Consider the following 115,343-nt stretch of genomic DNA (forward strand, 5'->3'; position numbering starts at 1 on the left):
TCGCGCATCCGCTTGCCCGTGGCCCGCTGGACCAGCAACCGCTGGATCAATCCGCTGGTCAGCGCGTGGTACACGCGGAACCGGCCGGGCGGCCAGCTCGGCTCGAGATCGGTGAGCGCGGCCAGCGCCAGCTCCTCGTCGGGCACCACCTCGCTGGCCCGGTACCGCGGCGGCATGAACGGAACGCCCGCGGAATGCGAGAGCACGTGCCCGATGGTGATGCGGTCCTTGCGATGCGCCGCGAACTCCGGAATGTACTCGCACACAGGATCGTTGAGCGCGAACACGCCCTGTTCGACGAGCATGGACATCACCGTCGCCGCCACCCCCTTGGCGGTAGAGAAGCCACAGAACGGCGTCTCCGGGGTGACGAGAACCTTCTCCGCGTCCGGTGCGTCACGGGGACCGTTGCCCCACCCGTGTCCGATGGCCCGGTTCAGCACGACGTTGTCGTTGCGGCGCACGCACACCTGGATCGCGGGCGTGGTCCCCATCGCATACCAGTCACACACCGACCCCCACAGCCGCGCGACAGCCTCGGGGGAAGTCCCGGCCGCCGCGGGCTCGTCTTCGTGCCCGACGGTCGTCACCGACTCCAGATCCTCGGCGACCGCCACCACACTCCCGGTTCGTGCGCTCATGGCCCCACCCTAGCGACGCCGCGGATCCCCGACACTGTGACGAACACACCTCGGGCCGCTGACCAGGCCGGACGGCCCACCCAGCCACGCCGCGGCGGCCTCGGTGCATCGGTGGGTGGCCGTGCGCCGGAGCGGGGATCGTGTGGTGGTGTGGCACGATCCCCGGCCGACGGTGCTCATGCGGGGACTTCGGCTCGGGTGGGGTCGGCCGGGGTGCGTCCGGCGGCGACGACGGCGCGGCGAGCGTAGGCGCGCACATCGGCGTCCGGGTCGGTGACGGCGGATTCGAGCGCGTCCACGGCGGCGTCGTCACCCGGCCAGGTCGCCAGGGCGAGCACGGCGGCCTTGCGGACATCGAGATGCCGGTCGGCGAGGGCGTCGGTGAGCGGTGCGACGGCCGACTCCGGGATGGCGCCCGCCAGCCCGCGCGCCGCTCCGACGCGCACCTGCCACGCGGAATGCCGCAGTGCCGCGGCCAGTTCCACCACATCCTCGGCGCCGGGGGACAAGGCCGCGTAGGCGGTCAGCGCGGCGGCGCGGACCAGCGGATCGGGGTCGCCGGTGAGGACCCGGATCACCTCGATCCCGCCCGCGCCGATGGACGCGAGGCCCTGGGCGACAGCGATCCGCACCTCCCGGTTCACATCCGCGGCGATCGACGCCACCGCGCTCGCGTCGTCGAGCGACACCAGTGCACGGACCGCCTCGATCCGCACCCGATGATCGGAGTCACCCAGCGCGGCGCGGTATTCGGCGGCCGAACCGGCACGCAACGCCCGCAGCAGGTCGACGACGGTCGCCCGGACCAGCGGATCGGGGGAGCCGAGGTGACTCGCCAGCGCGCCCGCGCCCGGCAGCACCTCCACCAGCTCCCGCAGGCTCTCGGTCGCGGCCCGCCGCACCGATGCCGCCTCGTCGCCGAGCGCGCGCACCAGCTCGTCGGCGAAGCCCTCGGGCGTGTTCTCGGTGAGCATCGACAGTGCCGCCACCCGCACGACCGGATCCGGATCGGTCAGGTAGCTCGACACCTCCTCGACGCCGGGCGAATCCAGCGCCAGCAGGGTGACCAGGCGCGGCGAGGACGGGGTGGTCGCCACCGGCTGACTCCGCACCGGCGCCTCGTGCTGCGGCGCGCGGGTACCGACCAGCTCGGGCTGGGCGATCACCTCGACGATCGGCTCGGCGGAGGGCACCTCGTCCAGACCCGGCACCGGCACCAGATACGGCGCCACCGAGCGTTTGACGAACTCCATCTCCCCGTCGGCGGTCTTGCGCAGGTTCAGGTGGAAGTTCCACGCGGTGTCGTCGCGGTCGGGCAGGTCGGCCCGGTCGTGGTACAGACCCCACCGCGACTCGGTGCGGGTCAGCGAACTCCGCGCCGCCATCTCCGCGCAGTCGCGGATGAACGACACCTCCGCCGCCCGCATCAGCTCGTGCGGCGTGTGCGCACCGATGCCCTCGACCTCGCCGCGCATCCGCTCGAAGGTCTCCACCGCGATCGACAGCTTGGCCGCGGTCTTGGGCGGCGCCACATAGTCGTTGACGAACCGGCGCAGCTTGTACTCCACCTGCGGCTGCGGCGGCCCGTCCGGCTGACGCAGCGGCCGGTAGATCAGCTCGTGCGCGTCGGCGAGCTGGTCCTCGGGCAGCTCCGCCGGGGCGCTCACCTCCGCGAGGGTGGCGGCCGCGTGCGCACCGGCCAGATCGCCGTAGACGAACGCGCCGATCATGTAGTTGTGCGGTACGCACGCCAGGTCGCCCGCCGCGTAGAGCCCGGGGACGGTGGTGCGCGCGTTCTCGTCCACCCACACCCCGGACGCGGAATGCCCACTGCACAAACCGATCTCGGAGATGTGCATCTCGATATCGTGGGTGCGGTAGTCGTGGCCGCGATTGGCGTGGAAGGTACCGCGGGTGGGCCGCTCGGTGGTGTGCAGGATCGACTCGAGCGTGGACAGCGTCTCGTCCGGCAGATGCGAGACCTTCAGATAGATCGGCCCGCGCGCGGACTCGATCTCCTGCTTCACCTCGGCCATCATCTGCCCCGACCAGTAGTCGGAGTCCACGAACCGCTCGCCCTCGGCATTGACCTGATAGCCGCCGAACGGATTCGCGACATACGCGCACGCGGGCCCGTTGTAGTCCTTGATCAGCGGATTGATCTGGAAGCACTCGATCCCGGACAGCTCCGCACCGGCGTGATACGCCATGGCGTACCCGTCCCCGGCATTGGTCGGGTTCTCGTAGGTACCGTACAGATAGCCCGAGGCGGGCAGGCCGAGCCGCCCGCACGGACCGGTCGCCAGGATCACCGCCTTCGCGCCCACGGCGACGAACTCGCCGGTGCGCGTGTTCAGCGCGGCGGCCCCCACCGCGCGCCCGTGCTCGGTGAGCACCCGCACCGGCATCAACCGGTTCTCGATCCGGATCCGCTCGCGCATCTTCCGCTGGCGCAGCACGCGATACAGCGCCTTCTTCACATCCTTGCCCTCGGGCATGGGCAGCACATAGGACCCCGAGCGGTGCACCCGGCGCACCGCGTACTCGCCGTACTCGTCCTTCTCGAACTTCACGCCGTAGCGTTCGAGCCGCTGCACCATGGCGAAACCACGCGTCGCGGTCTGGTAGACGGTGCGCTGGTCGACGATGCCGTCGTTGGCCCGGGTGATCTCGGCGACGTAGTCCGCCGGTTCGGCCTTGCCCGGGATGACGGCGTTGTTGACCCCGTCCATGCCCATGGCCAGCGCCCCGGAATGGCGCACGTGCGCCTTCTCCAGCAGCAGCACGTTCGCGCCGGATTCGGCGGCGGTGAGCGCGGCCATGGTGCCCGCGGTGCCGCCACCGATGACGAGCACATCGCAGTCCAGCCGGACGCGTTCGGACAGCTCGGGAATGTTCACAGTAGCTCCAGGATCCGGTCGCGCAGCGCGCTGCGGTCCACCGCGGAACGCGGCTCGGGCACCTCGACGACCGCGCGCAGCGAACCCGCGCCGAGCACGGCGATCCGGTCGCCGAGCAGCAGGGCCTCGTCGAGGTCGTGGGTGACGAAAACGATGGTGGTGGGATGCGCGCGCCAGGTGTCGACCAGCAGACGCTGCATCTCGGTGCGGGTCTGGCTGTCGAGCGCGCCGAACGGCTCGTCCATGAGCACCGCGCGCGGCGCCCCGGCCAAGCTGCGCGCCAGCTGCACGCGCTGACGCATACCGCCGGACAGGTCGCGCGGCAGGTAGTCGGCGTAGCCGGTGAGCCCGACCTCGTCGAGCCAGCGCCGCGACCGGGTGGCCCGTTCGCCCCGGGGCACACCCCGAAGCCGCAGGGCCAGTTCGACATTGGCGCGCGCGGTGCGCCACGGCAGCAGCGCGTCGTCCTGGAAGACCAGGGCGCGATCGGCCGACGGCCCGGTCACGGTGTCGTCGTCGGCGCGGATCACGCCGCCGTTGGGCAGGCGCAGCCCGGCGATGGCGCGCAGCAGCGTCGACTTGCCACAGCCGGACTTGCCGACCAGCACCAGGATCTCCCCGGCCGCGACCGCGAGATCGATATCGTGCACGACGGTCTCGGCGCCGTAGCTGATCCGGACCGATTCCAGGTCCAGCCGCATCCCGGTGGACACGGCGGGGGCGAGGGTGGTGGTCATGACGTGACCTCTCTCGGCAGCCAGCGGGTGACCCGGCGGCCTGCCAGTTCGACGATGCCGGAGGTGAGGAAGCCGAGAACGCCGATGGTGATCATGCCGACGAACACGGCGGGGTAGTCGACGATGGTGTAGGACTGCCAGGTGCGGTAGCCGATGCCCAGGCGCCCGGAGATCATCTCCGCGGAGATGAGGCAGATCCAGGCCACACCCATGCCCACCGACAGGCCGCTGAACACGCCGGGCAGGATGCCCGGCACCACGACCCGGGTGAGCACCTCGCGCCGCGAGGCACCCAGGGTGCGGACCGCGTCCTCCCAGATGGTGGGTAGCGCGCGGGTGGCGTGCCGGGTACTCACCAGCACCGGGAACAGCGAGGCGGTGAAGGTGATGAACACGATGCCGGACTCGTCGCTGGGGAACAGCAGGATCGCCACCGGCACCAGCGCGATCGCCGGGATCGGGCGGATCAGCTCGGCCAGCGGACCGAACACATCGGCCAGCAGCCGCGAACGGCCCAGCCCGATTCCGGCCAGCACACCGACCACGGCCGCCAGCCCGAACCCGGTGACGATGCGGACCAGCGACTGCGCCACATCCAGGTAGTACTGGCCGCTGCCCAGGTGCTCGCCGAATTCGGCGACGATCTCGGTCACCGTCGGCAGCGTGTCGAACCGCAACCCGAGACGCACGTCCCCGGCGGTGAGCGCCTGCCACAGGCCGACGGCCACCACGACCGAGGTGATCCGGATGGCCCGCGAGACCCACACCGACCTGTGCGGCGCGGCCGCGGTCGCGTGCTCGTCCGCAGCAGTGCGCGGCGCGCCGCCGTCCTGGGCGGTCCGCACGTCACCGACCGGCGTCGCTTCGCTATCGGTGCCCGACGTCGAGAGGTTGTGCGCGGCAACGGTATCGGTAGCCGTCGCTGCCGCGCTGCGCTGACCGGATGCCGCGCTCATCCGCGGACCTCCGTCATGGCCTGGCGGTAGGTCACCGGGGTCGCACCGGCGTGGGCGGTGCGGTAGCGATCGGCGGCGGCCTGAGTGGTGAACGGCAGGTAGCGGTCGCCGTCGCGCAGCCAGACCGCCTTGTCGGCGAACCAGCGGGTGCCCAGCTCGGCGTCGGGCAGATACACCGCGCGAACGGTCTTGCCTTGCGCCTCGGCGGCCCGCACCGCGCGCAGCAGGCAGGCGGGATTCGCCGCGGGCTGCGGCTTGTCGGCGCCGTCCACCCACACCTCCCCGGCCAGCGCCGGATCGGTGACCGGCACCCCGCACACCGGATCGGTGCCGGTGACCTTGCTCGGGTTGGTCCCCGAGGCCAGATCGGCGTCGTAATCGCCGCGTCCGGTGTAGGCCTCGCGCAGCGGACCGTCCTGGACGAAGCCGTCGATGTCGAGTTCGGCGAAGTCGCCGATGGACTTCAGGTAGTTGACGTCGTCCTTGAAGGCCGCGATCAGGCTCGGCTTGAGCGTGGTGTCGAAGCTGGTGCCGCCGGGACCGTTGTAGAGGTATACCACCTCCTGCGGCAGCCCCGAACCCTCGGCGACGATCCCGGCCGCCTCGAACGGCTTCTCGTTGAGGAACGCTGTCGCGTCGAGCTGTGCGGCCAGGAACGCCTGGAGCACCTCGGGATGATCGGCGGCGTAGGCGCGGCGGGCCACCACGCCATGGAAGGTCGGCACATTCAGTTCGGCGCCGTCGTAGAGCAGCTTGGCCTTGTTCTGCTGCACCAGCAGCCCCGGCCAGGCCACGAACTGCGACAGCGCGCCCACCTGATGCGATTCCAGCGCCGTCGCCCCGACCTGCGGCTGCTGATTGAGCACCTCCACACCCTTGGCCGGGTCGATCCCGGCGCGGCTCAGCGCCTGCACCAGGGTGCCGTGCCCGGCGGAGCCGACGCTGGCCGAGATCTTCTGCCCGGCCAGATCGGTGAGCGAGCGGGCTGGCGAATCGTTGGGCACCACCACCATGTTCAGCGCGCCCTTGGGGTTGTAACCGGTGATCGACACCAGCTCGGTGCGGGCGCGCTCGTTGGCCTGGGTGCGCGAGCCGTTGATCAGCAGCGGATAGTCGCCCATCGAACCGATATCGATCTTCTCCGCCACCATCTGCGCGGTGATCGGGGCGCCGGTGTCGTAGTCCTGCCACTCCACCTGGTACTTCGCGCCGCCCGCGTCGGTGAGCTGCCGCAACCGCTGTTCCAGGTAGCCCTGGGCGCGCAGCAGCGTGCCCGCGGTGACGGTATTGATGGTCTTGGACTGATAGCCGACGACGACCTTCACGGTGCCCTCGGGCGCGGTGTCGCCGCTGTCGAGCGAGCAGCCCGCGGCGGCGAGCGCCACGGCCAGCGCGACGGGGACGAGACGAGTGAGCTTCATGCGTGGATTCCCGGTGTGGTTCAGCGGAGCAGATAGGGCATGTTGACGGTGACGGCACCGGTGGGGCAGCGCGCCGCGCACGGCCCGCAATACCAGCACTCGTCGACGTGCATGTAGGCCTTGCCCGAATCCTGGTGGATGGCAAGGGAATCGAGCGGACACATGTCCACGCACAGGGTGCAGCCGGTGATGCACAGCGATTCGTCGACCGTCACCGGGACGTCGGCGCGCTGGGGGACCAGAGCCATCAGAGGACCTTCCATTCGGGGGCGCTGCGGGTGAGGCTGCCGCGCATGGTGATGCGGTCACCGCGCAGGCGGATGTACTCGAGATCGACGGGTCGGCCGTCGTCGAGGTGGGTGAGGCGCTCGAGCATGAGCAGCGGCGCCCCGGCCGGGGTGTCGAGGGTGGTGGCGGTATGCGGGTCGGCGGCCACCGCTTCCAGGGCCAGCTCGGCGGCCCCGAGCGACTGCCCGGTGACCTGCTCGAGCAGCACGAACACATCGGTGGTCTCGAGATCGTGCGCGAGCACCTCGGCACCGACATCGGGGGCGAGATAGGTCAGGTCCAGGCTCAGCGGCAGATCGGCCAGGAACCGCAACCGCTCGATGTAGACCACGCGCTCACCGGGCGCCAGCTCGAGGCGGCGCGCGACGGCCGGGGGCGCGGTGACGGTGGTGGCCGCCCGCACCTCGTTGCGGACGATGCCGTGCTCCTTGAGAGTCTCCTGCAGGCCCAGCAGCGCGTCGAGACCGTGATCGAACTTGCGCGCCGCCACCCGGGTGCCGACCTTGGGCGCGCGGTCGATGAGCCCTTCGTCGCGCAGCAGCGCCAGGGCCTCGCGCACGGTATTGCGGGAGGTGCCGTGCTCGGCGGCGAGCTGCTGCTCGCCGGGCAGGGTGCCCTCGACCGCGCCCGCCAGGATCTGGTGGCGCAGGATATCGGCCACCCGGCGCGCCCGATCGGCACGCTGGCCACGGATCGGTGTGGCTGCCGTTTTCTCGCTGACCTGCATGAACAGCGACGATAGTGGCGGTTTCGGGTTCCGGATCCCGGCCCGGAACCGCCCTGAATTCAGCGGATGTTTCTACGCCGGGTGGCGCGGTGGGCGACCTGCGCGGATGCGGTCGCGCGCGGCTATTGCGCCACCCCGGCGGGTGCGGGCGACATTAGGATCAGGCCGATCGAATTGTCGCCCGCGGGCGGTGTCTCAGGGCTGGCCGGGCTGCAACATGATGAACAGGCCGTTCGCCTCGGCGCAGAGCCGCTCGCCGTCGTGCAGGGTGGCGCGCAGGTACACCTTGCGGCCCTCCACCCGCTCGGTCCAGCCGCGCACGGTCAGTTCCTTGTTCAGCGGCGTGATCGAGCGGTAGTCGACGGTCAGCGAGGCGGTGCGGGTCACGGCCTCGGTGTGCACCGCCGCGGTCATGCCGAGGACGTCGTCGAAGGCCAGCGCGATGTGCCCGCCGTGCGCGGCGTTGTTGCCGCCCAGGTGGAAGGTGCGGAAGGTCAGCGTGACGGTGACGCCCTCGGGATTCGCGCTGTTCACCGTGTACGGCGGCAGCGTGATGTTGCCGCGCGAGGGCAGATCGGTGCGGGTCCAGCTCGGCGAGGACCACTCGTCCACGACCGCCGACTCCAGGCGGGCATTGAGCTGCTCGAGGGTCGCGATGGTTTCCTTGGCCAGCTCGTCGGACGGACTGATCAGGCGGATGCGGTCCATGAGGTCGCGAGTCTGCTCGACCAGTTCGCCGTAGTGCGGTCCGCCGATGGTGAGGTCCAGCCCGCGCTCCTTGCGCTGCTGGATCAGGTCGGCCACCGGCCGGAACCCGCCCTCGTGGTGCTCGGCGTCCGGCAGCGCGTTGGCGGCCTGTGTATCGTCCATATGCAACACGTTATCGCTGCCGAGCTGGATGTTCGCGTCCGGTGTCCCGGTTCGGCGGGTTGCCGTGACACGGCTCACCACCGCCTGCCCGCCTCTATTAGGCTGGGTGCCGATCACCGAGCAGGTCTGTACGTACGGAGACGGCGAAAGGCTGAGCGCATGGGTATCGCGGCGGTTGTGTTCGACATGGACGGGGTGCTGATCGATTCCGAGCCGGTCTGGGAGCAGGTCAAGCGCGAGTACGTCGAACTCAAAGGTGGCCGGTGGCAACCGGATTCGCAGCACCGGATGATGGGCATGAGCACCACCGAGTGGGCCGCCTACCTGAGCGACGACCTGGGCGTGGCCATGCCGCTCGAGGACATCTCCACCAAGGTGATCGACCTGATGGCCGACCGCTACGCCCACCACGTGCCGCTGCTGCCCGGCGCCGTCGACGCCGTCCAGCGCTGTGCCGGGCAGTGGAAGCTCGGGCTGGCCAGCTCGTCGCCGCGCTCGCTGATCGACCTGGCGCTCGCGAAAGCCGGTCTGCTGGAGTATTTCTCGGCGATCCTGTCGACCGAGGAGGTCGGCCGCGGCAAGCCCGCGCCGGATGTGTATCTCACCATCGCCCAGCGTCTCGGTGTCGACCCGAGTGCCTGTACCGCCGTCGAGGACTCGTCCAACGGCCTGCGGTCCGCGCACGCCGCGGGCATGCGGCTGATCGCCGTACCCCGCCCGGAATACCCGCCGGAACACGACGCGCTGGTCGAGGCCGACGCCGTCCTCGACACCCTCGATCAGCTCACCCCGGAGGTCGTCACCGGCGCCTGAGCCGGTCAGAAACTGCCGGTGACCCCGTCGATCCGCTCCCGCAGCAGATCGGCGTGTCCGTTGTGCCGGGCGTACTCCTCGATCATGTGCAGGTACACCCAGCGCAGCGTGTAGCCGTCGGAGCGCCACGGTACGTGGAAGATGTGGTCGAGCGAGAGCCCGGCGACGGCCGCGTCGCAGGCGGCGACCTCGGCGTGGAAGGCGCCGAACACCGCCGCGGCGGGCAGCCCGTCGAGGTCGTCGAAGTCGGCGTCGGGTGCCTCGGGCGAGCCGTACACCGGTTCCAGGGACTCCCCGGCCGCCGACACCCGGAACCAGCCCCGCTCGACCTCGGTGAGGTGCCGGACCAGCCCCAGCAGCGACAGGCTCGACGGCGGCACCGAGCGCAGTGCGAGCCGCTCCCCGTCGAGCCCACCGCACTTGTTGAGCAGGCTCTGGCGATGAAAGTCCAGCCAGGACTGCAACATCGGGCGCTCGTCCACCCCGACGAGGGTGCGCTCCGGCTGGATCTCGGGTGCGGTCCACGTCATCACTGTGACGCTACCGATCCGCGTCGACGAATTCCGCCGTTCGCGATACGGCGACGGAAATTCCCAGTGGCGGTCCGCGCCTGCACCTGGCCCCGGACCGCCGGTATCCGGCAGACTGGCGCGATGGGTGCTGAGCAGGAGGACCGGCCCGAGGTCATCGTGCACGTCGGTGACGGTGTCGACGTGCCGCGCGCCGTCGATCCGTTCGCGCCGGGGGACGGGCCCGCCGATCCGGCGCCGGACCACCCGTTCCTGCTGCTCACCCGCTCGGCGGGCGAGCGTATCCAGGCGCGCTATCTCGACGACGGCACCTACGAGGTCGAGCACCTCGATGGGGCCGAGCGGCGGCAGCTCTTCACCACCGACGCGCTGCTCGTGCGCGATATCGTCTGGTCGTGGATCCAGCGGGACCACTGGTGGCGCGACACCGTCGCCTGGACCACCGTCGACCCGGCCCTCGCCGAGCTCGACGCGCTGCGTGCCGAACTGACCGGCATGCTCGACGGACTGTCGGTCATGGACTCGGTCACCGGGGAACTCGACCGGGCGCTGGCCCGCGCCGACGAACTGCTCGGCGCCGACTTCGACGACGAGCGGTTCGAGCTGGGCTGAAACCGGGACGCTAGCCGGGCAGCGGCGCCGCGATGTCCTCCTCGCCCTCGCACCAGTCGTCGAAGGCGTCGAACTCGTCCTCGGCCCAGACCGGGACGGAATCCTCGACGGCGTCCTCGATCGGGTCCCAGTAGCGGTCGCAGCCCGCGGGGGCGGGCGGCCAGGATTCGATGTACTGGACCAGCGGTGACGGGGGTGGTTCGGGTTCCTGGGCGGTCGCGAGACCCGCGGTGGCCAGGGTGAGCGCGGCGGCCACGCCCACGGTGGCGGCGATCCGGTGCACGAGACGCATGACATCCTCCTGTCCGAGCCGAACATTGTGATGCCCTGCGATCCTAACGCCGCGGGCATGGACGTCAGCGGGCGCGGGCGCTCCAGCGGCCCTCGTCCCAGCGCACCTCGATGGGATGGGCGAAGGCCGTGGAGACGTGCTCGGTGATGATCACGTCCCGGGCCGGACCCGCGGCGACGGCGTGCCCACCGGCGATGAGCAGGGCGTGGGTGGTGCTGCTCGGCAGCTCCTCGAGATGGTGGGTGACCAGGATCGAGGCGACCTCGGGATGGGTGCGGTCGAGGGTATCGATGGTGCTGAGCAGCTGTTCGCGCGCGGCCAGATCCAGGCCGGTGGACGGCTCGTCGAGCAGCAGCACCCGCGGCGCGCTGATCAGCGCGCGGGCGATCAACGCCCGGCCGCGCTCGCCCTGCGACAGCGTCGGCCAGCGATCCGCGGCCTTGCCGGACAGGCCCAGGGTGTCGATGATCGCGTCGGCCCGCGCGAGATCGCCCGGGGAGGGCGTCCAGCGCATCGGGGTATCGATGGTGCCGGTGATGCCCGTGAGCACCACCTCGCGCACGGTGAGCGGGTACTGGAGGGGATGGCGTGGGTTCACGTGCCCGATCGACCGGCGCAGCCGCGCGAGCTCCACCCGGCCGAACTGCTCGCCCAGTACCCGCACCGCGCCGGTGGTGGGGAAGGTGACCGCGCCGCAGAAGCCGAGCAGTGTGCTCTTGCCCGCGCCGTTGGGGCCGAGCAGTGCCCAGTGCTCACCCGCCCGCACGGTCAGCGAGATGCCGTTGATGATCTTCTTGCCGTCGCGGCGGAAGGTCACCGCGTCGAGTTCGATCACCGGGGTGCCGGTCATGCGAAGGCCTCCCTCAGGGCGGACAGGTGGGTGCGGCTGAATTCGGCTGCCGCCGTGGGGTTCCGGTCGGCGACCGCCTGCGCGAGGTCTTCGTGCGCGGCGTGGTCGGCCTGCTCGGAGGCGACCGGGCGCAGCGCGAGCATGTCGATCATGGCCAGGCGCAGGCGCGGCAGGAAACTGTCGAAGAGCTGAGTGAGCACCGGGTTGTGCGCGGCGACGATGACCGCGCGGTGGAAGGCCATATCGGCGTCGACATGCTCGGCCACGCTCTGCCCCTCGGCGCGCCTGCCCGCCAGGGCCCGGCGGATGGCCCGCACGTCGGCCGGGGTGCGCCGCTGCGCGGCCAGGGCGGCGGCCTCGGCCTCGATGGCGATGCGCGCCTCGATCACCGCGGCGATGGTGGCCCCGCGCAGCACGACATCCCAGTCCTCGCGCACGTCCAGCGCGGTGACGAACACGCCCGCGCCCTGCCTGCTGTCGAGCACCCCCTTGCCCGCGAGCTCCCGGATCGCCTCGCGCAGGGTGGACCGGCCCACCCCCAGCTGCGCCGCGAGCAGCGTCTCACCCGGTAGTCGATGGCCCAGCGGCCATTCGCCCGCGCGGATCCGCGCGAGCAGGAGTTCGGCCGCCTGAGCGGCCAGCGGCTGACGCCGTACCTGCGCTTGCACCGGAATACCTCTCTACTTGTCTGAGGAGTTGTGGTAGAAGTATAGCCATCATGACCAACACCGTGCTGCTCCTCGGCCGCCACGGCGGGGCCTGACCGACCGGCCGCCCCGCCGTGGGGCTCCGTCGTGGCCGGTCGCCGTCGTCTCGTGGCCCGTCGTGGCCAGGAAGCAGAGCACCGTCATGACCACCTTCCCCACCCTCTCGACCCCCGCCGGGAACACCGGCCCGCACGCGTGGAACCGTCAGCGTGCCTCGGCCATGCCCTCGCATCGTTACCGTGATATCCACCGGCGCGTGGAAGTACCCGCCGGACATCGGGATTGGCCGAACGCCCGGATCACCGAGGCGCCGCTGTGGGTGCCCGTCGACCTGCGCGACGGTAATCAGGCCCTGGCCGAACCGATGGACCCGGCCCGCAAGCGCCGGTTCTTCGAACTGCTGGTCGCCATGGGCTACAAGGAGATCGAGGTCGGCTACCCGTCGGCCTCGCGGACCGATTTCGATTTCGTCCGGCTGCTGGCCGACACGGAGATCGCGCCACCGGATGTCACCCTGGTGGTGTTCACCCCGGCCCGCCGGGACCTGATCGAACGCACCGTGGACTCGGTGCGCGGCATCACCAACGAGGTGGTGATCCACCTCTACACCGCCACTGCGCCGGTCTGGCGCGAGGTCGTCCTCGGCAAGGACCGCGCGCAGCTGCGCGAGCTGATCCTCGCGGGGGCGCGCGACGTACTGGAACTGGCGGGCGCCTGGCCGAATGCTGGCCGCTCCTACGACGCGGTGATCCGGGTGAACTCCCAGTCCGGCAAGGGTGGCATCGCCTACCTGCTGCACTCCGGCTACGGCCTGGAGCTGCCGCGCCGCCTCCAGATCGACCTGGCCCGGCGCGTTCAGGCGCACACCGACGACACCGGCGCCGAGATCACCGCGAAGGAACTGCACACCCTGTTCGAGGAGTCCTACACCGTCCGCGACCCCCGAATCACGCTGCGGCAGTGGCGGATCACCGGCGACAGCACCGAGATCACCCTCGCCGTGGCCGGAACCGAACACCAGTCCAGCCACGCCACGGGTCCCGTCGAAGCCCTGACCACGGCCCTGGCCGCCGTGGGGCACCCCGTCGAGATCCTGGGCCTGACCCAGCACTCCCTCGACGCGGGCGCGTCCGCCACCGCCGCGAGCTACCTCGAATACCGCACCCCCACCCGCACGGGGTGGTCCTTCGGCCGCGACACCTCGGTGATCGCCGCGTCCCTGGCGGCGGTGATGAACGCCGCCAACGCCTGAGTGTTCGCGGTGCGGCTACAGACCGCCCAGCGACATGGACGGCACCGTGTTCGTCGTGCAACCGTCGGGCGGGGCCTGCCCCGCCAGACGGTTGTCGAGCCACGTCGTGACCGCGGGTGTCGCGCTGATCGCGAGACTGACGTGTTCGCTCAGGCCGTCCCGGACCTGGGTGATCCACGCCCCGGACGCGCACCACTGGGCCACCGCCCGGTCGGTCTTGGCGATGTCGATGATCTCGTCGTGCACGGCGTTGTAGACCAGCAGTGGCGCGGTCGGCACGGTGGGGCCGAAATCCAGGTCGTCGAACAATGTCCGGGCCTGCTCGATCAGTTGCGTGAAGGGGATCGTCAGGTAGTCGTCCATGTTCACGAAGGCGTGCTGTGCCACGTTCTGCGTCACGCATTTGCTGTCACCGGCCGCGATCAGGGCGTGCCCGGCGGGTGTCAGATAGGTGTCGAAGATCGCCGCCAGGCGGGGGTCGGCGCGCATCATGCCCGGCAGCATCGACGGCAGGAAACCGGAGAACAGGCCGGAGTTCAGCGTCTCCAGGTAGCTGCCCAGGGGTGCGGTCCAGCCACCGAGGGCGACACCGGTGAGCCGGATCTCGGGAGCGTAGTCCGGATGCACCTGCGCGGCCCAGCTGGTCCCGATCGACCCGCCCGAATAGCCCACCGCGGCGACCGGCGTCTCGGTGCCGGGCAGGCCGAGCGGCGCGAAACGTTCGGCGGCGCGCACGCCGTCGAGCACGGTGTACCCCGGCTGCCTCGGGGCGACCAGCGTTCCCTTCGGTCCCTCCCAGTCGGGGACGGAGATCACGTGCCCGGTCGCGAGCAAGTGGTCGATCTGCAGGAGATCCAGTGCGGAGTCGTACTTGTCGGGTGCCCCCTGGCGGAGCACGTACGAGGGCGCGCACTGCGGCGCCGAGGCGTCGGTGGCGGGCTGATAGGAGACCAATCCCCGGACCTGCCCGGTGCGTGGGCGCAGGACCGTCGTCACCGTCGCCAGGGGACGGCCGTCGGCATCGGTCGTGCGATACAGCAACTGCCACGCCTCGGCGTTCTGCGCCCGCGGTCCCATCGAGGCCACCTCGACGGGGCGCGAATTCAGGATGGTGCCCGGTGCCCGGGTGTCCCAGCCCGTCGGCGGGACGTAGAACGGGTCGTGCTGCGGAGTCGGCAGCGGATCCGCGTGACCGACCGCGACGGACGTGCCGGTGCAGCACAACACGGCCGACGCCGCGATCAGCACCGCGCGGAGCGGGCCACGCCTGCCCACCGGATGCGTTGCACCACAGTCTGATACGACACTCACTCGGGTATCCCTCCCTAGCTGGGATCGCCGCGAGCGAATCCCCCTGGAGCCCGTCACGGTACCGGCCCGGATCGCGAGGAATGTCCGAACCGGCGAGTAGTTTCGCGCCGGTTCGAACCGGCGTCAGCACCAGCCGGTGACGTACATCAGGGCCAGGCTCGAGACGCCGAGGACCAGCCCCAGGAGTCCGCCGAGCAGCAACGGCCGGGCGCCAGCGGTGCGCAGCCGGGCGACGCTGAGCGAGGTGCCGATGGCGGCCAGGACGACGGCGATGAGCCATCCGCTGACCGCGCTCAGGGGCTGGGTCAGGCTCGGGGGGAGGATGCCGAGGCCCGCGATGAGGGAGGCGGCGAGGAACAGCACGACGAACAGGGGGAAGACCTGGCGCAGGGATCCGGTGGGGGCGCCGGTCGCGGCGGCGAGACGGCGGCGGCCCAGGTGCAGGCCCAGGCACAGCGGGACGATGGCGAGGCTGCGCACCAGCTTCACGATCACGGCGAAATGCGCTGCCCCGGCGCCGAAGACGACACCGGCCGCCAGCACCGAGGACGTGTCGTTGATCGCGGTCCCCGCCCACAGTCCGAACGCCTCCTGCGACAGGCCGAGCGCCCGCCCCAGCGGCGGATAGATCAGCACCGCCGCGACATTGAAGACGAAGATGGTGCCCAGCGCGTAGGCCACCCGCTGACGATCCGGCCGCAGCACCGCGGTGGCCGCGGCGATGGCCGACGCGCCGCAGATGGTGGTGCCGACGGCGACCAGCGTCGCCGATTCCCGGTCGACCGCCAGCATCCGCCCCACCACGAAGGCCGCCACCGCGCCGACCACCAGGGTGCCCAGCAGCACGATCGCGGTCTCGCGGCCCACGCTCAGCACCGAACCCACCGGCAGCCCGAGCCCCAGCAGCACGATCGCCACCCCGAGCAGCCGCTGCCGCGCCACCTCGAGCCCCGGGTCGACCACCCTCTCTGCGCCGCGCGCCCGCCGCAGCACGGTCCCCGCCACCGCTCCGGCGCCCAGTGTCAGCACCGGGACGCCGACCATCGGCAGCGCCCGGCCCACCGGCGTGGCCGCGGTGGCCAGCAGCGCGGCGAGGAGCAGACCGGGGGCGAGAGTCCGTGCGCGATTCACCCCTCCACCTTCGCCGCGCGACAGATCCCGAGGTAGAGCCCGCTTTCGGAGGAGCTCATAAATACGGCTTATGGCTTGGCGGCCGCGGCGGGACACCCGGATGTGCTTTCCTGGAACAGTGCGGAGAGCTACCCGGCTGACCCTCGGCGCCGGAATCGCAGTGCTGATCTGGGGCGAATGGGCCAACTGGCGCGCCTCACGCCGGTTCGTGGGCGAGGTCCCCGCCGGGACCGAAGCGGTGGTCGTGCTCGGATACCGCAATGCGGGACCCCGGGCCAATGCCATGAACCGCTGGCGGGTGCGCGCGGGCCTGCGCTCGATCGATCCCGCCGCACCGGAATCCCGCCTGGTCCTGTGCGGCGGCGCCTGCGCGGGACCGGTCAGCGAGGCGGCGCTGATGGCGCGCTACGCGACGGAATCACGCGGCTATCGCGGCGAGCTCGTGCTCGACGAGGCCAGCCGATCCACCTGGGAGAACATCGCGTTCGCGCTGCCGCTGGTGAAGGACGCCGACCGGATCAAGATCGTCTCGCTGCCCACCCACGCCGAGACCGCCCGCCGCTATCTGCTCGAGCAGAGCCCGGAACTGGCCCCGCGGCTGGTGCGCGGCCGCGACTACCGCTTCGGCGAGTGGCTGCCGCTCAAACCGGTGTTCGCCCTCTACGGCGTGGTCAAGAACATCCAGCGCCGCACCGGTGGCTGATACCGCGCCCGCGCCCGCGTCACCCATAATCGGCGCATGACCCTGCCGCCCGGAACACCCGACCTCGAGGTGCTCGACCTCCTGGTGACGGTCGCCGAGCTGGGCAGTCTCGGCGCCGCCGCCCGCCGCCACGGCATCAGCCAGCCCGCCGCGAGCATGCGGATCAGCGCGCTCGAACGGCGCCTGCGGGTCAAGCTGCTCGACCGCGGCCCGACCGGTTCGGCCCTCACCGACGCGGGGCAGGCCGTTGTCGGCCACGCGCGCACCGTGCTGGCCGCGGTGCGCGAACTGGTCGACGATGTGGGCAGGCTCCGCGCCGAGCAGGCACCCCGGCTGCGCATCGCCGCCTCGAAAACCATTGCCGACCACCGCATCCCGCACTGGCTCGCGGCTCTGCGCGGCGACCACCCCGAGGTGGTCGTCGCGCTCGAGGTGGACAACTCGACCCAGGTGGCGGCCCTGGTCCGCGACGGCGGCGCCGACCTGGGCTTCGTGGAGGGCCCGCACCCGCCCGCCGGTCTGGGCAGCCGCGTCCTCGGGACCGACGACCTGGTCGTCGTCGTGGCCCCCGACCACCCGTGGGCACGCCGCCACACCCCGGTCACCCTCGCCGAGCTCGCGGGCACCGCGCTGCTGTGGCGCGAGCCCGGCTCGGGCACCCGCGACACCGTCTGGGATCTGCTCAGCACCGCGGGCGCCCCGGCGGGCCCGGCCGCCGAACTCGGCTCGGCCGCCGCGATCGTGGCCGCCGCCCGGACCGGCATGGCCCCCGCCGTCCTCAGCAGGCTGATCGCCGCGCCCGATCTGGCCGGTGGCGCGCTGATCGAGATCCCGTCGGCCGACAGCGCCCGGCTGACACGCAAGTTCCGCGCGATCTGGCGCCGCAACAGCCCGCCCGCGGGTCCGGCCGAACTGCTCGTCGAGCGGGCCGCACGGCTCGAGCACGCCCGATCCGCGCTGCCGGAAAGGTCCGAATCGCCGGGGTGAACCGGTCGGTACAGCGAAATGGTGCAGAAGCGGAGCCGACGGCTCTAGTCTGTTAGCGCTACGCACTGTGGAGGTTGGATCAATGACGGTCGAGATCGTGACCGAACCGGCACCGGAGGACCTGTGGACCGGATCGGCCCGGGCGACCGGGACACCACCCACGTCGATGATCGAGCGGATGACGCTCATCCTCGACGCCTTCGACGCCACCACCCCCACCCTGACCCTGCTCGGCCTGGCCGAGCGCACCGGGCTGCCGCGCTCCACCGTGCACCGCATCCTCGACCAGATGATCCGCCTGCGCTGGCTCGCGCACACCCCCGGCGGCTACCGGCTGGGCCTGCGGGTTCTCGAACTGGGCGGCTTGGCCGCCGAGCAGAACGAACTGCGCGAGGTGGTCGGCCCGCTGCTCTACGAGCTGACCCAGCGCACCGGCCTGATCGGGCACCTGGCCGTGCTCGACGGGCGCGAGGTGCTGTTCCTGGACCGCGCGGGCGGGCGCAGCCGGGTGGCCATCCCCACCCGGGTCGGCGGCAGGCTGCCCGCGCACTGTACGGCGGTCGGCAAGGCGCTGCTGGCCACCCTGGAACCCGGCATCGCGGAGGCGTCGTTGCGCGGCAACACGGTGCCGCGGACCGCGCGCACCATTGTCGACCGGGCCGAACTGCACCGCGAACTCACCCGGATCCGCAACCGGCAGGGCGTGGCCGTGGACACTGAGGAATCGCTGCCCGGGGTGGGCTGTGTGGCCGTGCCGATCCGGGGCCGCGGGGTGGCGCTGGCGGCGATCTCGCTGTCGGGCACCGTCAACGGTGACCGCAGCGCCCTCGACACCGCCCGGCTGGCGCGGGCGCTGGCCGAGGTGGCCAAGGAGGCGGCCCGCACCCTGGCACCCCGGCACGGCCGCCCCCTGCCGTAACTCAGTCGCGCGGAGCCTGTTTCGCCATCGCGCGCCCGGCCGCCCGGCCGGAGAAGATGCACCCGCCGAGGAACGTGCCCTCGAGCGCGTTGTACCCGTGCACACCGCCGCCGCCGAACCCGGCGACCTCACCGGCGGCGTACAGGCCGGGGAAGGTCTCGCCGTCCGGGCGCAGCACCCGCGAATCGAGATCGGTCTGCAGTCCACCCAGGGTCTTGCGGGTGAGGACATTGAGCCGCACCGCGATCAGCGGGCCCTCGGCCGGATCAAGGATCCGGTGCGGTTTGGCCACCCGACCGGCCTTGTCACCGAAGTACTTGCGGGCGTTGTGGATCGCGGCCATCTGCGCGTCCTTGGTGTAGGGATTGCGCACCTCCCGGTCGCGCGCGACGATCTGACGCTCGATCTCGGCCGGGTCGAGCCGCGGGCCGCGCGCGATGGCGTTCATCCCGTCGACCAGCTCGCCGATCGTGTCGGCGACCACGAAGTCCACCCCGTGCTGCTTGAAGGCCTCCACCGGCCCCGGCGCGCCTTTGGCGACCCGGCTGCGCAGCAGCAGCTTGAGATCCTTGCCGGTGATGTCGGGGTTCTGCTCCGAGCCCGAGAGCGCGAACTCCTTCTGGATGATCGTCTGGTTGAGCACGAACCAGGAGTAGTCGTGCCCGGTCGACAGGATCCGGCGCATGGTCTCGTTGGTGTCGAAACCGGGGAAACACGGTGCGGGCATGCGGATTCCGTCGGCGTCGAACCACAGCGAGGACGGGCCGGGAATGATCCGGATGGCGTGATCGGGCCAGACCGGGTCCCAGTTGTTGATGCCCTCGGTGTAGTGCCACATCCTGTCCCGGTTGACCAGCGCCGCCCCGGCCGCCTCGGAGATCCCGAGCATCCGGCCGTCCACATAGGCGGGGACGCCCGAGATCATCGTCTCCGGGCACGGGCCCAGCCGCTCGGTGGGCCAGTTGCGCCGGATCAGCTCGTGCGCGTGGCCGATCCCGCCCGAACTCACCAGCACCGCCGGTGCCCGGACGTCGAACTCGCCCACCACATCCCGGTTCGAGGCGACGCCACGCTCGGTCTCGCTGTCGGCCAGCACGCTGCCACGCACCCCGGTGACGGCGCCGTCGGTGACCACCAGCTCGTCGACCCGGTGCCGGAAAGCGAAGCGCACCAGGCCCTTCGCCTCCCCGGCCAGGACCGGTTCCAGGAACACCCGCACCACCTCGGGCCCGGTGCCCCAGGTGAGGTGGAAGCGCGGCACGGAGTTGCCGTGCCCGTCGGCCAGTCCGCCGCCGCGCTCGGCCCAGCCGACCAGCGGGGTGACCCGTAAACCCAAGGCGTGCAGGTAGTCCCGCTTCTCATCGGTAGCGAAGCGGACATAGGCCTGCGCCCACTGCCGCGCCATCCGGTCCTCGTCCTCGCGGTCGAATCCGGCCGAGCCGAGCCAGTCCTGCAAGGCCAGCTCGTAGGAATCCTTGATGCCGAGCCTGCGCTGCTCGGGGCTGTCGACGAAGAACAGCCCGCCCAGCGACCAGAACGCCTGCCCGCCGAGATTGGCGCGATTCTCCTGGTCGAGCACCAGCACCTTGCGTCCGGCCAGGACGAGCTCGTGGGTGGCGACCAGGCCCGCGAGCCCGGCGCCGACGACAATCGCGTCGGGAGTGAAATCTGCTAGCGGATCAGGCGCTGTGCTCGACATGCCCTGGAACGTAGCATTGGTGGGTCGGGGGTAGGGGAGAAGTCCTGGAAAATGCCCTGACCAGCGATGTTTCATCAAGGGAAGGTCATGATTTCGATGAAGGTCCGTACCCGCACCGGCGCCGCCGTGCTCGCCCTGGCCGTACTGGCCGGGCTGGGCGCCACCTCCTGCTCGAAGACCCGCTGGTGCGAGAAGGATCAGGGCGACGTCCTGGTCGCCAACTCCTACTGCGAACGCGGCGTGGCGGGCTACGAGTGGGAGCCCGACCACGACAAGCCCAAGTACAAGAAGAAGCCGAAGAAGCACTGACTCCGGCGCCTGCGGCCTTGCGCCGCAGGCGATTCCGAGACGCGATCGTGGCACAAGGGATGCCGAGTTCGCGCCTTGTCGATGCGGGTCAGCGGGTATTCCCACGCTGAGCGCACCGAATACCGTTGCGGTGGACGGTGATCGCTCGTTTCTCTATTTCTCACAACGGCGTGAGTGGGTGGGCACGATGACCAACCGGAAGGTATTTCGTATCGGCGTAGGACGTACAGCGCGAGCGCTGTCGGTGTTGCTCCTGGCCGCGGGCATCGGGACAGTGATGTCCCAGACGACAGCGGTGGCGCAGAACTGCGCCGCCATCGATGTCGTCGTCGCCCGCGGGACCAATGAGCCCGGCTACCTCGGGGCGGTCATCGGTGACCCGCTCTACGCGGTACTCAGTACGCAACTACCGGTCGATACGACCGCCCATCGCGTCGAATATCCCGCCGACCTGCTGGTTCCCTCCTCGGTCAGCGACGGCACCCGGGCGATGACCGGGCATGTGATGGCCCAGGCCGCGGCCTGCCCCGGCCAGCGTTTCGTGCTGGTCGGCTATTCGCAGGGCGCCGCGGTGACCCATGGTGTGCTGGGTTCGCCAGCGATGATGCTGCTGCCCGGGATGTACGTGCTGCCCCCGGAACTGTCCTCGCGGGTGGTGGCGGTGCTCCTCTTCGGTGATCCGCTGCGGCTGGTGGGCGCCGGAGTGGCACCGCTCTACGCCGACCGCACCGCGAACTATTGCACCGCGGGCGATCCCGTGTGCGCGGGCGGGATCTTCCCGACCGCGCACGGCGCCTACGGCTGGTCGTTCTCCGCGGCCACCGGGCAGGTGAACGCGCGGCTGTGAACCGGTGCGCCCGTCGCTCAGGCGGCGGGCAGCACCCCGGCCAGGACGGCGCCGATCTGCGCGACCGCGCGATCGACGCTGCCCGTCGGCTGGAACAGATGACTCAGCGTCAGCCGGACCATGATCTCGACCAGGCCGGTGAGCTCGTCGTCGGACAGCTGGTCGAAGCGGTACTGCTCGCGCACGGTGGCGGTGAGCGCGGCGACCGCGCGGCCCAGAACCGGCTCCGGATCGCTGACCAGCGCGGGTAGCAGCGCCGTGTCGGCATCCTGGCGGGCCGAGAGCACGGCCTTGATCAGGGTGTTGTCGCCCGCGGTGCGCAGTGCGTACTCCGCGGCCGCGGTCATTCCGGCGACCGGCTCGGCGTGATGGGTGGCGAGCGTGTCGGCGATCCCGGCGAGGAAGATCCCGAGCTCCCGCTCGATCAGCGCGTCCGCGAGCGCCTGTTTGGTACCGATCTCCTTGTACAGCACCGGCCTGCTGATGCCGACCTCCTTGGCCACCCGGGACATGTTCACCGACCCCCAGCCCTCGGTGACGACCATCGTGCGGGCGGCGTCGAGCATGCGATCGCGCAGCAGCTGACGCATCTCGGCGTGAAAGTTCGGCGATTCGGCCACGAACTCAGCATACATGTGCCGACAGTTCGGCACGTTCGTTAACAATCTGCCAGATGGTGTATCCAATCGGAACACAACGCGCTATGTTGTAAATGAAGGCGACTCCGGGCGGGTGACTGTCCGAGTCTCGGTGATGAGGAGAATGGCAATGACGACATCTCGTATCGGTGACCACGACGCATCGGCCGCGCCACCGCACTGGCGTGATCCCAAGCGCTACCTGTGGTTGTTCGGCCTCATCGCCCCCAGTGCGACGCTGCTGGCGATCGGCTTGGTGTGGGTCTTCGGCCAGCTCGGCTGGCAGGCGGTCGCCCCCGTGTGGTGGTGGCTCGGCCCGATCCTGGTCTATGTCCTGCTGCCGATCCTGGACCGCTTCTTCGGCCCGGACGGGAAGAACCCGCCCGAGGAGGTGATGGCGCAGCTCGAGAACGACCGGTACTACCGCTACTGCACCTACGCCTACATCCCGTTGCAGCTGGTGAGCCTGGTGATCGCCTGCTATCTGTGGACCGCGACCGATCTGTCCTGGCTGGGTATCGACGGTGGCCTGGGGCTGGTCTCGAAGATCGGTCTGGCCTTCACCATCGGCGCGATGGGCGGCGTCGGGATCAACACCGCGCACGAACTCGGCCACAAGAAGGACGAGCTGGAGCGCTGGCTGTCCAAGATCACCCTGGCCCAGACCTTCTACGGGCACTTCTACATCGAGCACAACCGCGGCCACCACGTGCGCGTCGCCACGCCCGAGGACCCGGCCAGCGCCCGCTTCGGTGAGTCCTTCTGGACCTTCCTGCCGCGCAGCGTATGGGGCAGCCTGGTCTCGGCCTGGGAGCTCGAGCGCACCCGCCTGCGGCGGCTGGAGACCAGCGTGTTCTCGCTGCGCAACGACGTGCTCAACGCCTGGCTGATGTCGGTGGTGCTGTGGGGTGCGCTGGTGGCGGTATTCGGGCCTGCGATCCTGCCCTTCCTGCTGATCCAGGCGACCTACGGCTTCTCCCTGCTCGAGACCGTGAACTACCTGGAGCACTACGGGCTGCTGCGTCAGAAGACCGCCTCGGGCCGCTACGAGCGCTGCACCCCGGAGCACAGCTGGAACTCCGACCACATCGTCACCAATATCTTCCTGTACCACCTGCAGCGGCACAGCGACCATCACGCCAACCCCACCCGCCGCTACCAGACCCTGCGGCACATGGACGGCGCCCCCGAGCTGCCCAGCGGCTACGCCAGCCTGATCGGCCTGGCCTACCTGACCCCGCTGTGGCGCAAGGTGATGGATCACCGCGTGCTCGCGCACTACCAGGGCGACATCACCCGGGTGAACATCCAGCCCGCCCAGCGGGCGAAGGTCTTGGCGAAGTACGGAGCGCGCTGATGTCCTACACCTGCCCTGTCTGCGAGTACGTCTACGACGAACGGATCGGCGCGCCCCGGGAGGGTTTCGCGCCCGGCACCGCCTGGGAGTCGATTCCCGACGACTGGTGCTGTCCCGACTGCGGGGTCCGCGAGAAGGTCGATTTCGCACCGACGGAAGAGGTTTCGCGATGAACGACTACAAGCTCTACGAATGCGCCCAGTGCGGTTTCGAGTACGACGAGGCGCTGGGCTGGCCCGAGGACGGCATCGCCCCCGGCACCCGCTGGGACGACATCCCCGACGACTGGTCCTGCCCCGACTGCGGGGCGGCCAAGGCCGACTTCGACATGCGCGAGGTGAGTCGCGGATGAGCGGCCGGATCGTCATCGTGGGCACCGGTGTCGCCGGTGCCACCGCGGCCCAGACGCTGCGGCGCGAGGGCTACGCCGGGGAGATCGTGCTGCTGGGCGCCGAACCCGACCTGCCCTACCGGCGCCCGGCGGTGTCCAAGGAACTGCTCGCCGCCACCGCCTCGGTCGAGCGGGTGCTGCTGAAGCCGGTGAAGTTCTGGGCCGACAACGCGATCGAGCTGCGCCCGGCCATCCGGGTGGAGGCCGTCGACACCGACCGTGCCACCGTGCGCCTGCACACCGGTGAGGTGCTCGGTTACGACAGCCTGCTGCTGGCCACCGGCGCCCGCGCGCGCACGATCGGCGCCGATTCCCCGCGGGTGTACACCCTGCGGACGCGGGCCGATGTCGCGGGTCTGCACTCGGCCGTCGACGCGGGCGGATCGCTGCTCGTCCTCGGCGGCGGCCTGATCGGGTGCGAGGTCGCCGCCACGGCGCGCGGACTGGGCGCGCGGGTGACGCTCCTCGAGGCGGGCCCCGCCCTGCTCGACCGGGTGGTCCCGGCGCCGGTCTCGGAGATGGTGCGCGCGCTGCACCGCGAGCACGGCGTGACCGTCGAGACCGAGGTCAGGACAGCGGAACTCGCCGAAGGTGGGGAAGGTGTCATCGCCACCACCGCCGACGGCCGCGCCTTCACCGCCGCGGCGGCGCTGGTCGCCATCGGGTCGGTGCCGGATACCGCCCTGGCCGAGGCGGCGGGCATTGCGGTCGACGACGGCATTGTCGTCGACCAGCACTACCGCACCTCCGCGTCCGGCGTGTTCGCCGCCGGTGACGTGGCCAGCGCCTTCCATCCGCACCGGGACGCCTTCGAACGGGCCCAGCACTGGAACGCCGCGCAGTCGGACGGCGCCGCCGCGGCCAAGGCCATGCTCGGGCTGCCCGCGGCACCGGCCGAGATCCCGTGGGGCTGGACGGATCAGCACGGGGTGTCGATGCAGTTCGCCGGGTGGGTCCACCCGCACGACGAGCTGGTCGTCGACGGGGATCCGGCGGCGCGGGACTTCCTCGCGGTCGCCCTGCGCGCGGGCCGTCCGGTCGGGGCGGTCGCCATGGCCCGGCCGCGAGAGCTGCGGGCCGCCCGCGCGCTCATCGCGGCGGGTGACCCGTGGGCGGCCGAACTCGCCCGGGTGCGGTGAGGGAGAACGTCTTTCGGTGAAATTCGGGTTCGGTCGGAGCTGAACTATTCTCGGCACCGATGACTGAACCAGACGCTTTCCCCCTGCCCTTCTATCTCTACGACAAGTGCTCGGTCGCGCCGATCCGCACGGTACGGGAGATGCAGATGCTGCAGCTCAGCGCCCACTTGCGCACCAAGCCCCGCTGGGTCGACAAGCGGGACGATCCGCAGATCGTGGCCAGGTGGACGAGGGAAGCGGCCGAGCAGGGCCTCACCGACGCGCAGATCCGATATGTGCTGGATGAATTGGCGCATTACGCCGAGCTCCGGGACGAGCGCACCGGGATCGAGGTGTCCGGCGTCGACGGCGTGTGGCACTCGGACTCGCTGATCGACGACGAGCTGCGTATCCGCCTGGCCGCGGCGGTGCGTCCGCTGGAAGAGGTGCCCGAGGCCGAGCGCGACTGGCACCCGGGTTCCGGCGGCCAGGTGCTGGATCTGGTTCACCCCTCGCTGTACTGCTACGTGCGAGGGGTGAGCCTGCCCGCGGACGCGCCCTGGCCTGGCACCGAGCGGGGGTTGGCGCGGTCCGCGCTGTCGGAGAAATTCCAGTGGTTGCCCACCGAGGTGGAGGTCGGCGCCGACGGGGCGGTCGCGTTCGCCTCCTACATCAACAATGTCCATCCGGAGCGCCATGGCGAGCTCGCGGCGGTGCTGCCGGAGTTGTTCGCCCGGATGCGGCCGCTGTTCGAGAACGTCCTCACGGATCTGCGGCACCCCAGGCCTCCGCGCATCACGGCCGATCCCTACAACTGGTACACCGACGAGCCGGTGTACCCCGGTGCCGACGCGGACGAGGCGACCAAGACGGCCTACGACGAGGCCTGCGAGGACTGGTGGGAGAACCGCCGCCCGGAGGTGCCCGACGCCCCGGAATACCAGGCGCCCGCCCCGATCGAGGACGCGGCACGGGTGGATCTGCGCGGTCGCCGCCTGCAGGTGATCATCAAACTCGCCACCATCCAGCTCACCCCGGACAAGCCCGAATACGCCGGTGGGTCCTGGCATGTCGAGGGCATGATGAACGAACGGATCGTCTCGACCGGCATCTACTACTGGGAGGCGGACAACATCACCGACAGCGCGCTGAGTTTCCGTGCGGCCGTGGATGATCCGGAGTACGAGCAGAACGACTCCGCGGGCATGCGCGACGTCTACGGCCTCGGCGACGAAGACGAACTCAACCAGTTCCTCGGTTCGGTGCCGACCACAGCCGACCGCTGCCTGGCCTTCCCGAATATCCTCCAGCACCGCGTCGCCCCGTTCCGGCTGGCCGACCCCACCCGCCCGGGCCACCGCAAGATCCTCGCGTTCTTCCTGATCGACCCCGCGGTGACGATCACCTCCACGGCCGACATCCCGCCGCAGCAGCCGTGGGCCGAAACCACCACCATGACCCGCGCCGAGGCCGAGCAGTACCGCGAGGAGCTGATGAAGGAGCGCACGTACTTCGTCGACGAAGTCAACGAAGAGCTCTACGCCCGCGAATTCTCGCTCTGCGAACACTGATCCGCCGTGCGCGCGCCGAGGCCTACCGGCATCGGTCCGCGTCTCCGCGACCGCCGTGGCGTGCTGGATCCGGTCGAACGCGGACGGCCCGGACCCCGGGTCATCGCGCGGCGACCGGCGTGGTCGTCCGCCAGGAATCAGCGGAGCAGGTCGGTCAGGTCTCGAACGACGGGGTCCGGAAGGTAGGTCGCGCACCGGGTGATGAGTGTGCGGATGGAACGCGCGGCCTCGGGGGTGAGGGTGGCGTGGTGGAGGATGTCCAGTTCGTTGGCGACGGTCAGCAGGGCGAAGTCGTGGAGGTCGGCGCCGGTGAGGGTGGCTGTTTCGCCGGTGAAGCGGTCGGCGCAGGGGAGGGCGGCCGCGCCCAGATGAGGGTAGGTAGCGGCACGGTCGCAGGCGCCGTAGCGGTAGACGAGGGACTCGGCGGCGACACCGACGGCGGTGCGGAGGCGCAGGCGCTGGTCGGGTGGGAGCAGTGGCTGGGGGAAGCCGTCGGTGCCGTAGGTGGCGTGGGCGAGCGCGCCCAGCCGGGTCCGGAGATCGCCGCCCAGGGTGGCCACCAGGTCGTGGACGCGGTGGAGGTGGTCGAGTAGGTCGCCGCCGGGGTGGTCGAGCCGGTCGGCGCCGAGTTCGCGCAGCAGTGCCAGGATCGGCCAGGTCGCGGTGGTGGTCACGAGGATCCGGGCCAGCGCGGCGGGTTGGTCGCGCGCGACGAGATGCCCGGCCTCGGGCACGGAGACCACGGTGGCGTGCGGGGCCGCGCGCAGCAGGGCGGCGGCATCGTCGTCGGTGACCGTCGAACCGCGACCGCCCCGGATCAGCAGGATCGGCAGGTCGAGCTCGGCGACGATCCGCCGCAGGCGCGCGGCGTGGGTGAAGGTGTCCTCGACGAAGTCCCGGTACCGGTCGAGAATGCCGCCCGCGGACAGGAAGCCGCGGATGCGGTCCGCGTCGGGGGCGGGCGTGACGTCTACGAGGACCAGACCCGTCACCTTCGCCCGCGTGGCCGGATCGCCCAGTGCCGCCACGGCAGCGAGCCCACCCATGGACGCGCCGACGATTACACAGCCGGGTTCGGCGTCGACGAGTGCGGATATATCGGCCGCGCACGGGTCCAGCGCGTTCAGCACGCCGCCGCTGTCGCCGTGCTCACGCTGGTCGAAGGCCACACACCGCAACCCGGCGTCGACGAGCTGGTCGGCGACCGGTTCCCACACCTGCCGTCGTTCGCCACCGGCGTGCAACAGCAGCAGGGTCGGCCCGTCACCCCGTTCGTCGCCGCGCAGCACGGCATCGGGCCGGACGAGTTCCCGGGAAACGTTGTGCTCGCGCATGACTCACCCCTGTCGAGTAGCGCCCGGGATCGGTGCGTGACGGCACGGGCGCCTCCTCCCGACGCTACCGGCCGCGCGGCCGCCGCGGCAGTGGCGTCGGTCACGCGGGTCCGGACGCGGAAACGGCCCGGTGCCGACCGTCGACAGGTCGGGACCGGGCCGTACGTTGTGCCGGAACTACCAGTGCACGCCCGGCAGGATCCGGCTCACCCGGGCCGCGGAGCCCGGCACCACCATGAGCGGGGTGAGCACCGGCGCCAGCGCGGTGAGCGCGTTGCGCGACGGCTCGGCGGGCTCGGCCGGTGCCACCGGCTCGGCCACCACCGGAACAGCGGCCGGTTTGCCCTGCGCCGCGGTGGATTCCCCGAACAGGCGGAACCCGGTGTGCATGATCGTGCGCTTGAGCGAGGGCAGGAACATCTCGACCGCCTGGGCGAAGGTGCCCACGGGGGTGTCGATGCGGTCGGGCCGCTCGAGCAGCGCGCGCACCACGATGTCGGCCGCCCGCTCCGGCGCGGGCAGCGGCAGCGCCCGGTACAGATCGGTCGGCGCGACCATGGGCGTGCGGACCAGCGGCATCCGGATGGAGGTGAAAGTGACTCCGGCACCACGGTTCTCGACCGCGGCGATATCGCTGAAGTTGTCCAGGGCCGACTTGCTCGCGGCATAGGCGGCGAAGCGCGGGACCTTGGTCTGCACGGCGATGGAGGAGATGTTGACGATGTGGCCGAAGTGCCGCTCCCGCATCGAGGGCAGCAGCGCCAGGATCAGCCGCACCGCGCCGAAGTAGTTCACCGCCATGGTGCGCTCGAAATCGTGCATGCGATCGACCGAGTTGGCGACCGAACGCCGGATCGACCGCCCCGCGTTGTTGATCAGGTAGTCGACGTGCCCGTGCTCGGTGAGCACCTGCCGCACCAGCGTGTCCACGCCCGCGGCGTCGGTGATGTCGCACGGGTAGGCGAACGCGGTCCCGCCCTCGGCGCGCACGGCGTCCGCGGCGGCGGTGAGATCCTCGACCCCGCGCGCCACCATCAGCACGATGGCGCCCCGGCGGGCGACGGCGTGCGCGGTGGCCAGCCCGATCCCGGAGGACGCACCGGTGATCAGCACCGTGCGATCCGCCAGCGGATGCGCGTGCGGGGCGGGACGGCCGCGGTGCGGGTCGAGATTGGCGCGCCAGAAGTCCCACAGCGTGGTGGCATAGCTGCCGAAGGCGGGCACGCTGAGCCCGGGCAGCTGGGCCCGGGTCGACTCCGAGACGAACTCGGCGGTGAACCCGACATGCGGCGCGACCTCCGCCGGAATCCCGGCCTGCTCGAACAGGAAATCGCGCACCGCGTGCGCGCCGGGCACATGCCCGAGCCCGGTGAGCGCCCGGGCACTGCCCGGCACCGTGCCGATCCCGGCCGGGCCGCCCGCGGCGGTGGCCAGCGCGCGGTAGATCTCCCCGAACGGCTGCGGCTCCGGGTTCACCAGGTGGAAGGTGCGCCCGTCCAGGCCGGTGCGCCGCACCAGCCGCACCATCGCCTCGGCCACATAGTCGACCGGCACCACGTTCGTCGCGCCGAGATCGGGCAGCGGCAGCGGCAATTCGGCGGGCAGCGCCGCCAGCGCGGAGATGGCGGAGAAGAAGTAGTACGGCCCGTCGATCTTGTCCATCTCGCCGGTGCGCGAATCACCGACCACGATCGCGGGCCGGTACACCCGCCAGCGCAGGTCTTCGGCCTCGCGCACCAGCTTCTCGGCCGCGAACTTGGTGCGGTGATACGGCGAGGTGAGGTTCTGGCCGAGGTCGAAATCCTCCTCGAAGAACTTGCCCCGGTGGTCACCGGCCACCGCCACCGAGGACACGTGGTGCAGCACGGCATCGAGCTTGCGCGCCAACGCGATCACCGAGCGGGTGCCCGCCACATTGGCCGCGTGCGCGGTCGCCTCGTCGGCGGTCATGTCGTAGACCGCGCCCAGGTGCAGCACGTGATCGGCGCGCGGGGCGCCGTCGCCCAGGCCGAGGCCGGGCGCGGTGAGGTCACCGACGAGGGCGAACACCCGATCGCCGTCGGGGTGCTGTGCCGTCAGCTCGGTGAACTTGGCCAGCGATTCGGCACGCACCAGTACATGCACGATCGCGGTGGGGTCGGCCGCGAGCAGCCCCCGCACGACGCGCCGACCCAGAAATCCGGTACCGCCTGTCACGATGTAGGAAACCATCGCCCCTCCTGAAATTCGTGAAGAACGCCTGTCGCGCAACAGTGATCCGGCATGCGGCGGTGGATGCGAGAGACCAGCGGACGAGGTCCGGCTGCGCGGTGGCGGGGAAAAGAGAACCGGGCACATCGTCGTCCCGGGTACGGCTACCGTACTCGCCGGTAACCTAGCCGGGCAAGCGCGGAGCGGCCGATACCCGTGTGGGGTTTGTCACCCGTTGCCGCAGGTCAAAGGGTGTGTGTGACAGACAATTTCAGTAACTCCCGGTTTCGGGCAACATGCCGCTACCGGGTCGGCGCGACCGGTAGCGGCGTCTCGGTCAGCGCAGATCGCGGCGCCGGAAGGCGAACACGCCCACCGCGAGTCCGGCCACGGCCACGGCGAGCAGCCAGCCGATCGGGACCGCGTCGAAGGCCGCGCCGGGCAGTTTCGGCGGATGGACGAACGGCACCAGATCCAGCATCCATTGCGGCAGTCCGCCGAGCGAGCCGAGCAGGAACAGCACGATCATCGCGCTCAGCACGGCCCAGGCCAGCGCGGCGTACTTGGGCACCACGCCGAACAGCAGCATCGCCACCGCCGTGAGCACCCACACCGCGGGCAGCTGCACCGCGACCGCGCCCAGCGACTCGCCGAGCTTGCCCACGACGTCGCCCTCGGTGGCACCCCAGACCAGCCCGATCCCCAGCCCGGACACCAGCAGTGCGACCGCGGGACCCGCCACGGCGAATAGCAGGTGACTCGTCGCGTGCCGCACCCGCCCGACCGCGGCCGCCAGCACGGTCTCGGCCCGCCCGGAGTTCTCTTCCTCGTGCAGCCGCAGGACCGACGACACCGAGTACGCGGCCGCCGCCGCCGCGAGCATGGTGACGGCGTAGCCGATGAACGACTTCTCCAGATCGGCCGAGCCGCCGAGCGAGGTGACCACGTCCTGCAGCGTGCCCGAGTCGTCGAGCATGCCACCGACGCTCTGCACCGCGCCGCCGATCAGCACCCCGTAGAGGCCGAAGCCGACACTCCAGGCGAGCAGCGACCCGCGCTGCAACCGCCAGGCCAGCCCCACCGGACCGGACAGCGCGGGACCCGCGGCCGCCGGACCGGCGCGATCGGCCAGGAGTCCGGCACCGAGATCACGGGTGCGCAGCAGCTGGTAGGCGAGCGCGGTCGCCGCCGCGCCGAAGGCGGCGAGCAGGAGTAGCACCCACCACCGCTCGTCGGCGAACGGACGGATCTGCAGGCACCAGCCCAGCGGCGAGAACCACGACAGCACACCGTTGCCCGCGTCACCGACCGCGCGCACGGCGAACGCGGCCCCCAGCACCCCGAGCGCGACCCCGCGCGCGATCCGGGCCCCGGCGCTGAGCTGCGCGGCCACCGCGGCGACGGCACCCCACACGAAGCCCGACCCGGCCAGCGCCGCCCCGAAGGCGATCGAGCCCGCCACGGGTAGATCGGTGGCCAGTAGCGAAGCGGCACAGGTGATTCCGGCCACCGCGGCGGCGCCGTAGGTGAGCAGCAGCGCGCCGGTGAGACCGGCGAAACGCCCGATGCTGGTGGCGCCCACCAGTTCCGCGCGCCCGGTCTCCTCCTCGACCCGGGTGTGCCGGATGACGGTGAGCACGGCGGCGATGGCGATCATCGCGTACATCGCCCCCGCCTTCCAGGTACCGATCGAACCCAGTGCCGAGCTGAACACCGGTCCGTACATGGCGATCAGCGCGGGACTGCCCGCGGTGGTCGCGGCGAACTGGTCCAGCTGCTCCTGGGTCGAGTAGAGGTCCTTGATGGAGACGACCTGCAACGCGGGCATCAGCCCGATCAGCAGCGCCCACAGTGGGGCGATCACCCGATCGCGGCGCAGCGCCAGCCGCAGCATCTGGCCGGTGCCGGCGAATTCGCGGGTGCTGTGCGAGGTTCCGGTGAACGCGGGCCGGGCGGCGAGGGTGGTCATGCCCGCACCTTCTCCCCGGCGGCGTCCTGGTCGACGTGGTAGTGGCGCAGGAACAGGTCTTCGAGGGTGGGTGGCGCGCTGGTGAGGCTGCGCACGCCCGCGTCACCGAGGACGCGGATCAGTGTGCCCAGGTGCTCGGCCTCGACCTGGCAGCGCAGAGTGGAGCCGTCGCGTTCGACATCGTCGACGCCGGGCAGGGCGGCCACATCGCCGGGATCGCCGGTGAGCTCGGCGGTGATCGCGGTGCGGCTCAGGTGCCGCAGCTGGTCCAGCGACCCGGATTCCACGGTGCGGCCCGCGCGGATGATGGTCACCCGGTCGCACAGATGCTCGACCTCGGACAGGATGTGGCTCGACAGCAGCACCGTCGCGCCCCGGCCCGCCGCCTCCCGTACGCAGTCCTGGAAGACCTGCTCCATGAGCGGATCGAGCCCGGAGGTCGGTTCGTCGAGCACGAGCAGATCCGCGTTCGCCGAGAACGCCGAGACCAGCGCGACCTTCTGCCGGTTGCCCTTGGAGTAGGTGCGCGACTTCTTGGTGGGGTCGAGTTCGAACCGGTCGATCAGATCCGCACGGCGCTGCCGGTCGATCCCGCCGCGCATCCGGGCGAGCAGATCGATCGTCTCGCCGCCCGACAGCGACGGCCACAGCGTGACATCGCCCGGCACATAGGCGATCCGCCGGTGCAGAGCCACCGCGTCGGTCCACGGATCGCGCCCGAACAAGCGCGCGTCACCACCGCTCGCCCGCAGCACCCCGAGCAGCACCCGGATGGTGGTGGACTTGCCCGCGCCGTTGGGGCCGAGGAAGCCGTGGATCTCGCCGGGCCGGACCGTGAGATCCAGGCCGTCCAGGGCGGTGCAGCGGCCGAACTTCTTGCGCAGGTCCCGGACCTCGACGACCGGGTCGGCGGTGACTGTGGGCATCTTCTACTCCTCGGTGAGGGTGTCGAACAGTGTCGAATCGGTGAGCATGCCGTGGGTGTAGAGCTCGAGCGCGGGCATCGTCAGCTCCGCGGACAGTTCGCGGATCGCGGTGCGGTAGTCGAGTTTTCCTTCGCGCTGCAGACGCAGCTGCAACGCCAGATTCATGGCGCCGACATGGCAGAGCACGATGTAGCGGGCGCGCGCGGCCGGATCGCGGCTGGGCTTGAGCATGCCTTCGGCGACCGCCGTCTGCAGGTATTCCTCGGCGTCGCCGATCATGTGCTCGAGCAACGATTCCGCCAGCGAACCGCCCGCCTGGAAGCTGCGCAGCATGTAGGCCACCAGCGGCGCGTACAGCTCGATCTCGGCCATGGCGTCGAGCATCGCGGTCGGGCCCGCGGTGCGGATCACACGCAACTTCTCGTCGCGGATCAGCTCGAGTACCCGGTCGTCGCAGGCCGAGCGCAGGCCGTCCTTGGACCCGAAATGGTGGTTCACCAGGCCCGGTGACACCCCCGCCGCCGCGGCGATGGCCCGCACCCCGACCCCGAATCCCTGCTCGCCGAACAGGTCGATCGCGGTATCGCGGATGCGGGCTGCGGTGTTCAGATCGAGGGTTGAACGCATGTTCAATATGTTAAACGCGCGTTCAATCCCTTGGCAACCCCTCACGTCCCGCTAGGGTCGGACACATGGCTACCGGCACATCGACGACGGCAGAACATCTCCGCGCGGCACTGGACGGACCGTGGCGCGACATCAGGGAACAGGCGCGCGTGCAGCTCGCCGACGACAGCTTCACCGACGATCCGGAACTCGACATCCACGCCGCCCGGGCCCGGGTGCTCGAGCAGATGCGGGCGATCGCCACCATGGGCTACCCCGAGCGCGGCTTCCGGCCCGAGAACGGCGGCACCGGCGATCCGGGCGGCGCGGTCACCGGGCTGGAGATGCTGGCCTACACCGACTTGTCGCTGTGGGTGAAATCCGGTGTGCAGTGGGGCCTGTTCGGCGGCGCGGTGGAGAACCTGGGCACCGAACGGCACCGCGACTACATCAAGCGGCTCATCTCACTGGACCTGCTCGGCTGCTTCGCGATGACCGAGTCCGGCCACGGCAGCGACGTCGCCGACCTGGAGACCACCGCCACCTACGATCCGGCGACCCAGGAATTCGTCATCCACAGCCCCACCCCCTCGGCCCGCAAGGACTACATCGGCGGCGCGGCGGCGCACGCGCGGATGGCCGCGGTCTTCGCCCAGCTCATCACCAACGGCGAGAAGCAGGGTGTGCACTGCCTGCTGGTGCCGATCCGCGACGAGCTCGGCGCCGACCTGCCCGGTGTGACCACCTACGACGACGGGCTCAAGGGCGGTCTGCCCGGTGTCGACAACGGCCGCATCGTCTTCGACCAGGTGCGGGTGCCGCGCGAGAACCTGCTCAACCGCTACGCCGATGTCGCCCCGGACGGCACCTACAGCTCCGAGATCGAGAACCCCAGCCGCCGCTTCTTCACCACCCTGGGCACCCTGGTGCGCGGGCGGGTCAGCGTCGGTGGCGCGGCCGCCGCGGGTGCGCGGGTGGCGCTGAGCATCGCCGTGCGCTACGCGCTGGCGCGGCGCCAGTTCGCCGACCCCGACACCGGCGAGGAGACCCTGCTGCTGGACTACCGCAGCCACCAGCGCAGGCTGCTGCCGCTGGTCGCGAAGTCGTTCGCGCTGGCCTTCGCGCAGAACGACCTGGTCCGCCGGATGGATCTGATCCAGACCGGTCACGAGACCGAGCCGGGCGCCCAGCGCGCGCTGGAGAAGCGCGCGGCCGGGTTCAAGGTCGCCCAGACCCGGCACGCCACCCGGGCCATCCAGGAGGCCCGCGAAGCCTGCGGCGGCGCGGGCTATCTCACCGAGAACCGCCTGGTGACCCTCAAGGCCGACACCGATGTGTTCACCACCTTCGAGGGCGACAATGTGGTACTCACCCAGCTGGTCGCCAAGGAACTGCTCACCGCCTACTCCGACGAGGTCCGCGATCTCGACGCGCTGGGCTGGGTGAAGTTCGCCGCCACCATGGCCGGTGACGTGGTGCGCAAGCGTTCCGGGGTGCGTCAGCTCATCCAGACCCTGCGCGACCGCAGCGACGAGACCGTCGACGAGGGCGACCTGTCCAAGCGCTCGGTGCAGCTGCAGCTGTTCGCCGACCGCGAGGACTACCTGCTGCGCACCGCCGCGCACCGGCTGCGCGCCCGGGCCGCCGACACCGGCCCGTTCGAGGCGTTCAACAACGCCCAGGACCACATCCTGGCCGCCGGTGCGGCGCACATCGACCGCCTGGTGCTCGAGGAGTTCGTCGACGGCATCGCCGCGATCGAGGACGAGCAAGCCAGGGAACTGGCCGAGACCGTGTGCGATCTCTACGTCTACGCCACCCTCGAGGAGAACCTGGCCTGGTACATCATGCACCGGTTCATGTCGGTGGAGCGGGCCAAGTCGGTGCGCCGCGGCGTGAACGAACTCGTCGACCGGCTGCGTCCCGACGCGCTCACCCTGGTCGAGGCGATGGGCGTGCCGGAGACCATGCTGCGCGCCGAAATGCTGCACGACGCCAGCGTTTTCGACCGCCGGTAGGCGTCAGCGGCGGTCCCGCCGGAACCGCGGGGCCGCCGCCACCCAGCACCCACCGATCGCCAGCGCGACCGCCGCCGCGGCCCCGCCGAGCACATCGGTGGGGTGGTGGTAGCCCAGCTCGATCATGCCCGCGGCGCTGGCGGCGAGGGCGAGCAGTGTCAGCACGGCGACGGCGATCCGGGTGCGCGCGCCGGTCACCAGGCAGGCGAATGTCGTCGCGACCGCGACCAGATGGACGGTGTGCCCACTCGGATAGGCGAGATAGTCGTGTAACTGCCTGTCCCACAACGGTTTCAGCACCCAGGTGTTGACCGCCAGGGCGACCTCGGGCACGACCAGCATCGTCGCCGCCCGCCACCACTGCCCGCGCACCGCGAACCAGGCGCACGCGGCGAGCAACAGGATCAGCACCACGGGTCCGTTGCTGGGGGCGACGAGCCAGTGGGCGGCGGCGGGGGAGACCGCGTCGCGCACCGGCTCCGCGACGGCGGTGTCGAACGCGCTGGGCCCGTCGTCGGCGGGCAGCGTCAGCCCGAGCGTGACGGTCGTCGCGGCTCCCGCGCCGACGGCGGCGGCCCGGGCGGCGGTGGGGCTGGCGATCACCGCCGTGACGATAGCGGGTGGCTCAGGCCGGGCCGTAGGTGAGCACCGCGGTCACCACGAACCACAGCACCCAGGCGATGGCGATCATCATCCCGATCGCCAGGGTGATCCGCAGGAACGCCTGGCCGAAGTCGAGATCGCCGCGCACCCGCGGGTAGAGCTTCCACGGGCTGTACCAGGGCGCGACCAGACCGCCGCCGCGCGCCGCCTCCTGCTCGAGCCGGGCCTGCTCCTCGGCATAGGCCTCGGCCTGGGCCTGGGTGGGGCCGCCGTGCCACAGCGTCACGTCCACCGGGCCGAGGAAACCCTCGTTGAGCAGGTCCTGCGGGGCGGGCAGGTAGGGCAGGATGCCCAGGCCGCGGAAGGCGATGGCCACATCGTTGGCCGTCCAGAGATTGTGCTCCTTCTCGGCCAGCAGCTCGAAGTACTCCTCGAGCCGGTGCGGGTCGTCGGTGACGATCACATCGAAGCTCGGGTCGTTCCAGCCCTGGTGCACATCGATCTGCGCGCCCGGCATCGGCACGATCACGCCCAGCCCGTGCACCGCGCGCTGCCCCAGCCCGCGGGCGGCCAGATAGTCCTGCAGGGCGAAGGTGTGCTCGCGCGAACGCTCCAGCGGGGTGGACTTCTCCGCGCCCGCGAAGCGCGCGATCTCGCCGGAGACCATCCACGGGCCGTTGAGCGGGATCTCCAGCACGCCGTCCTGCGGCGCGGTGAACGTCTCGGCCTCGATCACCACGCAGCTCGTCGGCGTCCAGACCACGGCGTCGAAATGGTGCAGCCGGTCATTGTGGAACAGGCCGCAATTGATCGTGGCCACGCCGTGCGGGCTGGCCGGATCCTTCCAGGTGCGCAGCCAGTCGATCAGTGCCAGCTCGGCATCGGTGCCTGCCGCATTCTGCACGCGCACGAGCATGGAGTCCGCCCTTCTGGGTCGTTGGCGCCGCGGGCCGAGAACCGTTGGCGTACATCGTAGCTCGAATACGTCCTCCAGCCGGGAGGATGCGGGGCGGGTGTCAGCTCGGCTCGGCGGCGAGCTCGCCTGCCTCGACGGCGGCGACCAGCTCGGCGTGATCGGCCTCGGTGCGGTCGGCGTAGCGCACCGCGTAGCGGGTGATCGCCGTCTCGAAGCGGTCGTCGCCGTCACCGTCCCCGGCGAGGTACCCGGCCAGGGTGCGTGGATCGAGCGAGCGCGCGTGCGCCCGGGCGAGCAGGGCACCGGCCAGCCTGCCGTAGTCGTCGAGGTCGTCGGCGGACAGCCCGGCCGGATCGATGCTGCCCTTGAGATTGCGGAACTGGCGGACGATGAACGGCAGCGATTCGTCCAGCGCGACGGTCGTCCAGCCGAGCAGGATGTCGGTCTCGGACTGCACGGTGCGCGCGCCCGCCACGATCCGCTCGCCCTCGTGTCCGGCTGGGCGGGCGGGCAGGAACGGGGCCAGCGCCGAGGGCCTGGCCTGCTTGACCTGCAGCACCAGTGCCTCGCCGTCGTTGCCGTGCAGCAGCGCCACATAGCTGTGCAGGCCGACACTGCCCGTACCGACGATCCGGAACGCCACATCGGAGACCGCGAACCGGGCCAGCAGATTGCGCCGTGACTCCCGGATGGTGCCCGCGTAGCGCTCCAGCCCGTCGATCACGGCCTCGCGCACCGGCCCGGCGACCGCGGTGAGGATCGGCGGATCGCTGACGAAGCGGTGCTTGCGGATCCCGGTCTCGTGATCGTCGAGGTGCTCGGTCCACTTCGCCACCACCTTGGCGCTGGTGTTCTTGCGCGCCTTCTTGGCGGCCTTCTTGAAGTCGTCGAGCAGATCCTCGGCCTTGGCCGCGGTCAGGATCGATTCGTCCGGCAGCGCGCTCCAGGACTGCATGAACGGCATCTCGGCCAGCTCGGCCACGGTCTCGCGGTAGGAACGGGCGGCGTCGCGGGCCGCGCGGGCGCAGTCGTCCTCGTCGGCGCCGCTCTCCCGGCCCGCCAGCACCAGACTCGCCGCCAGGCGTTCGAGATCCCACTCCCACGGGCCGAGGATCGTCTCGTCGAAATCGTTGATATCCATCACGATCTCACCGCGCTGGGTGCCGTAGAGGCCGAAATTGGCCGCGTGCGCGTCACCGCAGATCTGCGCGGGCAGACCGCTGTCCGGACCCGCGGCCAGATCGGCGGCCATCAGCCCGGCGGCGCCGCGGAAGAAGGTGAACGGTGAGGCGGCCATCCGGCCGATCCGCAGCGGGATCAGGTGCTCGATCCGCCCCGCGTTGCTCGCCGCCACGAACTCGCGCACCGAGGGCCGGTCCGGGGCGGCGGCATCGCGATCGCGCCCGGTTACCGGGACTCGCGCGGCGGCGGTCCGGCCCCGCGCGAACGCGTCCTCGGCGGAGAGATAGGAACGCAGATCAATACCACTGTCGGACACGACGGTCCACGGTAGCGGGTCCGGCGGCGCTCGGCAGCCCCGTGACCGCGCCGGGAACCGATCGGCTGCGGTGTGTCGGCGTGGCCGGATGGCGCGATCGCGGGTTCGTGCGGTATGCAGGGGCGTGGCAACCGAATCGGGAACGCCGGGCACGCACGACACCGAAACCGGTGGCGTGTTCAGCGACCGCATCCTGACCGTGCCCAATGTGCTGAGCCTGGTGCGGCTGATCGGCATCCCCGTCTTCCTGTGGTTGATGCTGGTCCGGCACGCCGACGGGTGGGCGTTCACCCTGCTGATCGCCAGCGGGGTCACCGACTTCCTCGACGGCAAGCTCGCCCGCCTGCTCGACCAGTCCTCCCGCCTGGGCGCGCTGCTCGATCCGCTCGTGGACCGGCTATACCTGGTCACGACTTTGGTGGCGTTCGTCGCACGCGGGCTGATCCCGTGGTGGATCGCGGTGGTGCTGATCGGGCGCGACCTGGTCCTGACCGCGACACTGTCGGTGTATCGGCGCCGTGAGCTGCCCGCACCCGAGGTGATCTACCTGGGCAAGGCCGCCACCTTCGCGCTGATGTCGGCTCTGCCGTGGATCCTCACCGGGGAGATGAACTGGGCAGGGGCCGGTTTCGGCTGGGCCTTCGGCTGGGCCCTGCTCATCTGGGGTACCGCCCTGTACGTGTGGACCGGCACGCTCTACGCCGGGCTGGCCGTCGCGGTGGCGCGATCGATACCGCCTGTCCCGCACCACGGCCGCTAGTCGATACTGTTACGCGCAACGCTGACGACGAAAGGACGGCTTGTGACCTCGATCCCTGAGGATCTGCGCTACACCGACGAGCACGAATGGGTGCGGCGGACCGGTCCCACCACGGTGCGTGTGGGCATCACCGACTACGCCCAGTCACAGCTCGGTGACGTGGTGTTCGTCCAGCTGCCCGAGGTCGACAAGGACGTGACCGCGGGCGAGAGCATCGCCGAGGTCGAGTCGACCAAGAGCGTCTCGGACATCTACGCCCCGCTGGGCGGCAAAGTCGTTGCGGTGAACGAGGATCTGGTGCAGTCGCCGGAGACGCTCAACAGCGATCCGTACGTCGACGGCTGGCTGTTCGACCTCGCCTTCGATGACGAGTCGGCACTCGGTTCGGCCCTCGATGAGCTGCTGGATGCCGCGGGTTACCAAGGAGTTATCGGGGGCTGAACCAGCCTTCACAGTTCTCCCTGCACGGGTGCGCCCCGGCAGGGTACGGTCAAAGCCAAGCGGATACGTCGGGGAATCGACGCCGGGATCTTTCCTGGCGATGTGATCGCGCCGGTCGTGTCGCCGAATGAAGCACCTGCTTGCATGGATAATCAGGTTCGAGGAGGAGAGAAACGGTGAGCGAGAACAGGGACCCGGGTTACGGGGAGACCGCGGCCGAGACGACATCGGTCTTCCGCGCGGACTTCCTCAACGAGGTCGACGCGTCGCGCTCCGGAGAGCCGACCGGCGAACAGCCGGTACAGGGCGTCGAGGGCCTGCCGGTCGGTGCGGCCCTCCTGGTGGTCAAGCGTGGCCCGAATGCGGGTTCGCGTTTTCTGCTGGATCAGCCGACCACCTCGGCCGGTCGCCATCCCGACAGTGACATCTTCCTCGATGACGTCACCGTCAGCCGTCGGCACGCGGAGTTCCGTCAGGACGACGATTCCTTCCAGGTCGTCGATGTGGGCAGCCTCAACGGCACCTACGTCAACCGGGAGCCGGTGGACTCCTCGGAGCTGCAGAACGGCGACGAGGTCCAGATCGGCAAGTTCCGGCTGGTCTTCCTGACCGGTCCGCGCGCGCAGGCGAACGAGTCGGCGTCCGGCGCGGGGTCGCGATGACCCCTACGGTGCTGGTGTCCTCGATGGGCACAGTGCTGTGACAGGGGCGGCGCAGTGGGCGCGCGGAGGGATGTCGATCGGCTCCGTGCTCGACCTGCTGCGACCAGATTTTCCCGATATCACCATCTCCAAGATCCGGTTCCTCGAGTCCGAGGGGCTGATCCGGCCGGAACGGACACCGTCGGGATACCGGCGGTTCTCCGTCGCCGACTACGACCGGCTGCGTTTCGTACTGACCGCGCAACGTGATCAGTACCTGCCGTTGAAGGTGATCAAGGAGCAGTTGGAAGCGATCGACAGCGGTGCGGCGACGCTGGGCGTGCGTGAAGCGCGCGCCCGCGCGCACCACCACAGCGCCGCGGAGGCCGGGCAGTCGCTGCCCGGCCCCGCGCGCGCCGGTGACGACGGCGCCGTGCCGTCGCCACCCCGGCGATTGGGTGTCGTGCCCGGCGAGATCACTCCGGACGAGTTACGCGTCGAGGTGGGGGTCCGGCTCACCCGGGCCGATCTGCTCGCCAAGGCGGGCATCGACGACACCTTCCTCGACGATCTGCTGCGCGCCGGGCTCATCGTCCCCGGCGCGGGCGGCTTCTTCGAATCCGACGCGGTGACGCTGGCCCTGGCCGCCAAGTCGATGGCCGAGTTCGGGCTCGAGGCCCGGCACCTGCGCGCGTTCAAGCTCGCGGCCGACCGGGAGGCGGCGTTGGTGGCCCAGATCGCCGCGCCGATCGCCAAGAGCCGGGACGCCGACGCGCGCGCCCGCGCCGAGGAGACCGTCCGCGAACTGGCGGCGCTGTCGCTGAACCTGCACGCCGCGCTGGTCAAAGCCGCGGTGCGGACGGCACTGGGCAACTGACCACACCGCCCCGGGGAACCGGTATCACCCCGGCAACACGCCGATTTCGGCCCGGACGTCGCCGTTGCCCGCCCAGGAATTCGCCTAGACTCGTGGTACGGCGAGCTGGGCAGCGGTCGTGCCGGCCGGCGGCGAGTATGGGAGGCAGGACAACTCATGAGCGAGATGCGCGTCATCGGCATCCGTGTCGAGCAGCCACAGAACCAGCCCGTGCTGCTGCTGCGGGAGGCGTCGGGGGAGCGCTACCTCCCCATCTGGATCGGGCAGGCCGAGGCCACCGCGATCGTGCTGGAGCAGGAGGGGGTCACCCCGATCCGGCCACTCACCCACGATCTGATCAAGATCCTGATCACCGAGCTCGGGCACACCCTCAAGGAAGTGCGGATCGTAGATCTGCAGGAGGGCACCTTCTACGCCGACCTGGTCTTCGAGGGCGACCTGCGGGTCTCCGCGCGGCCCTCGGACTCGGTCGCCATCGCCCTGCGGGTCGGCTGCCCGATCTTCGCCGAGGAGCCGGTGCTGGCCGAGGCCGGGCTGGTCATGCCGGACGAGCGCGAGGACGAGGTGGAGAAGTTCAAGGAGTTCCTCGAATCGGTGTCCCCGGACGATTTCAAGGCCACCGACAGCTGAGCTGACCTGGGCGATCTTCTACACCTTAAGTAGAGGTCTAGGGAATCGCCGCGCGCGGTGCTTGGTGCGACGACTGTGCAGGTCCGACAATGTCAGGAGTAACCTCGAAAGTCGGGCAACATCGGTCGTGTCTGGCGCGACTTCGGATCGTCGGCAAAGGCAAGGAGCGGTCAGTGGAAGAGCAAACGCAGGATGTCGTGCAGCCTGGCTTGTTCCCGGACGACTCGGTGCCGGACGATCTGGTCGGCTACCGGGTACCGAGCGCGTGTCAGGTCGCGGGGATCACTTATCGCCAGCTCGACTACTGGGCCAGGACCGGTCTGGTGGTCCCGTCCATCCGGGGCGCGGCGGGTTCGGGCAGTCAGCGGCTGTACTCGTTCAAGGACATCCTGGTCCTCAAGATCGTCAAGCGGCTGCTGGACGCGGGCATCTCTTTACAGAACATCCGCATCGCCGTCGACCACCTACGCAGCCGCGGCGTGGGCGACCTGGCCGGGATCACCCTGTTCTCCGACGGCACCTCGGTCTACGAGTGCACCTCGCCCGAGGAGGTCGTCGATTTACTGCAGGGTGGGCAGGGCGTCTTCGGGATCGCGGTCAGCGGCGCCATGCGGGAACTGACCGGCGCGATCGCGGACTTCCCCGCCGAGCGGGCCACCGCGGTCACCGACCGCCCCGAGGACGAGCTGTCCTTCCGGCGCAAGGCACGGGAGAGCCGCAAAACCGGCTAGGCGCGCCGTCGGCCGCTGCGTGACGAGCGCTACACCGCGGGTGGCGGGGTGGGCTCCGGCATGCGATTAGACTGGGTGGGCGTCGCCGCCGTGCGGGAGAGTCCCGGGATCTTCGGAAACCGGGCGCCGAAGGAGCAGCACCTCCCCGTCAATCTCTCAGGCAACAGGGACCGCCCGGTGATTCGACGCCTCTGGAAAGCGGTGGCATCCGGCTGCCCGCCCACGGGGAAAGGGGCACGGCTTCGCGGCCGCGTCACCGAATCTCTCAGGCGCACAGACAGAGGGGGAGGGCTGGTACCCGTCGACCCCGTGGTCGACCCGCCCGACCTGGAGCTGCCGTGACCCGTTCGTTCGCCGACCGCCACATCGGACCCGATTCCGGTGAACTCGCCCGGATCCTCGCGACCGTCGGCGTCGAATCCGTCGACGCGCTGGCCACCGCCGCGCTGCCCACGACGATCCTGGACGAATCCGGCCTGGCCGCGCTGCCCGCGCCCGCCTCCGAGCACGAGGTGCTGGCCGAACTGGCCGCGCTCGCGCAGGCCAACACCGTGGCCACCTCGATGATCGGGCTGGGCTACTACGACACCCTCACCCCGCCGGTGCTGGTGCGCAATCTGCTGGAGAACCCGGCCTGGTACACCGCCTACACCCCGTACCAGCCCGAGATCAGCCAGGGCAGGCTCGAGGCGCTGCTCAACTTCCAGACCATGGTCTCGGACCTGACCGGCATGGACGTGGCCAACGCGTCGATGCTCGACGAGGCGACCGCGGCGGCCGAGGCGATGACGCTGCTGCGCCGCGCGGCCAAGTCCAAGTCGGCACGGCTGCTGATCGACGCCGACCTGTTCCCGCAGACCAAGACCATCCTCGCGACCCGGGCCGAGCCGCTGGGCATCGAGATCGTCGAGGCCGACCTCGCGCGCGGTGTGCTGCCCGAGGGCGACTTCTTCGGCGTGCTGGTGCAGACCCCCGGCGCCTCGGGCCGCATCGTGGACTGGACGCCCGTCTTCACCGCCGCGCACGAGCGGGGCGCGCTGGTCGCCGCCGGTGCCGACCTGCTGGCGCTGACCCTGATCACCCCGCCCGGTGAGCAGGGCGCCGACGTCTGCTTCGGTACCACCCAGCGCTTCGGTGTGCCGATGGGCTTCGGTGGCCCGCACGCGGGCTATCTGGCCGTGCGCACCGCCTTCGCGCGGCAGCTGCCGGGCCGCCTGGTCGGCGTGTCGGTCGACGCCGACGGCGCGCCCGCCTACCGCCTCGCACTGCAGACCCGTGAGCAGCACATCCGCCGTGAGAAGGCCACCTCCAACATCTGCACCGCGCAGGTGCTGCTGGCCATCGTGGCCGCGATGTACGCGAGCTACCACGGTGCCGACGGCCTGCGCGCCATCGCGCGCCGGGTACACGAGCACGCCGCCGCGGTGGCGACCGGTCTCGGTGGCGCGGTCGTGCACGGGGCCTACTTCGACACCGTGCTCGCGCAGGTGCCCGGCGGCGCGGAAGCCGTGGTGGCCAAGGCGAAGTCGAAGGGCATCAACCTGCGCCTGGTCGACGCCGACCATGTCGCGATCGCCTGCGACGAGGCCACCACCGACGCGCACGTCGCCGCGGTGATCGAATCCTTCGGCACCGCACTGACTCCCGAGTCCGGCGCGGGCACCGAGCCCGCCGTCATCGAGACCCGCGCCTCGGCGTACCTGACCCACCCGGCGTTCACCCGCTACCACACCGAGACCGCCATGCTGCGCTACCTGCGTTCGCTCTCGGACAAGGACATCGCGCTGGACCGCAGCATGATCCCGCTGGGCTCGTGCACGATGAAGCTCAACGCCACCGCCGAGATGGCGGCCATCACCTGGCCCGGCTTCGCGCGGCTGCACCCGTTCGCGCCCACCGAGGACGTGCCGGGCATCCTGAGCCTGATCGGCGATCTCGAGGGCTGGCTGGCCGAGATCACCGGCTACGACGCGGTGAGCCTGCAGCCCAACGCGGGTAGCCAGGGCGAATACGCCGGTCTGCTGGCGATCCGCCGCTACCACCTCGATCGCGGCGACGATCACCGCGACACCTGCCTGATCCCGTCCAGCGCGCACGGCACCAACGCGGCCTCGGCGGCGATGGTCGGCATGCGCGTGGAGGTGGTCAAGTGCCGCGCGAACGGTGACGTCGACCTCGACGACCTGCGCGCCAAGATCGCCGACCACGCCGAGCGGCTGGCCTGCATCATGATCACCTACCCGTCCACCCACGGTGTCTACGAGCACGAGGTCGCCGAGCTGTGCGCGCTGGTGCACGACGCGGGCGGCCAGGTCTACGTCGACGGCGCGAACCTCAATGCCCTTGTCGGCCTTGCCCGTCCGGGCCGCTTCGGTGGCGACGTCAGCCACCTGAACCTGCACAAGACCTTCTGCATCCCGCACGGCGGCGGCGGCCCCGGCGTCGGCCCGGTGGCGGTGCGCTCGCACCTCGCGCAGTACCTGCCCGGCGACCCGCGCGAGGCGGGCTCGCACGCGGTGTCGGCCGCGAACTACGGCTCGGCCTCCATCCTCCCGATCACCTGGGCCTACATCCGGCTCATGGGCGCCGAGGGCCTGCGCGCGGCCACGCTGACCGCGATCGCCTCGGCCAACTACATCGCCCGCCGCCTCGACGCCTACTTCCCGGTGCTCTACACCGGCGAGAACGGCATGGTCGCGCACGAGTGCATCCTGGACCTGCGCGAGATCACCAAGCAGACCGGCGTCACCGTCGACGATGTGGCCAAGCGCCTGGCCGACTACGGTTTCCACGCTCCGACCATGAGTTTCCCGGTCGCGGGCACGCTGATGGTGGAGCCGACCGAGAGCGAGAACCTCGACGAGCTCGACGAGTTCATCGAGGCCATGATCGCCATCCGCGCCGAGATCGACCAGGTCGGCGCCGGGGTCTGGCCGGTCACCGACAACCCGCTGCGCGGGGCCCCGCACACCGCGGCGAGCCTGGTCGGCGAGTGGGACCACCCGTACAGCCGCGAGATCGCCGTCTACCCGCGCGGTCTCGGGCACACCCGGCCCAAGGTGTGGCCGCCGGTGCGCCGCATCGACGGCGCCTTCGGCGACCGCAATCTGGTGTGCTCCTGCCCGCCGCTGGACGCCTACCAGGACTGACCACCGGACCGGTCAACCATCGATTTGCGGGCCCCGCCGATTCGTTCGGCGGGGCCCGCTGTCGTCGGGTCACCCGGTCTCGCCATCTGAAATGCTCGATATCCGAATAGTCGGCCGATAACGAACTCTGCGTCTTTTTAGAGTGCATTGAGTGAATGTCCAGTACGGCGAATGCGGAAAACAATTCTTCGGTATTTACGGCGAGGTGAATCGACGTGTAACGATCGGGCAGCAGTGGGTGGACTCGAGGTTTATCGACTTCGCGAGGTATGTCGTATTCGACCGTCTCTACGCGCGTAATTGTTACTAGCGTGTTCCCTGTCATTCGTATGCCCGGTGTTTGCTGGCAGGCTACTGTCGGGGTGAGGTTTCGTCGGTGAATCCGCTGGGTACAGGCCCGCGGGTCCGAAAATACGGCAAGGGGAAAAAGTATGGCTGATCGGCTGTAGGCAATCCGCGTCCACTGGACAGTGTGATACAGGTGGATATGCGGCAATGGGGTCGAATAGTAAGTCGGTAGCCATGCGAGGGGTCGGGTAATCATGGAGTCTGTCGATAGTCGCGTCGGAAATCAGGATCTGATTCCGCTTTCGTCCGCTCAATACGGCATGTGGTTCGCCGACAGCGCGTACAGTGGTCCGGCTACGAATATCGCGCAGTATGTCGAGATCGACGGGCCGATCGACGTCGCCGCCTTCAACCGCGCGGTCCACCTCGCGGCCGAGGAGACCGAGTCGCTCATGGTGCGGCTGGTGGAGGTCGACGGCGTCCCCTATCAGCTGGTCGATCGCAGCATCACCTTCAACGAGCTGGTCCTCGATGTGGGCGCCGATCCCGATCCGATGGCCGCGGCGCTGGACTGGATGCGCCGCGACTACACCCGCCGCGTCGACATCACCCAGCATCAGCTGGCCGTCACCCGGTTGATCCGCGTCGGCGAGAACCGGCATCTCTGGTACGCGCGCGCCCACCACCTGGTGATCGACGGCTACGGCGCCTTCAGCATGCTGAGCCGGGTCGCCGAGCACTACAACGCCCTGCGGGAGGGCCGTGAGCCCGCTCGGCTGGTCGCGGCCGCGCTGCGCGATATCGCCGTGGAGGAGCAGGCCTACCGGGCGGGATCGCGGTTCGAGGCCGACCGCCGGTACTGGCTGGACAAGGTCGCCGGGCTGCCCGCGCCCGCCGGGCTGGCCGGACGCGCCGCCCGGCCGGGGACCGTCGACCGGGTGGGGGCCCGGCAGCTCCCGCCCCCACTGTGCGACCTGCTGGATCGCCGTGCGGCGGCCCTCGACGCCTCGGCCGCCCAGGTGGTGGTCGCCGCGTTCGCCGCCTTCTTCGCCCGGATGACCGGCGCCGAGGACGTGGTGCTGTCGGTGCCGATGAGCGCGCGGGTGACGATGCGGCTGCGCAATGCCGCGGCCATGCTCGCCAATATGGTGCCGATCCGCTTCGCCATCGACGACACCACCACCGTGGCCGGGCTGGTCGGCGCGGCCACCGGCGAGCTGGTCTCGGCCCTGCGTCATCAGCGCTACCGCTTCGAGGACCTGCGCCGGGAGTCGCCCTCGATCGACAATTCCGCGACCACCTACGGCCCGGTCGTGAACATCCTGTTCTTCGATTCCGAGATCCGCCTCGGGGACGCGGTCGGTCACTATCACGCGCTGACCTCCGGCGCGCTCGAGGACCTGCAGCTCAACCTGTACCGGACGGGACCGGACGCGCCGCTGCTGATCGAGCTGCACGGCAACGACACTCTCTACAGCGCGCGCGAGATCGACACGCACGTCGCGACGTTCGTGGAGTTCCTGGAGCGGTTCGCGTCGGCGGACGCGGACACACCGATCCTGGACCTGCCGATGGACGCCACGGCACCGGCCCTCGATGCCCCGGCGGGTCTCGCGCCGGACGGGACGCTGGTGGACGCGCTGGCGCGGCAAGCCGCGGCGACGCCGTTCTCCGGCGCGGTCACCGCCGGGGGGACCACGCCGAGCTATCAGGAACTCGACCACCGGTCCACCGGACTGGCCCGGCGGCTGATCGCCCGCGGTGCCGGGCCCGGTGCGCTGGTGGCGATCGCGCTGCCGCGCGGTGCCGAGCTGATCGTGGCGATCCTCGCCGTCGTCAAGTCCGGGGCGGGCTTCGTCCCGCTGGATCTCACGCATCCGCGTGAGCGGCTGGACTACGTTGTCGGGCAGGCGGATCCGGCCGTCCTGCTGGTCGACCCGGAGACGGTCGCGGTGCTGCCCGCGCACCCGGAGCGGACGCTGGTGCTGGCACCGGGCGCGATGCCCGACGACACCGCCCCGATCACCGACGCCGAGCGCACCGCACCGCTGCGCCCCGACGACGCCGCCTACGTCATCTTCACCTCCGGCTCGACCGGCAGGCCCAAAGGGGTGGTCGTGAGCCACCGGGCGGCGGTGACCTATTTGGCGAATTCCACGGCCGCCCTGGGCATTCACGCCGGTGACGTGTGGACGTGGCTGCACTCGGTGGCCTTCGACTACTCGATCTGGGAGGTCTTCGGGCCGCTGACCACCGGCGGCCGGATCGTGGTCGTCGACGGGCTCACCGCGCGCGCACCCGACGAGCTGGTCCGCCTGGTAGCACGCGAGGCGGTGACCGTCTTCAGCCAAACCCCGTCGGCGTTCTACCAATTCGCCGCCGCGGACCGCCGGTATCGCGCGGCCGGGGTGCCCGAGGGTGTGCCGTCGGTGCGGATGGTGATCCTCTCCGGCGAGGGCCTCGATCCGGCGGCGCTGGCGCCCTGGTACGAGGACAATCCGCTCACTCCCGTGCTGGTCAACAGCTACGGCATCACCGAGACCACGGTCTTCGTCACCCACCTCGCCCTGGACGCCGCCCGCGCGGTACCGGGTGCGCCCAGCGTGATCGGCTCGGCGCTGCCCGGCCTGCGCACCTATGTGCTGGACCGGCGGTTACGGCCGGTGCCGGTCGGGGCGTGGGGCGAGATCTATGTCGCCGGAGCGCAGGTGGCGCGGGGCTATCTCGGGCAGCCCGCCCTGTCGGCGGGCCGGTTCGTCGCCGATCCGTGGGGGTCGGCGGGGGAGCGGATGTACCGCAGCGGTGATGTCGCCCGCCGCACCGAGGACGGCGGACTCGAATACCGGGGCCGCGCCGACCAGCAGGTGCAGCTGCGCGGCTTCCGGATCGAACTCGACGAGGTACGCGCCGCACTGCTCACCCATCCCGCGGTGGCCGCGGCGGCCGTGACCGTGCATCGCGCGGGCACCGATACCGCCCGGCTGGCCGGGTATGTCGTGCCGGTCGAGGGCGCGACCGTCGACGGGGAAGCCGTTGTCGCGCAGGCGGCGACGCGGCTGCCGCACTACATGGTTCCGGGCGTGGTGTCGGTGCTGACGGAGCTGCCGCTGACGGTCAACGGCAAACTCGACCTCCGGGCACTGCCCGCACCGGACGAGACGGCGCCGACGGAGTACGTCGCCCCGCGGACCGAGGTCGAGCAGTGTGTCGCGCGGGCTTTCGCCGAGGTGCTCGGGGTGGAGCGGATCGGCGCGTTCGACAGCTTCTTCGACGCGGGCGGCAATTCGCTCACGGCCACCGCCGTGGTGGTACGGGTTGCCGAGGCGACCGGTAGCGAACTGTCGGTGCGTGATCTGTTCGCCGACCCCACCGTCGCCGGTCTGGCCGACCGCGTCGGCCGGGCGCGCCGCCGGGTCCGCCCCGCGCTGGCGCCCGTTCCGCGCACGGCGGCGCTGGCGCTCGCGCCCGCCCAGCAGCGGATGTGGCTGATCAACCGGGCCGATCCGGCCTCCGCCGCCTACAACATCCCGCTCGTGGTGCGGATGACCGGGCGGCTCGATCCCACCGCCCTGCGCGCCGCTCTGGACGATGTGCTCGACCGGCACGAGTCGCTGCGGACCCGCTATCCCGCCGTCGACGGCACCGGGGTCCAGGAGATCCTCGCCACCGACGACGTGCTGGCCGAATTCCCTTGCACACCGGAGTATGTCGAGCCGGACCGGCTCGACGAGCGGGTGCGGGCCCTGGCCGCCGAGGGATTCGATGTCGCCGCCCGGCCGCCGCTGCGGGTGGCCGTGCTCGGCACGGGTGCGCCGGACAGCCACGTGCTCGTCCTGGTGCTGCATCACATCAGCTGTGACGGTGCCTCCCTGGCCCCGCTGGCCGCCGATGTGGCCGCCGCGTACGCCGCGCGCGCCCAAGGCCGCGCGCCGCACCAGGATTCGCCGGTGGTGCAGTACGCCGACTACGCCGACTGGCATCGCCGCCTGCTCGGTGCGGACACCGACCCGGACTCGCTGCTCACCGAGCAGCTCGGCTACTGGACGGCCCAGCTGGCCGACGCCCCCGCCGTGCTCGAGATCCCAGCCGACCGTCCCCGGCCCGCGCAGCGCTCGCTAGCGGGCGGGATCGTCACCACCGAGCTCACCGCATCGACCTACGCGGGCGTCGAACGGCTCGCGCGGGCCGCCGATGTCACCCCGTTCATGGTCGTGCACGCGGCGCTCGCGGTGGTGCTGTCGCGGGTGTCGGGCGCCACCGACATCGTCATCGGCGCGCCGCTGGCCGGTCGCGGCGACGCGGAGCTGGCGCCGCTGGTGGGGATGTTCGTCAATACCGTGGCGCTGCGCACGCCGGTCCGACGCGCGGAATCGTTCACCGCGTTCCTCGAACGGGTCAAGGACACCGACCTCGACGCGTTCAGCCACGCCGACGTACCGTTCGACCGGGTCGTGGAGGCGCTCGACCCGCAGCGCACGACCGCCTACGCGCCCGTCTGCCAGGTGTATCTGTCCTTCGACAACACCGAGATGCCCCGGCTGACGCTGCCCGATCTCGAGGTCGAGGTGCTCGATCCCGGCGCGGAACCGGCCAAGGTCGACCTCGTCGTCACCGTCGCCGCCCATACCGCCGACACCGGGGCCGTGGCCCTGCGGATGAACTACGCGACCGACCTGTTCGACGCGGCCACCGTCGAGCGGCTGGCCGCCCGCCTGGTGCGGGTGCTCGCGGCCGTGGTGGCCGACCCGTCGGCCCCGGTCGGTGACGTGAACCTGCTGACCGATGCCGAACGGGCCGTCCTGGCCCCGGTGCGCGGCGCCGAGGCCGTGCCCGGCGTGGCACTGGCCGAACTGCTCGGGCGGGGCGTGGCGCTCTCGCCGCACGGTCCCGCGGTGGTGGCGGGTGAATCGCGGCTGGACTTCACCGAACTGGACCAGCTGTCGAACCGTTTCGCGCGGCGCCTGCTCGACCAGGGCGCGCGACCGGGCGAGGTGGTGGCCCTGGTGCTGCCCCGGTCGGTGGACTTCGTCGTCGCGGTGTGGGCCGTCGCGAAAACCGGTGCCGCCCTGGTCCTCATCGATCCGCGCAACCCCCGCGAGCGCATCGCGGCCATGCTCGCCGACAGCGCGCCACGGGTCGTGCTGACCAGTGCCGAGGTCGGCGACCGGGCGCCGGAGGGGCCGTGGTCACTGCTGGTGGTCGCCGATCCGGTGTCGCGCAGCATCACCGAGGGCTATCCGTCCGCACCGGTGACCGATGGCGACCGGGGCAGGCCGGTGCATCCCGGCGACGTCGCTTACGTGATCTACACCTCCGGCACGACCGGCGTGCCCAAGGGCGTCGAGGTCACCCATCAGGGGCTCGCGAATTTCGCCGCCGAACAACAGGATCGCTACGAGGTCGACCCCACCGTGCGCGTCCTGCAGGCCGCCGGACCGGGTTTCGACGCTGTAATGCTGGAAGTGCTGCTGGCGCATCCCGGGGGCGGCGCGCTCGTGGTCTCGCCACCGGATGTGTACGCGGGCGCCGACCTGGCGGAGCTGATCCAGCAGGCGGAGGTGACGCACGCCTTCCTGACCCCCACCGTCATGGCCTCGATGTCACCTGCCGGGCTGGACTGCCTGCGCGTGCTGGTCGCCGGTGGCGAGGCGCTCACTCCCGAGCTGGCCGCCACCTGGGCGCCGGGACGGCGGCTGCACAACGGCTACGGCCCGACCGAGACGACGATCATGGTCGCGATCAGCGACCCCGTGCCCGCCGACGGGCCGATCACCCTCGGCGGTCCCATCCGCGGGATCTCCGCGCAGGTACTCGACGCCCGGATGCGCCCGGTCCCGGTCGGGACGGCGGGCGAGCTCTACGTCTGCGGTGTGCAATTGGCGCGCGGCTATCTCGGCAGGCCCGCGCAGACCGCGGCGAGCTTCGTCGCCGACCCCTGCGGCACGGGCACCCGGATGTACCGCACCGGCGACCTGGTCCGCTGGACATCGGAACTGACTCTGCAGTACCTGGGCCGCGCCGACCATCAGGTCAAGATCCGTGGCCAGCGCACCGAACTGGGCGAGATCGAGGCGGTGCTCGCCCAGGATCCGGCGGTGGCGCACGCGGTCGTCGTGGTGCGCGAGGACGCCGGTGCCGATCGTCTGGTCGGTTATCTGGTCGGTGCGGGCGTCGACGCCGAGCGGGTGCGGGCCGCCGCGCGGGACCGGCTGCCCGCGCACATGGTGCCGGATGTCTGCATGGTGCTCGACCGGTTCCCGCTGACCGCCAGCGGCAAACTCGACCGCGCCGTGCTGCCCGAGCCGGTGTTCCCCGGTCCGGTCGCCGATATCGCGCCCCGCACCGCCACCGAACGGGTGGTGGCCGGGGTGTATCGCGAGGTACTCGCCGCCCCGCGGATCAGCGCGCTGGACAACTTCTTCGACCTCGGCGGGAACTCGCTGACCGCCACCAAGGTCGCGGCCCGGCTGTCCGGCGTGCTCGGTGTCGAGATCCCCGTACGCACCCTGTTCGAGGCACCGACCGTCGATGCGCTCGCCCGCGAACTGGACGCCACCGGACCCGACCGGTCCGGCGGCGAACGCACCCCCTTGGGCCCGCAGCGGCGCCCCGAACGGATCCCGCTCTCCCCGGCGCAGACGCGCATGTGGTTCCTCAACCGCTTCGACCCCACCTCCGCGGTGTACAACGTGCCGGTCGTCGTCCGTATCTCCGGACCGCTCGATATCGACGCTCTCCGTAGCGCACTGGCCGACGTGGTCGCCCGGCACGAGACCCTGCGCACCCGGTATCCGGACAGCGACAGCGGGCCGTGGCAGGAGATCCTGCCCGCCGACGGCCCGGCACCGGAACTCACGCCGATCGCCGTGACCGAGGACGCACTCGCGGACCGGATCGCCCACGAGACCGGCGCAGGATTCGATGTCAGCGCCGAGGTTCCGGTCCGGATCGCCCTGTTGCGCACGGCGTCCGAGGAACACACGCTGGTGCTGTCCGTCCATCACATCGCCATGGACGGATCCTCGCTCGGCCCGCTGGCCGCCGATATCGCCCGCGCCTACCGTGCCCGCCGCCACGGCGAGGACCCCGGCTGGGCACCGCTGCCGGTGCAGTACGCCGACTACACGCTGTGGCAGCGCGAAGTGCTCGGCGCGCCCGACGATCCGGCGGGCCCCACCGCCGAGCAGATCCGGTACTGGAGGGCGGCCCTGGCCGAGCTGCCCGAGGTCCTCGATCTGCCCACCGACCGGCCCCGGCCCGCGCACCAGTCCTTCCACGGCGCCGCGCTGAGCGCGGTCCTGCCCGCGGACCTGCACCGCGACCTGACCGCCCTCGCCCGGGCACACGACGCGACGGTGTTCATGGTGACGCACGCCGCGTTCACCGTCCTGCTGGCCCGGCTCTCGGGCACCGGCGACATCGCGGTGGGCACACCGGTCGCCGGGCGCGGCGAACCCGCGCTGGACCCGCTCATCGGCATGTTCGTCAACACCCTGGTGCTGCGCGTACAGGTCGATCCGGCGGCCTCGTTCCGCGAGATCGTCGACCGGGCCAGGGACGGCGATCTCGGCGCCTTCGACAATGCCGCGATCCCGTTCGAACGCCTGGTGGAGGAACTCAATCCGCCCCGCAGCACCGCCCACGCGCCGCTGACCCAGGTCGGCTTCTCGTTCCAGAACATCGACATCCCCACGCTGAGCCTGGACGGTCTGACCGTGGCGGCCGACCTGGTCGACCCCGGGGTGGCCAAGTACGACCTGCACCTCAACCTCGTCGACACCCTCGACGCCGACGGCGCACCGGGCGAGATCGGTGTCGAATTCGGTTATGCGACAGACCTGTTCGACGAACACACGGTGGCCGCGATCTTCGCGCTGTTCGAGCGGGTGCTGCGGGCCGTCGTCGCCGATCCCGGCCTGCCCGTCGGTGACCTGCCGCTGCTGGACGCGGCGGACCTGGCCGAACGCGGTGCCCGCGAGACCGGACCCGCCCTGCCCGACGGCGCGGCGACCCTCGTCGACCTGTTCGCGAACCAGGCGGCAGCCACCCCGGAACTGCCCGCTGTCATCGACGGCGACACCGGCGAGGTGCGCACCTATCGCGGCTTCGTCGAGGAGGTGAACGCGCTGGCCCGGGTCCTGATCGGTCGCGGTATCGGACCGGGAAGCCTGGTGGCGGTGGCGATCCCGCGGTCGGTGGAGCTGCTGCGGACGCTCTACGCCGTGCACGCCGCCGGTGCCGCGTATCTGCCGCTCGACCCGGACCACCCCGTCGACCGGGTGCGGGCCGTGCTCACCGAGGCGATGCCGGACGCGGTGGTGACCCGCGACGAGCTCGACCTGCCCACCGGGGCGCCGATCTGGCGCCTCGCGGAACTGGCGACGACCGGCGCATCGGCCGCGCCGATCACCGACACCGATCGGCCCCGGCCCCTGCGCCCCGCCGACCTGGCCTACGTGATCTTCACCTCGGGATCCACCGGTGTGCCGAAGGGTGTCGCGCTCACCCATGAGGCCGTCGCGAACCAATTGCGCTGGCTGCGTGCGCACTACGGGTTCGGCACCGACGACGTGCTGTTGTTGCGCACGCCGGTCACCTTCGACCTGTCGGTGTGGGAACTGTTCGCCGCGACGGCGTCCGGAGCGGCTTTGGTCGTGGCCGGGCCCGAGGACCACACCGATCCGGCGGCCCTCGCGCGGCTCGTCACCCGGTACGGCGTCACCGTCGCCGATTTCGTGCCCTCGCTGCTGGCCGCCTTCCTGGAACACACGACCGACCTCGCCACGCTGCGCCAGGTGCTGTGCATCGGTGAGGCCCTCGACGCCGTCACCGTCGACCGGTTCCGTACCGTCGCCACCGCCCGGATCGACAACCTCTACGGGCCCACCGAAGCCGCCGTGAGTGTGACCGCCCACCGGATCGGCGAACTCGACGGCGCCGTGGTGCCGATCGGCACCCCTGAGGCGAATGTCGTTGTCCGGGTGCTCGATACGCGGCTGCAACCCGTCCCCGACGGGGTCACCGGAGAGCTCTACCTCGGTGGCGTCCAGCTCGCCCGCGGCTATCACGGGCGCCCGGACCTGACCTCGGCCGCCTTCGTCGCCGATCCGTACGCCCCCGGCGCCCGCCTGTACCGCACCGGCGATCTCGTCCGGTGGGACCGCTCCGGGGAACTGCGCTATGCCGGACGCCGCGACACCCAGGTCAAGATCCGTGGCCTGCGCGTCGAACTGGGCGATATCGAGGCCGCCCTGCTCGCCCAGGACCGGATCGGTGCCGCCCTCGCCCGGGTCCACCCGGTGGCGGGGGAGCAGGTGCTGGTGGCCTATGTGGTCGGCGAGGACCCCCTCGACACCGACGCGCTGCGCGCCGCCCTGCTGGACCGCCTGCCCACGTATATGGTTCCCGCGCAGGTGATCCGGATCCCGGCCGTCCCGCTCACCGCCAACGGCAAGATCGACTACCGGGCCCTGCCCGCACCGGACCCGCACGGCACCGCGACACGGTACCGGGCGCCCAGCGGCCTCGCCGAGGAGACGATCGCGACCGTCTTCGGCGAGCTCGTCCAGGCAGCCTGGATCGGCGCCGACGACAACTTCTTCACCCTCGGCGGCAATTCGCTGCTGGCCACCCGCGCGCTCAGCCGCATCGGGGAGGTGCTCGGCGCGAGCATCCCGGTGCGCGCGATCTTCGAGGCGCCGACGGTGACCGAGCTGGCCCGGTGGATCGAACGGCAGCGCACGGCCGCCGCGGTCAGCGGCCCGGTGGCGGGGCCGCGGCCCGAGCGGATCCCGCTGTCCCCGGCGCAGAGCCGGATGTGGCTGCTCAATCAGCTCGACCCGGACTCGGCGAGTTACGTTGTCCCGCTCGCCATCCGGATCGACGGCACCCTCGACACCGGCGCACTGGCCGCGGCCGTGCGCGATGTGCTCGAGCGGCACGAGATCCTGCGCACCACCTATCCAGCTCACGACGGCACACCCGCCCAGGTCGTGCTCGGGGCGGGCGAGGTCGTCGCGGCCTGCGACACGACGGTGCACCCGATCGAGGAGATCGACCTGGGGCCACGGCTGCGGCAGTTCTTCGGCACCGGATTCGACGTCAGCGTGGGCGCGCCGGTGCGGGTCGCGGTGCTGCGGCTGTCCCCGTCCGCGCACGTGCTCGCGCTGGCGGTGCACCACATCAATTGCGACGGCTACTCCGTCGCGCCGCTGGCCGCCGACATCCTCGAGGCCTACCGGGCCCGGTGCGCGGGCGCCGCACCGGCCTGGGCGCCGCTGCCCGTGCAGTTCGCCGACTACGCGCTGTGGCAGCGTGCCGCGCTCGCCGCGCCCGATTCGGCCGCCGCCCACGACCTCACCTACTGGCGCACCCAGCTCGCCGGTATCCCGGACGTGCTCGGTCTGCCCACCGACCGGCCGCGGCCGCTCGAGCAGTCCCACCGCGGCGCCACCGTGCACGCCACCGTGCCCGCCGAGATCGCCGCCGCCGTGGCCGCGCTGGCCCGGCGCAGCGGGGTGACCCCGTTCATGGTGGTGCACACCGCGCTGGCCGTGCTGCTGGCCGAGCTCTCCGGCGGCGACGACATCACCATCGGCGTCCCGTACGCCGGGCGCGGTGATCGCGCGCTGGACCGGCTCGTCGGCATGTTCGTCAACACCCTGGTTCTGCGTACCCGGGTCCGCCCGGACCAGCGCTTCCTCGACCTGCTCGACCTCGCCCGGCGCACCGATGTCGAGGCCTTCGAGCACGCCGCCGTCCCGTTCGAGCAGCTGGTCGAAGTCCTCAATCCCGCCCGCTCCACGGCCCATTCGCCGCTGTTCCAGGTGATGCTCGCCTACCAGAACATGGCGCGTGCCCGGCTCGAACTGCCCGGCCTCGACATCGAATCCGTCGATATCGGCGCCGAGGCGGCGATCTGCGACCTGCTGCTGATGGTCACCGAGGACCGCGGGCCGCAGCACGAGATCACCGGCATGACGCTGCGCCTGACCTATGCCACCGACCTGTTCGACGAGGACTCCGCGCAGCGCCTGACCGATCAGTTCGTCCGGGTCCTCGCCGCCGCCACCGCCGACGCCACCGTCGCGGTCGGCGATATCGACCTCGCCGACGAACTCCGCGAGGACGCCGACGAGATCACGGCGACGGGACGCACCCTGGTCGATGCCTTCGACGAGCAGGTCGCCCGCACGCCCGAGGCCGTCGCGGTGCGGGTCCCGGGTGGTCCCGCCCTGACCTATCGCGAATTCGACGAGCGGGTCAATCGGCTGGCCCGGCACCTGATCTCGCTCGGCGCGGGCCCCGAGACTCCGATCGCCGTCGCCGTGCACCGCTCGATCGAGCTGATCACGGCCGTCTACGCCGTGGTGAAGACGGGCGCCGCGTTCGTGCCCCTCGACCCGGAGCACCCCACCGCGCGCCTGGTCCATGTGCTGCGCGTGGCGCGACCACTGCTGGTCGTCACGACAGCCGAGGACGATCACGGCCTGCCCGCGGACATCGACCAGGTGCGGCTCGACGACCTGGATCTCGGCGCGCTGCCGTCCGGTCCGGTCACCGATGCCGAGCGCATCGCACCGCTGCGGGCGGACAACACCGCCTATGTGCTGTTCACCTCCGGGTCCACCGGCGCGCCCAAGGGCGTCGCCCTGACCCATGCGGCGACCACCCACCAGCTGGCCTGGGCGCAACGCGAGTTCCCACACGACGGGTCGGATGTGGTGCTGCACAAGACACCGATCACCTTCGACATCGCCGTGTGGGAGTTGTTCTGGCCGTTGCGGACCGGCGCGCGGATCGTCGTCGCCGAACCGGGCGGCCACCGCGACCCGGCGTATCTGGCCGGGCTGATCGCGGCCGAAGAGGTGACCACGGTGCACTTCGTGCCGTCGATGCTCGATGTGCTCCTGGAATACCCCGGCGCCGACCGGTTGTCCTCGGTGCGGCAGCTGTTCCCCGCTGGGGAGGCGCTGGCCCGGCGGACCGTCGAGCGAGCGTTGCGGGTGTTCGACACCGCCGAGGTGGTCAACTGGTATGGGCCCGCGGAGGCCGAGGTGGTGACCGCCTACCGGTGCGCGGCGAATTCCGCACTGCGCGGCGGTGTTCCGATCGGTGACCCGGTGACGGGCATGCGGCTGCACGTGCTGAACCCGCGGTTGCGGCCGGTGCCGGTGGGTGTCGTCGGCGAGCTGTACGTGTCCGGTCCCCAGCTCGCCCGCGGCTATCACGGGCGGCCCGACCTCACCTGCGGAGTGTTCGTCGCCGACCCGTTCGGGGCGCCGGGACAGCGGCTCTACCGCACCGGCGACCTGGTCTCCCGGAGCCGGTCCGGGGCGCTGGAATACCACGGCCGCAGCGACTTCCAGGTGAAGTACCACGGCCAGCGGGTCGAACCGGGGGACATCGAGGCGGCATTGCGGTCGATCGACGCGGTGGCGCGCGCGGTCGCGGTCGTCACCCCGGACCGGATCACCGCCTTCGTCACGGCCGCCGCCGGTCTGACCCTCGACGGTGCCACGGTCCGCAAGCAGCTGACCCGCTTGCTGCCCGCCTACCTGGTCCCCGCCGCGGTGCGGGTCGTCGACACCCTGCCGCTCACCCCGACCGGCAAGCTGGACCGGGCCGCGCTCGCGCGACCGGTACTCGACGACACCGACGAGAGCGCCGACGGCCGCCCCGACCGGGCCGCGTTGCGGGCCAAGATGATCGCCGAGTACGTGGCCCGGACCGATCGCGAGGTGGTGCTGGCGAATATCGTCGCCGAGATCGTCGGCGCCGAGCACGTGAGTGTGGCGGCCGACCTGTTCGACATCGGCCTCAACTCGTTGTCGGCCGCCCAGCTCGCGGCCCGCGCGGAAGCGGCGCTGCGGGTGCGGGTGCGAGTCCGCGACGTCTTCGAGGCGCCGAGTATCGCCGAATTGGCGGAGCGGATCGCTTTGCGCGACCGCTATTCCGGCGTTCCCCTGGTGCGCGGGCACGACCGCGACGAGGTCCCCTTGGCGGCGGCGCAGCGGCGCATCTGGATCCTCAACCAGCTCGATCCCGGCTCCGGCGCCTACAACATCTGCTTCGCGGCCCGGCTGACCGGCCCGCTGGACCTGCGCGCGCTGCGCGGCGCCATGGCCGACGTGGTGACCCGCCACGAACCGCTGCGCACCATCTACCCCGATGTGCGGGGCACACCCCATCAGCTCGTCCGCGAGACCGCGGTGGGGCTGCCCGAGCTGGAACCGGTCGAGATCACCGACCCCGCCCGGCTCACCGACGAGCTGCGCACCGTCGTGGCAGCGGGATTCGACCTCGCCCGGTCCGCGCCGGTGCGGGCCCGCCTGTACCGCACCGGGCGCGACGAGCACGTGCTCGTCGTCGTGGTGCACCACATCGCCGCGGACGGCGCGTCCATGGCACCGCTGGCCCGGGATGTCTTCGCCGCCTACCGATCCCGCCGGTTCGGTGGTGAACCCGAATGGCCCGCGCTGCCGGTCGACTACGCAGACTACGCGCGCTGGCAGCAGCGGACTCTCGGCGCCGAGGACGACCCGGCGTCGATGGCGGCCCGGCAGCTCGCCTACTGGCGGGACGTGCTGGCCGACGCGCCGGAACTGCTCGAACTTCCGACCGACCGCCCGCGGCCCGCCGTGCTGTCCAGCACCGGTGCCCGGGTGCGGTTCACGGTCGAACCCGGCCTGCACGAGGCGATCGTCGAGCTCGCGCTGCGCGAGGGCGTCACCGTCTTCATGGTGGTGCACGCCGCGCTGGCGATCCTGCTCGGCCGCACCGCCCACACCGGCGACGTCTCGATCGGCACCCCGGTCGCGGGCCGGGGCAGGCCCGAACTCGACGATCTGGTGGGCATGTTCGTGAACACGGTGGTGCTGCGCACCCGGATCGACGAGGACCAGCCGCTGCGCGAATTCCTCGGCACGCTACGCGAGATCGACCTCGACGCCCTCGCCAACGCCGACCTGCCCTTCGACCGGCTGGCCGAGGTGCTCGACCGCGCCCGGTCCACCGCCTATTCGCCGCTGTATCAGGTGCTGCTCGGCTTCCGCAATGCCGAGACCACCGCGTTCGAACTCGACGACATCAGCGTCGAGGTGCTCGACCCGGGCGCCGCGCAGGCCAAGTCCGATCTCACGGTGCTGATGAACGAACGGGGCGCGGGCACCGGCATGGACGGCGAGATCGTCTACGCGACCGACCTTTTCACCGACGCCACAGCCACCCGGTTCGCCGACCGCTTGGTGCGGGTGCTCGCGGCGATCACCGCCCGGCCGGAGGAGCCGATCGGCTCGATCGATCTGCTCGGCGAGCAGGAATCGGCCCAGCTGCGGCCCGCCGGACAGCCCGCCGCCGTCCCGGCACGGACGCTGCCCGCTCTGCTCGCGAGCGCGGCCGTCGACCCGGCCGCCACCGCCCTGGTCGGTGCCGGGGAGACACTCACCTACGGCGAGCTCGACGCCCGCTCCGATCGGCTGGCGGCCCTACTCTCGGTCACCGGTGCCCGCACCGGAACCTTTGTCGCGCTGGCACTTCCGCGCTCGGTGGAATACCACGTGGCGCTGTGGGCGGTGGCCAAGACCGGTGCCGCCTTCGTGCCGATGGATCTGCGTTATCCCGCCGACCGGCTGGTCCACATGGCCGAGGATTCCGGAGCCCGGCTCGGCCTGACCGTCCGGTCGGCGCAGGCGGGCCCTGTCAGGCTGCCCGCCACGGTGGAGTGGCTGTGCGTCGACGACCCCGAGGTACTCACCCGCGCGGACGACGCGTATCGCGACGGAACCACGGTGCCCGCCCGGCCGGTCCGGCTCGACGACGCGGCGTACCTGATCTACACCTCCGGCTCCACCGGTCTGCCCAAGGGCGTGGTCGTCACGCACGAGGGGCTGGCCGGGCTGGCCGCCGAGCAGGACGAGCACTACCGGATGGATCGCGCCTCCCGGGTCCTGCAGGTCGCCTCGCCCGCCTTCGACGCGGTGCTCATGGAATCGCTCATGGCCTATACCGCGCACGCCACGCTGGTGATCTCGCCCGCGGAGGTGTTCGGTGGGCCGGAGCTGGCCGACCTGATCCGTACCCAGCGTGTCTCGCACGCCTTCCTGACCCCGAGCGTGCTGGCCACGATGGCACCGGCGGGCCTGGAGACGCTGTGCATGCTGACGGTCGGCGGCGAGGCGGTGCCCGCCGAATTGATCGCCACCTGGGCGCCGGGACGGCGCTTCCACAATGTGTACGGCCCCACCGAGGCGACGGTCGCGGTGTGTGTCAGCCCGGAGCTCGCGCCCGGCGACCCGATCACCATCGGCGCGCCCATGCGCGGCGTGCGGGCGATGGTGCTGGACCGGCGGCTGCGCCCGGTCCCGATCGGGGTGGCGGGCGAGCTGTATCTGGCCGGGACCTCGCTGGCGCGCGGCTATCTGAACCGCCACGGCACGACGGCGACGGCCTTCGTCGCCGATCCGTTCGGCACGCCCGGCACCCGCATGTACCGCACCGGTGACCTGGTGCGCTGGACCGGTGAGCACACCCTGGAATACCTCGGCCGCGCCGACTTCCAGGTGAAGATCCGTGGTCAGCGCGTCGAACTCGGCGAGATCGACGCCGCGCTGATCGCCTGCCCCGAACTCGCCGCCGCGGTCACGGTGAGCAGGCGCGGTGCCGCCGGACAGCCGACCCTCGCCGCCTACCTGGTGGCCGCCGACGGCGCGACGATCGACGTCACGGCCCTGCGCGAACGCCTCGCGGCGGCACTCCCGGAGCACATGGTGCCCGCCACCTTCACGGTGCTCGACGAGATGCCGATGTCGGCGACCGGCAAGATCGACCGGCGCGCCCTGCCCGAGCCGGTCACCGAACCGTCGGCAACGGCGACCGCTCCGGCCACCGAGCGGGAGGCGACCATCGCGGCGATCTTCGCCGACGTGCTCGGCCTGGCGACGGTCGGCACCGAGGACTCCTTCTTCGCGCTCGGCGGCGACTCGATCATGTCGATCCAGCTGGCCGCCCGGTTGAAGACCGCCGGTGTCCTCGTCACCGCCCGCGACATCTTCGAGCACCGGACCGTGCGCGGGCTGGCGAGTGTGGCCGAGTCCGCGGGCCGGGTGACCCTGGCCGAGCTCGACGGCGGCGGTGTCGGCGCGGTGGCGCGCACGCCGATCGTGTCGTGGTTCCTCGGCAGGTCGGGCGGCGACCGGTTCGCGCAGTCCCTGCTGGTCGAGCTGCCCGGGGACGCGCGCCGCGACGATGTGGTGGCGACCGTGCGGGCCGTCCTCGACCGGCACGACCTGCTGCGGGCCCGCCTCGACACCGACCACCTCGAGGTCCTCCCGCGCGGTGCGGTCGACGCGGACGAAGTGGTGTCGGTACGCACCTTCGGTCCCGGAAGTGTGCCCGGCAGTGCGGGATTCACGGCAGCGGCCGAGGCGGCGCTGGCCGAGGTGTCGGCGCGCTTGAACCCGGCCGCGGCCGTGCTGATCCAGGTCGTGTGCCTGCTCCCGGAGCCCGGTGTCTCGGCTGCCGCGCGGGCCTTGCTCGTCGTCCACCATCTCGCGGTCGACGGGGTGTCGTGGCGGATCCTGATCCCGGATTTCGTCACTGCCTGGCAGCAGGTCACCGAGGGGCGGCCGGTCGAACTCCCCGAGGTGGGCACCTCGATGCGCCGGTGGGCCGAGGCGCTGGCCACCGCGGCGCCGCAGCGCGCCGGGGAACTCGGGCTCTGGCAGGAGATGGGCGCGCGGCCCGAACCGCCGCTGGGCGCCGAGCTGTTCGACCCGGCCGTGGACGTGCAGGCGACGGTGGCACGGACGACACTGACCCTGCCGGTCGCGCTGACCACCGCGCTGCTCGCCGACATTCCCCGCGCCGCCCACGCCACCACCGACGACGCGCTGCTCGCCGGACTCGTACTGGCACTGGGCCGTTGGCGCCGCAGGCGCGGCGTCGCCCACACGGGCGCGCGGATTCTGCTGGAGAGCCACGGCCGGGAGGAACAGCTGGCCGCCGGTGCCGACCTGTCGCGCACGGTCGGCTGGTTCACCAGCGCGTACCCCGTCGATCTCGTCGTCGACGACACCGACCCACGGGCCGCGGTGAAAGCGGTGAAACAGCGGCTGCGGACCGTGCCCGACAAGGGCATCGGCTACGGCCTGCTGCGCTACCTGCACGCCGAGACCGCGGAGGTGCTGGCGGCCCTGCCCGAACCGCAGATCGCTTTCAACAATCTCGGCCGCGCGGGCGTCGACCTCGCCGCCCTGTCCGGCGTCGCCTGGGTGCCCGCCGCCGACGGTTTCGACCGGCACGCGGCCTTCGACCCCGCTATGCCCGCCGCCACCGCGCTGACGATCGACACGACCATCGCCGACACCCCGGACGGGCCGGAACTGTCGGCCCAGATCGGCTATGCCACCCGAATTCTCGACACCAACGAGGTCGAGGATCTGCTCGGTGAGTGGCTGACCGTGCTCCGCGAGATCGCCGAGGCCGCGACCCGCGACACCGAGTGGGGACTCACCCCGTCCGATGTCGCGCTGGTCGCGGTGACTCAGCCGGACCTGGACGAGCTCACCGCACGGTACGGGCCGCTCGAGGCGGTCTGGTCACTGGCGCCCTTGCAGAGCGGGCTGCTGTTCCACGCCGAACTCGCCGAGGGCGCGCTCGATGTCTACACCGCGCAATCGGCCATGACCCTCACCGGCACGCTCGACCAGACCCGCCTGCGGCGCTCGGCCGACGCACTGCTGCGGCGGCATCCGAACCTGCGGGCCGCCTTCACCCGCACCGCGAACGGGACCGCGGCACAGGTGATTCCGGTCGACGCCCCGCCGCACTGGCGCACCGTCGACGCCCCCGCCGCGGCACTGCCGGGCATCCTCGCCGACGAGCGGGCCGCGGCCTTCGACCCCGCCGACCCGCCCCTGGTGCGGTTCGTCCTGGTCACGGTGTCGCCCACCGAGTTCCGGCTGATCCTGACCGCGCACCACCTGCTGCTCGACGGCTGGTCGCTCCCGCTGCTGCTGCGCGACCTGGTCGGGCTGTACGCGGCGGACGCGCAGGCGGCCCTGCTGCCCGGCGCGCCGTCCTACGGCGAGTACCTGCACTGGGTCGGACGACACGACACCGCGGCGGGCGTCGAGGTCTGGCGGGACGCGCTGAGCGGCTTCACCGAACCCACGCTGGTGGCCGGTGCGGGCGGTGCGGCGACCGTCGACATCCCGGTAGACCTGAGCATCGACCTCGACGCCGATCTCGATCGCGCGCTGACGGACTTCGCCAGGGCGCGGGGCGTCACGACCGCGACCGTCGTCCAATTCGCCTGGGCGACCGTCCTGTCCGGCCAGCTCGGCCGCGAACGCGTGGTGCTCGGCGAGACCGTGTCCGGCCGCCCCGCCGACCAGCCCGGTGTCGAAGCCATGATCGGCCTGTTCGTCAACACCGTGCCGGTTCCCGTGCGGGTGCGCCCGGACCGCACCTTCGCGCAGGCCCTCGAACGGTTGCAGGCGGACAAGACCCGTGTGCTCGACCACCATCACGTGGCGCTGTCCGACATCATGGCCGCGACCGGCGGGGGTGCTCTGTTCGACACCCTGGTGGCCTTCGAGTCCTACCCGGTCGACAGCAGTGGCCTCGGCGACGCGGATATCGACGGGGTGCGGGTCACCGCCGTCGAGGGCACCGACGCCGCGCACTATCCGATCACCGTGCAGGCTCACCACACCGACACCCTGCACATCCGGGTCCGCTACCAGCGCTCCCGGGTCGACGCGGCCACCGCCGCCGCCTTCACCGACCGGATGCAACGGGTCCTGCGCGCGATCGCGACCGATCCGGACACCCGCGTCGGCGACGTGGACCTGCTGACACCGGCGGAACGCGCGGCCCTGGTCCCGGCCCGGGGCGCGGCGAGCGTGCCGCCCGAACCGCTGACCGAACTGCTCCGGCGCGGGCGCGCCCTCCGCCCCGACGGCGTGGCGGTCGTGTGCGGTACCGAACAGCTCACCTTCGCCGAATTGGATTCCAGGGCAAGCCGGTTGGCCGACCACTTCGCCGCGCACGGCGTCGGACACGGCGACACGGTCGGCGTGGTCATGCCGCGCTCCATCGACCTGATCACCACGATCTGGGCGGTGGCCGAACTCGGCGCGGCCTGCGCGCTGCTCGACCCGCGCAACCCCGCCGAGCGGCTCGCGGTCATGCTCTCCGACTGCGGCGCGCGCGTGGTGGCGACCCGGACAGGCACGAGTGACGGTGTGCCCGAAGGGGAATGGCACCGTCTCCGCGTCGACGAGCCCGGACCGCGTTCGACGGTGGACCGTGGCCGGTCCGTTCCGGTGCGGGCCGCCGACACCGCGTACCTCATCTACACCTCCGGGACCACCGGCACACCCAAGGGCGTGGCCGTGACCGGGTCCGGCCTGGCGAACTTCGCCGCCGAACAGCGCGAGCGCTACCGCGTCGACGCCGATTCGCGGATCCTGCAGTGCGCCGCACCGGGTTTCGACGCCGTCCTGCTCGAGGTCCTGATGGCGCATCCGCACGGCGCGGCGCTCGTGGTGTCCCCGCCCGACGTCTTCGCGGGGGAGGAGCTCGCCGCGGTGATCCGCGACCAGCGCGTCACCCACGCCTTCCTGACCCCGACCGTGCTGGCCACCATGGCACCGGAGGGCCTCGACCGCCTGCGGGTGCTCGTCGCGGGCGGCGAAGCGGTACCTGCCGAACTCGCCGCTGTGTGGGCACCGGACCGGGAACTGTTCAACGGCTACGGGCCCACCGAGACGACGATCATGGTCGCCATCAGCGATCCGCTGCGGGCGGGGGAGACCGTCACCCTGGGCGGCCCGATCCGCGGGACCTCGGCGCTGGTGCTCGATGCCCGGCTGCGGCCGGTCCCGGTCGGGGTGACCGGCGAACTGTACGTCGGCGGTGTCCAGCTCGCCCGCGGATATGTGGGGCGCGCGGGCGCCACCGCGGCGAGCTTCGTCGCGAACCCCTTCGTGCCGGGGGAACGGCTGTATCGCACCGGCGACCGGGTCCGCTGGACCGCCGGACACACCCTCGACTACCTCGGCCGCGCCGACCATCAGGTCAAGATCCGGGGCCAGCGCATCGAACTCGGCGAGATCGAGGCCGTCCTGGCCGGGCACCCGGACGTCGCGCACGCGGTCGCGGTGGTCCGCGCCGACGCGCACGGCACCGAGCGGCTCGTCGGCTACCTCCTCGGCGACACCGTCGACCCTGAGCAGGTCCGGACCTGGGCCAGGGGCAGGCTGCCCGCCGCGATGGTGCCCGAGCGCTGCGTGGTGCTGCCCCGGCTGCCGCTTACCAGCACCGGCAAGCTCGATCGCGCCGCCCTGCCGGTCCCGGTCTTCACCTCGGGCGCGGGCTATCTGGCCCCGGCCACCGAGACCGAACAGGTCGTGGCCGACATCTGCGCCGAAGTCCTCGAACTCGACCGCGTCGGCATGCGCTCGGACTTCTTCTCCCTCGGCGGCAACTCGCTGACCGCGACCCGGGTGACAGCCCGGCTCAGTTCCGCGCTCGGCGTGCGGGTCTCGGTCCGCGACCTGTTCGAATTCCCGGTGCTGGCCGACCTCGCCACCCACCTGACCGGCCGCGACCTGGTCGGGCGCCCGGCCCTGGCCCGCCGGACCGGGGACGCGCCGGTGCCGCTGTCGCCCGCGCAGCTGCGGATGTGGTTCCTCAACCAGTTCGACACCTCGGTCGGCGCCTACAACGTGCCCCTGGTCATCCGCCTGACCGGTGACCTCGACCTGGCCGCCCTGCGGGCCGCGTGCGCGCTGGTCATCGGCAGGCACGAATCGCTGCGCACGAAATTCCCGGTGGTCGACGGCATTCCACGCCAGGTCGTCGTCGACGCCACGGAGGTCGTGCCCGCGCTGCGCCCGGTCGTCATCGAGGAATCGGTGTTGCCCAAGGCGGTGGCCACGGTGGTGTCGGCCGGATTCCGGGTGACCGAGGCGCCGCCGGTGCGGGCCGAGCTGTTCGACGTGGGCCCCGACGATCACGTGCTGGTCATCGCGGTGCACCACATCTGCGCGGACGGCCTGTCGATGATCCCGCTGGCCCGCGATGTCGCCGCCGCCTACCACGCCGCGACCGCCGCGACCGAGCCCGCCTGGCCCGCGCTGCCGGTGCAGTACCCCGATTACGCGCTGTGGCAGCACGAAGTCCTCGGCGCGGACAGCGATCCCGAGTCGCTGCTGTCGCGCCAGCTGGACTACTGGCGGACCACCCTGGCCGGGCTGCCGGAACTGCTCGAACTCCCCACCGACCGGCCCCGCCCACCGGTGGCCTCGATGCGCGGGCAGGCCTTCGAATTCACGATCGGCGCACCCCTGCAGGAGCGGATCGGCGCGTTGGCCCGCACCGCGGGCGCGACGCCGTTCATGGTCGCGCACGCCGCGCTGACCGTGCTACTCGCGCGGCTGGCGAACACCGGCGACGTGGCGGTCGGCACGCCGATGGCCGGACGCGGGGAACGCGAACTCGACGATCTGATCGGCATGTTCGTCAACACCGTCGTCCTGCGCACCCCGGTGCGTTCGGGCGATCCCTTCGAGACCCTGCTGGCGCGGGTCCGGGCCGCGGATCTGGCCGCCATGGCGCACGCGGACGTCCCGTTCGAACAGGTCGTGGAGGCGATCAACCCGCCCAGGTCGACCGCGCACCTGCCGCTGTATCAGGTGACCATCGACTACCAGAACCTCGACGAGGCGGTGCTGAACCTGCCCGGGATCGCGGTGGAGCCGGTCGAGAACTTCTTCGAACAGGCCCAGTCGGATCTGAACGTGAAACTGGTCGAACGCTACGACGCCGACGGACATCCACGCGGCATCGTCGGCCGGTTGACCTACGCCACCGACCTGTTCACCGACGAGTCGATGGAGCGCTTTGCCCGCTGGTACGTCCGGATCCTGGAGGCGGTCACCGCCGATCCCCGAGCCGTGGTGGGCGATATCGAGTTCCTGGAGTCGCGGCAGCGACGCGAATTGCTCGATGCCGCAGGCGAACCGGGCACCCAGGTACCCGCGACGACGATCGGCGACCTGTTCGCGCGCCGGGCCACGCTCGCACCCGACGCGGTCGCGGTGACCGACGGCGCCACGGTGCTGACCTACCGCGAACTCGATGAGCGCGCCCGCGCGGTCGCCGCCCGGCTGAGCGCGTGCGGCGCCGGGCCGGACACCCTGGTGGCCGTGGCGCTACCCCGCACCACCGACCTGGTGGTCGGGCTCCTTGGTGTGATCCTGTCGGGGGCGGGCTACCTCCCGCTGGACGTGGCGTACCCGGCCGACCGGCTCCGGTTCGTCCTCGCCGACGCGGACCCCGTCGCCCTGCTGACCTGGTCCGGAGTTCCCGCCGGGCTACCCGAATTCGACGGTCCCCGTGTCGATCTCGACCACAGCACCGTCCTCGCGGAGGCGACTCCGCGCGCGCCGCGGCCCGACAACCTGGCCTACATGATCTACACCTCCGGATCGACCGGCCGTCCGAAGGGCGTCGCCGTCACCCACCGGGACGTGGTCACCCTGCTCACCCACACGAGCGAGAGATTCGAGGTCGGCGCCGACGATGTGTGGACGCTGTTCCACTCCTACGCCTTCGATTTCGCGGTCTGGGAGATGTGGGGCGCGCTGCTCACCGGCGGCCGGGTCGTGGTCGTCGACTACGAGACCTCCCGGACACCGGACGCCGTCGTCGACTTGGTGGCCCGCGAGCGGGTCACCGTGCTGAGCCAGACACCCTCGGCCTTCTACGGATTCGTCGAATCCGAACGGCGATACCGGGAAGCCGGTGGCACGGAACTGGCCGTGCGCTACGTCGTCTTCGGCGGCGAGGCCCTGGACACGGCCCGGCTCAGCGGCTGGTTCGCGGCCCATCCGGTCGACGCGCCACGGCTGGTGAACATGTACGGCATCACCGAGACCACCGTCCATGTCGGTTTCGCGGAGGTCGACGGACCGGGCGCGCGCGGAATCGGCACCGCACTGCCGGGGCTGACGGTCCACGTGCTCGACGACCGCCTGCGGCCGGTCCCGGTCGGCGTCGCGGGCGAACTGTACGTCGGCGGTGAGCAGCTGGCCCGCGGCTACCGCGGGGCCGCCGCGCTGACGGCGGGCCGGTTCGTCGCCGCGCCGTTCGGCGGGCCGGGCGCCCGGATGTACCGCGCGGGCGATCTCGGCCGGTGGCGGCGCGGGCCCGGCGGGCTCGAGCTCGAGTATCTGGGCCGGGCCGACACCCAGATCCAATTGCGGGGCTTCCGTATCGAATTGGGTGAGGTGGAAGCCGCGCTGCTGCGGCATCCCGCCGTGGCGCAGGCGGCGGCCGCGGTGCACCGGCACGCCAGGGAGGTCGACCAGCTGATCGGTTACGTCGTCCCGGTGGCGGGGCGCACGGCCGATCCGGCGGAGATCCGGCAGTCGGTGACCGAGGTGCTCACCGGATATATGGTCCCGTCGGCCGTCGTCGTGCTGCCCGCGCTCCCGATGACGATCAACGGCAAACTCGACCGGAAGGCCCTGCCCGCCCCCGATTTCGACCACGGCACCGACGAACCGCAGACACCACGGACACACTCCGAGGCGGTCGTCGCCGAGGTCTTCGCGCAGGTCCTGTCGGTGCCGCGGGTCGGCCCAGCCGACGGCTTCTTCGACCTGGGCGGCAACTCGCTGCTGGCCACCATGGCGGTCACCGAACTGTGCGCCCGGGGCGTCGCGATCGAACTGCCGTGGATGTTCGACGACGCCACCCCGCGCGCCCTCGCCCGCCGGGCCGACGAGACCGACGGCGCCTCCGGCATGCAGGTGCTGCTGCCGCTACGCCCCGCGGGTGACGCGGCACCGCTGTTCACGATTCACCCGGCGGGCGGCCTGGCCTGGTTCTACGGCGGCCTGGCCGGGCAGTTGCGCGCCGACCGGCCGGTCTACGGGTTGCAGGACCCGCACGTCGTCGCGGCCGAACCGGTCGCCGGGTCGATCGAGGAACTCGCCCGGCGCTACGCCGAGGAGATCCGGCGCGCCCAGCCGGACGGGCCGTACCACCTGCTCGGGTGGTCGTTGGGCGGCGAGATCGCCCACGCCGTCGCGGTTCTGCTGCAAGAACAGGGCGAGCTGGTGGCGCTGCTGGCCATGATGGACAGCGCCGCGGGCACCCCCGCAGCCGCCACGGGCGCAGAGTCCGCGCCCGGCGACCTGATGGCCGATCTGCTCGGCGGCTGGCGCGAACTGTTCGACCTCGGCGACGCGGCGACCGCGAGCACGCCGGAACAGGCCTGGCAGGTCATCCGCGAACAGATCACCGGGACCGGCCTGTTCACCGCCGAGCAGGTCGACCGCGTGATGCGCAGCTTCGACACGGCGGGCACCCTCGCCGAGACCTACCGCCCCCGGGTCTTCGACGGCGACCTGGTCTTCTTCACCGCGGGCAAGGACCGGCCCGACCCGGACGCCATCGCCGATACCTGGCAACCGCATATCACCGGCGCCGTGCACAACACCGTGATCGACGCACGGCACCTCGAGTTGACGCACCCATCCGCGCTGGCCGTCATCGGCCCGATCCTCGAAGGATTCATGACCTCATGACCGCATCGCAGAACCTCCGCCTCGCCGACGGCCGCACCGTGACCTGCACCAGCCCGGCCGAAGCCCGCATGCTCTGGAACGAGATGGTCGCCGACGGGTTCTACCGGCAGGCCGCGGCCACACTGCGCCCCGGCGACCTCGCCGTCGACATCGGCGCCAATATCGGCCTGAGTGCCATGATGTTCGCCGACACCAACCCCGAGGTCCGGGTGATCGCCGCCGAACCCGCCCCCGCCACCTACGACTGCCTGCGCCGCAATATGGCCGCGCACGTGCCCGACGGCGTCGCCCTCGAGGTCGCCGTCGGCGCCGCGCCCGGCGTGCTGCCGTTCACCTGGTACCCGAAGGCCACCGCCAATTCCAGCCTGTACGCCGACCGCGCCGCCGACGACGAGGCGACGAAGATCTTCCTGCGCAACAGCGGCCTGCCCGACGACGCCATCTCCCTGATCACCCGGGGCCTGCACGACGGCGAACAGATCGACGTGGAGGTCACCACCGTCTCGGCGATCCTGGCCGCGCACGACACCAGCGCGGAGATCGGGCTGCTCAAGGTCGACGTCGAACGCGCCGAATTCGATGTGCTGCTGGGCATCACCGAATCCGACTGGTCCCGGATCCGGTCGGTCGTGGCCGAGGTCCACGACCACAACGGGCGCCTCGACGAGTTCTGCAAGCTCCTCGACGCCCACGGGCTCAGCCCACGCACCCGCCAGGACCCGTCCCTGGCGGGCACCGAACTGCACGAGGTCTACGCCGTCCGTGTCTAGTCCCGCGCCGCCGTCGCCACCGTGACGGCGGCGTCCGCGGCCCTGCGCGCGTCCGCCGCGGTGACGGGCTCGTGGGTGACGAAGAGCCGATGGAACACCGGGGCCAGCGCGAAACGGATGATCTCGACCGGATCGGGCACCGGTGCGAGTTCGCCCCGGGCGACGGCCCGCTCCACCAGCACGGCGGCCTCCCGGTGCCTCGCGGCGTAGAAGGCGCGCAGGGCCGCCGCGGCATCGGGATGCTGCATGCCCGCCGCCACGAAAGCGGTGGCGACACTGCCGGATTCGGGATCGGTGAAGCCGGTGCGCAGTAGCTCGGTGAGCGCGCGCAGATCCCCGCGCAGACTCCCGGTGTCGGGAATCGGCCAGGACTGCTCGCTCGCGCGGTCGAGCGCGTCGGCCACCAGGCCCTCGGGCCCGCGCCAGCGGCGATACACCGTGGTCTTGTGCACTCCGGCGCGCTGCGCGACGGCCTCCACCGTGAGCCCGGGATACCCGTGCTCGGCGAGCTCGGCCGCGGTGGCGTCGAGCACGGCCTCCCTGACCCGGGCGCTGCGTCCGCCGGGACGTCGTTGCGGTTCCAAAAACAACTCCTGTTGCGTTAGCTGCCGACTCTTTGTAGGGTTAAAGCTACACAAGTTGCGATTGGAGCATTGTTTGACCACTCAGCTGTCTCTGCACGGCGTCTCGAAGTCCTACCTCGGCAGGCCCGTGCTCGACACCGTGTCCGCGACCGTCCGGCCCGGCGAACGGGTCGGGATCGTCGGGGAGAACGGGTCGGGAAAGTCGACGTTGCTGCGGCTGCTCGCGGGGCTGGAGACCGCCGACTCCGGCGCGGTCACGGTGACCGCCGACGGCGGCGTCGGGCATCTCGCCCAGACGCTGTCCGGCGCGACCGTCGGCGCGGCCGTCGACGCCGCGCTCGCCGAGCTGCGCGCACTCGAACGCGGCATGCAGGACGCCGCCGAAGCCCAGGACATGGCCCGCTACGGTGCCTTGCTCACCCGCTTCGAAGCCCGCGACGGCTACGCCGCCGACGCCCGGGTCGAGGCCTCCCTGCACGGCCTCGGCCTGGCGGGCATCGACCGGGCGCGCGAGCTCACGACCCTGTCCGGCGGCGAGCGGGCCCGGCTCGGGCTCGCCCGCCTGCTCGCGGCCTCCCCGGAGGTCCTGCTGCTCGACGAGCCGACCAACCATCTCGACGAGGCCGCGCTGACCTGGCTGGAGAACCGGCTGCGCGCCCACCGCGGCACCGTGGTCGTGGTCTCGCACGACCGGGTCTTCCTCGATCGCGTGGTGACCGCGATCGTCGAGGTCGCCGACGGCACCCTCACCCGCTTCGGCGGCGGCTACACCGGCTACCTCGACGAGAAGGCCGCCGCCCGGATCCGCTGGGAACAGGACTACGCCCGCTGGTGTGACGAGATCGCCCGGCTCGAGGAGTTCGCCGCGACCACCGCCGTGCAGGTGGGCCACGGCCGCGCGATGACCGACAACAACAAGATGGCCTACGACCGCAACGCGGGCCGGGTGCAGAGCTCGGTCGCCTCGCGGGTGCGCCGCACCGCCGAGCGCCTGCGCAGGCTGCGCGCGGACGCGGTGCCGTGCCCGCCGGAACCGCTGCGGTTCCGTGGCCGGTTCGCGGCGGCGGGCGCCCGAACGGCGTTCGCGGTCGGTTCGCTGACGGTCGGTCCGCGCGACCGGGTGCTCATCCACGGCCCCAACGGCGCCGGGAAATCGACCCTACTCGACGCCGTGCACGCCGCGGCGCCCGGCCGGGTCGGCTATCTGCGCCAGGACGAACGATTCGATCCCGACCGCAGCGTCGTCGACACCTACGGCTTCGGCCGGGACGCCCTGCGCGCGACCGGCCTGTTCGACGCGGACCAGTTCGACCGCCCGGTGGGTACGTTGTCGGAAGGGCAGCGGCGCAGGCTCGCCCTGGCCCGGGTGCTGGCCGGGGAATACGACCTGCTGCTGCTCGACGAACCGACCAACCACCTCTCGCTCACCCTGGTCGACGAGGTGGAACGCGCCCTGCACGACTACCGCGGCGCGGTGGTGGTCGTCTCGCACGACCGGGCCCTGCGTCGTCGATTCCGGGGACTACAGAAGGGAATTCAGGACTGTGCCTGAGCTCGTGAACGTCGTCGAGGTCGACGGCGCACCCTACGGCATCACTGTCGGACCGGACGGCGCGCTGTGGTTCACCATGGCCACGCAAGGCGCGATCGGACGCTACCGGGACGGGGTCGTCGACATGATCACCCTCGACCCGGTCGACGGCCAGCCCACCGTCCTGGTGACCGGCCCGGACAACGCCCTGTGGTTCACCGAGTTCCGCGGCGGACGCCTCGGGCGCCGCGCGGCGGAGGGCACCGTCACCAGCATCGAACTCGACGGTCCCTACGGGCTGTGCGTCGGGCCGGAAGGGTTGTGGTTCACCGAGTTACAGCGCGGGCGGGTCGGGCGGATCGCGGCCGACGGACGGATCGACCGGGTCGAGATCGACGGGATGCCCTCGATGATCACACCCGGCCCCGACGGCGCGCTGTGGTTCACCATCAACCAGGGCAATGCGATCGGCCGGGTGGACACCGACCTCGCGGTGACGGTGTACCCGCTGCCGACCTCCGGCGCCGCGCCGGTCGGCATCACCGCCGGACCCGACGGGGCACTGTGGTTCACCGAGATCGGGGCGGGGGCGATCGGGCGGATCGCCGTGGACGGCACCATCACCGAATACCCACTGCCCGACCCGGCGGCCCGGCCGCACGCGCTCGTCACCGGCCCGGACGGGGCCTTGTGGTTCACCGAATGGGCGAGCGCCCGACTCGGCAGGATGACGACCGAGGGTGCCGTCACCCACCTGGACCTGCCCGGTGCCGAACCGCACGGCCTCACCGTGGACGCGGCCGGTCACCTCTGGATCGCGCTGGAATCCGGTGCGCTGGTGGAGGTCTCGCCCTGACCGGACTCAGGGCGTGGTGAGGGCCTGCACCACGGCGGTACCGAAGCCGAGATCGTTGCTCGTGGTCATCCGGGTGTAGGTGCCGCCGGTCTGCTGGGCCAGCGCCTGCAAGGTCTGGGTGCCCTCGCCGCCGATCACGATCACATCGATACGCACCGGCTTCCCCGAATCGGTGGCGGCGGTGATCTCGCTGACCAGCGCCGTGCCGGTCAGCGAGGAATCGTCGTCCGGGCCGTCGGTGATGAGCAGGATCGAATTCGTGCGACCGGGGGAGTAGGCCGCCACGGCGGCCCGATAGGCGGCCAGCAGGCTCGGATACGCCTGATCGGCGCTGATCTGGGTCGCCGAGGTCGAGATGATGGCCTGGCCGAAGGCATTGCGCTGGGAATCGGTGAGCAGCGCCGTGGGAACCTGGACTTCGTAGGGGTTGGTGCCGTCGATGTTCTTGCCGAAGGTCCACAGGCCAAGACCGAAGTCCGGGGGCATCACCTGCAAGGTCGAGACGAGCGCCGCGCTCGCGTTCGCCAGCCGGGTGGCCGACCCGTCGGTGGTGCTCATCGAGGAGGACACATCCAGCAGCACGGTGGCGTTCACGCCCAGCACCGGGTTGGCCAGCGTCGACTGCACCTTGTGCAGCGCGCCCTTGGGCGGATTGGCCGGTGCCGAGCCGATCGCGGGGCCGAACCCGTCTGCCGCCAGCGCGGCCGCCTGCTCGGGGGCGCGCAGGAAATCGATGAACCGGGAGGCGATGAGGTTCTGGGTCTTGTCCACCCACGGGCCCGACAGCAGCGCCGCCGGGTAGTCGGCGATCGGGGCACTGCCCGCGGGCCGGTAGGCGGTGAGCCCGCCGGTGCCCAGTTGCTGCTGGGTAGCCGCCACCGCGTGCACGGCGTCGCCGGTGGGGTCGGCGCTGATCTCGGACATGGCCGTCATCAGGTCGGCGGGGGTGGGGGCGCCCGCGGCGAGCCCGGAGATCGCCGCGACGACCTGTCCGTCACCCGCGGCCTGCTCACTCAGCGGTTCGGTGCCGGAGACGGCCGCGCCGATCGAGGCGGCGGCCGCGGTGGTGGCGTCGCCGGAGGGCAGCGCCATTCGCAGCCCACCCCAGCCGGACAGGCCGAGCTCGTCGAGCGAGCCCTGCTGCAACCGGGGCAGATCCGCCCAGGTGATCTGGTGCTGCTCGAGCGCCTGGCGCAACGCGTCGGGCACCCCGAGCACGATCGGGCTGGTGGCGATCGAGGCGGGCGAACCCTCGATCAGACCGGGCACCCGGACCAGGTCGATGGACCGGCTCGAATCGGCGATCCACAGGCCCGGCTTCGGGCCCAGCGCCGGATCCCACTGCGTGGTGTCGGCCAGCCCGGTGACCAGCGCGGCCGACGGGCGCGCCGATACCTTCACCTGCGCGCAGTGATCACGCACCCGCGGCTTGGTCGCGTTGTAGGCGTCGGCCGCGGCGCGCACCGGACCGGCGATGGCCGGATCGACGGTGACATCGAGGGCCGCGGGCCCCTCGACGCACTCGGCGGCGGCGGCCACATCGGTCGAATCGGCGCGATCACTGAACTGGAACCAGGCGAACACGGCCACCAGGACGAGCACGAGTACCGACGCCGCGATAACCGGACCTTTGCTGATACTCCGAGATCTGGTCCCGCTGCGATGTGTACCCACGCGGCAAGTTTAAGGACCCGTGACCAGACGGCAGCAGCCGAGCGTCCCGACCGGTATCCGCCCAGCTCACAGCATCGGGGCCGGGTGTCGAGACGGACGCCCGGCCCCGGCCGGTCACTCGCGGATCACCCGGCCGCGGTCGAACTCACGGCCGCCCCAGACTCCCGACTGACCGGTGCTCGCCGCGTACTCGGTGCACCCCGCGAGCAACGGGCAACCGGCGCAGATCCGGCGGGCGTAGTCGAAGTCCTGCGACGGGTACGGGAACCACGCCTCGTGGTTCGGGTCACCCCGGCAGGCGGCGCGGTGCCACTGCCCCGAATCGGACAGGGTCAGCAGGTCGGTCAGGGCGAGGTCGGTGGTGGTCACGGCGCGTACTCCTTCCAGATCCGGCGCTGGGTGCGGGCGAGCGGGTCGGGAGCCTTGGGCTCCCACAGCAGCCGCATCCCCGCCTCTTCGGGGGTGCGGTCGGCCTTGGACGTATTGCAGGGGGCGCAGCAGGCCACGAGATTGCCCCAGGTGTTGGGGCCACCCCGGCTGCGCGGGCGGATGTGGTCGACGGTCTGCGCCCAGTCCGCGCAGTAGCCGCAGCGGTGCTTGTCGCGGCGCAGCACCCCGGCCAGGGTGGCGCGGCTGGCCTCGTCGACCGGGGCGACGTGGCCCAGGTAGACGTAGCGCAGCAACCGGATGGTCTCCGGCAGGCCGATGACCAGGTGCTGGGACCGGATCGGGAACCGCGGCGCCCGCTCGATGACGGTCTCCGCGGCACCGCTGATCAGCAGTGTCACGGCCCGGTCGGCGGTGATCTCGTCGAGGGCCTCGTAGCTGGCGTTGAGCACGAGGACCCTGGTGCGTATCCAGGTGTCGGAAGTGGGCGCCATCGGGTCGACGGCATGACGGATCGTCATGGGAATCACCATGTTTTCCAGAGAAGTGAACGAGAAGCCGGAGTGGAGGGGCTGTCGCGTCAGTGCGCGAACCGGAGACGGGCCATGCCGCTCACCGCGTCCGCCGCGTAACGCGACTCGATGCGGGCCTTACCGTCGCCGCGCGCGCGGGACTTCGACTGTCGTTGTGGCGCGGGATGTTTCATGGCCGTCTCCTCCTCTCCCAGGGTCTCGTCGCTACCGGTGCAAAATCACCGGCGTGGAATTCATGGTGGCAGAACGGGCGCCGATTGTCGGCTGATTTTTTTCCCGGCCTGTTTCCCGGCCACCGCCGCGGCACGCTCGCGCGGGCCCTTGAACGCCGACAGCGAGCCGGGCGCGCGGCCCTCCTTGCGGATCATCGACACCGTGCCCCGGCAGATCGCCTCCTGTGACAGCTTGTGCCGCAGACCACAGCCCAGGTCAGAGATTGCCCACTTCGCGGTCGAAGCGGCGGGCCACCAGATCCCGGGCACTCTCGCGCAGCGCGGGCCGGAAACCACTGGGATACACCGGATCCGCGGGGGAGTACTGCTTGAGGACTTCCTTGGCGAGCGTGATCTTGTGGACTTCGGTGGGCCCGTCGGCGATGGCCATCACCTCGGCGTAGGTCGTCATGTCCAGGAACGGCAGATCGGTGCTCACCCCCATCGCGCCGTGCAGGTGCAGGGCGCGGCGGGCGATATCGTTCATCACCGTCGGCATGGCCACCTTGATGGCGGCGATGTCCTTGCGCACGGCCCGGTAGTCCTGGGCCTGGTCGATGCGCCACGCGGTGCGCAGCACCAGCAGGCGGAACTGCTCCATCTGGATCCAGCTGTCGGCGATGCGCTCCTGGGTCATCTGGAACCCGCCCAGCACGCCCTTGCGCGCGGGCCGCGACACCGCCCGCTCGCACATCATGTCGAAGGCCTTGCGAACCAGCGCCACCGTGCGCATCGCGTGGTGCACCCGCCCGCCGCCGAGCCGGGTCTGCGCGACGATGAACCCCGCGCCCTCCCGCCGAGCAGGTGATCGGCGGGCACCCGCACATCGGTGAACCGCAGGTGGCCCTCGTGCTCGCTGAACCCGGGCACGGTGAAGTTGCGCACCAGCTCGATGCCGGGGGTGTCGGCGGGGACGATGAACATCGACAGCCGCCGGTGCGGTTCGGCGTCGGGATCGGTCACCAGCATCACGATGTGGAAGGTGGCGAACTCGGCGACCGAGTTGAACCACTTCTCGCCGTTGATGACCCACTCGTCCCCGTCGCGCACCGCCGTGGTGCGAAACGCCGTCGGATCCGAGCCGCCGGTGGGCTCGGTCATCGCGTAGCAGGACCCGATCTCACCGTCGAGCAGCGGCCGCAGGTACTTCGCCTTCTGCTCCTCGGTGCCGAAGTGCGCCAGGATCTCGGCATTGCCGGAATCCGGTGCCTGACAACCGAACACGAGTGGCGCCCACATCGACGTGCCGAGTACCTCGTTGAGCAGCGCCAGCTTCAGCTGACCGTAACCTGGTCCGCCGAGCTCGGGACCCAGATGGCAGGCCCACAGCCCACGATCCTTGACCTGCTGCTGCAGCGGCCGCATGAGCGCCCGGATCTCCGGATCGGTCCGGTCGTAGGGATTGGGGTAGAGCAGATCCAGGGGCTCGACCTCGGTGCGGACGAACTCCGCCACCCAGTCGAGCTCGCGCTGGTACTCCGGATCGGTCTCGAAATCCCACGCCATGGTCAGCCTTTCGTGTTGTCGTCCGCGGCCACCAGCCCGGACAGGACGGTCTCGGTGAGAATGTCGGCGATCTCGGCGGGGGAGTGCGCGCCCCGTTCGCGATACCAGAGACCGAGGGAATTGAGCATGCCGAGCAGACCGTTGGTCACCACATGATCGGCGCTGCGCAGCTGTCCGGCGGCGTGACCGGCGTCGATCACGTCCTGCCAGAGCCCCTGCAACCGGTCGCGCAGCTGCTGTAGCTCGGCCGCGCGGTCACCGGTGAGCGCGGCGGCGTCGCGCAGGTGCACCGCGACCGCGCGGCGATGGGCGATGATCAGCTCCACGTGACTGCGGATCAGCAGCCGCAGGATCAGGACCGGCTCGGCGTGGGTGGCGACGATCCGTTCGGCGTCGGCGAGCAGCAGCCGCGTGTAGTCGCCGAGGATCTGCCACAGCAGCTCCTCCTTGGACCCGATGTGGTAGTACAGCGCCCCCCGCTGCACATCGGCCCGCGCGCCGATCTCGGCGACCCCGGTGGCGTGGAAACCGCGCTCGGCGAACAGCGCGAGCGCGGCGGCGCGAATACGGGCGGCGGTGTCGGCGGCACCGCGCGCGGCGGCGGGTGGACGGCCGCGACGGCGGACCGGGGAACCCGGCTCGCCGGGGTGCGCGACGGTCACCGTGCCTCCGCTCCGGCGGGGCGAGTGGCGCCCGTCACCGAGTAATGTTCCGATCAGTACATTAAAACGCGCCCCGCCTACAATCAAGGGGTGGTCCGCCACGCCCACCTCACCGGTCGGTGAATCGGCGTGGCGGAATGGATATCGCCCGCTGGGCGTTCGAACCCACACGAGGTGTCACCACTACCCACGGGTAACATGACATCGACTTTCCCACCCGGCTATCTCAAAAGTGAGGCAGTAGATGACAGAGCGGATTCAGGTCGGCGGGCTCCAGGTGGCCGGCGTTCTCCACGATTTCATCGTGAACGAGGCGCTCCCCGGTACCGGCGTGGACTCCGCCGCGTTCTGGGCAGGCGCCGAGCAGGTCATCAACGACCTCGCTCCGCGCAACCGTGCACTGCTGGCCGAACGCGACGAGATCCAGGGCAAGCTCGACGCCTGGCACCAGGAGAGCCCCGGCACCGGTTACGACAAGGGTGCCTACAAGCAGTTCCTGACCGAGATCGGTTACCTGCGCCCCGAGCCCGCCCCGTTCCAGATCGGCACCGGCAATGTCGACGCCGAGATCGCCACCACCGCGGGCCCGCAGCTCGTGGTGCCGGTGATGAACGCGCGCTTCGCGATCAACGCCGCCAACGCACGGTGGGGCTCGCTCTACGACGCGCTCTACGGCACCGACGCCATCTCCGAGGCCAACGGCGCCGAGAAGGGCACCGGCTACAACCGCGTGCGCGGCGACAAGGTCATCGAGTGGGGCCGTAACTTCCTCGACGACGCCGTCACCCTGATCACCGGCTCGCACATCGGTTCGTCGTACTACAAGATCGTCGACGGCGAGCTCGAGGTCGGCCTGGAAGACGGCACCGACATCAGCCTGGCCGACCCGTCGCAGCTGGTGGGCTACCTCGGTGACCCCGAGGCCCCGACCTCCGTGCTGCTCAAGCACAACGGCCTGCACATCGAGATCCAGATCGACGCGAACTCGCCGATCGGCTCGACCGACACCGCGGGCGTCAAGGACATCGTGCTCGAGTCCGCGCTGACCACCATCATGGACTTCGAGGACTCGGTCGCCGCGGTCGACGCCGAGGACAAGGTCGTCTGTTACCGCAACTGGCTCGGCCTGATGAAGGGCGACCTGGCCGAAGAGGTCACCAAGGGCGGCAAGACCTTCACCCGCACCATGAACCCCGACCGCGTGTTCACCGCGCTCGACGGTTCCGAGCTGGTGCTGCACGGCCGTTCGCTGCTGTTCGTGCGCAACGTGGGCCACCTGATGACCTCCGACGCGATCATCGACGCCGAGGGCAACGAGGTCCCCGAGGGCATCATGGACGGCCTGATCACCTCGCTGATCGCCATCCACTCGCTCAACGGCGACACCCAGCGCGCCAACACCCGCACCGGCTCGGTCTACATCGTGAAGCCGAAGATGCACGGCCCCGACGAGGCCGCGTTCACCAACGAGCTGTTCGGCCGGATCGAGGACGTCCTCGGCCTGACCCGCAACACCCTCAAGGTCGGCATCATGGACGAGGAGCGCCGCACCACGGTCAACCTCGCCGCGTCGATCGAGGCCGCCAAGGACCGCGTGGTGTTCATCAACACCGGCTTCCTGGACCGCACCGGCGACGAGATCCACACCTCCATGGAGGCCGGGCCGATGGTCCGCAAGGCCGAGATGAAGACCCAGACCTGGATCACCTCCTACGAGGACTGGAACGTCGACACCGGCCTGGCCAAGGGCCTGCCCGGCAAGGCCCAGATCGGCAAGGGCATGTGGGCCATGCCCGACCTGATGGCTGGCATGCTCGAGCAGAAGATCGGCCACCCGAAGGCGGGCGCCAACACCGCGTGGGTGCCCTCGCCGACCGCCGCCACCCTGCACGCCACCCACTACCACCAGGTGGACGTGTTCAAGCGGCAGTCCGAGATCGCCAAGGGCGGCCCCCGCGCCACCGTCGACCAGATCCTGGAGATCCCCCTCGCGCAGTCCACCGACTGGTCCGACGAGGAGAAGCGCCAGGAACTGGACAACAACTCCCAGGGCATCCTGGGCTACGTCGTCCGCTGGATCGACCACGGCGTCGGCTGCTCCAAGGTGCCCGACATCAACGACATCGGCCTGATGGAAGACCGTGCCACCCTGCGCATCTCGAGCCAGCTGGTCGCCAACTGGCTGCGCCACGGCATCGTCACCGAAGCCGACGTGATCGCCAGCCTCGAGCGCATGGCCCCCGTCGTCGACCGCCAGAACGCCAACGACAAGGCCTACACCCCGATGGCCCCGAACTTCGACGCCAGCATCGCCTTCCAGGCCGCCAAGGAACTGGTCCTCGAGGGCACGAAGCAGCCCAACGGCTACACCGAGCCGATCCTGCACCGCCGCCGTCGTGAGTACAAGGCCGCCCAGAAGTAGTGCTATCGACTGCATGGGAAAGTAGCTGCTAGCAGCACTTTTCGCTTGCGGCCCCGCCCCGGAGCAATCCGAGGCGGGGCCGCTGTCGTTACGGGGATGATCGCGGATGCCGGGTTGTCATCCTCAAAAGGTCACACAGGGAACACCCAGACATCAACCAAGGAAGTGGGTCTACCAGCGGATTCACGTCTCTCATTCGGAACTGTCCGGCGGCGATTCTCCTCCGGGGGTGGAGACGAAGGAATGACAAATGAGCCGACGCCGCAGCGGATCGTGAGCAGGATTGTGCCGTTGCGTGGACTAGCGAATTCTCGTGCAGGGGATTGGTTCCGCCGAACAGCACACAGGGTTGACCGAATGCCTGGACGTCGTCGCTCGAGGTGTGCTCCTGTTGCCGGAACACCGCTCAGACCGAGGACCGGTGCTCGACCGGGTCCGGGCGCGTATGTTCGCAACTACTTGACCGGGTGCGAACGGAAGGGGTTCGAGATGGCTCAGCGGGTGCGGGTGCAGAATTTCATGTTGTCGGCCGACGGGTTCGGGTCGGGGGAGGGGCAGAGCCGGGAGCGGCCGTTCGGGCACGCCGATCCGTCGAAGCTGGCCGCCTGGGCGGGGGCTACCGCGCACTGGCCGAATCGTGCCGAGCCGGGTGGCAGTGAGGGGCTCGACGACTACTTCACACGCGACTTCCACAACAATATCGGCGCCGAGATCATGGGCCGCAACAAGTTCGGGCCGCAGCGCGGGCCCTGGGAGAACTACGACTGGCAGGGCTGGTGGGGCGATGAGCCGCCGTTCCACACCCCGGTGTTCGTCCTCACACATCACGTGCGGCCCTCGTTCACCCTGGGCGACACCACGTTTCATTTCCTCGATGCGTCACCCGAGGATGCACTGAAGGAGGCGTTCGCGGCGGCCGACGGCAAGGATGTGCGCATCGGCGGCGGTGTGGCGACCGTGCGGGAATTCCTCGCCGCCGACCTCATCGACTCCCTGCACTGCGCGATGGTCCCGGACGTGGTGCTCGGGCGGGGTGAGCGATTCTGGGAGAGCCCCGACGACCTCACCGACCGGTTCCATCTGGAGAAGGTCCCGAGCGCGAGCGGAGTCGTCCACCACTTGTTCTGGCGGAAGTGAGCCGATCCGATCGTCGACGGCGAGCGGTCCTGTGACACCGGGTTCGGTGTCGGACGATCAGAGGGCGACGCCGAAATCCCTGGCGATGCCTTCCAGTCCGGAGGCGTAGCCCTGGCCGATCGCGCGGAACTTCCACTCCGCGCCGTTGCGGTACAGCTCGCCGAAGACCATGGCGGTCTCGGTGGAGGCGTCCTCGGACAGGTCGTAGCGTGCCAGCTCCTCGCCGTTGCTGCGGTCCAGCACGCGGATATAGGCGTTGCGCACCTGGCCGAAGGACTGGCTGCGGTTCAGGCCGTCGTAGATCGAGACCGGGAAGACGATCGAGTCGATCGTCGGCGGGGTGTTGGCCAGGTCGACGTTGATCACTTCGTCGTCGCCCGCGCCTTCGCCGGTCCGGTTGTCACCCGCGTGCTCGATCGCGCCTTCGGGGGACTTCAGGTTGTTGAAGAACACGAAGTGCCCGCTCGACACCACCTTCTTGTCGCTGCCGAGCGCGATGGCGCTGGCATCGAGATCGAAGTCTGTCCCGGTGGTCGTCCGGAGATCCCAGCCGAGGCCGACGGCCACCGCGGTGAGGTTCGGCGCGGCCTTGGTCAGTGACACGTTGCCGCCCTTGGACAGGCTGACACCCATAGCGATTCTCCCATCGAACATCCCGGCACGAGCTGCGCCGATCCTTCGCACACTAACACGTGCCACCGGACGATCACCTCGCCTCGCCGCACCAGCGAAGCGCTCGAAAAGGAGTGGCAGACAAGTGAATTGATGCGAGCGAAGACGTGTCTCGAACAGTGGGCGGAGGCAGGGAAGTTGCGGTGAGCACGGTCTTTGCGGCATCTTTACACCCAGGTGCGCCGGGAAGTCTGGTCGGCAACCCGTCTCGAACACCGTCGAGCCGGGTTCGATCGCTCGTCGAGGAGCACTGTATGAATGGCGTTGTTCCCCCTGCCCGCCCCGTCCCGCTCGCGCACGTCACCCTCGGGCTGGGCTGGGATCCCGTCCGCCGCGGTGGGTTGTTCGGCCGCCGTGGCACTGAGATCGACCTCAATGCGGCCGCGTTGGCCTTCACGGGCGAGCAGTTGATCGATGTCGCCTTCCACGAGCAACTGTCCTCTCGGGACGGTGCCATGCGGCATCTCGGTGACAGCGTGACCGGCGATGGTGACGGCGACAACGAGGTCGTCGTCGTCGACCTGACCAGAATCGCGGCCGAGGTCACCACGGTGGTGTTCGTGGTGACCTGCTACACCGGGCAGCAGTTCGAGCAGATCGAGAACGGCTTCTGTCATGTCACCGACAATGTCACCGGCGCCGAGCTGGTGCGGGTCGATCTGTCGATCGCCCGTTCGCACACCGGCGTCGTTCTCGGCAAACTCCATCGCCCCCACCACGATTGGGAGTTCACCTGGATCGGGGAACCGATCTGGGCCCAGCATGTGGTGGATGCCGTTCCCCAGCTGACCGGTCACCTCCGGTGATGCTGCGCAGGTTGCTGGACCCCGGCGAGCTCTCGCCGGGCGGGGTTGTCCAGCTGATCATGTGGCCGCTGGCGCTGGTCACCGTCGCGGACATGGTGTATTCCAAGGCGCTGCCGGGCCATCACACCAACGACTTCACCCCGGTCTACACCGCGCTGGCGGCGTTTCTGCGGCACGAGCCGGTCTACACCGCGAATCTGTCCTCGGTGGATCCGCATTACCTCTATCCCCCCGGTGGCACGATGCTGCTGGCGGCGATGGCGCTGTTCGACGAGGCGACTGGACGCACTGTGTTCCTGTTCCTGAATCTGTTCGCGGCGATCTTGGCGATGCATCTGCTGTTGCGGATGTTCGGTTACAGCTGGCGGTCCCCGCTCGCGCCGGTGGCCTACTTCGCGTTGTTTCTGTCCGAGGCGTTGGTCAACACGCTGACCTTCGGCAATGTCAACGGATTGTTCTTCCTCGCCGAGGTCGGGTTCCTGATGCTGCTGTTGCAGCGGCGCGATGTCGCGGCGGGTGTGGTGCTCGGTCTGACGATCGCGATCAAACCGATTCTCGCGCCGCTGCTGCTGCTACCCGCCGTGCGCAGGCAATGGTCCACGGTCGTGATCGCGGTGGTGCTTCCGATCGCCGCGACGGGGATCGCGTGGCCGTTCGCCGCCGACCCTGGCCGCTATTTCGTGCACAACCTGCCCTACAGCCTGAGCGTGCGCGACTATTACAACTCCTCGCTGTCGGGGTTCGGCGTCTATTACGACATCCCCGCGGGCGCGATCCTGTCGGCGCGGGCACTGCTGGCCGGGATGGTCGCGGTCAGCCTGTGGCTGCTGTGGCGCTACTACCGCGATCAGGAGCTGTTCTTCGCCACCACCGTCGCCGGTGTGCTGCTGACGGCGGAGTTCGTGCTCAGTTCCCTGGGGCAGCAGTACTACTCGATGTTCCTGTTCCCGTTACTGCTCACCGTGGTCCAGCGCAGCTCGCTGGTGCGGAACTGGCCCGCATGGCTGGCGATCTTCGGCTTCGCCAGCTACGAGACGTGGCTGTTGTTCCGCTGGCCCGCGTTCGGCCGCGACCTCGAGTACTCCCGCGCCACCTTCGGCTGGTCCCTGCTGCTGATCGTGGTGTGCTGTGTCCTGGCCGACCGCTACCTGCGTGCCCGCCGCGAGCGACGACTCGCCGCCGGGATCGACCCACCGGAGCTCGCGCCCGACTTCCCCGGCCCGGATCGCGCTCCGCTGCCCGTGACTCGTCAGAACGTGAGTTCCGTGCCGGTCGTCGGCCCGTAGGTTTCCCAGATGGTGCCCGACTGCTCGCGCTGCCCGCTCGGCGCGGCGTAGCCGTTAGACGAAGCCGGATTCGTAGGCGACGATGACCGCCTGGGTGCGGTCTCGGGAGCCGAACTTCGCCAGGATCGAGCTGACGTGGGTTTTCACCGTTTCCGACCCTACATACAGCTCGGCCGCGATCTCGGCGTTCGACAGTCCTTTCGTCATCAGGCGCAGGACCGCTACTTCTCGTTGGGTGAGGTCGGCGCGCGCCAGGATCGCGCGGGCGGTGTCGTTTCCGCGGCCTGCCGCGAGCGATCGGACCGCGGCCGGATAGAGCACCGAATCGCCCTGGGCGACCGTGCGTACCGCGTTCGCGATCTCGGTGGGGCGGGCGCGTTTGAGCAGGAAGCCGTCGGCGCCAGCGCGCAGTGCCTCGTAGACGTAGTCGTCGTTCTCGAAGGTGGTGATGATCAGGATCTTCGGTGGGTCCGGGAGCGCTCGAAGGACCGCTCGGGTGGCTTCGATGCCGTCCATGAGCGGCATCCGCACGTCCATGGCGATGACATCCGGGCGCAGTCGCTTGACCTCGCCGACCACCGAGACGCCGTCGGCCGCTTCGCCGATGACCGTAATTCCTTCTTGCGCATCGAGAATCGTCCGCAGCCCCGCCCGGGCGAGCGGTTCGTCGTCTACCAGCAGCACCGAGATGGTCACCGGATCAGCCTAGGCCGTGGGTCGGGAGCCGGACCCATGTCCGCCACTGCCCGTCCGCCGGGCCCATGTGGGCATCGCCGCCGAGGAGTTCGGCGCGTTCCCGAATCCCGCGCAGGCCGCTGCCGGGACCGGCCGGGACCGCTCGATCGGCCGATCCGGCGGCCGGGACGGGATTAGACACCTCCAGCTCGAGCCAGTGCGCGTCCGCGTGCACCCGAACCCGCACAGCGACACGGCCCGCGTGCCGCAGGGCATTGGTGAGTGCTTCCTGCAGGATCCGGTAGCCCTCGCGCGAGATCGGACCGGAGACCCGCTCGATCGGGCCGGTGATATCGGCATCGATGGTGGCTCCCGCCGACCGGGCCGAGTCGAACAGGCGGGCGGCCGCGGTCAGCACCGGACGCTGGTCCACGGGCGTGCTCGGTTCCCGCAGCACCGCGAGGACGCGCTCGAGATCCGCCAGCGCGGTGCGGCCGGTGTCTTCGATCGCGGCGAGCGCGGTGCCGGTGAACTCGGGCTTACCGGCCGCGCGGGCCGCACCGGCCTGCAACACGATCGCGGTGAGCGAGTGGCCGATCGAGTCGTGCAGTTCGCGGGCGATGCGGTTGTTCTCCAGCAGCCGCTCGGTGCGTTCTTCCAGCGCGTGCAGCCGGGTCGAGGCCGACGGGCCGAGCAACCACCGCGCACCGGCGGTGACCAGCTCGCCGAGGCCGACGAGCACCGCGAGCAGCAGCAGCATCGGTAGCGGCGCGACCAGCGCGTACCACCAGCGCGGACCGGCGAGGCGGATCAGCGTGTCCCCGGTCGGCCCGGCGCCCAGTGCCGCGCGTACGAGATCCGAACACAGCAGGATCGCCGGTACGCCGATGGCGAACAGCGCCGTGCTCGCCAGCAAGCGGATCTCGAGCCACAGCACGGTCCGCCAGCGATCCGCCCAGTCGGCGGCGGGCGCCACGGCGATCGAGGCATCGGTGGCGCCGCGTTCGTGCGGGGTGAGGAACAGTTGCGCCTGGATCGCCTCGGCCAGCCGCACGCCCGGGATCAGCCCGATCGGCACGGCCAGTAGCGCAGGCACCCAGGGACTGTCCTTGTCGATGAACATCCACAAGGCCACTGCCGTCATCGGCAGGGCCAGATGCAGTCCGCGGGTGTAGGTCACCGAACGCGCCAGTGGCCGCAACAGTGTCGTGAACACAGGTCGATCGTGCCAGCGTTCGGTGGCCGGCGATTCCCCCGCGCGGGGGAGGCGATACCCGCTCGGTGGGGAAGTTCTGGCCGCGCGACCAGGCGATGGTGGGAATATGACCAGTATCGAAGTCCGCGAACTCAGCAAGATCTACCGGCGTACCAGGGCTGTCGACGGGATCGACTTCTCGGTCCGCCCCGGGCGCGTCACCGGATTCCTCGGCCCCAACGGCGCGGGCAAGTCGACCACGATGCGGCTGATCCTCGGCCTGGACCGGCCGAGTTCGGGGACGGCGACCGTCGGCGGTCGCCGGTTCCGCGATATCGACCGGCCGCTGCGCACGGTCGGCGCCCTGCTCGATGCCGCGGCCGCGCATCCGGCCCGCACCGCGCGCGATCATCTGCTCGCGCTCGCTGCTGGCAACTGCATTCCGGCCGGGCGGGTCACCGCGGTCCTCGAGGAGGTCGGGTTGGGGGCCGTGGCGGGGCGCCGGGTTCGCACCTATTCGCTCGGCATGCGCCAGCGCCTCGGGATCGCGGCGGCGCTCCTGGGTGATCCACCGGTGATCATGCTCGACGAACCGTCCAATGGGCTCGATCCCGAAGGGATCATCTGGATCCGGGAAACGTTGCGCCGCTGGGCGGGCGAGGGCCGGACGGTGCTCGTCTCCAGTCACTTGATGGGGGAGACCGCCGCGTTCGCCGACCACCTCATCGTGCTGGGCCGCGGCCGGGTGCTCGCCGATACCGGGTTGCCGGTCTTCATCGCCGATCATGTGCAGTCGCGGGTGCGGGTGCGCACGACCGACGGAGCGCGGCTGCGAGCGGTAGTGGCCGGTGCCGGAATCGAGGTGGTCGAGGACTCCGGGAGCTGGTTCATCCCGGGGCAGCGTCTCGACCGGATCGGCCCGCTGCTCGTGGACGCGGGCGTCCCGGTGCTCGAACTCGCCGAAGAGCGGGGATCGCTGGAACAGGCATACCTCGAATTGACCTCGGCCGACGGTGAATACGTGGCCACCACCCCCGCACTCGAGAAGGCATGACCATGACATTCACCCCGGTCCTTCGCTCGGAATGGATCAAGGCTCGATCGCTGCCCTCGCTGAACGGCATCCTGGTGCTGTTGTTCGCGGTGACGGTCGGGCTGTCCCTGCTCGGCAGCGCCACGCTCGCGCACGAAGACAAGGGCACAGCGGATTTCGATCCGGTGCTGCTGTCGTTCTTCGGAATCAACTTCGGGCAGGTCATCGCCATCGCGTTCGGTGCGGCCTGCGCCGCCGGACCGTACCGCGACAACGGTATGCGGGTGTGGCTGACCGCCGTGCCACGGAGGGGGCTGCTGTACTCCGCCAATCTGGCCGTGATCGGTGCGCTGACCTTCGCTGTCGGGCTCGTCATCGGCGTCCTGTGCCTGCTCGTCGGGCGGCCCCTCATCGGTGACGGCGCGATCGGGCTGGACGATCCGGTCGCCTGGCGGGCCGCGTTCGGCTGCGCGGTGTACCTGACGCTGATGGCGCTGATGGCCGCGGGGATCGCCACCCTGGTGCGCAGTTCGGCCGTCACCATGGGTGTGCTGATCCCGGTCGTGCTGATGCTGTCGTTCGTGCTCGGCGATGTCACCCGAGGAGGCAGCGTCGCGGAGTACCTGCCGGACCGCGCGGGCCGCCAGGTCCTGGTGTCCGACCCCACCGGCGTCCTCGGCCCATGGACAGGTCTCGCCGTCAGCGCCTGCTGGGCAGCGGCGGCCATCGGAGTGGGCTGGCTGGCCCTGCGCCGCCGCGACTGCTAGCCGGAGCCGCCGGGCAGCGGTTCCGCCGAACCGCTGCCGAGCCGGTTGTCTGCGGTGGCCTCGATGACGAGGGCCGCACAGTGACGGTCGGCTCCAGGTCGACCTACCTCGAAAGAGCACATGCACACGTGCTGGGGTGCCCGATCCGCGAGCTGGGCAGGTGTGGCAGGAGGCATTCGGGCGGGAATACGGTGGGGTGGGTGGGGGTTGGGTTCGGCATGACGAAGGTTGCCGGGACGTACGGTGTGTGGCGTGGGTACCAGGGGGTTACCCCGGGGGATGCGCGGGAGATCGAAGGGCTGGGGTTCGGGGCGGTGTGGTTGGGGGGTTCGCCGCCTGGGGATCTTGCGGCGGCGGAGGGGCTGCTCGCGGCGACGGAGTCGTTGACCGTGGGGACCAGCATCGTGAATATCTGGACGGCGCCTGCCGGGGTGGTGGCGGAGTCGTTCCATCGGATCGAGCGGCGGTTTCCCGGGCGGTTCCTGCTCGGGATCGGGGCCGGTCATCGGGAGGCCAATGGCGCGGACGCGATCAAGCCGTATGACGCGCTGGTGAGTTATCTGGACGAACTCGACGCGGCGGGTGTGCCGAAACAGAGCCGGGCGCTCGCGGCGCTCGGGCCGCGGGTGCTCGAGCTGGCCCGTGATCGGAGTGCCGGTGCGCTGCCGTATCTCGCCCCGCCGGAGCACACCCGGAGCGCGCGCGGGGTCGTCGGTGCGGACGCTCTGCTCGTCGCGGAGCAGAAGGTGGTCGTCGACGGTGATCCCGAACGAGCGCGTGCTGTCGCCCGGACGATGATCCCGATGTATCTGGGGTTGGTGAACTATGTCAGCAATCTGCGGAGGCTCGGCTTCAGCGAAGCGGACCTGACGAGTCCGGGCAGTGATCGGCTCATCGACGTGCTCGCGCTGCACGGCGAACCCGAGCGGGTCGCCGCGGGGCTGGCCGCGCACCTGGATGCCGGGGCGGGGCACGTCGCGATCCAGGTCTTGGGTGAGGATTACCTCGCGGCCCTGCGTGCCTTGGCGACAGTGCTGCCTCTCGCCCGGTGAGGTGAGGGGCGCCCACCCGGGACCCGTTGCCGATGTCGCGCGACAACGGGATTCCCAGTGGGCGGGACTGTCTCGGTCGATTGTCCAATTTGCTGGGTGGCGGGTCCGTTCGGCGGCTACGGTGCCGCGCATGTCTCGTACTCACCGCATCCTCGCCGCCGCCGCGCTGGCCGCTGTCCCGCTCGCCGTCGCGGCGCCCGCCCCGGCGGCACCGGTCGTGAACAAGGTCGTGGTCATCGGTATCGACGGCACACTGTGGAGTGAGGTGTCGGCGGCCGAGGCGCCGAACCTGGACCGGCTGGCCGCGGAGGGCACCCTGGCGCGAACCTCCATCGCCCCGCACACCACGATGTCGTGCGTCTCGTGGGCGACGGCGCTGACCGGGGTGTGGGACACCAAGCACGGGATCCAGGACAACGGATCCACCTGCGACGCCGGACCTTTCGCGCAGTATCCGACGGTGTTCACCCAGGTGGAGCGCGCGCATCCGTCGCTGTCGACGGCCTCCATCGGGACCTGGGACACGATCGGCATGATCGCGCGCACCGGCAGCCCGCGGGCCGACCGGGTGACCGTCACGCAGCTCGATCCCACCGGAGCGGGCGTCTGTGAGACGACCGCCGACGCCACGGCCACCGCGCAGGCCGTCGCGGCCATCACCGACGACGGGACCGATCTGCTGTTCACCCACCTCGACCAGGTGGACATCGTGGGACACACCCTGCGCGGAATCTGGCCGCAGGCGTATCGCGATGCCATCGGCCGCGCGGACGGCCTGGTCGGGAAGATCACGGACGCGGTGGACGCGCGCGCGGCCGCGCATCCGGGCGAGCGCTGGACGATCCTGGTCACCACCGATCACGGGCACAAGCCGGAGGGTGGGCACGGTGGGCAGAGCGCCTACGAGACCGCCAGTTTCGTGATCGCGCGCGGACCGGGGTTCGCGGCGGGCGCGCAGCACAACGGATACACCCTGGCCGACATCACCCCGACCGTGCTGGATCTGCTCGACGTCCCGGCCCCCGCGCATCTCGACGGCGCGTCCATGGTGACCGGCGGCTCGGGCGACCCGGCGGCGCCGGTGCCGAACACACCACCGGTCGACGCCGGGATCACCGGGTCGTCGTCGGGTTCGGCGCAGGCCGCCATGGTGGCGAATCCGCTGTGCGTGCTGGGGAGCGGATCGGCGGGCGGTTCGTCCGATCGATGATCTCGCCGCGCGGGGTTGCCGCGCCGCCGGACATGTCAGGGGCGGGCTTCGGCGCGGTCGAGTTCCTCGTCGAGGGCCTGGGCCGCGGCGATGAGGGCCAGGTGGGTGAAGGCCTGGGGGAAGTTGCCGAGTTGTTCGCCGGACGGGCCGATCTCCTCGGCGAACAGGCCGACATGGTTGGCGTAGGTGAGCATCTTGTCGAAGGCGTAGCGCGCCTGCTGGACCCGGCCGGTGCGGGCGAGCGCTTCGACGTAGAGGAAGCTGCACAGGTTGAAGGTGCCCTCGGTGCCCTGCAGACCGTCCGGGGACGCCTCCGGGTCGTAGCGGTAGACCAGGCTGTCGCTGACGAGTTCGCGGTCCATCGCGTCGAGGGTGCTCAGCCACATCGGGTCCGACGCGGACAGGAAGCCCATGCGGGGCATGAGCAGCAGCGAGGCGTCCAGGACCTGGGTGTCGAAGTGCTGCACGAAGGCCCGGCGTTCGGGGTCGAAGCCCTTCTCGACGATCTGGTCGAAGACGGCGTCGCGTTCGGTGCGCCAGCGGATCAGGTCGGCGGGCCGGGCGTCGTCGGTGGCGAGGCGGATCGCGCGGTCGAAGGCGACCCATGTCATCAGGCGGCTGTAGGTGAAGTTCTGCCTGCCGCCCCTGGTCTCCCAGATGCCTTCGTCGGGGCGGTCCCAGTGGTCGGCGAGCCAGTCGACGAGCCCGGCGAACATCTTCCAGCCGTCGATGCCCGCGACGCCGGTGGCCTGGGCGAGCGCGTCGGCGGCCTCGCCGTAGATGTCGAGCTGGATCTGGTCGGCGGCGCCGTTGCCGAGCCGGACCGGCGCGGAACCCCGGTAGCCGGAGAGGTGGTCGAGGATCTCCTCGGTGAGCTTCGGGTCGCCGTCGACCCGGTACATGATCTGCAAGGGCTCCCCGGAGGCGGTGCCGCCCGCCCCGACCCGCTCGCGCAACCAGTTGCGGAAGGCCCAGGCCTCCTCGGTGAAGCCGAGGTCCATCAGCGCCCGCACCGACAGCGACGCGTCCCGGATCCAGGTGTAGCGGTAGTCCCAATTGCGTTCGCCGCCGATCTGTTCGGGCAGGCCCATGGTGGCGGCGGCGATGGGGGCGCCGGTCGGGGCGTAGGTGAGGAGTTTGAGGGTGATGGCCGACCGATTGACCATGTCGCGCCAGCGGCCGCGGTAGTTGGAGGTACGCAGCCAGTTCTGCCAGAAGCGCCTGCAGCGGTCGAATTCGTCGCGCACGCCGTCGGGGGTCGACCGTTCGGTCAGTGCCGTGCCCGGGCCGGTGGTGGTGAGGACGACGCCAGCCACGTCACCGGCGGTCAGGGTGAACGAGGAGACGGCGTCGGTGCCGTCGGCGCGCAGGACGATGTGGGACGAGGTCTCGAGGTGCAGGCCTGCTCCGGGGGAGTCGAAGACCGCGGCGTGGTCGTCGAGCAGGTCGAGGGTGTGGGTGGCCCGGCCGTAATCGAAGCGGGGACGGCAGGCCAGGGTGAAGGTGAGGGTGCCGCGCACCACCCGGATGACGCGCACGAGCCGGTGCCGCTCGGCCGGTTCGTCACCGGTGAGCGGTTCCATGAAGTCGGCGACCTCACCGACCCCGTCGGGCCCGCTGAACCGGGTGAGCAGGATGGCGGTGTCGGGGAGGTAGAGCTGGCGGACGGTGGCGGTGTGGGAGGTGTCGATGGCGACCTTGCAGTATCCGCCTTTCTCGCTGTCGAGCAGCGAGGCGAACACGCTCGGTGAGTCGAAGCGGGGCGCGCACCACCAGTCGATCGTCCCGTCCGACGACACCAGTGCCGCGGTCTGCAGGTCCCCGACGATGCCGTGCTCGTCGATCGGTGGGTACTTGGTCACGAGTTCCAGCGAACACGCGCACCCGGCGCCCGTCCTCACCCGGAGCGGGTGATTACCAGTAGTGCGGGGTCAGGCCCCAGGACGCCAGCTCGGCCGTGACCTGCTCGCGCAGGTGCGCGCGGGTGGGGAATCGGTCGGGGTCGGCGCCGGTGATCGCCAGGGTGACGGTGTCGCCGTCGGTGCTGAACGACAGGTTGACGCCGACCTCGACGCGCCGGAACATCGCCGGATCGTTGGCGCAGACCACCGGGCGCATGAGGACGGCGGCGGCGCGGTGTCCGGCGAGCTCGGCCACGCCCAGGGCGGTGTCGCCGAGGTTGGTGCACAGGCACTCCGGCGCCTTGGCGGTGCGGGCGAACCGGCGCAGGACCACCTGGGGCAGCACCATCTGGAGCGGCTGCAGGTGTTGCAGGGCCGGGGTGGTGGCGGGGTCGCGGTAGGCCGTGGCGGCGCGTTTGACCGCCGCGCGGACGGCGGCCAGGTCGATGTGTTCGCCGGTGCGGTAGGTGACCGAGATCGGTAGCCCGGTGGTGGCATTGGCGCGGGGATCGCCCGGACCGCGCAGCGAATGCGGGACGTCGACGCGGATCTCGGCGGCGTCCCCGAGGCGGCCGCTGCGGCCGAGCAGTCCGGCGCCGAGGGCGATGAGCAGGCCGTTCGTGGTGCCGCCGTGGCGATGGGCCGCGGTGTTCCACTGCTCCAGATCGATGCGGGCGACGAGATCGGCGGGTGCCCAGCGTGCGGTGACGGGGAGTGCGGGCAGCGCGGGGCGCGGGTTGCGGGCGGGCTCGGTGACGGCGCGGGCCGCGAGCGCGGCGCGGATACCGCGGACGATGGCGCGGGTCTGTCCGGCCGCGTCGGACAGGTTCGCGGCGAACGGGTTCCGCGGTCGTGTGCCCACGAGCCGCCCGGAGCTCGCGGACCGGTCGGGTGTCTCGTCGGCGGCGAGCCGGGCCAGCGCGTCGCCGACCGCGAACAGCACCGCGCCGCCGTCGGCGGCGACATGCGAGGTCACCAGCGAGACCAGCGTGCCGCCCGAGACGGTCGGTGCCGCCGAGAGCCGCCAGACCCGCCCGCTCGCCGGGTCGAAGTCCACCCGGCTCTGGGCGAAGAACCAGTCGAGCACCTCGTCCTCGGGCACCGGGTCCGGATCGGTGTCCAGAGGCAGGGCCGCCGTGGCGGGCAGCCAGTACGGGCGGGCGAACGGCAGCCGGACCGGCTGCACGCGCCGGGCCAGGAAACCCTGGGCGAGGTGGGCGTGCAGCCGGGTGAGCACCGCGTGCGGCACGGGTTCGTCGAAGCGCCAGGCGAGCTGGTTGACCAGGGCGTTGCCGTAGAGGCTGTGCAGTTTCAGGAACAGGTCGTCATCGGCGGTGAGCCGGTTGACGGCGGCGGGCGCGACGAGGGTGGGCGCGGGGGCGGTGCGGGTCATGGGAGCTCCTCAGCGGGCGCGCAGCGTGCGGACGGTCAGGGGCGCGAAGACGGCGGCCACGACGAGCGAGGCCACGATCGACCACAGCGCGTCGGCGCCGACGGCTCCGTCCTCGGCCAGGGCGCGCACGGCGGAGACGAGATAGGACACCGGGTTGTAGTCGGAGACGAACGCCAGCCAGGTGGGCATGGATTCCTCGGGCACCAGCGCGTTGGAGGCGAAGCTGAGGAAGGTCAGCACCAGCATCGACATCCCCTGCACCGCCGCGGGCCGCGACACGGTGACGCCGATGAACGCGAACAACCAGCTGATCGCGGTGGTGGCCAGCACCACCAGCACGGCCCCGGCGACGAAGCCCAGCGGATGCGCGGGCCGGTAACCCATGGCGAAGCCCACGATCACCACGGTCGTCGCGGCCAGCACATAGCGGGTGGCCCCGGCCAGCAGCGCGCCCGCGACCGGCGCGGAACGGGCGATCGGCATGGCCACGAACCGGTCGAACACCCCGGAGCGGATGTCCTCGGAGAGCTGCACGCCCGTGGCCACCGACGAGGTGAGCACGATCTGCACGAGCACCCCGGGAATCAGGATCGGCAGGTACGCCTGCATGCTCCCGGCGATGGCAGTGCCGAAGATGCTGCCGAACAGGACGGGTCCGACGATGGGTAGCAGCAGTGCGTCGTAGAGCAACTGTGGGCTGTGCCGGAAGGTGAGCAGGCCGCGCCAGGCCATCATCAGCGCATGGAACAGCGCGGCGCGCGGCCCCACCCGGGTGACGCGGGGACTTCGGTCGATCGTCGCGGGCGCGGTGCGCGGGGCGATCTCGGCGGTGGTGACGGTCATGACGGCCTTTCGCGGGATCAGGCGGCGGTGCCGGTGAGGGCGAGGAAGACCTCGTTGAGATCGGGACGGTCGACGGCGAAGCCGCGCAACGGGATTCCGGCGGCGCGGCAGGCGGCGACGATATCGGCCGCGGTGCCCGCGTCGGCCAGGGCGACGGTGAGGGTGCCTGCGGTCGAGCCCTCCGGGATCTCGCCGGTGAGGTCGACGACCACGGCCTCGGCGCGGGCGGAATCCGCGGGATCGGCCAGATCCAGCCGCAGCACCTGGTCGCCGATGGACGCTTTCAGTTCGGTCGCCGTGCCCTCGGCGACGATCGCGCCGCGGTCGATGACGGCGATCCGGTCGGCCAGCGCGTCGGCCTCCTCGAGGTACTGCGTGGTCAGCAGCACGGTCGCGCCCCGGGCGACGAGGCGCCGGACGACACCCCACATCTTGTCGCGGGTGTGCGGGTCCAGGCCGGTGGTCGGCTCGTCGAGGAAGATCAGCGGTGGGTCGGTGATGAGCGTGGCCGCCAGGTCGAGCCTGCGCCGCATGCCGCCGGAGAACTGCGAGACCGGACGGTCGGTCGCCGCGGCCAGCTCGAATTCGTCGAGCAGCTCCGCGCCGCGGTCGGCGGCACCGCGGCGGGAGAAGCCGAGCAGGCGGGCGAACAGGCGCAGATTCTCACCGGCGGTGAGGGTTTCGTCCACCGAGGCGTACTGGCCGGTGAGCCCGATCATGGATCGCACGGCGGTGGCGTCGCGCGCGATGTCGTAGCCGAAGATCTCGGCACTGCCGCGATCGGGGCGCACGAGGGTGGCGAGCATGCGGACGGTGGTGGTCTTGCCCGCGCCGTTCGGGCCGAGCAGGGCGAACACCGAACCGGCCGGGACCGTGAGGTCCACCCCGCCTACGGCGGTGAAATCGCCGTAGGACTTGCCGAGACCGGTGGTGCGGATGGCGATGTCGGTGCTCATCGGAGCCTCCTGAGCGAAGGGGTCGGGGCGGCCAGGGCGGCGACGGCGTCGGCGGCGCGGTCGACGCCGTCGCCGGTGAACTCCCCGGCGTACGCGGCGGCGCGCAGGATGGTCTCGGGGTCGGCGACGCGGTCGAGCAGGTCGGCGAGGCGGTCGCCGGTGAGGTCCTTCGCGGGGACGGTCGCGGCCAGGCCGAGGTGCCGCAGGGCAGCGCCCCAGTAGGGCTGGTCGGCCTGCACCGAGCAGATCACCTGCGGTACACCGGCTCTCAGTGCCGCGGCGGTGGTGCCCGCGCCGCCGTGATGGACGGCGGCGACACAGCGGGGGAGCACGGCGGCGTGGTCGACGTGGGTCACCACCGCGACCGTCTCGTCGATCGCCGGGGTGAGCGGGCTCCAGCCGCTGACGAGCAGCAGCCGTCGTCCGCGCCGTGCGCACACCTCCCGCAGCATCGCCGCGAAGGCGTGCGGGTCACCGACGTCCATCGAACCGAAGCCGACATAGACCGGGGCGCTGCCCGCGGCGAGCCAGGCGTCGAGATCGGGATCGGGTGGCGGCCGCAGCAGGCCGTCGCGGTCGGTCGGGAAGCCGGTGAACGGTCCCGGCAGCTCCGCGCGCAGGCCGGGGAACAGGTCCGGGTCGTAGGCCTGGATCCGCACGGTCGCGGTGGGCGCCTCGGCGCGGGGCAGGATCGGGGCGAGGGCGGCGGCGCGCAGACCCGTGAGGAGCGTCCAACCGAGCCGGTGCACCGCGCCGGGCAGCCGCCGCGCCCACGCCGCCGGGACGACCGGGACGGCCGCACTGGGCTGGATCGGGAAGAAGTGCAGCGCGGCGAACGGCAGTCCGTGCGCTCGTGCCGTGGCGGCCGCCGCCTCCTCCCCGGCCATCCCGGCCACGACCACATCGTGGCCGGGCACGAGCGCGCGCAGATCGCGGACCATCTCCGGCACCCCGCGGCGCTGGAGATCGATCATCGCGCGGAACCGGGCCAGGGGGTCGCGGCTGCCGAAACGGGTGTCGGTGCGCTGCGCCAGCAAGAGCGCGGCGCTGTCATAGCCGTACGGCACGGCCGGGACGCCGTGTGCCTCGGCAAAAGGGACCAGGTTCGGTGCCAGCGCGAGCGTCACCTCGTGACCGCGCTCGCGCAGCGCGTGGGCCAGCAGGATTCCGGGTTGCGCATCGCCCCGGCTGCCGGTGAACGCCAACAGTGCCCGCATCCGCTCACCCCACCTGGGCCGCACCGGCCAGGGGATCCGAACCCCGGTCCGGTGCCGCCGACGGTGTGAGCGCGTAACCGGCTGCCGCGGTGTGGTCAGCCGGTGCGGCTGCCCCCGCGGTGATCGCGCGCAGAGCGTGGCCGAACGCCGTGAGGAATTCGTCCATCACCTCCGGCGGGAATCCGGCCGGGTAGCGGGTCGAGACGTAGAGTCCGTCGGCGGCGCGAACCACCCACAGGAACACCTCGTCGGGGGAGTACGACTCGGCGCGCAGGGTGCGTCCGCGCAGGTCGGCGACGAGTTCGTAGCCGGGGAGCACCCGGATGTCGAGGAAGGAGACGCCGAAGCGAGGTGTCTCGGCTACCTCGAGCAGTTCCAGGACGCGGTTCCAGGAGGCGTCCCCGGCGGTGCGGGCGCGGCGCAGGGCCGCGCGGGCGTGGTCGAGCGCGGCGGCGATGTCGTCGGTGTCGTCGAGGGCGATATCGACGGGCACCACATTGACGAACCAGCCCATCGATTCCAACCAGCGCAGATCCGGCCGGGTCGCGATTGGCATGACTGTGCGCAACCCGCCGCCGCCGAAGCGCTCCCGGTGGGCCAGCGCCAGCCCCGCGAACACCGCCACCGACAGCCGGTGCCGCACCGCGTCGAGCGCGGTCTCGACCCGCTCCAGCTCGGCCAGGTCGAGCACCCGGCGCGACACGCTGGGCTGCGGCAGACCCGCCTCGACCGGCCGCTGGGCGTGCGGGGCGAAGCGCGGCATGGACCCGTCGGCGAGGAAGTCACGCCAGGTCGTGACGGCGGGGCCCGCCGGATCGAGCGCGGTGGCGGCCGCCCGCTCGAGCACCGCGAAGTCGGCGGCACTGCCGAAGGTGGCCGATTCCCGTGCGGGCAGACCGGCCACGGACTCGGTGTAGAGGGCACGCAGCTCCAGGATGAGGATGGCCTGGGAGTAGGCGTCGAGCACCGAGTGATCGGCCGCGATCAGCACGGTGAAATCGGCGGTGCCGGGATGGTCGACGGTGGCGGCCAGGCAGTGCGGCCACACCAGCGGCGACAGGCGCAATTCCAGTGCGCCACGGAGGAATTCGTTGATCTCGGCGCCGCAGGTGAGCCCTTCGATGGGCTGTTCGGCGATGACGAGCTCCGCCGCGCCCGCGGTGCGCCGGGTACGGGCGGAGGCATCGACGGTGGTGCGCAAGCCCTCGTGCCGCGCGTGCCAGCGCCGCAGCGTCTCCCGCCAGGCCGCGGCGTCGAACGGGGCGTCCATCTCGAACGCGGTGCCGATCCAGCGGCCCCGGCCGGGCAGTGGGTCGGCGGGATCGACCCCGGCGCAGTATCCGGCGTGCACGCTGGTGAGCGGGCGATCGTCGGGCTGCCAGGCATACTCGGGCAGTTCGGCGGTCCAGATCGACAATGTCCCGGGACGGATCTCGAATTCGGACAAATGGGTGTATTCCATGACCGGGTTCACCTCGTGACGAATACAGGCCGAAGCGGCGCAAGACGGATTCGAAAAAGGGGCACGTCGATGTGACACCACTGTTGCTCTGGATCTTCGACGGCGGATATTCCGGTGAAGCCTCGGCGGGTTAGATGCTATAGCCAGAACGCTGGAATTCATGCCTGTGAGTGCGGTCACTGATGCGCTGAACAAAAAGGGCGACGCGAGGGAATGTGCTGGTGGTTCGGTGGATAGTCGCTGGCGCGCAGAATGTTTCGGACGGAACAATCTGTGGACGTGACTGTCCGCCGAGAATTTTGTTCACCGGCGGCGGATATTCGGTGTCGGCGTCGTCACAGCCGGGAAGAATCGTCGTCCGGTGCCGTTTTCCGTCCGTTCACCCGGAACGAATCGAATCAGTGGGTCAACGCGACTTTGATCGCCACGATGGTGGTGGCCACGCAGGTTAGCAGGACGGCGGCGGCCAGGGTGGACCGGTCCGGCCGCACGCCCTGGAGCCTGCGGATGACGAAGACGATCCCGCCGATGCGGATCAGCATTACCGCCTCGGCGAGCACCTGGGCGGTGCGCGGCTCGAGCCAGCCGAAGGCCGCGGCCGCGAGGATCACGCACGGCAGCACCGCCGAACTGAGGATGGGTAGCGAGTCGCGCAGATCCGTCCAGCGTTCGAGCCCGGTCGGGGACTGGTCGGTGCGCACCGACCGGCCGACGTTCTCGGCGAAGGTGTGCGCGACGAAGGTCGACGCGGCGGTCCCGAGCACGACGAGGATGCCGACGTTCTCCGCCGACGGCGAGACCGGGATGAGCGCGGCGAGGATCAGGATGTTGCCGTAGATATAGGCGCTGATCCGGCTCGCCGCGTTGCGCCGGTCCAGCGGGACCCGCGAGAACAGGGGCCCGTGCAGGAATCTGTGCCTGTTGCCGTCCATCGGCCCTCACCGTCGTCGTCGGGTGACACGCCTCGAGAGGAACTATATTCGCCGCCGACCGGCGTTATCCCGGTGTTATCGCACCGTTGCGCAGTCGGCGCCGGTTGCTAGGGTGGCGCGGAAGTTTGTTCGTTCGACCGTGAGGAAGACCATGGGAAGCACTGCCCTCGACGTCATCGCGCTGCTCGTGAACCGCGCTGCCGAGTTCTGGAACTGGATGGCGACCGGCTCGTCGGGTTTCCCGCCGCTGTGATCGGCTGACACCACACGCGCGAAACCCCCGGGACGCCATCGGCTTCCGGGGGTTTCGCCGTCTCCGGACCGGCTCGGGGCTCGGGCGCGCGGTCCGGCGGTTCGGTGCGCCGTTTCGTGTCGGACCCCGGCGTTACCGTTGTCGCACAGCCCATATCGAGGACAGGGGTGGCGATGACCGACAACGACGACGCCGCGCGGGAACGCGCCCGGCGCCCGGAAGATCTGAGCAGGCTCGTGGTCGAACGGCTCAACGCGGGGGATGTGGACGGTCTGGTCGAGCTCTACGAGTCCGACGCGGTCCTCGCGCTGCCCGACGGTGTGGTCGCGACGGGGATCGAGGAGATCAGGGCCGCCTATACCCGGCTGGTCGCGTCGCGGCCGGTCTTCCAGCCGGGGACGCAGTCGCCCGCGCTGCGGGCGGGGGATCTGGCGCTCACCTCGTCGCGGTTACCGGGCGGGGGCGGGGCGACGGTGGAGGTGGCGCGCCGCCAGCCCGACGGGAGCTGGCGCTGGATCCTGGACCAGCCGAACGTGCTCGGCTGAGCTCAGTTCTGCTGCAGCCCGGAGTCGAGCACGACCACGACCTTGTCGGCGGTCACCTCGCTGACCCGGACATCGACCCCGTCGGCGGGCTGGGACTCGCCGACGGGCACGGTGATCTGCTGACCGCCGATGCTCAAGGTGACCAGATCGCCGTTGACGGCGACGAGCTCGGCGTCGATCCCGAGCACCGAGGCCTTGGCCTGCACCCCGCGCTCGAAGGTGACGGTGCATCCGCTGACGGTGCACTCGGAGGTGGTGCCGGGGCCGGTCATGGTGCAGGCGGCGGCGACCAGGGGGAGCAGGAGGGCGAACGCGGAACGCGTGATCAGCCGACGAACAGGCATACCGGACAGTGTAGAGCGCGGCGCCACGCCGGGGACGGCAAGCGAGGACTCGGGATCGAAGGTGCAACGGAACGGTCTCGTCGTGTTGCGGGTCCCTGCCACCGGTAATACCGTCGCTGACAGGTAACTGGCATCGCAGCACCGGTGTCGATCGTTTCGGTGTTCGTCGGGGTGAACTGGCCGTCTCCGCCTGGGCGCGGACGATCGGCCCGGCCGCCCGATGGTCGCTGGGGGCGTCGGCCGAGATCGGGAGGTGGGACCATGATCGCGAGCGAGACGACGGTTGCCAGCCGCTGGTGGTGGCGGCCGGGGTGGACACCGGGGCGTTCCTTCTACGACTGGCAGATCGTGCCGACGCAGACCGTCGCCGACAAGCTGGTCGAGATCTTCGCACCGACCCTGTCCCGGCTGCCGGGGCTCGAACAGGTCGACACCGCGCGCCTGCGGATCGGGGTACAGGGCATCGGTTTCGTCGACGGCGTGAAGGGCGTGCACCTGGCCGCCCTGGTCGCGGGGGCGCGGGAACTGCTGGCCGAGCACGCGCCGTTCCAGCTCACCTTCGGCCCGCCGCTGGTGGCCGAGGATTCGATCCGGCTGCCGATCGCGCTGCCCGAGGAGCTGGTGCGGATCCGGGAGGACCTCACCCGCGCGCTGAGCGAGGTGTGGATCCGCGAGCGCATCCCCGACTTCGGCGAACCGCTGCGCCCCTACCTGGCCGTGGCCCACGCGACCGGCCCGGTGCCGCGCGCGGAGGTCGGTGCCGCGCTGGCCGCGGACGGCTTCCTCGACTTCACCCTCGACGACACGGTCTCGGCCGTCTCGATGGTCGAATTGCTGTGCGAGAACGGCCGATACGACTGGTCGGAGGTGAGCACCGCCGAGCTGCTGCGCGATCCCACCCCGGTCGTCGAGCCGACCGTCTTCGACGATCCGCTCTTCGGTCCGCTGCGTGCCTCGGAGCGGGATCGCGTGCTCAGGAGCTGAGCCGTGGCGGCGGGGTGCCGTGCGGCAGCCGCGGCCCGACCGCGACCCGCGCGCCCGGGGTGCGGCCGTGGCCCCAGCCCAGCTTCTCGCGGTAGCGCCCGATGTGCTCGGCGGGCACCGCCGCCCCGGCGGGCAGCGGCGCGGCCTCGGGGGCCACGTAGAGCGCGTCGACCGGGCAGTACGCCTCGCACATGAAGCAGGTCTGGCAGTCGGATTGCCGGGCGATGACCGGGATTCCGCTGTCGGTGCGGTCGAACACGTCGGTCGGGCAGGCGTCCACGCACTTGTCGCAGCCGATGCAATCCTGCGCGCGCAGCAGCTCGATCATGACGCCACCACCAGAGTCCGGGTGGGTGCCGGGCCGGTCCACGGCTCGTCGAGGCCACCGGAGTACAGGTGGTGGTGCTGGGCCGGGTCCAGCTCGGGGTGATCCGCGCGTTTGCTCATGCCGCGGGTTTCCGTGCGCGCCAGCGCCGATCGGTACATGAGCCTGCCGACGGCGGTGATGGCCGCGGCCTGGCGGGCTCGCATCCGCTCGTTCCCGGACACGCCGCCGAGTCCGTCCGCCGCGGCCGACCACAGCTCGTCGAGCCGGGCCAAGGCCGGGCGCAGGCGCTCGCCGTGGCGCAGGAAATTGTGCTCGATCGGCAGCAGCTCGGCCTGGGCGGCGGCCACCACCTCGGCCGCGGTCAGCGAGCGCGCGCCCGCGGGCCGCAGCCCGACCCGTCCGAGGCCGCGCACCGTGCCCACCGCACCGGCCGCGCGCGCGTACCGGGCGGCGCCCGCGCCCGCCCAGCTGCCCGAGGACATCGCCCAGGCGGCATTGTGGCTACCGCCGCCGGTGAAGCCGCCGCAGATCCGTTCCCTGGTGGCCGCGTCACCGGCGACGTAGAGGCCGGGAACCGTGCTGGCGCAGTCGTCGTCGACGACGTCGATGCCGCCGGTGCCGCGCACCGTGCCCTCGGCGAGCAGATCGATCTCGAAGCGCTGGGTGAACGGATCGATGCCGCGCCGGTCGAACTGCAGGAAGAAATTGGGCTGCCCCAGCCGCATCTGGGCCTGCACGGTCGCATCCGCACGATCGAGCTGGGCGAACACCTTCTCCCGCAGCAGCGTGCGCGCGATCACCGAGCGGCCCCGCGCGGACCCGGCCTCCTCGAGCACCCGCCCGTCCTCGCCGAAGAAGGTCGCGTAGCTGTAGTAGGCGGTCTTGGTGATGGTCGAGTCCTTGGGCACGATCCCGTAGGCGTTGGAGAACTCCATCCCGGAGAACCGGGCCCCGGCCTCGGCGGCCATGAGCGCCCCGTCACCGGTGTCGACATTGGTGCCCAGCGCCCGGGAGAGGAACGCGCACCCACCGGTCGCGAGCACCACCGCGCCCGCGGTGATCCGGTAGTCGCGGCCGCGCTGACGCTGATGACCGGCCGCGCCGCGCACCGCGCCCGTCTCGTCGACGAGCAGTTCGAGCGCCGGGCTGTGATCGTGTACCCGCACGCCGACCCGGGTCAGCCAGGCCCGCATCCGGCGCATGTATTCCGGACCCTGGACACCGGTGCGCAGCGGGTCGCCGGTGGCCGGATCGACCGGGAACGGATACCGGCCCTCGACGGCGAGCCGGTTCATGTTCGCGTAGGTCTGGTCCAGGACCCGGTCCATCCAGTGGTGATCGGCGAGATAGCCACCCAGCGCCTCCCGGCTCGCCTTCGCCGCGGCCCGCGCCTCGGCCTCGGGCGCGACGTACCAGACGCCGGTGCCCGAGGGGGCGGTCGCGCCGCTGGTGCCGCAGTAGCCCTTGTCCACCAGGGTCACCTCGGCCCCCGCCTCGCGGGCGTGGACGGCGGCCCAACAGGCCGCCGGGCCCCCGCCGATGATCAGCACTTCGGTGCTCGCTCGCCATATCTCACTCATGGACTGCTCCTCGGATTCGGGGCGGGTGGTCGAAGTAGACGAGGTGGTGCCCGACCGGAGCCGGGCACCACCGGGGGGATCAGGCGCCGGTGAACTTGTCGCCTGCGATCGGGCGGGACGGCTCGCCGTCGACGCCGACCGGGATGTCGCCCTCGAGGGTGGTGCGGTAGAGCACGCGGGTGACGTCGAGGTGGTCGAGGTCGCTGGGGGCCAGGTGGGCGGTGGCGCGGTTGTCCCAGAACGCGATGCTGCCCTGCTCCCAGCGGAAGCGCACCGTGTAGGCGGGGTGGGCGAGCTCGTCGAAGAGCAGTTGCAGCAGGGCGTCGCTCTGCGGCGGGGTCAGGCCCAGGATGCGGGTGGTGAAGCCGGGATTGACGAACAGCGCCCGCTCGCCGGTCACCGGGTGCACGCGCACCACCGGGTGCTCGGTGACCAGCGGCGCGGCGGCGATCTTGCGGGCGTACGGGCTGTCGGCCTCCCACGGCGGGATCCGGCCACCGAAGCGGTGTTCGGCGCGCAGCCCGTCGAGGAAGGTGCGCAGCGATTCCGGCAGGGCCGCGTAGACCGCCGCCAGGTTGGTCCACTGGGTGTCCCCGCCGATCTCCGGGGCGATCTCCGCGCGCAGGATCGAGGCCGCGGGCGGGTTGATCAGCGGGGAGACATCGGTGTGCCACTTGTTGGTGTAGCTGAACTTCTTGCGGCCGAACTTCTTCTCGTAGAGCCTGCTGTCGACGGCCAGGATCTCCGGGTGCTCGGTGGGCGCGTCGTCGTCGTACGGGTGCGACGGGGTGACGGCGCCGAAACGGCGGGAGAACGCGATCTGCTCGGTGTGGCCGATCCGCTGATCGCGGAAGAACAGCACCTTGTGCCGGTGCAGCGCCGCGGTGAGCTCGCCGACCTGGGCCTCGGTGAGCTCCTCGCGCAAGTCGAGGCCGGTGACCTCGGCGCCGATGTGGCCCGCGACGGGCGTGACGGTGACGGTGCGGGTGTTCTCGATGGTGGTCATGTCGATGGTCCTTCGGGTGGAGCCGGTGGGGAGGTGAGGTGGTGCGTCATCCCGGACAGGCGCTGCTGATCACCCGCATGAGTTCGAGGTCGAGGCGGTGGGTACGCATCAGGCGCTGACCCGCGTCTCCGCCGGGGTGAAGCGGCTTTCCACCGGGTCGAGGCCGTAATGCCCGCGCAGTGTGGTGGATGCGTAGTCGGTGCGGAACAGGCCGCGCTCCTGCAGGATCGGCACCACCCGGTCCACGAAGTCGGCCAGTCCGCCGGGCAGATACGGCGGCATGATGTTGAAGCCGTCGGCCGCGCCCGCGTCGAACCAGCGCCGCAGTTCGTCGGCCACCTGCTCGGGTGTCCCGGCGAAGGTGCGGTGCCCGCGACCGCCGCCCAGTTTGCCGATGAGCTGCCGCACGGTCAGCTCCTCGGTCTCGGCGAGCTCCTTGACCAGCGTGAACCGGCTCTTGCCGCCCTCGATCTCGCTCTCGGCGGGCAGCGGTGGCAGCGGGGCGTCGAGGGCGTGCGCGGTGAGGTCGACACCGAGCATGGCCGAGAGCTGGCGCAGCGCGTAGTCGGGCGAGATGAGGTCGGTGAACTCCTGCTCGAGCGCCCTGGCCTCCTCGGCGGTGTCGGCGATGAACGGCACCAGCCCCGGCAGCACCTTCAGCTCGTGCTCGGCGCGGCCGTATCTGCCCAGGCGCGCCTTCAGATCCCGCGCGAATCGCACGCCCTCCTCGAGGGTGCGCTGCGCGGTGAACACGGCCTCGGCGTGCTGGGCAGCGAATTCCTTGCCCGCTTCCGAGGATCCGGCCTGTACCAGCAGCGGCCGACCCTGCGGGCCGCGTGGCGAGTTGAGCGGGCCGCGCACCCGGAATCGTTCCCCGGTGTAGTCGAGGGTGTGCACCTTGGCCGGGTCGGCGAAGACGCCGGTCTCGGTGTCGAGCACGACCGCCCCGGATTCCCAGCTGTCCCACAGCGCGAGCGCCACGTCGACGAACTCCGCCGCGCGTTCATAGCGGCGCGCGTGCTCGGGAATGGCGTCGAGCCCGAAGTTGTAGGCCTCGTCCACACTGCCGGAGGTGACGATGTTCCACCCGGCCCGCCCGCCGCTGATGTGGTCGAGCGAGGCGAACTTGCGGGCCAGATTGAACGGCTCGTTGTAGCTGGTCGAGGCGGTGGCGATGAGCCCGATCCGCTCGGTGACCGCCGCGATCGCGGCCAGCAGCGTCACCGGCTCGAACACTGTGAGGGCATTGCGTTCCACGCGCGGGCCGACGGCGAGGGTGTCGGCGAAGAACACCGAGTCGAGCTTGCCGCGCTCGGCGATCCGGGCCACCTCCTGGAAGTGGCGCACATCGAGCACCCGGTGTTCCTCGGTGCGCGGATGCCGCCAGGCCGCCTCGTGGTGGCCGACGCCCATCAGGAAGGCGTTGAGATGAAAGGTCCTGCGGGACAAGGAATTCTCCTGATCAGACGTGGGTGGCGGTGCGCCAGCGGGAAAGGCGGCGTTCCAGGGCGACGAGGGCGACATTGAAGCCGAGGCCGATCAGCGAGATCGCCACGATCCCCGCGTACATCTGCGGGATCTGGAAGTTCTGCTGGGCGGCGGTGATCAGGTAGCCCAGTCCGGCCCGGGCGCCGATCATCTCGGCGGCGATGAGAACCAGGATCGAGCCCGAGGCCGCCATCCGGATGCCGGTGAAGATCGACGGGACCGCTGCGGGCAGGATCACCTTCTGGAACAGCCGCAGCGGCGAGAAGCCCAGTGACACCGCTGATTTCACCAGCAGCGGATCGACGGTGCGCACCCCAGTGATGGTGTTGAGCAGGATCGGGAAGAAGGTGGCGTAGCCGATCAGCGCGATCTTGGAGGTCTCGCCGATCCCGAGGATGAGCACGAACACCGGCAGCAGCGCCAGGGCGGCGGTGTTGCGGAACAGTTCGAGCACCGGGTTGAGGAAGTCCGAGACCGGCTTGTACCAGGCGATGGCGATCCCGGCGGGCACCGCGATCACCAGGGCGAGGGAGAAGCCGGTGACCGAGCGGGTGAGGCTGGCCGAGATGTGGTCGCCGAGCTGGCCGTTGGCGGCCAGCTCCACGAAGGCCTGCACGACCACCGAGAACGGCGGGAGGAACACCTCGTCAACCAGGCCGAAGCGCGGCGCGAGTTCCCAGGCGCCGAGCAGCAGCGCGAAGGCCAGCAGCGGCTTGGCGATCCGGATCAGCAGCCGTCCGGTGGCCCCGGCCGCGCGGGTGACGACCTCGGGAACCGCGCGGGCCGGGACCGCGGCGGGTGCCGGTGCCGGGGGCGTGCGATCGGTGGGCCGGTCGAGGACCGGGACGGCGCTAGACATGGGCGGGACTCCTGTCGGTGGATGCCGCCGGGGCGGTGCTGTCCTCGGTGGCGGCGAGCTCAGCCCGCTGGGCCCGGCTCACCTCGCTCTGCAGTTCGGTCCAGATGCGATGGCGGTACTCGCGGAACGGCTCACTGGAGCGCACATCGATGTCGCCACCGCGCGCGATGTCGATATCGATGACGGCCTTGATCCGGCCGGGTCGTGAGGTGAGCACCGCGACGCGCTGGCCCAGGTAGACGGCCTCGTCGATGCCGTGGGTGATGAACAGGATGGTCTTGCCGGTGGCCTCCCAGATGCGTAGCAGCTCGTCCTGCAACGACTCCCTGGTCTGGGCGTCGAGCGCGGCGAACGGCTCGTCCATCAGCAGTACTTCCGGGTCGAAGGCGAGGCTGCGCGCGATCGCGACGCGCTGCTTCATGCCGCCGGACAGTTCGTGCGGGTACCGGTCACCGAAGCCGGTCAGGCCGACCAGTTCCAGGTAGTGATCGGCGATCGCCTTGCGTTCCTTGCGCGGCACGCCCTTGGCCTCGAGCCCGAACTGGATATTCGCGCGGGCGGTGCGCCACGGCAGCAGCGCGTACTGCTGGAACACCACGCCACGGTCGAGGCCCGGACCGGTGATCGGGGCGCCGTCGAGCAGGATGCGGCCCGAACTGGGCGTGCTCAGCCCGCCGAGCAGATCCAGCAGGGTCGACTTGCCCGAACCGCTGGGCCCGACCAGGACGAGGAACTCGCCCGCGCCGACCTCGATCGAGATGTCGTCGATGGCGGTGAACCGTTCGGCGCTGCCCCGGACGGCGAACTGCTTGCCGACGCCCTGGAGCGCCAGTTTGACTGCGGTGCCGGTCATTTCGCGGCCACCACCTCTCCGGTCGGGCCGCTCTCGGGCTGGTAGGTGCCGTTGGCGTACGGGTTGTCCTTGTTGGTGAACAGCTCGGCGGCGGTGATCTTGCCGCGCTCGAGCTCGCCGTTGCGTTCGAGCCAGTCGATCCAGATCTGGATCTCCCGCTCGGCGATCACCGCGCCCGGCACCGGGATGCCGGAGCTGCGCCAGTAGTCGAGCAGCTTGAGGTTCTCGTTGCGGCCGCGCTTGCTGATGATCTCGGTGAACTCGGCGACCACCTCGTCGCGCGGGGTGACCTGCAGCCAGCGGGTGGCGCGAGCGGTGCCCTGCACGAAATCCTCGACCGCCTCGGGGTTCTGGGCGATGAAGTCCTTGCGGAAGACGTAGGTGCCGTAGTCGAATTCGCCGAAGATGTCCTTGTCGGTGAACAGCGCGTGCAGCCCGCCGCGCGGCACCGCGGTCTCCCGGTAGACACCACCGAGCGCGCCGACATCGATCTGTCCGCTGCGCAGCGCCTCCTCGGTATTGATCGGCGGCACCACGATCAGCTGCACCTGCTTGATCTCGTCCTCGGTCAGGCCCTGCTGGTGCAGCCATTCCCGGGTGACGAACTCGTGGTGTGCGCCGAGGGTGTTGATCCCGACCTTCTTGCCGATCAGATCACGCGCGGTCTTGATGCCCGCGTCCTCGCGCACGAAGTAGCCGGTGTAGGACTTCGCGTCCGAGCCGTAGGAGCTCAGGACCGCCTGTACCGGGGCGCCGCCCGCGGCGAGCTTGACCACCGCGCCGTTGAACGCGCTGCCGAATTCGACCTGCTTGGTGGCCGCGGCCTGGATATTGGCCGGGCCGCTGGTGGTGTCGCTCTCCCACCGCAGGGCGATCGAGCGGAAGTAGCCGAGGTGGTCGGCGAGTTCGAAGGGCGTGACCAGACCGGTCTGGCCCTGGTAGCGCAACACGGTCTTGCCGTCGGCGGTCGTCGGTGTATCGGTGGCGCCGCACGCGGTGACCACCGCGAGGGCGGCGGGAACGACGAGCGCGGCGGCGAGCGCACGCAGCGGACGTCGTCGCAAGAGAGTGGACAGCATGGTTGGCGAATCTTTCGATGGCGTGCGGGATCGCGCGACGTGCCGCACGAGGGCACGCCGCGACGATCCGCACGGAACGGACTGACGGGAGAGAAAGAGGGCTGGGCGACGCGGGGAGGCCGCCGGGAGATCAGCGGCGACAGAATCCGGGCGACAGGCGCATGAGGTCCACCGTCCTGCGGCGGACGAGCGCGGGGGTGTCGGTCATGTCGGGACTTTCCTGCCGGGGGATCGGCGAGCTGCTCGCCGTCTCGAATTCCTATGGTGCGGTGCGTGATACGGGTTCGGCAATGCTGTTTTCACATCGTGGAAATCACGGTGCGCCGAATTCGGCACCGGCGGCGGTGTGGAAGTACGGGCCGATTCGCACCGCGATCTGGTGCATGGCGGGCACCACCGCGCGCACCAGATCGTGATCAAGGCGCACCGCGCGCGCCTGCACACCCAGCGCGCCCCACACCTGCTTGTCCGGCCCGAGCACGGGCACGGCGACGGCGCGGATCGGTTCCGCGCTGTCGATCTCCTCGACTGCGAAACCGCGCCTGCGCACGGTGTCGAACAGTTCGCGCCGTTCGGCGCCGGTGGCGGTGTGCGCGAGCAGGGCGTGGCCGACGGCGCTGCTGTGCAGCGGGCTGCGTTCGCGGGGAATCTGGTTGTGGCAGAACGAGACCGGTGGACGGGCCTGGAAGACGGTGAGCGCCTCGTCGTCGTCGGGCACGCTGAGACTGACGGTGATCTTGATCCCGGCGGCCAGCGCGTAGAGGTGTGGCGCGGCGGCGTCGAGCCCGAGCCGGGAGAGCGCGGGCCGGGCCAGGCAGGCCAGCCCGTGCCCGATCCGGTAGCGGTCGGTGGCGGTGTCCTGCTCGAGCAGCCTGCCGCGCACCAGCGCCTGCGCCAGCCGGAAGGTGGTACTCACCGGCAGCCCGGCGCGGTGCGCGAGCTCGCTCAGCGACAGCTCCGGATCGCCGCCCTGGAAGCAGTTGAGGACATAGACGGCACGGTCGACGGCGCGGGCCCCGGAACGGGGTGCTTCGGTGGCGGTCATGGGCGGCTCCCTCTCGGCGAAGTGCCGTGAACTATCCGCGACCCGCACCCCGGCCGCAATGGTTCGCCCACCGCTGAGCCGAACTCCCCGCAGGTCAGTCCCGCGCGTCGTCCTCGGTGGGCCGAGCCGCCCCGGACACCCGGATCACCCCGGCGTCGAGATCGAGATCCACCCGCGGCCGGTGCCCCTGCCCATCACTGTCCCCACTGCCCTCGTTCTGCAGCTTCTGCCCGGGAAACAGCTCACCCATGATGCCCACGCCTCCACCATAACCAGCTCAGACGGGCTGGGGGAGCAGCCCGGCGGTGACGAAGCCGGTGATGTAGCGGTGCAGGACGGTGGTGTCGACGCGGGGGCAGGTGACGTCGGTGCCGGTGAGGGCGGTGCGGGTGGTCTCGTCGTCGATGACGAGGTCGCCGCCGCCCGCGCCGAGGTAGTTCTCGGCGATGAGAGCCGCGCGCATGAGGTCGGCGTGGTCGCCGATGCGGTCGGCCAGGCGATGCGCGGCGTCCTCGATGGCGACGGTGTCGACGGGGTAGCCGTTCTCGCGCACGATGTCGAGGATGGCCGCGACGGGGGTGGGTTCGCGGTTGACCAGGTGGTAGATCTCGCCGTCGGGGTGGCGGGCGGTGGCCAGGGCGACGATGGCGCGGGCGACGTAGTCGACCGGTGCCAGGGTGACCTTGGTCTCGCCGATCTCCGGCGCGACACCCAGGTGCGCGGCCGAGCGGATGAGGGTCCAGAAGGCGTCGTCGCTGTTCACGGTGCCGTTCGTGGTGGCGCCGGAGACCAGGCCGGGCCGGTGCACGGCCACCGGCAGACCGCGCCGGGCGGCGGCGAGCACCAGCTGTTCGGCGACCCACTTGCTGGCCATGTAGCCGTTGCGGGGCACCTCCGCGGCGGCGATGGTGGCGGCCTCGGTGACGATGCCGGTGTGGTCGATGCCGACCGCGGCGTTCACCGTGGACACGAAGTGCAGCGTCTTGACCCGGGTGGTCACCGCCAGCCGCAGCACCTCCACGGTGCCGCCGATATTGGCGGGGCGCAGCACCTCGTACGGTTCGAGATGGTTGACCCGGGCGCCGTTGTGGTAGATCACCTCGATCTGCCCGGCCAGGGTGGCCCAGTCGGCCTCGGACAGGCCGAGGCGCGGGGCGGCCAGGTCACCCGGCAGCGGGACGACCCGGTCGCGCAGGTCGGTGGAGTCGAGCCCGAAGCGGTCCATGGTCGCGGCCAGGCGCTGATAGCCCGATTCGATGTCGTCGGCGCGCACCAGGCACCAGACCGTGGCGGGGGTGTGGTCGAGGAGTTCGCGCAGCAGGTGGATGCCGACGAACCCGGTCGCGCCGGTGAGCAGCGCGGTCGCCGCACCGGCCGGTGCGTGCTGGGGCACAAGCAGGTCGGGATCGAGCCGGGCGTCGGTCTCGAGCATCTCGATCCAGCGCCCGTCGGCCGCCTCGGCGGCCCCGGCGGACACGGCCGCGGTGACCCCGCGCGGGGTGGCGGCCTCGAACAGCGTGCGGGCCTCGACATCGAGCCCCAGGCGCTGGGACAGCTCGGAGCGCAGGCCGAACACCAGCAGCGAGGTGCCGCCGAGGTCGAAGAAGTTGTCGTCCACGGCCACCGCGTCCACGCCGAGCACATCGGCGAAGACCTGGGCGACGGCGAGTTCGCGCACGCTCGGGTGGTAGTCGGCGTCGGCGTCCACGCCGGTGGCCGCCGACTCGGCGATCCGGTGCCGCGGCAGGGCGAGATCCGGGTCGCGCAGCTCGGCGAGGGTCGCGTCCGGGCGGGCGGTGACCGCGCGCAGGACACGGAGGTACTGCTCGGCGAACCCGGTGACGGTGTCCGCGTCGAACAGGTCGGTGGCGTAGCGCAGGCTCGCGACATAGCCGTGGCCGGGGCGCTCGCGCAGGGTGAGGGCGAGGTCGAAGTGGGTGGTGTCCTGCGGGAGCTCGATCAGGTCGACGGCGAGATCACCGAGGGCGAGATCGGTGGTGGCGGGTAGGTTCTCGAAGGAGAACACCGCCTGGAACAGCGGATTGCGGGTGTCGTCACGCGGCGGGTTGACCGCTTCGACGATGTGGTCGAACGGCACGTCGCCGTGGTCGAGCGCGGCCAGGGTCACCGCGCGCGAGCGGGTCAGCAGCGCGGTGAACGGCTCGTCCGGGTCGAGCGTGGTGCGCAGCGGCAGCGTGTTGACGAACATGCCGACCAGGCGGTCCAGCGACGGATGCCCGCGCCCGGCGACCGGGGTGCCGACGGTGATGTCGGCGCTGCCCGAGAGCTGGTGCAGCAGTACGGCGAAGGCCGCGTGGCCCGCCATGTGGGCGGTGGCCTGGTGGTCGCGGGCCAGCGCGGTGAGCGCGTCGGCGGTGGCGGCGTCGACGGTGAAATCGATCGCCGCGCCCGCGCCGTCGGCGCCGGTGGTGCGCACCCGGTCGACCGGCAGGGTCAGCCGGTCGGGGGCACCGGCGAGAGTCGCTACCCAGTAGTCGAGTTGGCGCGCGGCCAGGGAGGTGGGATCGGTGCGGTCGCCGAGCCGGTCGAGCTGCCAGAGGGTGTAGTCGGCGTACTGCAGCGGCAGCGGTTCCCAGTCGGGGGTGCCCCGCTTCGCCTGGGCCGCGTAGGCGAGGGACAGATCGGCCACCAGCGGGCCGTGCGACCAGCCGTCGGCGGCGATGTGATGGGCGACCAGGGCCAGCACGTGCTCCCGGTCGTCCAGGCGCCACAGGGTGAGCCGGAACGGGATATCGGTGGTGACGTCGAAGGGCGCGGCGACCTGTGCGGCCAGCGCGTCGGCGAGGGCGTCCGCGGTCAGGGCGATCGGCGTGAAATCGTGTCCGGCCAGCGCTTCGTCGGTGTCGAGAATGCGGGGGCGGGGGCCGGATTCGCCCGTGGGATAGACGGTACGCAGGACCTCGTGCCGCCGCACGACCGCGCGCACCGCGCCGACGAGCGCGGCGTGGTCGAGATCGCCGCGCAGGCGCAGCGCCAGCGGCAGGTGGTAGGCGGCCGACTCGCGGTAGAGCTGATTGAGCAGCCACATCCGGGTCTGGGCGGGCGCGAGCGAAAGCTGCTGCGGCCGTGGGCCCGCCACGGGCTCGGCGGTGGTGACGGCATCGCCGAGAGCGGCGGCGAGGGCGGCCACGGTCGACGCGTCGAAGATCGCGCGCACCGACACGCCCAGGCGGGCGGCGACCTGGGTCGCGGTGAGCGAGGTGCCGCCCAGATCGAAGAAGTCGTCCTCGGCGCCGACCTGTCCGGCGTCGAGCACCGCGGCGAAGGCGTCGGCGACCGCGCGCTCGGCGGTGGTCGCCGGGGCCCGGAATCCGGTGCGGCCGAAGTCCGGCGCGGGGAGCTTGCGGGTGTCGAGTTTGCCGTTGGGCGTCAGCGGCAGGGTCTCCAGCACGATGTAGGCGCTGGGGCGCAGGTAGGAGGGCAGCAGGTCGGCGATCCGGTCGCGCACCTCGGCGGTGTCGAGCGGGTGGCCGGGCTCGGGCACCAGGTAGCCGACCAGGTGCGCGCCGCGCCGATCGGTGTGCGCGGTGACCACCGCGCGCGCCACCCCGGGCAGCCCGGCGAGCGTGGTCTCGATCTCGCCCGGTTCGATGCGGTGCCCGCGGACCTTGATCTGGAAGTCGCTGCGGCCGTGGTAGATCAGCTCGGGTTCGGCGCCCGCGGTGAGTGTCACCAGGTCGCCGGTGCGGTACAGGCGCCCGCCCGCCGGACCGAACGGGTCGGCGACGAAACGCGCGGCGGTGAGCGCGTGCCTGCGGTGGTAGCCACGGGCCAGCGCGGGCCCGCCGAGGTAGAGCTCGCCGATCGCCCCGGGCGCCACCGGCCGCAGGGCCGCGTCCAGGACCACGGCGTGGAAACCGCGCAGCGGCGCGCCGATGGTGACCGGGGTGCCGGGGGTGAGCTCGGCGATGGTGGCGATATCGGTGGCCTCGGTGGGCCCGTACCCGTTGCGCATCAACCGCTTCGGCGACCACGCGTCCACCAGATCGGCGCGGATGGCCTCGCCGCCGACCCCGAGCACCGCCAGCTCGGGCAGGGCGGCCGGGTCCAGGGTGGCCAGCACGGCCGGGGTGATGATCGCGTTGGTGATGCGCTCGCGCCGCATCAGATCCGACAGGTCCGGGCCCGCCATCACAAAGCGGGGCGCGATCACCAGCGTGGCGGCACCGGCCAGCCCGCACAGGATCTCGCCAACGGCCATGTCGAAACCGGGGGAGGCGTGGTGCAGGGTGCGCGCGTGCGGGCCCAGGTCGTAGCGGTCGCGGCGCTCGGCGGCGAGGTTGGCCAGGCCGCCGTGGGTCACCAGCACGCCCTTGGGCAGGCCGGTCGAGCCGCTGGTGTAGATCAGATAGGCCGGGTGATCGACGCGCAGGGCGGTCGGCCGGTCGGCGTCGGTGACGGGATCGGCGCGGTGGCCCGCGGTGGTGGCGGGCTCGTCGAGCGGCAGCCACTGGAGGGTGCCGGGCAGTTGGTCGCGGTGCGCGCCCGTGGTGACGCCCAGGGTCGCGCCGCAGTCGCCCAGGATGTG

General features: G+C 70.9%; 87 protein-coding genes, 1 pseudogene and 1 riboswitch (2 of these 89 cut by a window edge). Of the genes and pseudogenes, 35 read left to right on the forward strand and 53 right to left on the reverse strand.

What is annotated here, in order from left to right:
• The 8 genes from WA675_RS04345 to WA675_RS04380 all read right to left on the reverse strand — a co-directional run.
• Positions 1-641, reverse strand: partial view of a serine hydrolase gene (locus tag WA675_RS04345; protein ID WP_336082119.1) — the 5' portion only. The gene continues 613 nt to the left of window position 1, outside the view; 641 of the gene's 1,254 nt are visible here — the first part of the coding sequence; its start codon is at positions 639-641; its stop codon lies beyond the left edge, outside the window.
• 176 nt (positions 642-817) lie between these two features.
• Positions 818-3,541, reverse strand: a complete 2,724-nt coding sequence (locus WA675_RS04350) for a fumarate reductase/succinate dehydrogenase flavoprotein subunit (RefSeq protein WP_336082121.1) — start codon at positions 3,539-3,541, stop codon at positions 818-820.
• Positions 3,538-4,278: an ABC transporter ATP-binding protein gene (locus tag WA675_RS04355; protein WP_336082122.1), complete on the reverse strand. Its 741-nt coding sequence runs from the start codon at positions 4,276-4,278 to the stop codon at positions 3,538-3,540. Before WA675_RS04355 ends, WA675_RS04350 begins: the two co-directional genes overlap by 4 nt.
• The gene (locus WA675_RS04360; protein ID WP_336082124.1) at positions 4,275-5,234 is read right to left on the reverse strand and encodes an ABC transporter permease; all 960 of its coding nucleotides are present in this window, start codon (positions 5,232-5,234) and stop codon (positions 4,275-4,277) included. The genes WA675_RS04355 and WA675_RS04360 overlap by 4 nt, the downstream gene beginning before the upstream one ends.
• The gene (locus WA675_RS04365; protein ID WP_336082126.1) at positions 5,231-6,655 is read right to left on the reverse strand and encodes an ABC transporter substrate-binding protein; all 1,425 of its coding nucleotides are present in this window, start codon (positions 6,653-6,655) and stop codon (positions 5,231-5,233) included. The genes WA675_RS04360 and WA675_RS04365 overlap by 4 nt, the downstream gene beginning before the upstream one ends.
• Positions 6,656-6,675: 20 nt before the next feature.
• Entirely contained in the window at positions 6,676-6,903 is a 228-nt protein-coding gene (locus WA675_RS04370; protein WP_336082127.1) for a 4Fe-4S dicluster domain-containing protein, read from the reverse strand.
• Positions 6,903-7,670 carry a GntR family transcriptional regulator gene (locus WA675_RS04375; RefSeq protein ID WP_336082128.1) on the reverse strand — a complete coding sequence of 256 codons (768 nt, stop codon included), beginning with the start codon at positions 7,668-7,670 and terminating at the stop codon, positions 6,903-6,905. The genes WA675_RS04370 and WA675_RS04375 overlap by 1 nt, the downstream gene beginning before the upstream one ends.
• Positions 7,671-7,865: 195 nt before the next feature.
• Positions 7,866-8,540 (reverse strand): PaaI family thioesterase, encoded by a 675-nt coding sequence (locus WA675_RS04380; protein ID WP_336082130.1) that lies wholly within the window; start codon positions 8,538-8,540, stop codon positions 7,866-7,868.
• A gap of 159 nt (positions 8,541-8,699) precedes the next feature.
• Here WA675_RS04380 and WA675_RS04385 point away from each other — a divergent pair, with 159 nt between their 5' ends.
• Entirely contained in the window at positions 8,700-9,353 is a 654-nt protein-coding gene (locus WA675_RS04385; protein WP_336082131.1) for an HAD family hydrolase, read from the forward strand.
• A gap of 5 nt (positions 9,354-9,358) precedes the next feature.
• Here WA675_RS04385 and WA675_RS04390 read toward each other — a convergent pair whose 3' ends face one another.
• Positions 9,359-9,883: a DinB family protein gene (locus tag WA675_RS04390; protein WP_336082133.1), complete on the reverse strand. Its 525-nt coding sequence runs from the start codon at positions 9,881-9,883 to the stop codon at positions 9,359-9,361.
• A 123-nt stretch (positions 9,884-10,006) separates the two neighbouring features.
• Between WA675_RS04390 and WA675_RS04395 the strand changes: the two genes are divergently transcribed.
• On the forward strand, positions 10,007-10,495 hold the full coding sequence (locus WA675_RS04395; protein WP_336082135.1) for a hypothetical protein: 489 nt from the start codon (positions 10,007-10,009) through the stop codon (positions 10,493-10,495).
• 10 nt (positions 10,496-10,505) lie between these two features.
• Here WA675_RS04395 and WA675_RS04400 read toward each other — a convergent pair whose 3' ends face one another.
• The 3 genes from WA675_RS04400 to WA675_RS04410 all read right to left on the reverse strand — a co-directional run bounded on the left by WA675_RS04400 (position 10,506) and on the right by WA675_RS04410 (position 12,305).
• Positions 10,506-10,787 (reverse strand): hypothetical protein, encoded by a 282-nt coding sequence (locus WA675_RS04400; protein WP_336082136.1) that lies wholly within the window; start codon positions 10,785-10,787, stop codon positions 10,506-10,508.
• A 64-nt stretch (positions 10,788-10,851) separates the two neighbouring features.
• Positions 10,852-11,637, reverse strand: a complete 786-nt coding sequence (locus WA675_RS04405) for an ABC transporter ATP-binding protein (RefSeq protein WP_336082138.1) — start codon at positions 11,635-11,637, stop codon at positions 10,852-10,854.
• Positions 11,634-12,305 carry a FadR/GntR family transcriptional regulator gene (locus WA675_RS04410; RefSeq protein WP_336082139.1) on the reverse strand — a complete coding sequence of 224 codons (672 nt, stop codon included), beginning with the start codon at positions 12,303-12,305 and terminating at the stop codon, positions 11,634-11,636. Before WA675_RS04410 ends, WA675_RS04405 begins: the two co-directional genes overlap by 4 nt.
• Before the next feature lie 259 nt (positions 12,306-12,564).
• On the opposite strand from WA675_RS04410, the gene WA675_RS04415 reads away from it, so the two are divergent.
• Positions 12,565-13,596, forward strand: a complete 1,032-nt coding sequence (locus WA675_RS04415; protein ID WP_336082825.1) for an alpha-isopropylmalate synthase regulatory domain-containing protein — start codon at positions 12,565-12,567, stop codon at positions 13,594-13,596.
• A gap of 15 nt (positions 13,597-13,611) precedes the next feature.
• Here the strand turns inward: WA675_RS04415 and WA675_RS04420 are convergent, their stop codons facing one another.
• Positions 13,612-14,907 (reverse strand): lipase family protein, encoded by a 1,296-nt coding sequence (locus WA675_RS04420; RefSeq protein WP_336082140.1) that lies wholly within the window; start codon positions 14,905-14,907, stop codon positions 13,612-13,614.
• Positions 14,908-15,030: 123 nt separating this feature from the next.
• Positions 15,031-16,038: a YeiH family protein gene (locus WA675_RS04425; protein ID WP_336082141.1), complete on the reverse strand. Its 1,008-nt coding sequence runs from the start codon at positions 16,036-16,038 to the stop codon at positions 15,031-15,033.
• A 118-nt stretch (positions 16,039-16,156) separates the two neighbouring features.
• On the opposite strand from WA675_RS04425, the gene WA675_RS04430 reads away from it, so the two are divergent.
• From WA675_RS04430 to WA675_RS04440, 3 genes are all read left to right on the forward strand, one after another.
• Positions 16,157-16,741 carry a YdcF family protein gene (locus WA675_RS04430; protein ID WP_336082143.1) on the forward strand — a complete coding sequence of 195 codons (585 nt, stop codon included), beginning with the start codon at positions 16,157-16,159 and terminating at the stop codon, positions 16,739-16,741.
• A 36-nt stretch (positions 16,742-16,777) separates the two neighbouring features.
• Positions 16,778-17,728: a LysR family transcriptional regulator gene (locus WA675_RS04435; protein ID WP_336082144.1), complete on the forward strand. Its 951-nt coding sequence runs from the start codon at positions 16,778-16,780 to the stop codon at positions 17,726-17,728.
• A gap of 82 nt (positions 17,729-17,810) precedes the next feature.
• Complete coding sequence (locus WA675_RS04440; RefSeq protein ID WP_336082145.1) at positions 17,811-18,647, forward strand: IclR family transcriptional regulator; 837 nt, start codon at positions 17,811-17,813, stop codon at positions 18,645-18,647.
• A gap of 1 nt (position 18,648) precedes the next feature.
• Here the strand turns inward: WA675_RS04440 and WA675_RS04445 are convergent, their stop codons facing one another.
• On the reverse strand, positions 18,649-20,346 hold the full coding sequence (locus WA675_RS04445; RefSeq protein WP_336082147.1) for an FAD-binding dehydrogenase: 1,698 nt from the start codon (positions 20,344-20,346) through the stop codon (positions 18,649-18,651).
• 96 nt (positions 20,347-20,442) lie between these two features.
• Here WA675_RS04445 and WA675_RS04450 point away from each other — a divergent pair, with 96 nt between their 5' ends.
• Both WA675_RS04450 and WA675_RS04455 read left to right on the forward strand, forming a co-directional pair.
• Positions 20,443-20,655 (forward strand): hypothetical protein, encoded by a 213-nt coding sequence (locus tag WA675_RS04450; protein WP_336082148.1) that lies wholly within the window; start codon positions 20,443-20,445, stop codon positions 20,653-20,655.
• Positions 20,656-20,932: 277 nt separating this feature from the next.
• Entirely contained in the window at positions 20,933-21,502 is a 570-nt protein-coding gene (locus WA675_RS04455) for a cutinase family protein (RefSeq protein WP_336082149.1), read from the forward strand.
• 17 nt (positions 21,503-21,519) lie between these two features.
• Here WA675_RS04455 and WA675_RS04460 read toward each other — a convergent pair whose 3' ends face one another.
• Positions 21,520-22,122 carry a TetR family transcriptional regulator gene (locus WA675_RS04460; protein WP_336082151.1) on the reverse strand — a complete coding sequence of 201 codons (603 nt, stop codon included), beginning with the start codon at positions 22,120-22,122 and terminating at the stop codon, positions 21,520-21,522.
• 148 nt (positions 22,123-22,270) lie between these two features.
• On the opposite strand from WA675_RS04460, the gene WA675_RS04465 reads away from it, so the two are divergent.
• From WA675_RS04465 to WA675_RS04485, 5 genes are read left to right on the forward strand one after another with little or no spacing between them, the layout of a single operon-like run.
• Positions 22,271-23,497, forward strand: coding sequence for an alkane 1-monooxygenase (locus WA675_RS04465; protein ID WP_336082153.1), 1,227 nt, complete (start codon positions 22,271-22,273; stop codon positions 23,495-23,497).
• Positions 23,494-23,670, forward strand: coding sequence for a rubredoxin (locus WA675_RS04470; RefSeq protein ID WP_336082827.1), 177 nt, complete (start codon positions 23,494-23,496; stop codon positions 23,668-23,670). The genes WA675_RS04465 and WA675_RS04470 overlap by 4 nt, the downstream gene beginning before the upstream one ends.
• Positions 23,667-23,849 carry a rubredoxin gene (locus tag WA675_RS04475; RefSeq protein ID WP_336082154.1) on the forward strand — a complete coding sequence of 61 codons (183 nt, stop codon included), beginning with the start codon at positions 23,667-23,669 and terminating at the stop codon, positions 23,847-23,849. The genes WA675_RS04470 and WA675_RS04475 overlap by 4 nt, the downstream gene beginning before the upstream one ends.
• Positions 23,846-25,027 carry an NAD(P)/FAD-dependent oxidoreductase gene (locus WA675_RS04480; RefSeq protein ID WP_336082155.1) on the forward strand — a complete coding sequence of 394 codons (1,182 nt, stop codon included), beginning with the start codon at positions 23,846-23,848 and terminating at the stop codon, positions 25,025-25,027. Before WA675_RS04475 ends, WA675_RS04480 begins: the two co-directional genes overlap by 4 nt.
• A 59-nt stretch (positions 25,028-25,086) precedes the next feature.
• On the forward strand, positions 25,087-26,577 hold the full coding sequence (locus WA675_RS04485) for a DUF4246 domain-containing protein (RefSeq protein WP_336082156.1): 1,491 nt from the start codon (positions 25,087-25,089) through the stop codon (positions 26,575-26,577).
• Between the two features lie 137 nt (positions 26,578-26,714).
• On the opposite strand, the gene WA675_RS04490 is transcribed toward WA675_RS04485, so the two are convergent.
• From WA675_RS04490 to WA675_RS04510, 5 genes are all read right to left on the reverse strand, one after another.
• On the reverse strand, positions 26,715-27,911 hold the full coding sequence (locus tag WA675_RS04490; RefSeq protein WP_336082157.1) for an alpha/beta fold hydrolase: 1,197 nt from the start codon (positions 27,909-27,911) through the stop codon (positions 26,715-26,717).
• A gap of 177 nt (positions 27,912-28,088) precedes the next feature.
• Complete coding sequence (locus WA675_RS04495; protein WP_336082158.1) at positions 28,089-30,122, reverse strand: SDR family oxidoreductase; 2,034 nt, start codon at positions 30,120-30,122, stop codon at positions 28,089-28,091.
• Between the two features lie 316 nt (positions 30,123-30,438).
• The gene (locus WA675_RS04500) at positions 30,439-32,070 is read right to left on the reverse strand and encodes an ABC transporter permease (protein WP_336082160.1); all 1,632 of its coding nucleotides are present in this window, start codon (positions 32,068-32,070) and stop codon (positions 30,439-30,441) included.
• Entirely contained in the window at positions 32,067-32,996 is a 930-nt protein-coding gene (locus WA675_RS04505) for an ABC transporter ATP-binding protein (protein ID WP_336082162.1), read from the reverse strand. The genes WA675_RS04500 and WA675_RS04505 overlap by 4 nt, the downstream gene beginning before the upstream one ends.
• Positions 32,997-32,999: 3 nt before the next feature.
• Complete coding sequence (locus WA675_RS04510; protein ID WP_336082164.1) at positions 33,000-33,623, reverse strand: TetR/AcrR family transcriptional regulator; 624 nt, start codon at positions 33,621-33,623, stop codon at positions 33,000-33,002.
• Positions 33,624-33,688: 65 nt separating this feature from the next.
• On the opposite strand from WA675_RS04510, the gene WA675_RS04515 reads away from it, so the two are divergent.
• Positions 33,689-35,620 carry an acyl-CoA dehydrogenase family protein gene (locus tag WA675_RS04515; protein ID WP_336082165.1) on the forward strand — a complete coding sequence of 644 codons (1,932 nt, stop codon included), beginning with the start codon at positions 33,689-33,691 and terminating at the stop codon, positions 35,618-35,620.
• 3 nt (positions 35,621-35,623) lie between these two features.
• Here WA675_RS04515 and WA675_RS04520 read toward each other — a convergent pair whose 3' ends face one another.
• The 3 genes from WA675_RS04520 to WA675_RS04530 all read right to left on the reverse strand — a co-directional run bounded on the left by WA675_RS04520 (position 35,624) and on the right by WA675_RS04530 (position 38,637).
• Positions 35,624-36,223 carry a phosphatase PAP2 family protein gene (locus tag WA675_RS04520; protein WP_336082166.1) on the reverse strand — a complete coding sequence of 200 codons (600 nt, stop codon included), beginning with the start codon at positions 36,221-36,223 and terminating at the stop codon, positions 35,624-35,626.
• 22 nt (positions 36,224-36,245) lie between these two features.
• Positions 36,246-37,127 (reverse strand): NERD domain-containing protein, encoded by an 882-nt coding sequence (locus WA675_RS04525; RefSeq protein WP_336082167.1) that lies wholly within the window; start codon positions 37,125-37,127, stop codon positions 36,246-36,248.
• Between the two features lie 112 nt (positions 37,128-37,239).
• On the reverse strand, positions 37,240-38,637 hold the full coding sequence (locus tag WA675_RS04530; protein WP_336082168.1) for a DUF2252 domain-containing protein: 1,398 nt from the start codon (positions 38,635-38,637) through the stop codon (positions 37,240-37,242).
• Between the two features lie 124 nt (positions 38,638-38,761).
• On the opposite strand from WA675_RS04530, the gene WA675_RS04535 reads away from it, so the two are divergent.
• The 9 genes from WA675_RS04535 (at position 38,762) to WA675_RS04575 (ending at position 71,526) form a co-directional block, all read left to right on the forward strand.
• The gene (locus WA675_RS04535; RefSeq protein WP_336082169.1) at positions 38,762-39,397 is read left to right on the forward strand and encodes a CDP-alcohol phosphatidyltransferase family protein; all 636 of its coding nucleotides are present in this window, start codon (positions 38,762-38,764) and stop codon (positions 39,395-39,397) included.
• 42 nt (positions 39,398-39,439) lie between these two features.
• The gene (gene gcvH / locus WA675_RS04540; RefSeq protein ID WP_336082170.1) at positions 39,440-39,838 is read left to right on the forward strand and encodes a glycine cleavage system protein GcvH; all 399 of its coding nucleotides are present in this window, start codon (positions 39,440-39,442) and stop codon (positions 39,836-39,838) included.
• A gap of 176 nt (positions 39,839-40,014) precedes the next feature.
• Positions 40,015-40,500 (forward strand): oxoglutarate dehydrogenase inhibitor Odhl, encoded by a 486-nt coding sequence (odhI, locus tag WA675_RS04545; RefSeq protein ID WP_110041099.1) that lies wholly within the window; start codon positions 40,015-40,017, stop codon positions 40,498-40,500.
• A gap of 70 nt (positions 40,501-40,570) precedes the next feature.
• On the forward strand, positions 40,571-41,356 hold the full coding sequence (gene ftsR, locus WA675_RS04550; protein ID WP_336082172.1) for a transcriptional regulator FtsR: 786 nt from the start codon (positions 40,571-40,573) through the stop codon (positions 41,354-41,356).
• Positions 41,357-41,512: 156 nt separating this feature from the next.
• The gene (locus tag WA675_RS04555) at positions 41,513-41,986 is read left to right on the forward strand and encodes a bifunctional nuclease family protein (RefSeq protein ID WP_336082174.1); all 474 of its coding nucleotides are present in this window, start codon (positions 41,513-41,515) and stop codon (positions 41,984-41,986) included.
• 173 nt (positions 41,987-42,159) lie between these two features.
• Positions 42,160-42,717: a MerR family transcriptional regulator gene (locus WA675_RS04560; protein ID WP_336082175.1), complete on the forward strand. Its 558-nt coding sequence runs from the start codon at positions 42,160-42,162 to the stop codon at positions 42,715-42,717.
• An 83-nt stretch (positions 42,718-42,800) separates the two neighbouring features.
• A riboswitch (glycine riboswitch) is annotated at positions 42,801-42,900 on the forward strand.
• A gap of 155 nt (positions 42,901-43,055) precedes the next feature.
• A complete protein-coding gene (gene gcvP / locus WA675_RS04565; protein WP_336082177.1) occupies positions 43,056-45,866 on the forward strand; it encodes an aminomethyl-transferring glycine dehydrogenase in 2,811 nt (936 codons plus the stop codon).
• Positions 45,867-46,408: 542 nt separating this feature from the next.
• Complete coding sequence (locus tag WA675_RS04570) at positions 46,409-70,756, forward strand: non-ribosomal peptide synthetase (protein ID WP_336082179.1); 24,348 nt, start codon at positions 46,409-46,411, stop codon at positions 70,754-70,756.
• On the forward strand, positions 70,753-71,526 hold the full coding sequence (locus tag WA675_RS04575; RefSeq protein WP_336082180.1) for an FkbM family methyltransferase: 774 nt from the start codon (positions 70,753-70,755) through the stop codon (positions 71,524-71,526). The genes WA675_RS04570 and WA675_RS04575 overlap by 4 nt, the downstream gene beginning before the upstream one ends.
• Here WA675_RS04575 and WA675_RS04580 read toward each other — a convergent pair.
• Positions 71,523-72,110 carry a TetR/AcrR family transcriptional regulator gene (locus WA675_RS04580; protein WP_336082181.1) on the reverse strand — a complete coding sequence of 196 codons (588 nt, stop codon included), beginning with the start codon at positions 72,108-72,110 and terminating at the stop codon, positions 71,523-71,525. The two genes, WA675_RS04575 and WA675_RS04580, sit on opposite strands and share 4 nt — an antisense overlap.
• Before the next feature lie 61 nt (positions 72,111-72,171).
• Here WA675_RS04580 and WA675_RS04585 point away from each other — a divergent pair, with 61 nt between their 5' ends.
• Positions 72,172-73,662, forward strand: a complete 1,491-nt coding sequence (locus WA675_RS04585) for an ABC-F family ATP-binding cassette domain-containing protein (protein ID WP_442945564.1) — start codon at positions 72,172-72,174, stop codon at positions 73,660-73,662.
• Entirely contained in the window at positions 73,655-74,497 is an 843-nt protein-coding gene (locus tag WA675_RS04590) for a Vgb family protein (RefSeq protein WP_336082185.1), read from the forward strand. Before WA675_RS04585 ends, WA675_RS04590 begins: the two co-directional genes overlap by 8 nt.
• A 6-nt stretch (positions 74,498-74,503) precedes the next feature.
• Here the strand turns inward: WA675_RS04590 and WA675_RS04595 are convergent, their stop codons facing one another.
• The 7 genes and pseudogenes from WA675_RS04595 to WA675_RS04625 all read right to left on the reverse strand — a co-directional run bounded on the left by WA675_RS04595 (position 74,504) and on the right by WA675_RS04625 (position 79,471).
• The gene (locus tag WA675_RS04595; protein WP_336082186.1) at positions 74,504-76,171 is read right to left on the reverse strand and encodes a substrate-binding domain-containing protein; all 1,668 of its coding nucleotides are present in this window, start codon (positions 76,169-76,171) and stop codon (positions 74,504-74,506) included.
• 114 nt (positions 76,172-76,285) lie between these two features.
• Complete coding sequence (locus WA675_RS04600; protein ID WP_336082188.1) at positions 76,286-76,540, reverse strand: WhiB family transcriptional regulator; 255 nt, start codon at positions 76,538-76,540, stop codon at positions 76,286-76,288.
• On the reverse strand, positions 76,537-77,079 hold the full coding sequence (locus WA675_RS04605; protein WP_336082190.1) for an HNH endonuclease: 543 nt from the start codon (positions 77,077-77,079) through the stop codon (positions 76,537-76,539). The genes WA675_RS04600 and WA675_RS04605 overlap by 4 nt, the downstream gene beginning before the upstream one ends.
• Before the next feature lie 59 nt (positions 77,080-77,138).
• Positions 77,139-77,264, reverse strand: a complete 126-nt coding sequence (locus WA675_RS04610) for a hypothetical protein (RefSeq protein ID WP_336082191.1) — start codon at positions 77,262-77,264, stop codon at positions 77,139-77,141.
• Between the two features lie 60 nt (positions 77,265-77,324).
• The gene (locus WA675_RS04615; RefSeq protein WP_336082193.1) at positions 77,325-77,459 is read right to left on the reverse strand and encodes a hypothetical protein; all 135 of its coding nucleotides are present in this window, start codon (positions 77,457-77,459) and stop codon (positions 77,325-77,327) included.
• Between the two features lie 61 nt (positions 77,460-77,520).
• Positions 77,521-78,809, reverse strand: a pseudogene (locus tag WA675_RS04620) (acyl-CoA dehydrogenase family protein).
• A 2-nt stretch (positions 78,810-78,811) separates the two neighbouring features.
• The gene (locus WA675_RS04625; RefSeq protein WP_336082194.1) at positions 78,812-79,471 is read right to left on the reverse strand and encodes a TetR/AcrR family transcriptional regulator; all 660 of its coding nucleotides are present in this window, start codon (positions 79,469-79,471) and stop codon (positions 78,812-78,814) included.
• Positions 79,472-79,715: 244 nt separating this feature from the next.
• Here WA675_RS04625 and WA675_RS04630 point away from each other — a divergent pair, with 244 nt between their 5' ends.
• Together WA675_RS04630 and WA675_RS04635 are read left to right on the forward strand one after the other, a co-directional pair.
• Positions 79,716-81,893: a malate synthase G gene (locus tag WA675_RS04630; RefSeq protein ID WP_336082196.1), complete on the forward strand. Its 2,178-nt coding sequence runs from the start codon at positions 79,716-79,718 to the stop codon at positions 81,891-81,893.
• Positions 81,894-82,382: 489 nt separating this feature from the next.
• On the forward strand, positions 82,383-83,030 hold the full coding sequence (locus tag WA675_RS04635; RefSeq protein ID WP_336082198.1) for a dihydrofolate reductase family protein: 648 nt from the start codon (positions 82,383-82,385) through the stop codon (positions 83,028-83,030).
• A 57-nt stretch (positions 83,031-83,087) separates the two neighbouring features.
• Here WA675_RS04635 and WA675_RS04640 read toward each other — a convergent pair whose 3' ends face one another.
• Positions 83,088-83,663 carry a TerD family protein gene (locus tag WA675_RS04640; RefSeq protein WP_336082199.1) on the reverse strand — a complete coding sequence of 192 codons (576 nt, stop codon included), beginning with the start codon at positions 83,661-83,663 and terminating at the stop codon, positions 83,088-83,090.
• Between the two features lie 293 nt (positions 83,664-83,956).
• Here WA675_RS04640 and WA675_RS04645 point away from each other — a divergent pair, with 293 nt between their 5' ends.
• Both WA675_RS04645 and WA675_RS04650 read left to right on the forward strand, forming a co-directional pair.
• Entirely contained in the window at positions 83,957-84,508 is a 552-nt protein-coding gene (locus WA675_RS04645) for a TerD family protein (protein ID WP_336082200.1), read from the forward strand.
• A complete protein-coding gene (locus WA675_RS04650; protein ID WP_336082202.1) occupies positions 84,508-85,794 on the forward strand; it encodes a glycosyltransferase family 87 protein in 1,287 nt (428 codons plus the stop codon). Before WA675_RS04645 ends, WA675_RS04650 begins: the two co-directional genes overlap by 1 nt.
• Positions 85,795-85,848: 54 nt before the next feature.
• Here WA675_RS04650 and WA675_RS04655 read toward each other — a convergent pair whose 3' ends face one another.
• Positions 85,849-86,490 carry a response regulator transcription factor gene (locus tag WA675_RS04655; protein ID WP_336082203.1) on the reverse strand — a complete coding sequence of 214 codons (642 nt, stop codon included), beginning with the start codon at positions 86,488-86,490 and terminating at the stop codon, positions 85,849-85,851.
• 4 nt (positions 86,491-86,494) lie between these two features.
• The gene (locus WA675_RS04660; protein WP_336082205.1) at positions 86,495-87,685 is read right to left on the reverse strand and encodes a sensor histidine kinase; all 1,191 of its coding nucleotides are present in this window, start codon (positions 87,683-87,685) and stop codon (positions 86,495-86,497) included.
• Positions 87,686-87,791: 106 nt separating this feature from the next.
• Here WA675_RS04660 and WA675_RS04665 point away from each other — a divergent pair, with 106 nt between their 5' ends.
• The 4 genes from WA675_RS04665 (at position 87,792) to WA675_RS04680 (ending at position 91,726) form a co-directional block, all read left to right on the forward strand.
• On the forward strand, positions 87,792-88,718 hold the full coding sequence (locus WA675_RS04665; RefSeq protein WP_336082207.1) for an ABC transporter ATP-binding protein: 927 nt from the start codon (positions 87,792-87,794) through the stop codon (positions 88,716-88,718).
• Positions 88,719-88,720: 2 nt separating this feature from the next.
• Complete coding sequence (locus tag WA675_RS04670; protein WP_336082209.1) at positions 88,721-89,464, forward strand: hypothetical protein; 744 nt, start codon at positions 88,721-88,723, stop codon at positions 89,462-89,464.
• Between the two features lie 218 nt (positions 89,465-89,682).
• On the forward strand, positions 89,683-90,516 hold the full coding sequence (locus tag WA675_RS04675; protein WP_336082211.1) for an LLM class F420-dependent oxidoreductase: 834 nt from the start codon (positions 89,683-89,685) through the stop codon (positions 90,514-90,516).
• 130 nt (positions 90,517-90,646) lie between these two features.
• Positions 90,647-91,726 carry an alkaline phosphatase family protein gene (locus WA675_RS04680; RefSeq protein ID WP_336082213.1) on the forward strand — a complete coding sequence of 360 codons (1,080 nt, stop codon included), beginning with the start codon at positions 90,647-90,649 and terminating at the stop codon, positions 91,724-91,726.
• A 35-nt stretch (positions 91,727-91,761) separates the two neighbouring features.
• Here the strand turns inward: WA675_RS04680 and WA675_RS04685 are convergent, their stop codons facing one another.
• From WA675_RS04685 to WA675_RS04715, 7 genes are all read right to left on the reverse strand, one after another.
• Positions 91,762-93,588, reverse strand: coding sequence for a glycoside hydrolase family 15 protein (locus WA675_RS04685; protein WP_336082215.1), 1,827 nt, complete (start codon positions 93,586-93,588; stop codon positions 91,762-91,764).
• 52 nt (positions 93,589-93,640) lie between these two features.
• Entirely contained in the window at positions 93,641-95,020 is a 1,380-nt protein-coding gene (locus WA675_RS04690; RefSeq protein WP_336082217.1) for a hypothetical protein, read from the reverse strand.
• A 9-nt stretch (positions 95,021-95,029) separates the two neighbouring features.
• A complete protein-coding gene (locus WA675_RS04695) occupies positions 95,030-95,863 on the reverse strand; it encodes an ABC transporter permease (protein ID WP_336082219.1) in 834 nt (277 codons plus the stop codon).
• Between the two features lie 17 nt (positions 95,864-95,880).
• The gene (locus WA675_RS04700; RefSeq protein ID WP_336082220.1) at positions 95,881-96,819 is read right to left on the reverse strand and encodes an ATP-binding cassette domain-containing protein; all 939 of its coding nucleotides are present in this window, start codon (positions 96,817-96,819) and stop codon (positions 95,881-95,883) included.
• Positions 96,816-98,036, reverse strand: coding sequence for a glycosyltransferase (locus WA675_RS04705; RefSeq protein ID WP_336082221.1), 1,221 nt, complete (start codon positions 98,034-98,036; stop codon positions 96,816-96,818). The genes WA675_RS04700 and WA675_RS04705 overlap by 4 nt, the downstream gene beginning before the upstream one ends.
• Positions 98,037-98,040: 4 nt before the next feature.
• Entirely contained in the window at positions 98,041-99,498 is a 1,458-nt protein-coding gene (locus tag WA675_RS04710) for a condensation domain-containing protein (RefSeq protein WP_336082222.1), read from the reverse strand.
• Between the two features lie 398 nt (positions 99,499-99,896).
• Entirely contained in the window at positions 99,897-100,430 is a 534-nt protein-coding gene (locus WA675_RS04715) for a hypothetical protein (RefSeq protein WP_336082223.1), read from the reverse strand.
• 426 nt (positions 100,431-100,856) lie between these two features.
• Between WA675_RS04715 and WA675_RS04720 the strand changes: the two genes are divergently transcribed.
• Positions 100,857-101,228 (forward strand): YybH family protein, encoded by a 372-nt coding sequence (locus WA675_RS04720; protein WP_336082225.1) that lies wholly within the window; start codon positions 100,857-100,859, stop codon positions 101,226-101,228.
• A 2-nt stretch (positions 101,229-101,230) separates the two neighbouring features.
• Here WA675_RS04720 and WA675_RS04725 read toward each other — a convergent pair whose 3' ends face one another.
• Positions 101,231-101,572 carry a hypothetical protein gene (locus WA675_RS04725; protein ID WP_336082226.1) on the reverse strand — a complete coding sequence of 114 codons (342 nt, stop codon included), beginning with the start codon at positions 101,570-101,572 and terminating at the stop codon, positions 101,231-101,233.
• Positions 101,573-101,833: 261 nt separating this feature from the next.
• On the opposite strand from WA675_RS04725, the gene WA675_RS04730 reads away from it, so the two are divergent.
• The gene (locus WA675_RS04730; RefSeq protein ID WP_336082228.1) at positions 101,834-102,556 is read left to right on the forward strand and encodes a 2'-5' RNA ligase family protein; all 723 of its coding nucleotides are present in this window, start codon (positions 101,834-101,836) and stop codon (positions 102,554-102,556) included.
• On the opposite strand, the gene WA675_RS04735 is transcribed toward WA675_RS04730, so the two are convergent.
• From WA675_RS04735 to WA675_RS04780, 10 genes are all read right to left on the reverse strand, one after another.
• Positions 102,546-102,884 (reverse strand): ferredoxin family protein, encoded by a 339-nt coding sequence (locus tag WA675_RS04735; RefSeq protein WP_336082229.1) that lies wholly within the window; start codon positions 102,882-102,884, stop codon positions 102,546-102,548. The two genes, WA675_RS04730 and WA675_RS04735, sit on opposite strands and share 11 nt — an antisense overlap.
• Complete coding sequence (locus tag WA675_RS04740; RefSeq protein ID WP_336082230.1) at positions 102,881-104,464, reverse strand: FAD-binding protein; 1,584 nt, start codon at positions 104,462-104,464, stop codon at positions 102,881-102,883. Before WA675_RS04740 ends, WA675_RS04735 begins: the two co-directional genes overlap by 4 nt.
• A 79-nt stretch (positions 104,465-104,543) precedes the next feature.
• The gene (locus WA675_RS04745) at positions 104,544-105,470 is read right to left on the reverse strand and encodes a TauD/TfdA dioxygenase family protein (protein WP_336082232.1); all 927 of its coding nucleotides are present in this window, start codon (positions 105,468-105,470) and stop codon (positions 104,544-104,546) included.
• Positions 105,471-105,578: 108 nt separating this feature from the next.
• Positions 105,579-106,919: an LLM class flavin-dependent oxidoreductase gene (locus tag WA675_RS04750; protein WP_336082234.1), complete on the reverse strand. Its 1,341-nt coding sequence runs from the start codon at positions 106,917-106,919 to the stop codon at positions 105,579-105,581.
• Between the two features lie 13 nt (positions 106,920-106,932).
• Positions 106,933-107,817: an ABC transporter permease gene (locus tag WA675_RS04755; RefSeq protein ID WP_336082236.1), complete on the reverse strand. Its 885-nt coding sequence runs from the start codon at positions 107,815-107,817 to the stop codon at positions 106,933-106,935.
• Positions 107,810-108,670, reverse strand: a complete 861-nt coding sequence (locus WA675_RS04760; protein ID WP_336082238.1) for an ABC transporter ATP-binding protein — start codon at positions 108,668-108,670, stop codon at positions 107,810-107,812. Before WA675_RS04760 ends, WA675_RS04755 begins: the two co-directional genes overlap by 8 nt.
• The gene (locus tag WA675_RS04765) at positions 108,667-109,749 is read right to left on the reverse strand and encodes an ABC transporter substrate-binding protein (RefSeq protein ID WP_336082240.1); all 1,083 of its coding nucleotides are present in this window, start codon (positions 109,747-109,749) and stop codon (positions 108,667-108,669) included. The genes WA675_RS04760 and WA675_RS04765 overlap by 4 nt, the downstream gene beginning before the upstream one ends.
• A gap of 313 nt (positions 109,750-110,062) precedes the next feature.
• Entirely contained in the window at positions 110,063-110,794 is a 732-nt protein-coding gene (locus WA675_RS04770; protein WP_336082242.1) for an IclR family transcriptional regulator, read from the reverse strand.
• A 94-nt stretch (positions 110,795-110,888) separates the two neighbouring features.
• Positions 110,889-111,053, reverse strand: a complete 165-nt coding sequence (locus tag WA675_RS04775; protein ID WP_336082855.1) for a hypothetical protein — start codon at positions 111,051-111,053, stop codon at positions 110,889-110,891.
• An 18-nt stretch (positions 111,054-111,071) separates the two neighbouring features.
• On the reverse strand, positions 111,072-115,343 hold the 3' portion of the coding sequence (locus WA675_RS04780; protein ID WP_336082244.1) for an amino acid adenylation domain-containing protein. It continues 1,650 nt past the right edge of the window; 4,272 of the gene's 5,922 nt are visible here — the last part of the coding sequence; the start codon falls outside the window, past its right edge; it ends in the stop codon at positions 111,072-111,074.

This window comes from Nocardia sp. SSK8, assembly GCF_037034205.1.
In the GTDB taxonomy this organism is placed as follows: Bacteria; Actinomycetota; Actinomycetes; order Mycobacteriales; family Mycobacteriaceae; genus Nocardia.

What these genes read in the sequence shown, in the direction of transcription:
- WA675_RS04485 (WP_336082156.1), top strand. Translation starts at nt 25,087, where the DNA reads ATGACTGAACCAGACGCTTTCCCCCTGCCCTTCTATCTCTACGACAAG.
- WA675_RS04745 (WP_336082232.1), bottom strand. Translation starts at nt 105,470, where the DNA reads ATGACCACCATCGAGAACACCCGCACCGTCACCGTCACGCCCGTCGCG.
- WA675_RS04385 (WP_336082131.1), top strand. Translation starts at nt 8,700, where the DNA reads ATGGGTATCGCGGCGGTTGTGTTCGACATGGACGGGGTGCTGATCGAT.
- ftsR (WP_336082172.1), top strand. Translation starts at nt 40,571, where the DNA reads ATGTCGATCGGCTCCGTGCTCGACCTGCTGCGACCAGATTTTCCCGAT.
- WA675_RS04715 (WP_336082223.1), bottom strand. Translation starts at nt 100,430, where the DNA reads ATGGACGGCAACAGGCACAGATTCCTGCACGGGCCCCTGTTCTCGCGG.
- WA675_RS04500 (WP_336082160.1), bottom strand. Translation starts at nt 32,070, where the DNA reads ATGACCACCCTCGCCGCCCGGCCCGCGTTCACCGGAACCTCGCACAGC.
- WA675_RS04355 (WP_336082122.1), bottom strand. Translation starts at nt 4,278, where the DNA reads ATGACCACCACCCTCGCCCCCGCCGTGTCCACCGGGATGCGGCTGGAC.
- WA675_RS04740 (WP_336082230.1), bottom strand. Translation starts at nt 104,464, where the DNA reads ATGAGTGAGATATGGCGAGCGAGCACCGAAGTGCTGATCATCGGCGGG.
- WA675_RS04670 (WP_336082209.1), top strand. Translation starts at nt 88,721, where the DNA reads ATGACATTCACCCCGGTCCTTCGCTCGGAATGGATCAAGGCTCGATCG.
- WA675_RS04730 (WP_336082228.1), top strand. Translation starts at nt 101,834, where the DNA reads ATGATCGCGAGCGAGACGACGGTTGCCAGCCGCTGGTGGTGGCGGCCG.
- WA675_RS04450 (WP_336082148.1), top strand. Translation starts at nt 20,443, where the DNA reads ATGAAGGTCCGTACCCGCACCGGCGCCGCCGTGCTCGCCCTGGCCGTA.
- WA675_RS04570 (WP_336082179.1), top strand. Translation starts at nt 46,409, where the DNA reads ATGGAGTCTGTCGATAGTCGCGTCGGAAATCAGGATCTGATTCCGCTT.
- WA675_RS04725 (WP_336082226.1), bottom strand. Translation starts at nt 101,572, where the DNA reads ATGCCTGTTCGTCGGCTGATCACGCGTTCCGCGTTCGCCCTCCTGCTC.
- WA675_RS04370 (WP_336082127.1), bottom strand. Translation starts at nt 6,903, where the DNA reads ATGGCTCTGGTCCCCCAGCGCGCCGACGTCCCGGTGACGGTCGACGAA.
- WA675_RS04700 (WP_336082220.1), bottom strand. Translation starts at nt 96,819, where the DNA reads ATGAGCACCGACATCGCCATCCGCACCACCGGTCTCGGCAAGTCCTAC.
- WA675_RS04680 (WP_336082213.1), top strand. Translation starts at nt 90,647, where the DNA reads ATGTCTCGTACTCACCGCATCCTCGCCGCCGCCGCGCTGGCCGCTGTC.
- WA675_RS04615 (WP_336082193.1), bottom strand. Translation starts at nt 77,459, where the DNA reads ATGATCCGCAAGGAGGGCCGCGCGCCCGGCTCGCTGTCGGCGTTCAAG.
- WA675_RS04365 (WP_336082126.1), bottom strand. Translation starts at nt 6,655, where the DNA reads ATGAAGCTCACTCGTCTCGTCCCCGTCGCGCTGGCCGTGGCGCTCGCC.
- WA675_RS04665 (WP_336082207.1), top strand. Translation starts at nt 87,792, where the DNA reads ATGACCAGTATCGAAGTCCGCGAACTCAGCAAGATCTACCGGCGTACC.
- WA675_RS04415 (WP_336082825.1), top strand. Translation starts at nt 12,565, where the DNA reads ATGCCCTCGCATCGTTACCGTGATATCCACCGGCGCGTGGAAGTACCC.
- WA675_RS04630 (WP_336082196.1), top strand. Translation starts at nt 79,716, where the DNA reads ATGACAGAGCGGATTCAGGTCGGCGGGCTCCAGGTGGCCGGCGTTCTC.
- WA675_RS04555 (WP_336082174.1), top strand. Translation starts at nt 41,513, where the DNA reads ATGAGCGAGATGCGCGTCATCGGCATCCGTGTCGAGCAGCCACAGAAC.
- WA675_RS04495 (WP_336082158.1), bottom strand. Translation starts at nt 30,122, where the DNA reads ATGGTTTCCTACATCGTGACAGGCGGTACCGGATTTCTGGGTCGGCGC.
- WA675_RS04765 (WP_336082240.1), bottom strand. Translation starts at nt 109,749, where the DNA reads ATGCTGTCCACTCTCTTGCGACGACGTCCGCTGCGTGCGCTCGCCGCC.
- WA675_RS04505 (WP_336082162.1), bottom strand. Translation starts at nt 32,996, where the DNA reads ATGCCCACAGTCACCGCCGACCCGGTCGTCGAGGTCCGGGACCTGCGC.
- WA675_RS04490 (WP_336082157.1), bottom strand. Translation starts at nt 27,911, where the DNA reads ATGCGCGAGCACAACGTTTCCCGGGAACTCGTCCGGCCCGATGCCGTG.
- WA675_RS04755 (WP_336082236.1), bottom strand. Translation starts at nt 107,817, where the DNA reads ATGTCTAGCGCCGTCCCGGTCCTCGACCGGCCCACCGATCGCACGCCC.
- WA675_RS04455 (WP_336082149.1), top strand. Translation starts at nt 20,933, where the DNA reads ATGTCCCAGACGACAGCGGTGGCGCAGAACTGCGCCGCCATCGATGTC.
- WA675_RS04360 (WP_336082124.1), bottom strand. Translation starts at nt 5,234, where the DNA reads ATGAGCGCGGCATCCGGTCAGCGCAGCGCGGCAGCGACGGCTACCGAT.
- WA675_RS04705 (WP_336082221.1), bottom strand. Translation starts at nt 98,036, where the DNA reads ATGCGGGCACTGTTGGCGTTCACCGGCAGCCGGGGCGATGCGCAACCC.
- WA675_RS04510 (WP_336082164.1), bottom strand. Translation starts at nt 33,623, where the DNA reads ATGCGTTCAACCCTCGATCTGAACACCGCAGCCCGCATCCGCGATACC.
- WA675_RS04735 (WP_336082229.1), bottom strand. Translation starts at nt 102,884, where the DNA reads ATGATCGAGCTGCTGCGCGCGCAGGATTGCATCGGCTGCGACAAGTGC.
- WA675_RS04475 (WP_336082154.1), top strand. Translation starts at nt 23,667, where the DNA reads ATGAACGACTACAAGCTCTACGAATGCGCCCAGTGCGGTTTCGAGTAC.
- WA675_RS04610 (WP_336082191.1), bottom strand. Translation starts at nt 77,264, where the DNA reads ATGAAACATCCCGCGCCACAACGACAGTCGAAGTCCCGCGCGCGCGGC.
- WA675_RS04695 (WP_336082219.1), bottom strand. Translation starts at nt 95,863, where the DNA reads ATGACCGTCACCACCGCCGAGATCGCCCCGCGCACCGCGCCCGCGACG.
- WA675_RS04465 (WP_336082153.1), top strand. Translation starts at nt 22,271, where the DNA reads ATGACGACATCTCGTATCGGTGACCACGACGCATCGGCCGCGCCACCG.
- WA675_RS04575 (WP_336082180.1), top strand. Translation starts at nt 70,753, where the DNA reads ATGACCGCATCGCAGAACCTCCGCCTCGCCGACGGCCGCACCGTGACC.
- WA675_RS04760 (WP_336082238.1), bottom strand. Translation starts at nt 108,670, where the DNA reads ATGACCGGCACCGCAGTCAAACTGGCGCTCCAGGGCGTCGGCAAGCAG.
- WA675_RS04635 (WP_336082198.1), top strand. Translation starts at nt 82,383, where the DNA reads ATGGCTCAGCGGGTGCGGGTGCAGAATTTCATGTTGTCGGCCGACGGG.
- WA675_RS04645 (WP_336082200.1), top strand. Translation starts at nt 83,957, where the DNA reads ATGAATGGCGTTGTTCCCCCTGCCCGCCCCGTCCCGCTCGCGCACGTC.
- WA675_RS04515 (WP_336082165.1), top strand. Translation starts at nt 33,689, where the DNA reads ATGGCTACCGGCACATCGACGACGGCAGAACATCTCCGCGCGGCACTG.
- WA675_RS04710 (WP_336082222.1), bottom strand. Translation starts at nt 99,498, where the DNA reads ATGGAATACACCCATTTGTCCGAATTCGAGATCCGTCCCGGGACATTG.
- WA675_RS04440 (WP_336082145.1), top strand. Translation starts at nt 17,811, where the DNA reads ATGACGGTCGAGATCGTGACCGAACCGGCACCGGAGGACCTGTGGACC.
- WA675_RS04770 (WP_336082242.1), bottom strand. Translation starts at nt 110,794, where the DNA reads ATGACCGCCACCGAAGCACCCCGTTCCGGGGCCCGCGCCGTCGACCGT.
- WA675_RS04720 (WP_336082225.1), top strand. Translation starts at nt 100,857, where the DNA reads ATGACCGACAACGACGACGCCGCGCGGGAACGCGCCCGGCGCCCGGAA.
- WA675_RS04605 (WP_336082190.1), bottom strand. Translation starts at nt 77,079, where the DNA reads ATGACGATCCGTCATGCCGTCGACCCGATGGCGCCCACTTCCGACACC.
- WA675_RS04640 (WP_336082199.1), bottom strand. Translation starts at nt 83,663, where the DNA reads ATGGGTGTCAGCCTGTCCAAGGGCGGCAACGTGTCACTGACCAAGGCC.
- WA675_RS04445 (WP_336082147.1), bottom strand. Translation starts at nt 20,346, where the DNA reads ATGTCGAGCACAGCGCCTGATCCGCTAGCAGATTTCACTCCCGACGCG.
- WA675_RS04375 (WP_336082128.1), bottom strand. Translation starts at nt 7,670, where the DNA reads ATGCAGGTCAGCGAGAAAACGGCAGCCACACCGATCCGTGGCCAGCGT.
- WA675_RS04480 (WP_336082155.1), top strand. Translation starts at nt 23,846, where the DNA reads ATGAGCGGCCGGATCGTCATCGTGGGCACCGGTGTCGCCGGTGCCACC.
- WA675_RS04405 (WP_336082138.1), bottom strand. Translation starts at nt 11,637, where the DNA reads ATGACCGGCACCCCGGTGATCGAACTCGACGCGGTGACCTTCCGCCGC.
- WA675_RS04675 (WP_336082211.1), top strand. Translation starts at nt 89,683, where the DNA reads ATGACGAAGGTTGCCGGGACGTACGGTGTGTGGCGTGGGTACCAGGGG.
- WA675_RS04395 (WP_336082135.1), top strand. Translation starts at nt 10,007, where the DNA reads ATGGGTGCTGAGCAGGAGGACCGGCCCGAGGTCATCGTGCACGTCGGT.
- WA675_RS04435 (WP_336082144.1), top strand. Translation starts at nt 16,778, where the DNA reads ATGACCCTGCCGCCCGGAACACCCGACCTCGAGGTGCTCGACCTCCTG.
- WA675_RS04650 (WP_336082202.1), top strand. Translation starts at nt 84,508, where the DNA reads ATGCTGCGCAGGTTGCTGGACCCCGGCGAGCTCTCGCCGGGCGGGGTT.
- WA675_RS04400 (WP_336082136.1), bottom strand. Translation starts at nt 10,787, where the DNA reads ATGCGTCTCGTGCACCGGATCGCCGCCACCGTGGGCGTGGCCGCCGCG.
- WA675_RS04690 (WP_336082217.1), bottom strand. Translation starts at nt 95,020, where the DNA reads ATGACCCGCACCGCCCCCGCGCCCACCCTCGTCGCGCCCGCCGCCGTC.
- WA675_RS04390 (WP_336082133.1), bottom strand. Translation starts at nt 9,883, where the DNA reads ATGACGTGGACCGCACCCGAGATCCAGCCGGAGCGCACCCTCGTCGGG.
- WA675_RS04380 (WP_336082130.1), bottom strand. Translation starts at nt 8,540, where the DNA reads ATGGACGATACACAGGCCGCCAACGCGCTGCCGGACGCCGAGCACCAC.